This is a genomic window from Pseudescherichia vulneris NBRC 102420, assembly GCF_000759795.1.
In the GTDB taxonomy this organism is placed as follows: domain Bacteria; phylum Pseudomonadota; class Gammaproteobacteria; order Enterobacterales; family Enterobacteriaceae; genus Pseudescherichia; species Pseudescherichia vulneris.
In genome coordinates this window covers 57,672-171,791 of the sequence record NZ_BBMZ01000010.1, presented here as the reverse complement: position 1 = coordinate 171,791, position 114,120 = coordinate 57,672, and the positions used below count along the sequence as shown (strand labels likewise).

The 114,120-nt window shown below is 56.9% G+C and carries 111 protein-coding genes, 3 tRNA genes, 1 pseudogene and 1 riboswitch (2 of these 116 running past the window's edge); of the genes and pseudogenes, 78 read left to right on the top strand and 37 right to left on the bottom strand.

Annotation, left to right across the window (positions count from 1 at the left end):
* The 5 genes from uvrC to EV102420_RS09965 form a co-directional block, all read left to right on the top strand.
* Positions 1–1,810, top strand: the 3' portion of a protein-coding gene (uvrC, locus tag EV102420_RS09985; protein ID WP_042391409.1) for an excinuclease ABC subunit UvrC. It extends 23 nt beyond the left edge of the window; 1,810 of the gene's 1,833 nt are visible here — the last part of the coding sequence; its start codon lies beyond the left edge, outside the window; the stop codon is at positions 1,808–1,810.
* Between the two features lie 57 nt (positions 1,811–1,867).
* A complete protein-coding gene (pgsA, locus tag EV102420_RS09980) occupies positions 1,868–2,416 on the top strand; it encodes a CDP-diacylglycerol--glycerol-3-phosphate 3-phosphatidyltransferase (protein ID WP_042391408.1) in 549 nt (182 codons plus the stop codon).
* A gap of 149 nt (positions 2,417–2,565) precedes the next feature.
* A tRNA-Gly gene (locus EV102420_RS09975) sits at positions 2,566–2,641 on the top strand.
* A 65-nt stretch (positions 2,642–2,706) separates the two neighbouring features.
* Positions 2,707–2,780 (top strand) — tRNA-Cys (locus tag EV102420_RS09970).
* 12 nt (positions 2,781–2,792) lie between these two features.
* Positions 2,793–2,879: transfer RNA gene (locus tag EV102420_RS09965), tRNA-Leu, on the top strand.
* Between the two features lie 320 nt (positions 2,880–3,199).
* On the opposite strand, the gene EV102420_RS09960 is transcribed toward EV102420_RS09965, so the two are convergent.
* Complete coding sequence (locus tag EV102420_RS09960; RefSeq protein ID WP_255211675.1) at positions 3,200–4,402, bottom strand: acyltransferase family protein; 1,203 nt, start codon at positions 4,400–4,402, stop codon at positions 3,200–3,202.
* 375 nt (positions 4,403–4,777) lie between these two features.
* On the opposite strand from EV102420_RS09960, the gene EV102420_RS09955 reads away from it, so the two are divergent.
* Positions 4,778–5,443 (top strand): YecA/YgfB family protein, encoded by a 666-nt coding sequence (locus EV102420_RS09955; RefSeq protein ID WP_042391407.1) that lies wholly within the window; start codon positions 4,778–4,780, stop codon positions 5,441–5,443.
* A 58-nt stretch (positions 5,444–5,501) separates the two neighbouring features.
* On the opposite strand, the gene tyrP is transcribed toward EV102420_RS09955, so the two are convergent.
* Positions 5,502–6,713, bottom strand: coding sequence for a tyrosine transporter TyrP (tyrP, locus tag EV102420_RS09950; RefSeq protein ID WP_042391406.1), 1,212 nt, complete (start codon positions 6,711–6,713; stop codon positions 5,502–5,504).
* A 137-nt stretch (positions 6,714–6,850) separates the two neighbouring features.
* Positions 6,851–7,189 (bottom strand): YecR family lipoprotein, encoded by a 339-nt coding sequence (gene yecR / locus EV102420_RS09945; protein WP_042391466.1) that lies wholly within the window; start codon positions 7,187–7,189, stop codon positions 6,851–6,853.
* A 259-nt stretch (positions 7,190–7,448) separates the two neighbouring features.
* Here yecR and EV102420_RS09940 point away from each other — a divergent pair, with 259 nt between their 5' ends.
* A complete protein-coding gene (locus tag EV102420_RS09940) occupies positions 7,449–8,087 on the top strand; it encodes an RpiB/LacA/LacB family sugar-phosphate isomerase (protein WP_042391405.1) in 639 nt (212 codons plus the stop codon).
* A 42-nt stretch (positions 8,088–8,129) separates the two neighbouring features.
* Here the strand turns inward: EV102420_RS09940 and EV102420_RS09935 are convergent, their stop codons facing one another.
* Positions 8,130–9,551, bottom strand: coding sequence for an MFS transporter (locus EV102420_RS09935; protein WP_042391404.1), 1,422 nt, complete (start codon positions 9,549–9,551; stop codon positions 8,130–8,132).
* A 213-nt stretch (positions 9,552–9,764) separates the two neighbouring features.
* On the opposite strand from EV102420_RS09935, the gene azuC reads away from it, so the two are divergent.
* Complete coding sequence (gene azuC, locus EV102420_RS22050; protein ID WP_088218881.1) at positions 9,765–9,848, top strand: stress response protein AzuC; 84 nt, start codon at positions 9,765–9,767, stop codon at positions 9,846–9,848.
* 65 nt (positions 9,849–9,913) lie between these two features.
* Positions 9,914–10,165, top strand: a complete 252-nt coding sequence (locus EV102420_RS09930; RefSeq protein ID WP_042391403.1) for a DUF2766 family protein — start codon at positions 9,914–9,916, stop codon at positions 10,163–10,165.
* Between the two features lie 165 nt (positions 10,166–10,330).
* Here the strand turns inward: EV102420_RS09930 and EV102420_RS09925 are convergent, their stop codons facing one another.
* Positions 10,331–10,834 carry a non-heme ferritin-like protein gene (locus EV102420_RS09925; RefSeq protein WP_042391402.1) on the bottom strand — a complete coding sequence of 168 codons (504 nt, stop codon included), beginning with the start codon at positions 10,832–10,834 and terminating at the stop codon, positions 10,331–10,333.
* A 209-nt stretch (positions 10,835–11,043) separates the two neighbouring features.
* Here EV102420_RS09925 and EV102420_RS09920 point away from each other — a divergent pair, with 209 nt between their 5' ends.
* The 6 genes from EV102420_RS09920 (at position 11,044) to otsA (ending at position 17,891) form a co-directional block, all read left to right on the top strand.
* Positions 11,044–11,601 (top strand): DJ-1/PfpI family protein, encoded by a 558-nt coding sequence (locus EV102420_RS09920; protein ID WP_042391401.1) that lies wholly within the window; start codon positions 11,044–11,046, stop codon positions 11,599–11,601.
* Positions 11,602–11,917: 316 nt separating this feature from the next.
* Complete coding sequence (locus EV102420_RS09915) at positions 11,918–12,907, top strand: arabinose ABC transporter substrate-binding protein (RefSeq protein ID WP_042391400.1); 990 nt, start codon at positions 11,918–11,920, stop codon at positions 12,905–12,907.
* An 86-nt stretch (positions 12,908–12,993) separates the two neighbouring features.
* Positions 12,994–14,508: an L-arabinose ABC transporter ATP-binding protein AraG gene (araG, locus tag EV102420_RS09910; protein WP_042391399.1), complete on the top strand. Its 1,515-nt coding sequence runs from the start codon at positions 12,994–12,996 to the stop codon at positions 14,506–14,508.
* 14 nt (positions 14,509–14,522) lie between these two features.
* Positions 14,523–15,503, top strand: a complete 981-nt coding sequence (gene araH, locus EV102420_RS09905; RefSeq protein WP_042391398.1) for an L-arabinose ABC transporter permease AraH — start codon at positions 14,523–14,525, stop codon at positions 15,501–15,503.
* Positions 15,504–15,685: 182 nt separating this feature from the next.
* Positions 15,686–16,492, top strand: coding sequence for a trehalose-phosphatase (gene otsB / locus EV102420_RS09900; protein WP_042391465.1), 807 nt, complete (start codon positions 15,686–15,688; stop codon positions 16,490–16,492).
* Positions 16,467–17,891 carry an alpha,alpha-trehalose-phosphate synthase gene (gene otsA, locus EV102420_RS09895; RefSeq protein WP_042391397.1) on the top strand — a complete coding sequence of 475 codons (1,425 nt, stop codon included), beginning with the start codon at positions 16,467–16,469 and terminating at the stop codon, positions 17,889–17,891. The genes otsB and otsA overlap by 26 nt, the downstream gene beginning before the upstream one ends.
* Before the next feature lie 31 nt (positions 17,892–17,922).
* Here the strand turns inward: otsA and uspC are convergent, their stop codons facing one another.
* Complete coding sequence (uspC, locus tag EV102420_RS09890; protein ID WP_042391396.1) at positions 17,923–18,351, bottom strand: universal stress protein UspC; 429 nt, start codon at positions 18,349–18,351, stop codon at positions 17,923–17,925.
* A 792-nt stretch (positions 18,352–19,143) separates the two neighbouring features.
* Here uspC and flhD point away from each other — a divergent pair.
* The 17 genes from flhD (at position 19,144) to cheZ (ending at position 36,550) form a co-directional block, all read left to right on the top strand.
* The gene (gene flhD / locus EV102420_RS09885; protein WP_217996436.1) at positions 19,144–19,497 is read left to right on the top strand and encodes a flagellar transcriptional regulator FlhD; all 354 of its coding nucleotides are present in this window, start codon (positions 19,144–19,146) and stop codon (positions 19,495–19,497) included.
* Positions 19,498–19,499: 2 nt separating this feature from the next.
* Complete coding sequence (flhC, locus tag EV102420_RS09880; protein ID WP_042391394.1) at positions 19,500–20,078, top strand: flagellar transcriptional regulator FlhC; 579 nt, start codon at positions 19,500–19,502, stop codon at positions 20,076–20,078.
* A 126-nt stretch (positions 20,079–20,204) separates the two neighbouring features.
* Entirely contained in the window at positions 20,205–21,092 is an 888-nt protein-coding gene (gene motA / locus EV102420_RS09875) for a flagellar motor stator protein MotA (protein ID WP_042391392.1), read from the top strand.
* Positions 21,089–22,018 (top strand): flagellar motor protein MotB, encoded by a 930-nt coding sequence (motB, locus tag EV102420_RS09870; protein WP_042391391.1) that lies wholly within the window; start codon positions 21,089–21,091, stop codon positions 22,016–22,018. Before motA ends, motB begins: the two co-directional genes overlap by 4 nt.
* Before the next feature lie 4 nt (positions 22,019–22,022).
* On the top strand, positions 22,023–24,065 hold the full coding sequence (gene cheA / locus EV102420_RS09865) for a chemotaxis protein CheA (protein WP_042391390.1): 2,043 nt from the start codon (positions 22,023–22,025) through the stop codon (positions 24,063–24,065).
* Between the two features lie 21 nt (positions 24,066–24,086).
* Positions 24,087–24,590, top strand: coding sequence for a chemotaxis protein CheW (gene cheW / locus EV102420_RS09860; protein WP_042391389.1), 504 nt, complete (start codon positions 24,087–24,089; stop codon positions 24,588–24,590).
* Positions 24,591–24,910: 320 nt separating this feature from the next.
* A complete protein-coding gene (locus tag EV102420_RS09855; protein ID WP_042391388.1) occupies positions 24,911–25,477 on the top strand; it encodes a Csu type fimbrial protein in 567 nt (188 codons plus the stop codon).
* Between the two features lie 55 nt (positions 25,478–25,532).
* A complete protein-coding gene (locus EV102420_RS09850) occupies positions 25,533–26,042 on the top strand; it encodes a Csu type fimbrial protein (protein ID WP_042391387.1) in 510 nt (169 codons plus the stop codon).
* 21 nt (positions 26,043–26,063) lie between these two features.
* On the top strand, positions 26,064–26,825 hold the full coding sequence (locus tag EV102420_RS09845; RefSeq protein WP_042391385.1) for a fimbrial biogenesis chaperone: 762 nt from the start codon (positions 26,064–26,066) through the stop codon (positions 26,823–26,825).
* Complete coding sequence (locus EV102420_RS09840) at positions 26,801–29,185, top strand: fimbria/pilus outer membrane usher protein (RefSeq protein WP_042391384.1); 2,385 nt, start codon at positions 26,801–26,803, stop codon at positions 29,183–29,185. The genes EV102420_RS09845 and EV102420_RS09840 overlap by 25 nt, the downstream gene beginning before the upstream one ends.
* On the top strand, positions 29,185–30,153 hold the full coding sequence (locus EV102420_RS09835) for a Csu type fimbrial protein (protein ID WP_042391383.1): 969 nt from the start codon (positions 29,185–29,187) through the stop codon (positions 30,151–30,153). Before EV102420_RS09840 ends, EV102420_RS09835 begins: the two co-directional genes overlap by 1 nt.
* A gap of 98 nt (positions 30,154–30,251) precedes the next feature.
* Positions 30,252–31,913: a methyl-accepting chemotaxis protein II gene (gene tar / locus EV102420_RS09830; protein WP_042391382.1), complete on the top strand. Its 1,662-nt coding sequence runs from the start codon at positions 30,252–30,254 to the stop codon at positions 31,911–31,913.
* Between the two features lie 42 nt (positions 31,914–31,955).
* Complete coding sequence (gene tap / locus EV102420_RS09825; protein ID WP_042391381.1) at positions 31,956–33,554, top strand: methyl-accepting chemotaxis protein IV; 1,599 nt, start codon at positions 31,956–31,958, stop codon at positions 33,552–33,554.
* Positions 33,555–33,573: 19 nt separating this feature from the next.
* Positions 33,574–34,440: a protein-glutamate O-methyltransferase CheR gene (cheR, locus tag EV102420_RS09820; RefSeq protein ID WP_042391380.1), complete on the top strand. Its 867-nt coding sequence runs from the start codon at positions 33,574–33,576 to the stop codon at positions 34,438–34,440.
* The gene (locus EV102420_RS09815; RefSeq protein WP_042391379.1) at positions 34,437–35,486 is read left to right on the top strand and encodes a protein-glutamate methylesterase/protein-glutamine glutaminase; all 1,050 of its coding nucleotides are present in this window, start codon (positions 34,437–34,439) and stop codon (positions 35,484–35,486) included. The genes cheR and EV102420_RS09815 overlap by 4 nt, the downstream gene beginning before the upstream one ends.
* Positions 35,487–35,502: 16 nt before the next feature.
* Positions 35,503–35,892 (top strand): chemotaxis response regulator CheY, encoded by a 390-nt coding sequence (cheY, locus tag EV102420_RS09810; RefSeq protein WP_042391378.1) that lies wholly within the window; start codon positions 35,503–35,505, stop codon positions 35,890–35,892.
* 13 nt (positions 35,893–35,905) lie between these two features.
* Positions 35,906–36,550 carry a protein phosphatase CheZ gene (gene cheZ, locus EV102420_RS09805; protein WP_042391464.1) on the top strand — a complete coding sequence of 215 codons (645 nt, stop codon included), beginning with the start codon at positions 35,906–35,908 and terminating at the stop codon, positions 36,548–36,550.
* A gap of 59 nt (positions 36,551–36,609) precedes the next feature.
* Here cheZ and EV102420_RS22630 read toward each other — a convergent pair whose 3' ends face one another.
* Positions 36,610–37,374: a hypothetical protein gene (locus EV102420_RS22630; protein ID WP_174435475.1), complete on the bottom strand. Its 765-nt coding sequence runs from the start codon at positions 37,372–37,374 to the stop codon at positions 36,610–36,612.
* Entirely contained in the window at positions 37,325–38,845 is a 1,521-nt protein-coding gene (gene dgt / locus EV102420_RS09795) for a dGTP triphosphohydrolase (protein ID WP_042391377.1), read from the bottom strand. The genes EV102420_RS22630 and dgt overlap by 50 nt, the downstream gene beginning before the upstream one ends.
* A 232-nt stretch (positions 38,846–39,077) precedes the next feature.
* Between dgt and flhB the strand changes: the two genes are divergently transcribed.
* The 5 genes from flhB (at position 39,078) to bglB (ending at position 45,667) form a co-directional block, all read left to right on the top strand.
* Complete coding sequence (flhB, locus tag EV102420_RS09790; protein ID WP_042391376.1) at positions 39,078–40,232, top strand: flagellar biosynthesis protein FlhB; 1,155 nt, start codon at positions 39,078–39,080, stop codon at positions 40,230–40,232.
* Entirely contained in the window at positions 40,225–42,303 is a 2,079-nt protein-coding gene (flhA, locus tag EV102420_RS09785) for a flagellar biosynthesis protein FlhA (RefSeq protein WP_042391375.1), read from the top strand. Before flhB ends, flhA begins: the two co-directional genes overlap by 8 nt.
* Positions 42,300–42,698, top strand: coding sequence for a flagellar protein FlhE (gene flhE, locus EV102420_RS09780; RefSeq protein ID WP_131406007.1), 399 nt, complete (start codon positions 42,300–42,302; stop codon positions 42,696–42,698). Before flhA ends, flhE begins: the two co-directional genes overlap by 4 nt.
* A gap of 242 nt (positions 42,699–42,940) precedes the next feature.
* On the top strand, positions 42,941–44,527 hold the full coding sequence (locus EV102420_RS09775; protein WP_042391373.1) for an MFS transporter: 1,587 nt from the start codon (positions 42,941–42,943) through the stop codon (positions 44,525–44,527).
* A complete protein-coding gene (gene bglB / locus EV102420_RS09770) occupies positions 44,528–45,667 on the top strand; it encodes a beta-galactosidase BglB (protein WP_042391372.1) in 1,140 nt (379 codons plus the stop codon).
* Positions 45,668–45,764: 97 nt separating this feature from the next.
* Here the strand turns inward: bglB and argS are convergent, their stop codons facing one another.
* Positions 45,765–47,498, bottom strand: coding sequence for an arginine--tRNA ligase (gene argS / locus EV102420_RS09765; RefSeq protein ID WP_042391371.1), 1,734 nt, complete (start codon positions 47,496–47,498; stop codon positions 45,765–45,767).
* A 245-nt stretch (positions 47,499–47,743) separates the two neighbouring features.
* Here argS and EV102420_RS09760 point away from each other — a divergent pair, with 245 nt between their 5' ends.
* Together EV102420_RS09760 and cutC are read left to right on the top strand one after the other, a co-directional pair.
* Entirely contained in the window at positions 47,744–48,310 is a 567-nt protein-coding gene (locus tag EV102420_RS09760) for a VOC family protein (protein ID WP_042391370.1), read from the top strand.
* A gap of 18 nt (positions 48,311–48,328) precedes the next feature.
* Positions 48,329–49,075: a copper homeostasis protein CutC gene (gene cutC / locus EV102420_RS09755; protein ID WP_042391369.1), complete on the top strand. Its 747-nt coding sequence runs from the start codon at positions 48,329–48,331 to the stop codon at positions 49,073–49,075.
* A gap of 325 nt (positions 49,076–49,400) precedes the next feature.
* Here cutC and cmoB read toward each other — a convergent pair whose 3' ends face one another.
* Genes cmoB through EV102420_RS09730 form a run of 5 tightly spaced genes read right to left on the bottom strand, consistent with a single transcriptional unit; the run spans position 49,401 to position 52,983 of the window.
* The gene (cmoB, locus tag EV102420_RS09750) at positions 49,401–50,372 is read right to left on the bottom strand and encodes a tRNA 5-methoxyuridine(34)/uridine 5-oxyacetic acid(34) synthase CmoB (RefSeq protein WP_042391368.1); all 972 of its coding nucleotides are present in this window, start codon (positions 50,370–50,372) and stop codon (positions 49,401–49,403) included.
* Complete coding sequence (gene cmoA, locus EV102420_RS09745; protein WP_042391366.1) at positions 50,369–51,112, bottom strand: carboxy-S-adenosyl-L-methionine synthase CmoA; 744 nt, start codon at positions 51,110–51,112, stop codon at positions 50,369–50,371. Before cmoA ends, cmoB begins: the two co-directional genes overlap by 4 nt.
* Before the next feature lie 40 nt (positions 51,113–51,152).
* Positions 51,153–51,548, bottom strand: coding sequence for an MAPEG family protein (locus EV102420_RS09740; protein WP_042391365.1), 396 nt, complete (start codon positions 51,546–51,548; stop codon positions 51,153–51,155).
* A 53-nt stretch (positions 51,549–51,601) separates the two neighbouring features.
* Complete coding sequence (locus tag EV102420_RS09735; protein ID WP_042391364.1) at positions 51,602–52,420, bottom strand: DUF72 domain-containing protein; 819 nt, start codon at positions 52,418–52,420, stop codon at positions 51,602–51,604.
* Positions 52,417–52,983: a hydrolase gene (locus EV102420_RS09730; protein WP_042391363.1), complete on the bottom strand. Its 567-nt coding sequence runs from the start codon at positions 52,981–52,983 to the stop codon at positions 52,417–52,419. Before EV102420_RS09730 ends, EV102420_RS09735 begins: the two co-directional genes overlap by 4 nt.
* Positions 52,984–53,269: 286 nt before the next feature.
* On the opposite strand from EV102420_RS09730, the gene EV102420_RS22325 reads away from it, so the two are divergent.
* The 7 genes from EV102420_RS22325 (at position 53,270) to ruvB (ending at position 59,041) form a co-directional block, all read left to right on the top strand.
* A complete protein-coding gene (locus tag EV102420_RS22325) occupies positions 53,270–53,608 on the top strand; it encodes a putative T6SS immunity periplasmic lipoprotein (protein ID WP_072015229.1) in 339 nt (112 codons plus the stop codon).
* A 185-nt stretch (positions 53,609–53,793) separates the two neighbouring features.
* Complete coding sequence (gene aspS / locus EV102420_RS09725; protein ID WP_042391362.1) at positions 53,794–55,566, top strand: aspartate--tRNA ligase; 1,773 nt, start codon at positions 53,794–53,796, stop codon at positions 55,564–55,566.
* A complete protein-coding gene (nudB, locus tag EV102420_RS09720; protein WP_042391361.1) occupies positions 55,566–56,009 on the top strand; it encodes a dihydroneopterin triphosphate diphosphatase in 444 nt (147 codons plus the stop codon). The genes aspS and nudB overlap by 1 nt, the downstream gene beginning before the upstream one ends.
* Positions 56,010–56,033: 24 nt before the next feature.
* Positions 56,034–56,777: a YebC/PmpR family DNA-binding transcriptional regulator gene (locus EV102420_RS09715; RefSeq protein WP_042391358.1), complete on the top strand. Its 744-nt coding sequence runs from the start codon at positions 56,034–56,036 to the stop codon at positions 56,775–56,777.
* Between the two features lie 33 nt (positions 56,778–56,810).
* Positions 56,811–57,332: a crossover junction endodeoxyribonuclease RuvC gene (ruvC, locus tag EV102420_RS09710; RefSeq protein ID WP_042391357.1), complete on the top strand. Its 522-nt coding sequence runs from the start codon at positions 56,811–56,813 to the stop codon at positions 57,330–57,332.
* Between the two features lie 78 nt (positions 57,333–57,410).
* The gene (ruvA, locus tag EV102420_RS09705) at positions 57,411–58,022 is read left to right on the top strand and encodes a Holliday junction branch migration protein RuvA (protein ID WP_042391356.1); all 612 of its coding nucleotides are present in this window, start codon (positions 57,411–57,413) and stop codon (positions 58,020–58,022) included.
* 8 nt (positions 58,023–58,030) lie between these two features.
* Complete coding sequence (gene ruvB, locus EV102420_RS09700; protein WP_042391355.1) at positions 58,031–59,041, top strand: Holliday junction branch migration DNA helicase RuvB; 1,011 nt, start codon at positions 58,031–58,033, stop codon at positions 59,039–59,041.
* Between the two features lie 54 nt (positions 59,042–59,095).
* Here ruvB and znuB read toward each other — a convergent pair whose 3' ends face one another.
* Positions 59,096–59,881, bottom strand: a complete 786-nt coding sequence (znuB, locus tag EV102420_RS09695) for a zinc ABC transporter permease subunit ZnuB (protein WP_042391354.1) — start codon at positions 59,879–59,881, stop codon at positions 59,096–59,098.
* Positions 59,878–60,633 (bottom strand): zinc ABC transporter ATP-binding protein ZnuC, encoded by a 756-nt coding sequence (znuC, locus tag EV102420_RS09690; RefSeq protein WP_042391353.1) that lies wholly within the window; start codon positions 60,631–60,633, stop codon positions 59,878–59,880. The genes znuB and znuC overlap by 4 nt, the downstream gene beginning before the upstream one ends.
* 78 nt (positions 60,634–60,711) lie before the next feature.
* On the opposite strand from znuC, the gene znuA reads away from it, so the two are divergent.
* From znuA to lpxM, 3 genes are all read left to right on the top strand, one after another.
* Positions 60,712–61,656 carry a zinc ABC transporter substrate-binding protein ZnuA gene (gene znuA / locus EV102420_RS09685; RefSeq protein ID WP_042391352.1) on the top strand — a complete coding sequence of 315 codons (945 nt, stop codon included), beginning with the start codon at positions 60,712–60,714 and terminating at the stop codon, positions 61,654–61,656.
* Positions 61,657–61,671: 15 nt separating this feature from the next.
* The gene (gene mepM / locus EV102420_RS09680) at positions 61,672–62,997 is read left to right on the top strand and encodes a murein DD-endopeptidase MepM (protein WP_042391351.1); all 1,326 of its coding nucleotides are present in this window, start codon (positions 61,672–61,674) and stop codon (positions 62,995–62,997) included.
* Positions 62,998–63,144: 147 nt separating this feature from the next.
* On the top strand, positions 63,145–64,116 hold the full coding sequence (gene lpxM, locus EV102420_RS09675) for a lauroyl-Kdo(2)-lipid IV(A) myristoyltransferase (protein ID WP_042391349.1): 972 nt from the start codon (positions 63,145–63,147) through the stop codon (positions 64,114–64,116).
* Between the two features lie 110 nt (positions 64,117–64,226).
* Here the strand turns inward: lpxM and pyk are convergent, their stop codons facing one another.
* Positions 64,227–65,669 carry a pyruvate kinase gene (gene pyk, locus EV102420_RS09670; RefSeq protein ID WP_042391348.1) on the bottom strand — a complete coding sequence of 481 codons (1,443 nt, stop codon included), beginning with the start codon at positions 65,667–65,669 and terminating at the stop codon, positions 64,227–64,229.
* Positions 65,670–65,795: 126 nt separating this feature from the next.
* Positions 65,796–66,665 carry a MurR/RpiR family transcriptional regulator gene (locus EV102420_RS09665; protein WP_042391347.1) on the bottom strand — a complete coding sequence of 290 codons (870 nt, stop codon included), beginning with the start codon at positions 66,663–66,665 and terminating at the stop codon, positions 65,796–65,798.
* Positions 66,666–67,010: 345 nt separating this feature from the next.
* On the opposite strand from EV102420_RS09665, the gene zwf reads away from it, so the two are divergent.
* From zwf to kdgA, 3 genes are all read left to right on the top strand, one after another.
* On the top strand, positions 67,011–68,486 hold the full coding sequence (gene zwf / locus EV102420_RS09660) for a glucose-6-phosphate dehydrogenase (RefSeq protein ID WP_042391346.1): 1,476 nt from the start codon (positions 67,011–67,013) through the stop codon (positions 68,484–68,486).
* 258 nt (positions 68,487–68,744) lie between these two features.
* A complete protein-coding gene (gene edd / locus EV102420_RS09655; RefSeq protein WP_042391345.1) occupies positions 68,745–70,556 on the top strand; it encodes a phosphogluconate dehydratase in 1,812 nt (603 codons plus the stop codon).
* 40 nt (positions 70,557–70,596) lie between these two features.
* The gene (kdgA, locus tag EV102420_RS09650) at positions 70,597–71,238 is read left to right on the top strand and encodes a bifunctional 4-hydroxy-2-oxoglutarate aldolase/2-dehydro-3-deoxy-phosphogluconate aldolase (RefSeq protein WP_042391344.1); all 642 of its coding nucleotides are present in this window, start codon (positions 70,597–70,599) and stop codon (positions 71,236–71,238) included.
* A 124-nt stretch (positions 71,239–71,362) separates the two neighbouring features.
* On the opposite strand, the gene purT is transcribed toward kdgA, so the two are convergent.
* Complete coding sequence (gene purT, locus EV102420_RS09645) at positions 71,363–72,541, bottom strand: formate-dependent phosphoribosylglycinamide formyltransferase (RefSeq protein ID WP_042391342.1); 1,179 nt, start codon at positions 72,539–72,541, stop codon at positions 71,363–71,365.
* A 131-nt stretch (positions 72,542–72,672) separates the two neighbouring features.
* On the opposite strand from purT, the gene EV102420_RS09640 reads away from it, so the two are divergent.
* From EV102420_RS09640 to ptrB, 4 genes are all read left to right on the top strand, one after another.
* A complete protein-coding gene (locus EV102420_RS09640; protein ID WP_042391341.1) occupies positions 72,673–72,981 on the top strand; it encodes a YebG family protein in 309 nt (102 codons plus the stop codon).
* A gap of 65 nt (positions 72,982–73,046) precedes the next feature.
* Positions 73,047–73,394, top strand: coding sequence for a protein YebF (yebF, locus tag EV102420_RS09635; protein ID WP_042391339.1), 348 nt, complete (start codon positions 73,047–73,049; stop codon positions 73,392–73,394).
* Between the two features lie 95 nt (positions 73,395–73,489).
* Positions 73,490–74,149, top strand: coding sequence for a tellurite resistance TerB family protein (locus tag EV102420_RS09630; protein WP_042391338.1), 660 nt, complete (start codon positions 73,490–73,492; stop codon positions 74,147–74,149).
* An 84-nt stretch (positions 74,150–74,233) separates the two neighbouring features.
* Complete coding sequence (gene ptrB / locus EV102420_RS09625; protein ID WP_042391336.1) at positions 74,234–76,291, top strand: oligopeptidase B; 2,058 nt, start codon at positions 74,234–74,236, stop codon at positions 76,289–76,291.
* 12 nt (positions 76,292–76,303) lie between these two features.
* On the opposite strand, the gene exoX is transcribed toward ptrB, so the two are convergent.
* Positions 76,304–76,966, bottom strand: coding sequence for an exodeoxyribonuclease X (gene exoX / locus EV102420_RS09620; RefSeq protein ID WP_042391335.1), 663 nt, complete (start codon positions 76,964–76,966; stop codon positions 76,304–76,306).
* A 24-nt stretch (positions 76,967–76,990) separates the two neighbouring features.
* Positions 76,991–77,221, bottom strand: coding sequence for a DNA polymerase III subunit theta (locus EV102420_RS09615; RefSeq protein WP_042391334.1), 231 nt, complete (start codon positions 77,219–77,221; stop codon positions 76,991–76,993).
* Between the two features lie 134 nt (positions 77,222–77,355).
* Between EV102420_RS09615 and yobA the strand changes: the two genes are divergently transcribed.
* The 3 genes from yobA to EV102420_RS09600 are packed head-to-tail and all read left to right on the top strand — an operon-like array spanning position 77,356 to position 78,949.
* Positions 77,356–77,730, top strand: a complete 375-nt coding sequence (yobA, locus tag EV102420_RS09610) for a CopC domain-containing protein YobA (protein ID WP_042391332.1) — start codon at positions 77,356–77,358, stop codon at positions 77,728–77,730.
* A 1-nt stretch (position 77,731) separates the two neighbouring features.
* The gene (gene copD, locus EV102420_RS09605) at positions 77,732–78,595 is read left to right on the top strand and encodes a copper homeostasis membrane protein CopD (RefSeq protein WP_042391331.1); all 864 of its coding nucleotides are present in this window, start codon (positions 77,732–77,734) and stop codon (positions 78,593–78,595) included.
* A 15-nt stretch (positions 78,596–78,610) separates the two neighbouring features.
* A complete protein-coding gene (locus EV102420_RS09600) occupies positions 78,611–78,949 on the top strand; it encodes a YebY family protein (RefSeq protein ID WP_042391330.1) in 339 nt (112 codons plus the stop codon).
* A gap of 327 nt (positions 78,950–79,276) precedes the next feature.
* Here EV102420_RS09600 and EV102420_RS09595 read toward each other — a convergent pair whose 3' ends face one another.
* From EV102420_RS09595 to yebS, 5 genes are all read right to left on the bottom strand, one after another.
* Complete coding sequence (locus EV102420_RS09595) at positions 79,277–79,468, bottom strand: YdfD/YebW family protein (RefSeq protein ID WP_042391328.1); 192 nt, start codon at positions 79,466–79,468, stop codon at positions 79,277–79,279.
* A gap of 103 nt (positions 79,469–79,571) precedes the next feature.
* Positions 79,572–79,811 (bottom strand): DUF1480 family protein, encoded by a 240-nt coding sequence (locus EV102420_RS09590; RefSeq protein WP_042391325.1) that lies wholly within the window; start codon positions 79,809–79,811, stop codon positions 79,572–79,574.
* 113 nt (positions 79,812–79,924) lie between these two features.
* Positions 79,925–81,364 carry a 16S rRNA (cytosine(1407)-C(5))-methyltransferase RsmF gene (rsmF, locus tag EV102420_RS09585; RefSeq protein ID WP_042391324.1) on the bottom strand — a complete coding sequence of 480 codons (1,440 nt, stop codon included), beginning with the start codon at positions 81,362–81,364 and terminating at the stop codon, positions 79,925–79,927.
* Positions 81,365–81,445: 81 nt separating this feature from the next.
* Entirely contained in the window at positions 81,446–84,082 is a 2,637-nt protein-coding gene (locus EV102420_RS09580) for a PqiB family protein (protein ID WP_042391323.1), read from the bottom strand.
* Positions 84,051–85,334 (bottom strand): membrane integrity lipid transport subunit YebS, encoded by a 1,284-nt coding sequence (gene yebS / locus EV102420_RS09575; protein ID WP_042391322.1) that lies wholly within the window; start codon positions 85,332–85,334, stop codon positions 84,051–84,053. The genes EV102420_RS09580 and yebS overlap by 32 nt, the downstream gene beginning before the upstream one ends.
* A 131-nt stretch (positions 85,335–85,465) precedes the next feature.
* Between yebS and msrC the strand changes: the two genes are divergently transcribed.
* From msrC to htpX, 4 genes are all read left to right on the top strand, one after another.
* Positions 85,466–85,963: a free L-methionine (R)-S-oxide reductase MsrC gene (msrC, locus tag EV102420_RS09570; protein WP_042391319.1), complete on the top strand. Its 498-nt coding sequence runs from the start codon at positions 85,466–85,468 to the stop codon at positions 85,961–85,963.
* A gap of 97 nt (positions 85,964–86,060) precedes the next feature.
* Positions 86,061–86,753: an RNA chaperone ProQ gene (gene proQ, locus EV102420_RS09565; RefSeq protein ID WP_042391318.1), complete on the top strand. Its 693-nt coding sequence runs from the start codon at positions 86,061–86,063 to the stop codon at positions 86,751–86,753.
* Positions 86,754–86,772: 19 nt separating this feature from the next.
* Complete coding sequence (prc, locus tag EV102420_RS09560) at positions 86,773–88,821, top strand: carboxy terminal-processing peptidase (protein ID WP_042391316.1); 2,049 nt, start codon at positions 86,773–86,775, stop codon at positions 88,819–88,821.
* 193 nt (positions 88,822–89,014) lie between these two features.
* Positions 89,015–89,896 (top strand): protease HtpX, encoded by an 882-nt coding sequence (gene htpX, locus EV102420_RS09555; RefSeq protein WP_042391315.1) that lies wholly within the window; start codon positions 89,015–89,017, stop codon positions 89,894–89,896.
* 45 nt (positions 89,897–89,941) lie between these two features.
* Here the strand turns inward: htpX and EV102420_RS09550 are convergent, their stop codons facing one another.
* A complete protein-coding gene (locus tag EV102420_RS09550) occupies positions 89,942–91,312 on the bottom strand; it encodes an MFS transporter (protein ID WP_042391314.1) in 1,371 nt (456 codons plus the stop codon).
* 177 nt (positions 91,313–91,489) lie between these two features.
* Between EV102420_RS09550 and kdgR the strand changes: the two genes are divergently transcribed.
* The 8 genes and pseudogenes from kdgR (at position 91,490) to rlmA (ending at position 97,590) form a co-directional block, all read left to right on the top strand.
* Complete coding sequence (gene kdgR / locus EV102420_RS09545) at positions 91,490–92,281, top strand: DNA-binding transcriptional regulator KdgR (protein WP_042391313.1); 792 nt, start codon at positions 91,490–91,492, stop codon at positions 92,279–92,281.
* A 147-nt stretch (positions 92,282–92,428) separates the two neighbouring features.
* Positions 92,429–92,572, top strand: a complete 144-nt coding sequence (gene mgrB / locus EV102420_RS09540) for a PhoP/PhoQ regulatory lipoprotein MgrB (RefSeq protein WP_042391312.1) — start codon at positions 92,429–92,431, stop codon at positions 92,570–92,572.
* Positions 92,573–92,646: 74 nt separating this feature from the next.
* Complete coding sequence (locus EV102420_RS09535; RefSeq protein WP_042391311.1) at positions 92,647–92,937, top strand: YebO family protein; 291 nt, start codon at positions 92,647–92,649, stop codon at positions 92,935–92,937.
* A gap of 24 nt (positions 92,938–92,961) precedes the next feature.
* A complete protein-coding gene (locus EV102420_RS09530) occupies positions 92,962–93,978 on the top strand; it encodes an MBL fold metallo-hydrolase (protein WP_042391310.1) in 1,017 nt (338 codons plus the stop codon).
* Between the two features lie 415 nt (positions 93,979–94,393).
* Positions 94,394–94,537 (top strand): annotated as a pseudogene (locus EV102420_RS22895) (DUF2627 domain-containing protein).
* Positions 94,538–94,549: 12 nt separating this feature from the next.
* A complete protein-coding gene (gene cspE / locus EV102420_RS09525) occupies positions 94,550–94,759 on the top strand; it encodes a transcription antiterminator/RNA stability regulator CspE (protein WP_001062678.1) in 210 nt (69 codons plus the stop codon).
* 213 nt (positions 94,760–94,972) lie between these two features.
* On the top strand, positions 94,973–96,712 hold the full coding sequence (gene ftsI2, locus EV102420_RS09520; RefSeq protein WP_042391309.1) for a peptidoglycan DD-transpeptidase FtsI2/PBP3(PARA): 1,740 nt from the start codon (positions 94,973–94,975) through the stop codon (positions 96,710–96,712).
* 62 nt (positions 96,713–96,774) lie between these two features.
* Positions 96,775–97,590, top strand: a complete 816-nt coding sequence (gene rlmA, locus EV102420_RS09515; RefSeq protein ID WP_042391308.1) for a 23S rRNA (guanine(745)-N(1))-methyltransferase — start codon at positions 96,775–96,777, stop codon at positions 97,588–97,590.
* On the opposite strand, the gene mntP is transcribed toward rlmA, so the two are convergent.
* The 5 genes from mntP to manX all read right to left on the bottom strand — a co-directional run bounded on the left by mntP (position 97,587) and on the right by manX (position 101,753).
* Complete coding sequence (mntP, locus tag EV102420_RS09510) at positions 97,587–98,153, bottom strand: manganese efflux pump MntP (RefSeq protein WP_042391306.1); 567 nt, start codon at positions 98,151–98,153, stop codon at positions 97,587–97,589. The two genes, rlmA and mntP, sit on opposite strands and share 4 nt — an antisense overlap.
* A 2-nt stretch (positions 98,154–98,155) precedes the next feature.
* A riboswitch (yybP-ykoY riboswitch) is annotated at positions 98,156–98,342 on the bottom strand.
* 197 nt (positions 98,343–98,539) lie between these two features.
* Positions 98,540–98,998: a DUF986 family protein gene (locus EV102420_RS09505; protein ID WP_042391304.1), complete on the bottom strand. Its 459-nt coding sequence runs from the start codon at positions 98,996–98,998 to the stop codon at positions 98,540–98,542.
* Between the two features lie 54 nt (positions 98,999–99,052).
* Positions 99,053–99,904, bottom strand: a complete 852-nt coding sequence (locus tag EV102420_RS09500) for a PTS mannose transporter subunit IID (protein ID WP_042391302.1) — start codon at positions 99,902–99,904, stop codon at positions 99,053–99,055.
* A gap of 12 nt (positions 99,905–99,916) precedes the next feature.
* Complete coding sequence (locus EV102420_RS09495) at positions 99,917–100,717, bottom strand: PTS mannose/fructose/sorbose transporter subunit IIC (RefSeq protein WP_042391300.1); 801 nt, start codon at positions 100,715–100,717, stop codon at positions 99,917–99,919.
* Positions 100,718–100,778: 61 nt separating this feature from the next.
* On the bottom strand, positions 100,779–101,753 hold the full coding sequence (gene manX, locus EV102420_RS09490) for a PTS mannose transporter subunit IIAB (RefSeq protein WP_042391299.1): 975 nt from the start codon (positions 101,751–101,753) through the stop codon (positions 100,779–100,781).
* 303 nt (positions 101,754–102,056) lie between these two features.
* Here manX and EV102420_RS22965 point away from each other — a divergent pair, with 303 nt between their 5' ends.
* Both EV102420_RS22965 and yoaE read left to right on the top strand, forming a co-directional pair.
* Positions 102,057–102,194, top strand: a complete 138-nt coding sequence (locus EV102420_RS22965) for a protein YoaL (protein WP_376782028.1) — start codon at positions 102,057–102,059, stop codon at positions 102,192–102,194.
* Positions 102,182–103,744: a CNNM family cation transport protein YoaE gene (gene yoaE / locus EV102420_RS09485; protein WP_042391297.1), complete on the top strand. Its 1,563-nt coding sequence runs from the start codon at positions 102,182–102,184 to the stop codon at positions 103,742–103,744. Before EV102420_RS22965 ends, yoaE begins: the two co-directional genes overlap by 13 nt.
* 6 nt (positions 103,745–103,750) lie before the next feature.
* Here the strand turns inward: yoaE and pdeD are convergent, their stop codons facing one another.
* The 4 genes from pdeD to pabB all read right to left on the bottom strand — a co-directional run bounded on the left by pdeD (position 103,751) and on the right by pabB (position 108,970).
* Positions 103,751–105,349: a cyclic di-3',5'-guanosine monophosphate phosphodiesterase PdeD gene (gene pdeD / locus EV102420_RS09480; protein ID WP_042391295.1), complete on the bottom strand. Its 1,599-nt coding sequence runs from the start codon at positions 105,347–105,349 to the stop codon at positions 103,751–103,753.
* Between the two features lie 131 nt (positions 105,350–105,480).
* Positions 105,481–106,845 (bottom strand): L-serine ammonia-lyase, encoded by a 1,365-nt coding sequence (gene sdaA, locus EV102420_RS09475; RefSeq protein ID WP_042391294.1) that lies wholly within the window; start codon positions 106,843–106,845, stop codon positions 105,481–105,483.
* A gap of 184 nt (positions 106,846–107,029) precedes the next feature.
* Positions 107,030–107,608 (bottom strand): CoA pyrophosphatase, encoded by a 579-nt coding sequence (locus EV102420_RS09470; protein ID WP_042391292.1) that lies wholly within the window; start codon positions 107,606–107,608, stop codon positions 107,030–107,032.
* 3 nt (positions 107,609–107,611) lie between these two features.
* Complete coding sequence (pabB, locus tag EV102420_RS09465; RefSeq protein WP_042391289.1) at positions 107,612–108,970, bottom strand: aminodeoxychorismate synthase component 1; 1,359 nt, start codon at positions 108,968–108,970, stop codon at positions 107,612–107,614.
* A gap of 61 nt (positions 108,971–109,031) precedes the next feature.
* Here pabB and EV102420_RS09460 point away from each other — a divergent pair, with 61 nt between their 5' ends.
* Positions 109,032–109,217: a YoaH family protein gene (locus EV102420_RS09460; protein WP_042391288.1), complete on the top strand. Its 186-nt coding sequence runs from the start codon at positions 109,032–109,034 to the stop codon at positions 109,215–109,217.
* Positions 109,218–109,219: 2 nt separating this feature from the next.
* Here the strand turns inward: EV102420_RS09460 and EV102420_RS09455 are convergent, their stop codons facing one another.
* Positions 109,220–109,564, bottom strand: coding sequence for a RidA family protein (locus EV102420_RS09455; protein ID WP_042391286.1), 345 nt, complete (start codon positions 109,562–109,564; stop codon positions 109,220–109,222).
* A gap of 126 nt (positions 109,565–109,690) precedes the next feature.
* Here EV102420_RS09455 and yoaA point away from each other — a divergent pair, with 126 nt between their 5' ends.
* The 4 genes from yoaA to fadD all read left to right on the top strand — a co-directional run.
* Positions 109,691–111,616, top strand: coding sequence for a DNA repair helicase YoaA (gene yoaA / locus EV102420_RS09450; protein ID WP_042391285.1), 1,926 nt, complete (start codon positions 109,691–109,693; stop codon positions 111,614–111,616).
* Between the two features lie 67 nt (positions 111,617–111,683).
* Complete coding sequence (gene tsaB / locus EV102420_RS09445) at positions 111,684–112,379, top strand: tRNA (adenosine(37)-N6)-threonylcarbamoyltransferase complex dimerization subunit type 1 TsaB (RefSeq protein ID WP_042391284.1); 696 nt, start codon at positions 111,684–111,686, stop codon at positions 112,377–112,379.
* A 68-nt stretch (positions 112,380–112,447) separates the two neighbouring features.
* Entirely contained in the window at positions 112,448–113,035 is a 588-nt protein-coding gene (locus EV102420_RS09440; RefSeq protein WP_042391462.1) for a Slp family lipoprotein, read from the top strand.
* 204 nt (positions 113,036–113,239) lie between these two features.
* Positions 113,240–114,120 carry the 5' portion of a long-chain-fatty-acid--CoA ligase FadD gene (gene fadD, locus EV102420_RS09435; RefSeq protein WP_131406009.1) on the top strand. 805 nt of this gene lie beyond the right edge of the window, so the window shows 881 of its 1,686 coding nt (coding positions 1–881); it begins with the start codon at positions 113,240–113,242; the stop codon falls past the right edge of the window.

Here is a 114,120-nt window from a genome sequence, read left to right as displayed (position 1 = left end):
AGCCTTTCTGAGTACGGTTACCAGTAAACCCGGTGTCTACCGCATGTATGACGCCGGTGGTACTGTTATCTACGTCGGTAAAGCCAAAGATCTCAAGAAGCGCCTGTCCAGCTACTTCCGTAGTAATCTTGCCTCACGAAAAACCGAAGCGCTGGTCTCCCAGATCCAGCAGATCGACGTGACGGTAACCCATACGGAAACGGAGGCGCTGCTGCTTGAGCATAACTATATCAAGCTGTATCAGCCACGGTACAACGTGCTGCTGCGCGACGATAAATCCTACCCGTTCATTTTTCTCAGCGGTGATACCCACCCGCGTCTGGCGACGCATCGGGGGGCTAAGCATGCGAAAGGGGAGTACTTTGGGCCGTTCCCGAACGGTTACGCGGTGCGCGAGACCTTAGCGCTGCTGCAAAAAATCTTCCCTATCCGCCAGTGTGAAAACAGCGTCTACCGCAATCGCTCCCGGCCCTGCTTGCAGTACCAGATCGGCCGCTGCCTTGGGCCGTGTGTCGAGGGGTTGGTCAGCGAAGAGGAGTATGCTCAGCAGGTTAACTACGTGCGCCTCTTCCTGGCGGGCAAGGACGATCAGGTTCTGAACCTGCTGATTGAGCGCATGGAGAAGGCCAGCCGCGATCTCGACTTTGAAGAGGCGGCGCGTATTCGCGATCAGATCCAGGCCGTACGTCGCGTCACGGAGAAGCAGTTCGTCTCTAACAATGGCGACGATCTCGACGTCATCGGCGTGTCGTTCGATGCCGGTATGGCCTGCGTGCACGTGCTCTTTATTCGCCAGGGCAAGGTGTTGGGCAGCCGGAGCTACTTCCCGAAAGTGCCGGGCGGCACCGAACTTGGCGAAGTGGTAGAGACCTTCGTGGGGCAGTTCTACCTGCAGGGCAGCCAGATGCGCACCCTGCCGGGCGAAATCCTGCTCGACTTTGATCTCAACGACAAAACGCTGTTGGCCGACTCGCTCTCCGAGCTGGCAGGCCGCCGCGTCAACGTGCAGACAAAACCGCGCGGTGACCGGGCACGCTACCTCAAGCTGGCTCGCACCAACGCCGCCACGGCGCTCAGCACCAAGCTCTCTCAGCAGTCAACGGTTAGCCAGCGCCTGGTCGCGCTCGCAACGCTGCTGAAGCTGCCGGCGGTTCGGCGTATGGAGTGTTTTGATATTAGCCACACCATGGGCGAGCAGACCGTTGCCTCCTGCGTGGTGTTTGACGCCAACGGGCCGCTGCGTGCCGAGTACCGCCGGTACAATATCACCGGTATTACCCCTGGCGATGACTATGCGGCCATGAATCAGGTGCTGCGTCGTCGCTACGGTAAGGCCATTGAAGAGAGCAAGGTGCCGGACGTGATCTTAATCGACGGCGGCAAGGGGCAGCTGAGCCAGGCGAAGACGGTCTTTGCCGAGCTGGACGTTCCCTGGGATAAGCACCATCCGCTACTGCTGGGCGTAGCGAAAGGCACCGACCGTAAGGCAGGGCTGGAGACGCTCTTCTTTGAACCAGAGGGAGAGGGCTTTAACCTGCCGCCAGACTCACCGGCGCTGCACGTGATCCAGCATATCCGTGATGAGTCGCATAACCACGCCATCAGCGGGCACCGTAAAAAACGCGCGAAGGTGAAAAATACCAGTACCCTGGAGACCATTGAAGGGGTCGGGCCGAAGCGCCGCCAGATGCTGCTGAAATACATGGGTGGATTGCAGGGTTTGCTCAACGCCAGCGTTGAGGACATCGCAAAAGTGCCGGGTATTTCGCAGGGGCTGGCAGAAAAGATCTTCTACTCGTTGAAACATTGAGGGCTCTGTAGCAACATAGGGCTAATTTTTACTGACAACAGATAGTTACCTGCCACTATGCGATACAATATCCCAACGTTGCTCACGCTTTTTCGTGTCATCCTGATCCCGTTCTTCGTGGTGGCGTTTTATCTACCTGTGGTCTGGGCGCCTTTCGCATGTGCACTCATCTTTCTCGTCGCTGCGGTGACGGACTGGTTTGATGGCTATCTGGCTCGGCGCTGGAACCAGAGCACCCGTTTCGGCGCGTTCCTCGATCCGGTGGCGGATAAGGTCATGGTCGCCATCGCTATGGTGCTGGTGGCCGAGCACTATCACACCTGGTGGGTGACCCTGCCTGCTGCGACCATGATTGGTCGTGAGATCATCATCTCTGCCCTGCGCGAGTGGATGGCGGAGCTGGGCAAGCGCAGCAGCGTGGCGGTATCGTGGATTGGTAAAGTTAAAACCACCGCGCAGATGGCCTCGCTGGTGTGGATGCTGTGGCGGCCAAACGCCTGGGTAGAGTGGGCGGGAATTGGCCTGCTGTGGGTCGCTGCGGTGCTGACCCTGTGGTCCATGTTCCAGTATTTAAACGCTGCCCGGGGCGATCTGCTGGAACAGTGATCGTTTCGGCTTAATTTTCAGCAAACGATCCGAGATTTAAAAAATATCGTTGACTCAGTGCGTCAGGTAAGTAGAATGCATCGCATCAGACGGCGGCACAGCTTGCCAGATGAGAGTAAAATCAAGTGATTAGCATAATCACCTGATAAGCGGGAATAGCTCAGTTGGTAGAGCACGACCTTGCCAAGGTCGGGGTCGCGAGTTCGAGTCTCGTTTCCCGCTCCAAATTAAGGTATCGGCACTGTATGAAGTTAAAGAGTGCGGGTGCAGGTCGCAAGACTAAGATTTAAGGCGCGTTAGCAAAGCGGTTATGTAGCGGATTGCAAATCCGTCTAGTCCGGTTCGACTCCGGAACGCGCCTCCAATTTCCTCCCGAGCCCGGATGGTGAAATCGGTAGACACAAGGGATTTAAAATCCCTCGGCTGTAAGGCTGTGCGGGTTCAAGTCCCGCTCCGGGTACCATTGGAAATTAGCAGAATAATCAAAGCAATAAGCAGTGTCGTCAAACCACCTACGGGTGGTTTTTTTGTGCCTGCGATTTGGCCCTGACAATTAAGAGCATGTAAACCTTGGGTATGTGTTATCAAGGTAACGGGAAGCCTGCGCTGAGGGCAGGTAAGGTAAAATATACCGCTGTACCAAAAGCGTTTGATCTTCAGAGTGACAATAATTCTAGCTGGCCTTGAAAGCCAGCTATGTAGATAGTTTTATGACATATTTTTTAGGAAATATATACCGAGTTAATCGGCAATATTTTTTAACATAGCTTCTATAAATTACGTTTATGCGGTTGGCTGAACCTCTTTTATAGACCGCTCCCTCTTATAAAACAAAAATGTAGAAATTTTATTTGATATTTTCATGGAGGGATAATCTACAAGCTTGAAAATAAAATTCGCTAGTCCATAAATCATTCCTATAGATAACAGTGAGGCAGATATTGCGCTCGTTGCATATCCAAGGTTTCTTACATAAAAAGCATTAAACAGCCAAACAGCAACTACGAATAAAAAGGGCAGATGGAAAAGATAAACGCTAAATGATACCTTGCCCATGTATACAAATGCTTTATTACTGAATGCTTTTTTCAGAGTCCCATTGGTTAAAATGGCAAATGTAATCACTATGCCGGATATAAAATTAAACAATATGTAGGCATTTGACTCTTCGCCATTCAAGAAAAAGCGCGAGTAATATATGGTATATATATAAGGAGATGAACCGTAGTGCACGCCGCCAGCGTACACGCCAATGGCGGCTAAGACTAACGCCGTGCCTTTTTTTATACTAAAGCTCGATGTGTAGATATAAACACCAAAAAGAAAGGCCATGTAACCATATTTTTCTTTTTGCGGTAGGGTAGACAGGAAAAGCATCAGCCCAAAAAATAATAGTAATAGGGGCTTTTTATCGCATTTAATCAAAATAATGCAGGTGAAGTAAGTTAGAAACGACCCAATCAGTTCAATTTTCATGGTCCAGAGGACAGGGTTGTATGCAGAGCCTTCCCCAAAGAAAGCATGCACTGCGCCAGAATAAACTGCATCAAATAACGAGGGGTTAGCAACCTTATAAGACTGAATCCAACCAGACAACATTCCCGTTTCAGGCGTGGTATTAGTTACAACCACAAAACAAAAAATACACGAAGCGATTGCGGGTATAGCAAGCCTAAAATAGCGCTTAGATACCATAGATGTGACATTTTCTAAAACGTCTTTGCCATTCATAAATGCATGGGAGAGAATGAATCCGCTGAGGGTGAAAAAAATATAGACTGCGGCGGTTCCTGAATAAAGGAATGAAAAAGAGCTATTGAAAATGAAACTAATAAAGAGGTTGTCATTAATTAAACCCGGGTCGTGTAATCCGGGATAAAAAATGAGGGCCAAATGAGAAAAGACAACCATGAGACATGCAAAACCTCTGAGGCCATCAACGTGTAAAAGCTTCTGAGAAGACGCGGTAGGTATCGTGCTGTGCATATTAGTGAAGTTTAGTAAGCTAGAAGATGCTATGCATAATACCATGGATTTACCTTTGCTACATATCTTTACATCTTGCTATAGGTCCGAAGTAAGAATGATAAGCTCAACTTATTTATGTGAAATATGATATAACGGGTAACAGCGAGGGTAGTGAACCCTTATCAGGTCTGGTATAAAAGATCGTCAATACCTATGTTTTCCGCGACAAAACTTGATTTGTAACTTAATAGCTATCATTATCCTATCGATTCCGGCTACGTTTTTTACATATTACCCTTTATCATTCTCTCTTACGTATGCTTTCTGGTTTGTTTGTTCTGCGATCTGCTATGGTCTATCATATGCGCCCGCCCCAAACTGAGGTAGTGAATGATGAAAACCGGACCGCTGGATGAGAAAGAGCTGGAGTGGCTGGATGACGTGCTGGCAAAGTACAGCAATGAGGCGTCAATTGTCGACGTTGCGGAGCTGGACGGCCTGCTGACCGCAGTGCTGAGCGCGCCAACAGAGATCGAGCCGAGCGAGTGGCTGGTGGCTATCTGGGGCGGTGCGAACCACGTTCCACGCTGGTCATCTGAAAAAGAGATGGGGCGCTTTATGACGCTCTCATTCCAGCATATGAACGATATCGCCGAGCGTCTTGCCGATTACCCGGAGCAGTTTGAGCCGCTGTTTGGTACGCGCACCATTGAAGGCCAGGATCTCAGCATCGTGGAAGAGTGGTGCTTCGGCTATATGCGCGGTGTCGCGCTGAGCGACTGGTCAACGCTGCCCGAGTCGTTACAGCCTGCGCTGGAAGCCATTGCGCTGCACGGTAAAGAGGAGAACTTTACCCGCGTAGAGGAGATGACACCGGAGGCCTTCGAGGCAAGCGTTGAAGCACTGAAACCCGCTGCGCTGGCGCTGTTTGACTACTGGGCTGACAATCAGCAGGAACGTCCGGTAAAACAGCCGATAGTGAACGGTGATAAGGTCGGGCGTAACGACCCTTGTCCGTGCGGCAGCGGTAAAAAGTACAAGCAGTGCTGTCTGCACTGATAGACACTGTAACGCCGGGCGGCACTGCGTTTGCCCGGCCTACGTTGAGCTCACTTCTCTAACCCACCTCTGGCAGCACTCCCGCTGCAATACCACACTGAATCGCAATTACCGCTACGCCGCAGAAGAGCACCAGCAGCAAGGCTGGCTTACCCCCCCGTACGCGGTAGTCCGCCCGCGGGGTATGCTTACGGCTCTGCCACGCCAGCAGGGAAGGGAGCAGCAGCGCCAGTACGGCCAGCGCCACGCCCGCATAGCCCAGCGCCATCACAAAGCCACGCGGATAGAAGAGAGCAAAGGCCAGCGGCGGCAGGAAGGTAATCGCCCCGGTCTGTAGCCTGCCCATCGCGGTATTACGACGATTAAAGAGATCGGCCAGGTAATCAAACAGCCCCAGGGTCACGCCTAAAAACGAGGTCGCCAGCGCCAGATCGGCAAACAGGTGCACCGCCAGCTCTACGTGCGGCGAGGCTACCACGTCGCGCAGGGCCTGCAGCAGGCCGTTAAGCCCGGCGCTGTTCGCCATCAGGCCAAAGAAGGTGGTGGAGTCGATGCTGCCTAGCGTCGCCAGCTGCCAGAAGATATAGGCCACCAGCGGAATGGCGCTGCCGGTAATAAAGACCCAGCGCAGCTTCTGCACGTTGCCGTTCATGTAGCTGACGATGCTCGGCACGCTGCCGTGAAAACCAAAGGAGGTAAAGATCACCGGGATAGCAGAGAGCGCCAGCCCCTTCTCCAGCGGCAGCGTCAGGAGATTGACCTTATGCACGTGAGGCATCAGCAGCGCCAGCATCACAATCAGGAAAATCAGCTTAGCGCTGAACAGAAAACGGTTGAAGAGATCTACCAGCGACGTGCCAATGCAGACCACACCGCCCGCGACAAGGGTGAACAGCAGGACGCCGGTCGCCGGAGACACGGAGAGGCCAAGCCACTCGCTCAGGCTGGAGGCCAGCAGCTCGCCTGCGCCGCTCATGTAAGCCGCCGTCAGGGCATACATGAGGAACAGCATGCTAAAACCGGTCGCCCACTGTCCGTAGCGCCCAAGGTAGCGGCGGGCCAGTGTACCTAGCCCGGTATCTGCCGGAACGTGCTGATACACCTCCAGCAGCAGCAGGGCGGTGTAACACATCAGCCCCCACAGGCAAAATAGTAACGCCAGCGTTACGCCAAAGCCAACGCCTGCGGCGGCCAGCGGCATCGCCAGCATACCGGCACCAATGGTGGTCCCGGCAACGATAAACATACTGCCAAAAGTCCTGTTCTTCACGCTTCTCTTTACACCTGAACTGCGCACCAAAATTGTGCGGCGCAGAGTAAGGCAAAACGGTGTTTACGTCAAACCACCGTTACAATCGCTGTAAAGATAACGATACGAATTAGGCCATCGGGTTAAGCTGAGCTCTATCAGTAGTAAACACCTGCGGGGGAGTAGTTCACCGCATGGCCCTGACACTGGTACTGAAGCGTGACGGTTTCGTTCAGGCACAGCGAGCCGCTGATGACGCTACAGGTTTTAACTGGCTGACCAAAGGCGATCGCCGTGGCATAGCCCATCTGCTGGCACTGGCGATTTGCCGTTCCCTGAGTGGTGTAGTCGTCATACCGGGCCTTCTGCAGCATCGTCTCGTTAAAGTGCAGGCGCACCAGGCCCGTTGCCGGGTTAACGTCGGTGACTTCAGGTTCTTTCGTGATGGTGCATCCAGCAAGCAGCATCAGCGAAGCGGCGAGGAGAGATCTTTTCATGAAAACGCTCTGATTCAGTTTCGATGATCTCATCCTACAGCCAGCATAATTAGCCAATGCCCGGAATAGCCAAAGAATCTAACCGATCTAATTGCAACGGTAGCGGGAGAGGGGCTGGCCTAAGCAAAACTGTGACCGCATCTCTAATTTTTAAAACCATTTTTCATTAAATTTGAAAATATGTTTGCCAGGTAGTAAGGTTTAAGCTGATTAGCCCTTTATGACGGGATCCCCCGCAACGCATTCAGGAGAAGAGATAATGAAAATTGCACTGATGATGGAAAACAGCCAGGCTGCCAAAAACGCCATCATTCTCAAAGAGCTGAAAACCGTCGCTGATGATAAAGGCTTCCCGGTTTTCAACGTTGGGATGAGCGATGAGAATGACCATCATCTGACCTATATCCATCTGGGCATTATGGCCAGCATCCTGCTGAATTCAAAGGCGGTGGATTTCGTTATTGCTGGCTGCGGCACCGGGCAGGGCGCGTTGATGTCGCTGAACATCCACCCGGGCGTGAACTGCGGCTACTGTATCGATCCGGCCGACGCCTTCCTGTTTGCCCAGATCAACAACGGTAATGCCCTGGCGCTGCCGTTCGCTAAAGGCTTCGGCTGGGGTGCCGAGCTGAACGTACGCTTTATCTTTGAAAAAGCCTTTACTGGCCGTAAAGGCGAAGGCTACCCGCCAGAGCGTAAAGAACCGCAGGTGCGTAACGCCGGGATCCTTAACCAGGTGAAAGCGGCAGTGGTAAAAGATAACTATCTCGATACCCTGCGCGCCATCGATCCTGAGCTGGTGAAAACCGCCGTCTCCGGTCAGCGTTTCCAGGAGTGCTTCTTTGAACACTGCCAGGACAAAGAGATCGAAGCGTTCGTTCGCGAGATGCTTGCGTAACACATCCTGTGCCGGGCAGCGCTACGCTGACCCGGCAATGCATTACCCTTTCTTAGATGACACCGCGCTGCCCGCATCCTTCGTTAGCCTGAACGTATCGATCATGCCCACCAGACAGATCAGGGCGATAAACACAAACGCCAGCCGGAAGCTGATGCCCGGCACGCCGTCAAGCGCTAGCCAGTCGCTGGCTTTTTCCCCCAGACGAATGCCAATCGCGCCGAGCGTGATACCCAGCCCAACCGCCAGCTGCGTAGCCGTGCTGAACAGCGTATTGGCATAGCTCATCTGCGCAGAGGGGACATCGGCGAAGGCCAGCGTACTGACGCCGGTAAACTGCACCGAGCGAAAAACCCCGCCCAGATAGAGAACGACAAAAATCACCCATACTGGCGTCGTCGGCGTAATAAAGGCGCAGGCCAGCAAAGCCAGCACGTTCAGTGCGCCGTTAATCAGCAGCAGCTTTTTAAAGCCAAGCCAGCGGATCAGCGGCGTCGTGGCGGGCTTAATCGTCAGGTTACCCACGAAGACCGCCAGCACCAGCAGCCCAGCATGAAACGGATCCATCCCAAAACCGACCTGGAACATCAGCGGCAGCAGAAAGGGTACCGCGCTAATAGAGGCGCGAAACAGCGAGCCACCGTACATGGTGACGCGAAAGGTAGGCACCCGCATGGCATCAAGGCGGATCATCGGCCAGCGGACGCGTTGAAAATGGCGCAGCGCGTAGACCAGGGTGGCCGCGCCTAGCGCCACCAGGCCGAGCGTCCACGCTCCCTGCTGCTGTTTACCTCCCAGCATCTCCATGGCGCATACCAGGCTGACCATCGCCACAGAGGTAGCGAGAAAGCCAGCCAGGTCGAAAGGACGGCGCTCGTCGTCGCGAATATCGGGAATGATGCGCAGCGCCAGAATGATAGCCAGCAGGCCAATCGGCACGTTGATAAAGAAGATCCAGCGCCAGTCGGCATAGTGGGTAATAAACCCGCCCAGCGGTGGGCCGATAATAGGCGCGACCAACGCGGGCCAGGTGAGGGTAGCGATGGCGGTGATCAGCAGATGCTTAGGCGTGGTCCGCAGCACGGCAAGCCTGCCGACGGGGACCATCAGCGCGCCACCCATCCCCTGCAACACGCGCATCGCCACAAACATCTCAACGCTGGTAGAGAGGCCGCAGAATACCGAGGCGAGGGTAAAGATCGCCAGCGCGGCGGTGAAAACCTTACGTGCACCGAAGCGGTCAGCTATCCAGCCGCTGGCCGGGATCAGTACCGCAAGGGTGATCAGGTAGGCGCTGATACCGATGTTTAGCGCGACTGCATCGACGCCAAAACTCCGCGCCATATCCGGCAGGGCCGTGGCTATCACCGTCCCGTCGAGAAACTCCATAAAAAAGGCCCCGGCGACCAGCAGCGCGGCGGGCGAGACGCCCCGCGACTTCTCCGGGAGGGTGTTTTCACTCATTCTTGGTCTGCCATTTCAAAAAAAATTATAATAATTAAAAAAAATGAAACCGTCGTAACCCACGGATTGTTAAATAATTTTTTAACAAAACGAGAATAATCACAGCGAAATTGATGTGATATGCATCACAAAGTGGTTGATTTTTGTGATGCAAGTCATATTATACGCCCATAGATAAGTAACACCTGCATAACAAAATAGCCGGAGCAAAACATGAAACTGCGCAAAATCCTGAAAAGCATTTTTGAAACCTACTGCAAGACTTTTAAAGACGTACCGCCGGGCGCTATGTTTTAATAAAGTTGCTGTGATAAAAAACCTGCTGCGGCAGGTTTTTTTGTTTCTGTAACTCAGGAGTAACTATGTCTCAAAATCTAAGCGCCGATCAGGAGCTGGTGTCCGACGTTGTGGCGTGCCAGCTGGTGATCAAACAGATCCTTGACGTCATTGACGTTATCGCTCCGGTTGAGGTGCGTGAGAAGATGGCTAACCAACTCAAAACCATCGACTTCACCACGCATCCGGCCGCGGCCGATCCGGTGACCCGACGTGCCATCCAGAAAGCCATTGCCTTAATTGAGCTGAAATTTACACCGCAGGAAGAGACGCACTAAGGTGTGAATATAAGCAAATAAAGTAAACCTTTGTTTTGTTATTTTCAAACGGATGTTTTCTTTATTGCTGGCGAGGGGGAACGTCGTTGCGCCTGCGTTGAGGTTTGCGCCGGAAAGCAGGGAAGTGGCGGGAGAGACTCCCGCCAGAAAGGGTAGCGTAAAGGGTTAGTGCCTGCGGCAGTTCACCACGTTAAGCAGCGCCCGATCGGTCTGGGCAATATTTTTCCCGTCCCGCAGGGAGCGATGAATCTCGCTAATTAACAGTTGCAGCAGGAGACCATCCTGCTGCTCTGCTTTCTCCAGCTCGCGCAAAAAGTTAAGCGTTTTTTCATCCTTTACCGCTTTTGCCTCTTCACTCAGCTGGGCCAGCATTTCACACCGCACGGTGTACTCTTCAAAGGCTTTCTGAAACAGCTCTTCTAAAGAATTAAAGTTATCGTGCGCATTTTCCCTCGCTTTCACCGTGGGATAGGCACCGGCGCGCTTCATAAAGTCGAATACGCGCATCATCAGATTTACCTTCTCCTGCGCCTGCGCGCGGAGAAACGTTGCCGAACCCGGTAGATCGTGCTTTGAACACCACTCACTCAATGAAAGGCAGAGATTAGATGCCTGGAACTCAAGGTTAACCTGTGAGTTGAGTTTTTGTGCCATGCCGCTCGTCGCCATAATGACCTCCTTCTGTCCTGGATGGGGCTGCGATGAATATCAGCCGTACTGCATCGACAAAACGATCGTAAAGATTTATTCATCTTACAAATGTGATCCAGCAGACACTTTTCAGCCAGCGAAAATAATAATCTTAATAAAAATAGTGGCTTACATTCATGGCTGAATGTATGTCATGGAGGGTTTCTTTAAATATGAAGGAGTTGGAGATGAAAAGAGTTGCGGTGCTGCTGGCCCCCGGTTTTGAAGAGGCGGAAGCCATAGTGACCATTGATATACTACGCCGGTTGCACATTGAGGTTGAAACCCTGGCCTGTGCCACCTCTCGCGCGGTAGTGAGCTATCACGCTATTCCTATGGTGGCTGACGCGGTTCTGAGTGAGCGCATGGATACACTTTACGACGCCGTTGTTCTGCCCGGCGGGCCGGAGGGGAGCGTCAACCTCGCGGCGAACGCAGAGGTTATCGCCTTTGTTACCCGTCATGACGAGGCCGAGAAGCTTATCTGTCCTATCTGCTCGGCAGCCGCGCGGGTGCTGGGAGGTAACGGTCTGCTGAAGGGGCGGCGCTACGTCTGTTCAGGCGATCTGTATGAAACCGTGACCGACGGTCACTATGTCGATGCCGCCGTCGTAGAGGATGGGAATCTGATTAGCGGCAAGGGATTAGGCCGGGTGTTCGATTTTGCCTTTGCCGTCTCAACGCGCCTGTTGGGTGATGATGCCCCCGTGCGCGACCACGCAGATCATATCTACTATCCGCTTTAACAATTCTTTCTCACTACCCCCCGTCAGGCCACAAGGATAAGCTGGCTGGCCTGATGGACAATGCTGCTATACCCCTATGGATTTGTCTGACAAATACGCCAATTCTTATGAAGATATTCGCTGAATTTATGCACGCTTTTACTGTAATTCTGCGGTGTGATGGCGCTCTCCTATGGAGAATCAATTTCCCGCTAAAACTACTCTTCAGCAATAGCATCTCCTGATAGACGTGTGCTAATGCCTTGTTTTAAGGCTGATTAGACAGCTCATAAACTCTCATTCCCTACATAAAAAAGCGTTAAAGCTGGAGTAAACCATGCACAAATTCACTAAAGCGCTGGCGGCCATTGGTTTAGCTGCCGTTATGTCACAATCCGCTATCGCCGAGACGATGAAACTCGGTTTTTTGGTTAAGCAGCCCGAAGAGCCGTGGTTCCAGACAGAGTGGAAATTCGCTGATAAGGCAGGTAAAGATTTAGGTTTCGAGGTCATTAAAATTGCCGTGCCGGACGGTGAGAAAACGCTGAACGCCATCGATAGTCTGGCTGCCAGCGGAGCAAAAGGGTTTGTTATCTGCACCCCGGATCCCAAGCTGGGTTCAGCGATTGTCGCCAAAGCACGCGGCTATGACATGAAGGTCATTGCCGTGGACGATCAGTTCGTCAACGCCAAAGGCAAGCCGATGGAGACCGTACCGCTGGTAATGATGGCCGCCAGCGAGATTGGCGCTCGCCAGGGGCAGGAGCTGTATAAAGAGATGCAGAAACGCGGCTGGGATGTGAAAGAGACCGGCGTAATGGCGATCACCGCCGACGAGCTGGATACCGCCCGTCGCCGCACCTCTGGCTCAATGGATGCCCTGAAAGCTGCAGGCTTCCCGGAGAAACAGATCTATAAGGTCCCGACCAAATCCAACGATATTCCCGGTGCGTTTGATGCCGGCAACTCCCTGCTGGTTCAGCATCCTGAAGTGAAACACTGGCTGGTGGTCGGCATGAACGACAACACCGTGCTGGGCGGCGTTCGCGCGACCGAAGGGCAGGGCTTCAAAGCTGCCGACGTGATCGGTATCGGTATTAACGGCGTTGACGCCGTGAGCGAGCTCTCTAAGGCCCAGGGTACCGGCTTCTACGGCTCGCTGCTGCCAAGCCCGGACGTCCATGGCTATAAGACCAGCGAAATGCTCTACAACTGGGTGGAAAAAGGCGTCGAGCCGCCGAAGTTCACCGCGGTGACCGACGTGGTGCTGATCACCCGCGACAACTTTAAAGAAGAGTTAGCGAAGAAAGGGCTAGGCGTGAAGTAATTCGCGCCGTTGGTTGCGCCCTTCACCACTGGCTTAAAACGCCGGGTGAGGGGCCAGTCGTACCATAAATGCGTCACGGAGACGTTATGCAACAGTCAACTCCATATCTCTCTTTCCGTGGTATTAGCAAAACCTTCCCCGGCGTGAAAGCCCTGAGCGACATCAGCTTCGACTGCTATGCCGGTCAGGTGCACGCCCTGATGGGGGAGAACGGCGCGGGTAAATCGACGCTGTTAAAAATTCTTAGCGGCAACTATGCCCCCTCCGCTGGCACGCTGGTGCTGCAGGGGAAAGAGGTCAGCTTTGCCGACACCACTGCCGCGCTGAATGCCGGGGTGGCGATCATCTATCAGGAGCTGCATCTGGTTCCCGAGATGACCGTCGCGGAAAATATCTATCTTGGCCAGCTGCCGCAGAAGGGCGGGCTGGTGAATCGTTCCCTGCTGAACTATGAAGCCCACCTCCAGCTGGAGCATCTTGGGCTGGATATCGATCCGCAGACGCCGCTGAAATATCTCTCCATCGGCCAGTGGCAGATGGTCGAGATTGCCAAGGCGCTGGCGCGCAACGCGAAAGTGATCGCCTTCGATGAGCCGACCAGCTCGCTCTCGGCGCGGGAGATCGACAACCTGTTTCGGGTGATCCGCGAGCTGCGCAATGAGGGACGGGTGATCCTCTACGTTTCCCACCGTATGGAGGAGATTTTTGCCCTCAGCGACGCTATCACCGTCTTTAAAGACGGGCGCTACGTGCGTACCTTTGACGATATGCAGCAGGTCAACCACGACTCGCTGGTGCAGGCGATGGTCGGGCGCGATCTTGGCGACATCTACGGCTGGCAGCCGCGAGAGTACGGCGCGGAGATGCTGCGCCTGGAGGGGGTTAAAGCCCCCGGCGTGCGTCATCCCGTAAGCTTTTCGGTGCGGCGCGGCGAAATCGTCGGCCTGTTTGGGCTGGTGGGAGCCGGGCGCAGCGAACTGATGAAGGGGCTGTTCGGCGGCACGCGCATCACCGCAGGCCAGCTAATCATCGACGGCAAGCCGCTGACTATTCAAAAGCCGGCCCACGCCATTCGCGCCGGGATGATGCTCTGTCCCGAGGATCGTAAAGCCGAAGGTATTATTCCCGTCCACTCCGTGCGTGACAACATCAACATCAGCGCCCGACGCAAGTCCGTTCGCGCTGGATGTCTGATTAACGACGGCTGGGAGGTGGAAAACGCCGACCACCATATTCGCTCCCTTAATATCAAAACCCCCGGCGCTGAGCAGCTGATTATGAATCTCTCCGGCGGGAACCAGCAGAAAGCCATTCTTGGCCGCTGGCTCTCGGAAGAGATGAAGGTCATTTTGCTCGATGAGCCGACGCGTGGCATAGACGTGGGCGCGAAGCATGAGATCTACAACGTTATCTACGCCCTGGCGTCACGCGGCGTAGCGGTACTGTTTGCCTCCAGCGACCTGCCGGAAGTGCTCGGCGTCGCCGATCGCATTTTGGTGATGCGGGAAGGGGAGATCGCCGGCGAGCTGCTGCACGGCGAAGCAGACGAAAAACAGGCGCTAAGCCTCGCCATGCCTAAAGTGAGTCAGGCCGTTGCCTGAGTAAGGAGAGTATGATGTCATCAGTAACAAGCTCCGGCGCAGGAAAGTCGCCGTTTAGTCTGGGGCGTATCTGGGATCACTACGGCATGCTGGTGGTCTTCGCCGTACTGTTTATCGGCTGCGCCGTGTTTGTGCCTAACTTTGCCAGCTTCGTCAATATGAAGGGGCTGGGGCTCGCCATCTCAATGTCGGGCATGGTGGCCTGCGGAATGCTCTTCTGCCTGGCCTCCGGCGACTTTGACCTGTCGGTGGCCTCGGTCATTGCCTGTGCGGGCGTCACCGCGGCAGTGGTGATCAACATGACGGAGAGCCTGTGGATCGGCGTCTTTGCGGGCCTGATGCTGGGCGTGCTGAGCGGCCTGGTTAACGGCTTCGTCATTGCCAAGCTGAAGATCAACGCCCTGATTACCACCCTCGCGACGATGCAGATCGTGCGCGGCCTCGCCTATATCATCTCCGACGGTAAAGCGGTGGGGATTGAAGACGAGCGTTTCTTCACCCTCGGCTATACCAACTGGTTGGGTCTGCCTGCGCCTATCTGGCTGACCGTGGCCTGCCTTATCATCTTTGGTTTCCTGCTTAACAGAACTACCTTTGGCCGTAATACGCTGGCCATTGGCGGCAATGAAGAGGCCGCTCGCCTGGCGGGGGTGCCGGTGGTACGCACAAAAATTATTATCTTTGTGCTCTCCGGCCTGGTATCGGCCGCCGCCGGGATCATTCTGGCGTCGCGCATGACCAGCGGCCAGCCAATGACCTCCATTGGTTACGAGCTGATCGTCATCTCTGCCTGCGTGCTCGGCGGGGTTTCCCTTAAAGGCGGCATAGGAAAAATCTCGTATGTGGTGGCGGGTATCCTGATCCTTGGCACCGTAGAGAATGCCATGAACCTGCTGAATATCTCCCCCTTCTCGCAGTACGTTGTACGCGGCCTGATCCTACTGGCGGCGGTCATCTTCGACCGTTACAAACAGAAGGCCAAGCGTACCGTCTGATGTCTGGCACCTCGCCAAACGGTCTCTTTTTTAATCGTTTTTACCTCTCAGCCAGCCGCAATTGCGGCTGGTTTCTTTGCTTTAAAATGGCGAGGAGCGTGACACTGGCTATACTTACATGGCTAATGATAATGAGAGATGGTCGTGAACGCGGCATCGAAACCAGAAAGGAGGAGACCAGGGTGGCTGACCAGTTAGCTGTACCGCCTGTACTTTCCGCAAACTATGCTTACTTCTTTGACCTCGACGGAACCCTCGCCGAAATCAAACCTCGTCCCGATCAGGTCTTTATTCCCACCGGGGTACTTACCCTGCTCAAACGTCTGGCCGAAATGAATCAGGGCGCGGTGGCGCTGGTATCGGGTCGCTCCATGAAAGAGCTGGATGCTATTGCATCCCCGCTGCATTTCCCGCTCGCCGGGGTGCATGGCGCACAGCGACGCGACTTCCAGGACAAAACGCACGAGATCGCCCTGCCGGAAGAGCAGGTTAAGCAGATGGAGCTGGAGCTGATCGCGGCGCTCGATCCCCTGAAGGGGACGGAGCTGGAGGCGAAAGGGATGGCGTTTGCGCTGCACTATCGTCAGGCCGTTCATCATGAAGAGGCTATCTTTGCGCTGGCAAAGGCGATGGAAGAGAAATATCCGAATTTAGCGCTGCAGCCGGGTAAATGCGTGGTAGAGCTGAAACCACGTGGTATCAATAAAGGAGCAGCAGTAGAAGCATTCATGCAGGAGCCGCCTTTTTGCGGGCGCAAACCTGTTTTCCTGGGAGACGACCTCACTGACGAGGCAGGCTTCAAGGTTGTGAATCGCCTTGATGGCGTATCCGTAAAGGTCGGTATTGGCGCGACGCAAGCGCAGTACCGCCTGGAAAGCGTCGCGGACGTTCATCAATGGCTCGAAAATATTACTGACCATCAACAACAAGAAGAAATGGCGTTAACTAACAGGAGAGATGGCTATGAGTCGCTTAGTCGTAGTATCTAATCGTATCGCACCGCCGGATGATAAAAAATCAAGCGCCGGTGGGCTGGCCGTCGGCATTATGGGTGCACTGAAAGGAACCGGCGGACTCTGGTTTGGCTGGAGCGGTGAGATTGGTAATGAAGATCAGCCGCTAAAGAAGGTTACCCACGGCAATATCACCTGGGCCTCATTTAACCTCAGCGAGCAGGATTATGATGAGTACTACAGCCAGTTTTCCAATGCCGTGCTGTGGCCCGCGTTCCATTACCGTCTTGATTTAGTGAAGTTCCAGCGTGAGGCCTGGGAGGGCTATCAGCGCGTGAACGCACTGCTGGCGGATAAGCTGGTGCCGCTGCTGGAAGAAGACGATATCCTCTGGATCCACGATTACCATCTGCTGCCGTTTGCCAATGAGCTGCGCCAGCGCGGCGTAAATAACCAGATTGGCTTCTTCCTGCATATTCCATTCCCGACGCCAGAAATCTTTAACGCACTGCCGCCGCATGCTGAACTGCTGGAGCAGCTGTGCGACTACGATCTGTTGGGCTTCCAGACTGAGAGCGACCGGGTGTCCTTCCTCGACAGCCTCTCCAGCCAAACACGCTTAACGGCCCGGGGCTACAAAACCCATACCGCATGGGGCAAAACCTTCCGTACCGAGGTCTATCCTATTGGGATTGAGCCGGAAGAGATTGCTCAGCAGGCCTCTGGCCCGCTGCCGCCGAAGCTGGCGCAGCTTAAAGCCGAGCTGGCAAACGTGAAAAACATCTTCTCCGTTGAGCGGCTGGACTACTCTAAGGGCCTGCCGGAACGTTTCCATGCTTATGAAACCCTGCTGGAGAAGTTCCCGCAGCACCACGGTAAAATCCGCTATACGCAGATTGCACCTACCTCGCGCGGCGAGGTTCAGGCCTACCAGGATATTCGTCATCAGCTGGAGACCGAAGCCGGACGTATTAACGGTAAATATGGTCAGCTGGGTTGGACACCGCTCTATTACCTCAACCAGCACTTCGATCGTAAGCTGCTGATGAAGGTCTTCCGCTACGCCGACGTGGGCCTGGTAACGCCTCTGCGTGACGGGATGAACCTCGTTGCTAAAGAGTACGTGGCGGCGCAGGATCCGGCTAACCCAGGCGTGCTGGTACTCTCTAAGTTTGCCGGTGCGGCGAACGAGCTGACTTCAGCGCTGCTGGTTAACCCATACGACCGTGACGATGTGGCTAATGCCATGAACCGGGCGCTGACCATGCCGCTGGCGGAGCGTATTTCTCGCCACGCCGACATGATGGATGTGATCAGAAAAAATGACATTCAGCACTGGCAGGAGAGGTTTATTGCCGATTTAAAGCGCATAGCGCCTCGTAATGCAGAGACCCTTCTGCAGAATAACGTGGCGACCTTCCCCAAGCTGGCGTAAACACGCCTGCGCTCCCGCTGCGGCGGGGGCGCTATTCATCTCTTAGCGGTACCAGCAGCACGTCAACCTTACTTGCTCCCACCACACCCTTAGCCGAACAGGCCGCCCGCGAAAAATAGCGCTGATTATGGTTACCATAAATAACCAGATCGATCCCGTCTCGCTCACAAAGATGAACAATATTCTCACTCAGCGCGCCTGAGGCAATAATCGTTTCAGCAATGGGATAATCGACTTGCGCAATGAGTTCATTCATAAACAGCTGCGTCTCCTCCTGCATGAGATCGCGCAGGTTTTCCATCATCGGCGCAGCAAACTGATTATATATTTCGGGATCGTGAGTGAGGGTAAGCAGACTAATGCGTGCTTGATAGGGACGGGCAATGGATACGGCTTTTTTAAGCAGTAAATGGCTTTCTGAGTTAACGGCAACCGCAACCAACAGATGAGAATAGCTCATATCTCGCTCCTTTATGGAGAATGAACCCTTGACGTATCTTTACCTTCTTTTTACAAAGCGTGCAAGCAAAAAAGTGTGACAAACCTGTGAACATTATCATAAATATTCACTAATTATTCCAGCGCATGGAATAGCGCCATCGGCTGATATGTTAACAAAATTGAACGACTTAATGGAAATTTGGCACATTATATTATGCATTGCTCGCGGTTCTTCACCAACTATTAACAAATTTGCAATCATTTTACAAGTTTGAGAAATAAGTTTAGCTGCGCTTTAATCTCCTGATTAATAATGATTTTTTTAAATAACCACACGCTTATAAAGCCAATGGCACCTTCAGGTGTCCTATAAAGTCCGAGGTCTGATGACTGGTCACCAGTTAACACATAAAACTGAATGACTATTCGCCGAAAAGGAATAGAAAAGGCCCTTCATTGTATAAAAAATGAACAATCACTAAGTCAAAAGTATGGATTTCTTTAAAATATTCACGTAAATTATGTGACCTAGATCACATTATTTCCAAATTATTCACCGCAGCCAATTGTATGTCCTACGGGTCACGAGTACAGTTGCGTCGATTTAAGAAAAATCTTAGTAAATTGTAAGAATTGATTGAAAGCGTGACGGAGAGAGGTGGCAGACAATGCGATCGCCGTCACGTAAAACAACTAAGTTCAAACGATGCATTTCGCCTTATCTTTTTTAATACCGGGTTTTTTTCCCGGCGACATCACGGGGTGCGGCTTGACCGCATAAGACACTAGTTGGTTATTCTGGATGGGAAAAATGCATACATCCGAGTTGCTGAAACATATTTATGACATCAACCTGTCATATTTACTGCTCGCACAGCGTTTGATTAGTCAAGATAAAGCCTCCGCTATGTTCCGTCTGGGCATGAGCGAAGAGATGGCATCTACCATGGGTGAGTTATCACTCCCGCAGATGGTGAAATTAGCTGAAACCAATCAGCTAATCTGTCAGTTCCGTTTCGACAGTCATCAAACCATTACCCGTCTGACGCAGGAGTCTCGCGTGGATGACCTCCAGCAGGTCCATACCGGTATTTTGCTCTCGACGCGTTTGCTCAATGAGAGCAACCAGGGTGCTGATGCAACGTCCCGGAAGAAAAGGGCTTAATAATGACTGAAAAGAGCATTGTCCAGGAAGCGCGTGATATTCAACTCGCGATGGAACTGATTACGCTGGGCGCGCGTTTGCAAATGCTGGAAAGCGAAACGCAGCTCAGCCGTGGCCGCCTCATCAAACTCTACAAAGAACTTCGTGGTAGCCCGCCGCCGAAAGGGATGCTCCCTTTTTCAACCGACTGGTTTATGACGTGGGAACAGAATATTCATGCCTCAATGTTCTGCAACGCCTGGCAATTTTTGCTCAAAACAGGCCTGTGCAGCGGCGTTGATGCGGTGATTAAAGCCTATCGCCTCTATCTGGAACAGTGCCCGCAGCCGGAAGAGGGGCCGTTGTTAGCCCTGACGCGTGCCTGGACATTAGTCCGTTTTGTTGAGAGCGGTATGCTGCAACTTTCAAGCTGCAACTGCTGCAACGGTAATTTTATTACCCATGCTCACCAGCCCGTTGGGAGTTTTGCCTGCAGTTTATGCCAGCCGCCGTCCAGGGCCGTAAAAAGACGTAAACTTTCCCCGGAAGCTGCCGATATTATTCCACAACTGCTGGATGAACAGATCAAACAGGCTGTTTAACGTAACGGCGTGGGTAACACTCCAGCAGCGGTAAGCAATTACCGCTGCTTTTTTTTGCCTCCCCGTTGGGTTAGACCCTAAGAAACTGTTTTTCCTTGCCTTAGTCAACAGCGGAAGGATGATGTCGTGCTGATCTTATTAGGTTACCTTGTTGTTCTCGGTACAGTCTTTGGCGGTTACATGATGACCGGCGGACACCTTGGGGCACTTTATCAACCGGCTGAGCTGATTATTATCGGCGGCGCGGGCGTGGGTGCGTTTATTGTGGGTAATAACGGCAAAGCCATCAAAGGAACGCTTAAGGCGCTTCCCTTGCTGTTTCGTCGCTCCAAATACACAAAAGCTGTCTACATGGATCTTCTGGCGCTGCTCTATCGCCTGATGGCCAAGTCGCGCCAGCAGGGGATGTTCTCCCTGGAGCGTGACATTGAGAATCCAAAAGAGAGCGAAATTTTTGCCAACTATCCGCGGATCCTTGCCGATCCGGTGATGCTGGAATTTATCGTCGACTATCTGCGCCTGATCATCAGCGGCAATATGAACACCTTCGAAATCGAAGCGCTGATGGACGAAGAGATCGAGACCCACGAGAGCGAAGCCGAAGTGCCAGCAAACAGCCTGGCCATGGTCGGCGACTCGCTGCCGGCGTTCGGTATCGTGGCGGCGGTCATGGGTGTGGTTCACGCCCTGGCCTCGGCGGATCGCCCGGCGGCTGAGCTGGGGGCACTGATCGCCCATGCGATGGTAGGGACCTTCCTCGGTATTCTGCTGGCCTACGGTTTTATCTCGCCGCTGGCAACCGTGCTGCGCCAGAAGAGCGCGGAAACCACCAAGATGATGCAGTGCGTCAAGATCACGCTGCTCTCCAACCTGAATGGCTATGCGCCACCGATTGCCGTTGAATTTGGCCGCAAAACGCTCTACTCCAGCGAGCGACCGTCCTTTATCGAACTGGATGAGCACGTCCGCGCGGTCCGTAACCCAAACCAGCAGACCACGACTGAGGACGCATGAAAAACCAGGCCCATCCTATTGTCGTTGTAAAACGGCGCAAGCATAAGGGGCACGGAGGCGGCTCGCACGGATCCTGGAAGATCGCCTACGCCGATTTTATGACGGCAATGATGGCATTCTTCCTGGTGATGTGGCTGATCTCTATCTCCAGTCCGAAAGAGCTGATCCAGATTGCGGAGTACTTCCGCACCCCGTTGGCGACCTCCATTGCCGGTGGCCCGCGGATCTCCAACAGCGATAGCCCCATTCCTGGCGGCGGCGATGACGTCACCCAGCAGAAAGGGGAGGTGCAGCGCCAGCCTAACGTCGAAGATCTACGCCAGAAGATGGAGCAGTCTCGTTTGAGCAAGCTGCGCGGCGATCTCGATCAGCTGATCGAGGCCGATCCAAAGCTGCGCGCGCTGCGTCCGCACCTGAAGATTGACCTGGTGCAGGAGGGGCTGCGTATTCAGATTATCGATAGCCAAAACCGACCGATGTTTAAAACCGGCAGCGCCGAGGTGGAGCCGTACATGCGCGATATCCTACGCGCGATTGCGCCGGTGCTAAATAACATTCCGAACCGTATCAGCCTCTCCGGCCACACCGATGACTTCCCGTATGCCAACGGCGAGCGCGGCTACAGCAACTGGGAGCTCTCTGCCGACCGTGCTAACGCCTCACGGCGCGAGCTGGTTGTAGGCGGGCTGGACGACGGGAAAGTGCTGCGCGTGGTCGGCATGGCCGCCACCATGCGCCTGAGCGACAAAGGATCTGATGACGCCATTAACCGTCGTATCAGTCTTTTAGTACTCAATAGACAAGCAGAACAGGCAATTCTGCACGAAAACGCCGAAAGCCAAAACGAGCCGGTAAGTGTATTACAACAGCCGGGGGCACAGCCTCAGGCGACCGTTCCCACATCGCCACAACCCGATCCGAGGTGATAGCGTGAGCATGGATATTAGCGATTTTTATCAGACGTTTTTTGATGAAGCTGACGAGTTGTTGGCTGACATGGAGCAACACCTGCTGGACCTGGTGCCGGAAGCGCCCGATTCAGAGCAGCTCAATGCCATCTTTCGTGCGGCTCACTCCATAAAGGGGGGAGCAGGCACGTTTGGCTTTACCATTTTGCAGGAGACCACGCACCTGATGGAAAACCTGCTGGATGAGGCCCGGCGCGGAGAGATGCAGCTCAATACCGACATTATTAACCTGTTTTTGGAAACCAAAGATATTATGCAGGAACAGCTCGACGCCTATAAAAGCTCGCAAGAGCCAGATGCTGCCAGCTTTGAGTATATCTGCAATGCGCTGCGCCAGCTGGCGCTGGAAGCGAAAGGCGAAGAGCCTTCCGCTGCGGCCGGTGGCGCTAAGCTGACCGTTGTCGATAATGCCCAGGCCGTCGCTGATACCGCGTCCGCCGCCGCGCCTGCGGCTGCAAACGATGGCAAACTGCGTATTGTCCTGTCGCGTCTGAAAGAGGGCGAAGTCAACCTGCTGGAAGACGAGCTGAAAAACCTGGCCACCCTTAGCGACGTCGTCAAAGGCGCGGATTCTCTGAGCGCGACGCTGGAAGGCGGCGTGAGTGAAGATGACCTGATTGCCGTGCTGTGCTTCGTGATCGAGCCGGATCAGATCAGCTTTACCGATGCGCCAGCAGCGGCCGCCGTCACCGAGGCTGCACCTGCTGCCCCGACGCCGGTCGCCCAGCCGGTAGTGGCTGCCCCGGTTGCAGCAAGCGCACCGCGCGAGCAGCCTGCCGCCCGTCAGGAGCGCGCTGAGAAACCGGCCCGCGTGAGCGAATCTACCAGCATCCGCGTTGCCGTTGAAAAAGTGGACCAGCTGATTAACCTGGTTGGCGAACTGGTGATCACCCAGTCGATGCTGGCCCAGCGTTCTAACGAACTGGATCCGGTCAACCATGGCGATCTGATCACCAGCATGGGTCAGCTACAGCGTAACGCCCGCGATCTGCAAGAGTCGGTGATGTCCATCCGTATGATGCCGATGGAGTACGTCTTTAGCCGCTTCCCGCGCCTGGTGCGCGACCTGGCGAGCAAGCTCAACAAACAGATCGAACTGACGCTGCTGGGCAGCTCGACCGAACTGGATAAGAGCCTGATCGAGCGCATTATTGACCCGTTAACGCACCTGGTGCGTAACAGCCTGGACCACGGCATTGAGCTACCAGATAACCGTGTTGCCGCTGGAAAATCCCCGGTTGGTAACCTGACCCTTTCCGCCGAGCATCAGGGCGGCAATATCTGTATCGAAGTGATCGATGACGGCGCAGGCCTCAACCGTGAGCGCATTCTGGCGAAAGCGGTATCGCAGGGCATGGCGGTGCATGAAAACATGACCGACGAAGAAGTTGGCATGCTGATCTTCGCCCCTGGCTTCTCCACCGCAGAGCAGGTGACCGACGTCTCCGGCCGCGGCGTGGGCATGGACGTGGTGAAACGTAACATCCAGGAGATGGGTGGCCACGTCGAGATCCAGTCGAAGCAGGGCGCAGGTACTACCATCCGCATTCTGCTGCCGCTGACGCTGGCGATCCTCGATGGCATGTCGGTGAAGGTGAGCGACGAGGTCTTTATCCTGCCGCTGAACGCGGTGATGGAGTCCCTGCAGCCGCGTGAAGAGGATCTGCATCCGCTAGCGGGCGGCGAGCGCGTGCTGGAAGTGCGCGGCGAATATCTGCCGCTGGTTGAGCTATGGAAAGTCTTTGACGTCGACGGCGCTAAAACAGAAGCGACAAAAGGCATCGTGGTGATCCTGCAAAGCGCAGGCCGCCGCTACGCGCTGCTGGTGGATCAGCTTATTGGTCAGCACCAGGTTGTCGTGAAGAACCTTGAGAGCAACTACCGTAAGGTGCCGGGCATCTCCGCTGCAACTATCCTCGGCGATGGCAGCGTGGCGCTGATCGTCGATGTGTCGGCGTTACAGGGATTAAACCGTGAGCAACGTGTGGCGTACACAGCCGCCTGATTTAGTTAAAAAGGTAAATATATGACCGGTATGAGTAATGTAACGAAACTGGCTGGTGAGCCATCGGGTCAGGAATTTCTGGTATTCACTTTAGGCGATGAAGAGTACGGCATCGATATCCTGAAAGTGCAGGAGATCCGCGGTTACGATCAGGTAACCCGTATTGCCAACACCCCGGACTTTATCAAAGGGGTAACTAACCTGCGCGGTGTGATTGTGCCCATCGTCGATCTGCGGGTTAAATTCAGCCAGCAGGACGTGGAGTATAACGATAACACCGTGGTGATCGTGCTTAATCTCGGGCAGCGCGTGGTCGGAATTGTGGTCGACGGCGTCTCTGATGTGCTGTCGCTGGCCTCCGATCAGATCCGTCCTGCGCCGGAGTTTGCCGTTACCCTGTCAACGGAATATCTCACCGGCCTCGGCGCGCTGGGTGATCGCATGCTGATCCTGGTCAACATCGAGAAGCTGCTGAACAGCGACGAGATGGCTCTGCTGGACAGCGCAACGGCGCACGTTGCCTAATGCTCCTCAACGCTCCCGGCCCCGGGAGCGTTTTTTTAACCCCGTTTCATGCCGCTTTTTCATTACTCATTAATAACCTTTAAGCTTTGCTAAAACCGAGAATGCAACACCAGACAATACATTGTGAAGCAGATCACGCGATAATGAATATATCATTCCCGTTGCACTTTGTTACGAGCTGTTAACAACGTTAATGCTTTGAAAGATAATGCAATTTTGTGTCAATACGCCGATGGTTTGAGCAGGCCTTTACAGGGTGGTTCTTTGCAACCCCGTAAGCTAAATTTCTGTTAATCCTGCTTTTTCACTGAGGCGACAATATGAACAGAAAAATCCTCCTCGTTTTGGCAAGCGGTGCGCTGGCTCTGGCCGGAAACGCCCATGCGGTAACCAGCAGTGGGACCATCAACGCAACGCTGACCTTAACCAACGGCTGCCTGATCAACGGCTCGCCGAACCAGAGCGGCATTAACTTCGGCTCTCTGGACTTCGGTACTCATCCCGCTACCTTCTCCGAGCTAACCACGCAGCTCACCGGGGCTAACGGCGGCAACAGCTTTGCTATTCAGTGCACCACCGACACCTATACCGTGCAGATCACCGGCACCACCAATACCGTAGCGCCTGCCACGGTGGTAGGCACGCCAGGCACGCCAGCACGCTATTTGGTTAACACCGCTAATGCAACTCAGGGCGTAGCCTACAGCCTCTACAGCGACAGCGGCTTCAGTAACGTCATCGCCAACAACGCTCCGCTGCCGGTGGCCTCGACGGCCGGCGGCGTGAATAACTACACCCTCTTTGGCCGCATCCAGGGGGGTGGCAACAGCGTAACCGTTGTCCCTGGTACCTACTCCGATACGATAAACGTGAGCGTGATCTACTGACGCCAGCGCAATGAAGCCTGAGGGAGTCGACACGCTCCCGGCGCCTGGCCGAAGCATGCTGCGCATCGTCTTCGGTTTGGGGCTGCTGGGGTGGGCAGGGAGCGCCACCGCGCTGACGGTCAGCACCCAGTCATTTCAGGTTGGAGCAACCATTGCGGCAGGATGCTCGGTAGTCAGCGGCAGCGGCGGCCTGCTCGGCTCTCTGGACTTCGGGAGTCGCAGCGGCGTGGCAAGCGGTCAGGTCACGACCAGCTTTGTGCCCAACAGCGCGCTCTCTCTCGCCTGCACCCCTGGAGTGGCGTTAAGCATGAGTATCAACGGCGGTCTGAACTACGGGACCGTGCGCAACATGCAGCGCAGCGGGGGCACGGATCGCGTGCCATACCGACTCTATCGCAGCAGCACGCTGGCGGCCAACACGGAAATTGGCGTTAACCAGCCGTTCTCGATCACCTACAGCGATAGCAACAATATCGCGCTGACGCTGTTTGGCGCGGCGCAGCTCACGGGGTTTAGCCCCGCAGGAAATTATACCGATCAACTGACCGTAACGTTGTCCTGGTAAGGTCATACAGGGAGAAGGATCATGAAAACCATTATGGGCCGGAGCCTAATAGCAGGTGCCCTGCTGGCGCTAACGGGTATGACGCAGCAGGCACAGGCGGCAGCCACCATTCTACTCTGGCCAATCGATCCCTGGCTGGCCGCCGATGCGAAAGCGACCGAGCTGTGGATCCAGAATCAGGGGAATACGCCGACAACGATGCAGGTGCGCATCATGCGCTGGACCCAGGAGGGCGGGCATGAACGCTATCAGGCCCAGCAGGACGTGGTCGCCAGCCCGCCGATTGTGCGGATCGATAAAGGCGGCAAACAGCTGATTCGCCTGATCAAGCAGAGCCAGGTTCCCGCCGGTATTGAGCAAGGCTACCGGATCATTGTGGATGAGATCCCCCAGCCCGCAAGCAACGACACGCCGCAGATTGGCCTGAAAATTCAGATGCGCTACTCCATTCCGCTGTTTGTCTACGGCCAGGGCGTGGAGACCACCACCGAGGGGGCCAACCATGCCTTGGTTAACGCCCGGGATCTGAGCTGGCGGGTGATCCGCGAAGGGGGGAAACCTGCTCTGGAGGTACGCAACCGCAGCGATGTGCACGTGCGCCTGAGCCAGGTTAGCATTCAGCAGGGCAGCCAGCGGCGCGAGCTGGCCGACGGCCTGCTGGGGTACGTGCTGCCGGGCGGGGCGCGCAGCTGGCCGCTCCCCTCTGGGCTGAGCAATCCGACGACCATGACGGCGACGATTAATGCCAGGGATACCAAATGGCAGTCGTCTCCCGCAAACTGATCCTGCCGCTGATGATGCTGCTGGGGGGAGTGACGGATGCGCTGGCAGAGGAGGGGGATGATGCTCTCCCGCCGCCCCCGGATGCGCAGGCTATTAACGCTCAGGCGGTCTTCCATCTTTCGCTGGTGGTTAACTATTACGATACCGAACTCGTGGTGCCCGTTACGCGGCGTCAGGGGAACTATATCGTTGCCAACAGCGACCTGCAGCGGGCCGGGATCCCCGCCGAGCACCTGCCACCTGGCGACGTTGACCTCTCGACGCTGGCCGACGTTCGCACTGAATATGACAGCAATCGCCAGCGGCTGCTGCTGTTTGTGCCTCGGGAGTGGGTCGGGGATCGCGCCACCTCCTTTAGCGGCGAAACCGCGCGGACCAAACCGCACTACGGGCGGGGAGCGCTGCTCAACTACGACGTTTATACCAGCAGCACCGAGCACGCCGGCAGCCAGGCCTCCCTGTGGCATGAATTTCGCTACTTCGACAGCAACGCGGTGTTCTCCTCCACCGGCACGCTGCGGGAATATCTCTCCGGCAACGCCGGGCAAAACCAGGGCTATACCCGCTACGACACCACGCTGCTGTTTACCAATGAGGATGATGCCACCGAGTGGCAGCTGGGAGACGTTATCTCCGACTCGCTGAACTGGAGCAGCAGCGTGCGCATGGGCGGGATCCGCTACGGACGTGACTTCTCCCTGCGCCCGGATCTGGTCACCTGGCCGCTACCGGCCTTTACCGGCGAAGCAGCGGTGCCGACGGCGGTAGATGTCTTTATCAACGGCTACCGGGCCGGATCCACCCAGCTTCAGCCTGGCCCTTTTACCCTGACCAATCTGCCCTATATTAACGGGGCGGGGGATGCGGTGCTGGTCACCACCGATGCGCTGGGCCGACAGGTCAGCACCACGCTGCCGTTCTACGTCTCCAGCGACGTGTTGAAGAGCGGCATTACCGATGGGGCCGTCACCCTCGGCAGCCTGCGACGTAACTACGGCATTGACGACTTCAACTATGGTCCGGCGGCGGGCAGCGGCTCTCTGCGCTATGGGGTAACGGACTATTTCACCTTTGAAGGCCATGGTGAAGCCGCAGAAGAGCTGACCCTCGGCGGCGCGGGCGGGGTGGTAAAGCTGGGCCAGTACGGCGTGGTGAACTCGTCATGGACGGAGAGCCGGATGCGCGGCAGCAGCGGCAGCCAGTTCAACTGGGGCTACCAGTACAGCACCAGCGTCTTCAGCATCGCCACCCAGCACACCCGCCGCGAGCGCGGCTTTGGCAACCTGGCCCTCTACGATCAGACCATCGTTTACGATGACGATCGCCAGCCGCTGGCGACCCTGAGCCGCAATACCGATCAATATTCGCTGACCTTTAACATGGGCGACTATGGCAACGTCGGCGCGGCCTGGATTGGCGTCCGCAGCTTCGATAACCAGAAGACCGAGCTGCTGAACCTCTCGTGGAGCCGTAATTTGTGGGGCAGCAGCAGCCTCTACCTGGCGGCCAGCCACGATAAGCAGCGGGACGACTGGAGCTTTGCGATGTCGCTGCAAATTCCCATCGGCGAGCGGGACAGTGCGGCCATCAGCATAGAGAAAACCCCGGACGCGGGCACCAGCCAGCGCATCAACTATAACCACGCGATGCCTACCGACGGCGGCTTCGGCTGGAATATGGCCTTTGCCCGCCAGCCGCAATCGGATAACTATCAGCAGGCCACGCTCAACTGGCGCAACAACAGCGTGGAATTACAGGGAGGCGGCTACGGCGAGTCAGGCATGATGACCTGGTGGGGAGAGGCGCTGGGTTCGCTGGTGCTGATGGACGGCCAGCTTTTTGCGGCTAACAAGATCAACGATGCCTTTGTGGTGGTTAGCACCGGCGGCAATGCCAACGTGCCGGTAAGCTATGAGAACCAGCCGGTAGGTAAGACCAACGACAAAGGCTATCTGCTGGTGAGCGGCGTCTCGGCGTACTATCCCGCCAGCTACAGTATCAATACCCTCAATCTGCCAGCCGATACGCGCCTGAAGGAGACCGAGCGACGGATCGCCCTGCGCCGCCAGAGTGGCTACCTGGTGGAGTTCCCGATGGAGCAGGAGCGGGTCGCCAGCGTGATCCTGCACGATGCCCAGGGACACGCCCTACCGGTGGGCAGCCAGGTCTACCGGGAAGGCCGCTCTCCGACGCCGGTGGGCTATGACGGCATCGCCTTTTTGGAAAACCTCAGCGACGTGAACGCCCTGCGGGTGAGCACGCCTGATAATCGCACCTGCTATGCCCGCCTGACGATTGGCGCAAATCCCGATCATAAATTACAGACCTACGGGCCGCTTACCTGTGAGGAGAGACGCTGATGCGCCGCGCAATTATGCTTTTTCTGCTGCTGATGGGATGCAGCCCGCTGGCGTGGTCGGCCTGTACGGTGACGCCCACCAACGGCGTTTTTGGTACCGTCACTTCGTTTGCGCTAAACAGCACCGAGCAGGAGATCAGCGGCAGCCTGACGGTTCAGTGCGATGCGGTGCTGCTGAATTTACTTACGGGCAACGCAATCACCATGCAGCTGAGCAGCGCCAGCGCCGCGGTCAGCAACCGGGCGATCCTGCGCCGGGTGGATAACCCGGCCAGCACCGATACCATCCCGGTGCGGCTGTGCGGGGCCGCGGGGTGCAATAACAACAGCGAGACGCTAATTGGCGGCAGCTACACCTGGAGCGGAAACGCGCTGCTCGATCTGCTGAATACCCGGCGTATTGTCCTGCCGATCTATTTTCGCACCCTCTCCGGGCAGACTGTGGCGGCGGGCCAGTACCAGGCCACCTTTAACCTTAACGTCACCTATAACATCTGCTCGCTGGGCCTGCTTGGCGGCTGCGGCTCGTGGCAGACCGGCACCGTGCCCGTCGCCGTGACGGCGACTATCAGCATTACCAACGACTGCATCACCATTACCGCGCCAAACGTCAACTTCGGCAGTGCGCCGCTGGTTAAAAACTTCCCGGCGGTGGCGCAGGGCGTTGCGGTGACCTGCACCAAAGGCAGCGTCTATAGCGTAGGGATCAACAACGGCAGCAACGCCAGCGGCAACGTGCGCAATATGGCCTCGGGCAATAATCGCTTAAGCTACGAGATCTACAAAGGCAGCACCAGCGCACGTTGGGGCAGCAGCGGCACCGAACGCTGGGCCAGCAGCGCCTCGTCACTGCTTAGCGCCAACGGCCTGGTGCGTACCTATAACTATACGGCCCGGGTGCTTACTACCCAGTCGACGCCGCCCGCCGGAACCTACAGCGATACGGTGGTGGTGGATATCGCCTTTTAATCAGTTAGGTGCGTAGCGGATTATTTCCCTTTCGCAAATGTAAAGTTCCCGCCCCACATGCCGATAACACCGTTAATAAGTCATCAATAAGGTGTTGCATGTTGAACCGTATCCGCGTTGTCACAATGCTCATGATGGTGCTGGTGGTTTTTGCACTTCTGCAGCTGGTATCGGGTGGTCTGTTGTTCTCGTCGCTGAAGCAGAATCAGCAGAGCTTTGCTGATGCTAACGATCTTCGTCAGCAGCAGACCGAGCTGACCAAAACCTGGGAACTGATGCTGCAAACGCGCATCAACCTCAGCCGTTCGTCAGCGCGGATGATGATGGATCCGGCCAATCAACAGAGCAGCGCCAAAACCGATCTGTTGAAGAGCGCCCAGGCCTCGCTTGCGGAGGCGGCAACGCATTATGACGCCTACAAAGCGCTGCCGACCGTGCCCGCCATGGCGCAGGTCAGCCAGCAGCTTGATGCTAAATATCGCACCTACAGCGCCGCGCTCACGGAGCTGATCCAGTTCCTGGAGAGCGGCAATATGGACGCCTTTTTCGCTCAGCCTACCCAGGGCATGCAGAATGCCATGGGTGATGCGCTGGGGCAGTATGCCCAGCTCAGCAGCGAGCTGTACCACAACGCCTTTACCCAGAGCACCCACGACTACCGCTTCGCCCAGTGGCAGATAGCGATCCTCGCCCTGGCGCTGGTCATCGTGCTGGCCGCGGTGTGGTACGGCATTCGCCATATCCTGCTGAACCCGCTGGCTAACGTGATCCGCCATATTCGCGACATCGCCAGCGGGGATCTGACCCAGACCCTGGTCATTCAAGGTAAAAACGAAATTACCGAGCTGGCGGACAGCGTTGAGCATATGCAGCGCTCGCTGATCGACACCGTGACCAACGTGCGTCGGGGATCGGATGCGATCCACAGCGGCACCAGCGAAATCGCCGCTGGTAACAACGATCTCTCTTCCCGTACCGAGCAGCAGGCCTCCGCCCTGGAGCAGACCGCTGCTAGCATGGAGCAGCTCACCGCCACCGTGAAGCAGAACGCCGATAACGCGCGTCAGGCTTCGCAGCTGGCGCTCAGCGCCTCCGAAACCGCTGGACGCGGGGGCAAGGTAGTGGACGGCGTAGTGAAAACCATGCACGACATCGCCACCAGCTCGAAGAAAATTGCCGATATTACCAGCGTGATCGACGGCATCGCGTTCCAGACCAATATTCTGGCGCTTAACGCCGCCGTCGAGGCCGCCCGTGCGGGCGAGCAGGGGCGCGGCTTTGCCGTCGTCGCCGGTGAGGTGCGTAACCTTGCTAGCCGCAGCGCCAACGCAGCCAAAGAGATCAAGGCGTTAATTGAAGATTCCGTCTCGCGCGTGGATACCGGCTCGGTGCTGGTCGAGAGCGCCGGGGAGACCATGAACGATATCGTCAACGCGGTTACTCGGGTAACCGACATTATGGGCGAGATTGCCTCTGCCTCTGATGAGCAGAGCAAGGGCATCGACCAGGTGGCGCTGGCGGTATCGGAGATGGACAGAGTGACACAGCAGAACGCGTCGCTGGTAGAAGAGTCTGCGGCCGCCGCCGCGGCATTAGAAGAACAGGCCAGTCGACTCACGCAGGCGGTCTCTGCTTTCCGCCTTGCCGCGGTCCCTGAAAATCCGGCGCAGCGCCGCTTGCAGGGGAAGGAGTTCGTTTCCGCCCCGGCTGGCAAACGTCAGCTCAGTACCGGACAGGATGATAACTGGGAAACTTTTTGATCGTATTGATATTGCGGCGTTAGCCGCCTGATGGGAGCGTAGATGTTTAATCGTATTCGTATCTCGACCACACTGTTTATCTTACTGATTGTTTGCGGTCTGTTGCTGGTGGGAAGCAACGGCCTCTCTTTTTGGGCTTTCCGCGATGGTTTCCAGCATCTGGAGCAGGTTGAAAAGAGCAACCACCAGCGTAATACGCTGGCCCAGATGCGCGCCGTGTTATTGCAGACCAGTACCTCGCTGAACAAAGCGGGCACGCTGACCGCCTTAAGCTATCCGCCGGATGATATCAAGGGGCTGATGAGTTCGGCCCGCAGCAACCTGCAGCTCGCTGCCGCCCAGCTCAAAGAGTTTGATGCCATGGAGGCGATCTCGCCGGAAGGGGAGAAGCTCAAGGCGCAGGCGAAAGCCACCTACGGCACCTGGATGAGCGATTTAGAGCATCAGGCGACCTGGCTTACGAATAACCAGCTCTCTGATTTTATGACCGCGCCGGTGCAGCAGTCCCAGGATGCGTTTGAGGCGACCTTTACGGCCTGGCAGCACTATATCGATCGCTTTGTCGTGACCGCAACGGCAGCCAGTGGCGCTAACTACCACATGTCGGCGGCAACCTTTATTACCGTGTTGATTCTGGCCGCGGGGCTGATCTCAGCCGGGCTGTTCTGGTCACGCAGAATGATCGTGCAGCCGCTGGCGATCATCAGCAGCCACTTTGACAGCATCGCCGGGGGTGATCTGGCGCGGCCGATCTCGGTCTATGGCCGCAACGAAATCTCCGCCATTTTTGCCAGCCTGAAAAAGATGCAGACCGCGCTGCGAGGCACGGTGGCCAACGTGCGCGAAGGCAGCGTGTCGATGCACACCGGCATCTCAGAAATTGCCGCTGGCAATAACGATCTCTCGGCGCGCACCGAGCAGCAGGCGGCGTCGCTGGCCGAAACCGCCGCCAGCATGGAGCAGCTCACCGCGACGGTTTCCCAGAATGCGGACAACGCCCGTCAGGCGTCGGTGCTCTCGCACGGCGCGGCGGAAACCGCGAGAAAAGGCGGGGAGCAGACCTCGCGGGTGGCTGACACCATGCATGATATCGCCACCAGCTCACAGAAAATTGGCGACATCATCAGCGTGATTGACGGCATTGCCTTCCAGACCAATATCCTGGCGCTAAACGCTGCCGTTGAGGCCGCGCGGGCGGGCGAGCAGGGGCGTGGTTTTGCCGTCGTGGCTGGGGAAGTACGTAACCTGGCCAGCCGCAGCGCCGAGGCGGCGAAAGAGATCAAAGGGTTAATCGAGGATTCCGTTGCCCGCGTGCAGCAGGGTTCTGCCCTGGTAGATACGGCGGCGCAGACCATGACGGACATCGTCCGCTCTGTCACTCAGGTGAATGACATTATGGGCGAAATTGCTTCCGCCTCCGATGAGCAGCGCCGGGGTATTGAGCAGGTCGCGCTGGCGGTCAGCCAGATGGATCAGGTTACGCAGCAGAACGCCTCTCTGGTAGAGGAGGCCGCTGCGGCAACCGAACAGTTAGCGCACCAGGCGGACCGTCTTACGTCCCAGGTTGCGGTATTTAAGTTAGATGAACAAATCGGTCAACCCGACGTGGCACCCCCCAGGGCCGTGCCAGCATTATCCTGAAAGTAATTGAGAAGGCGCTATGACATCACCACTGCCCAACGGGCAAACGTCATTAACTATGCAGTTCCCTCAGCGCCTTGCGCTGTCCGATGCGCATTTTCGTCGGATATGTCAATTGATTTACCAGCGTGCGGGGATCGTGCTGGCTGACCATAAGCGAGACATGGTCTACAACCGGCTGGTTCGCCGCCTGCGCACGCTGGGGCTGGATGATTTTGGCCGCTACCTGAGCATGCTGGAAGCAAACCAGAGCAGCGCCGAGTGGCAGGCATTTATCAACTCGCTGACCACTAACCTGACCGCCTTCTTCCGTGAAGCCCACCACTTCCCGGTGCTGGCCGATCACGCCCGCAAGCACAGCGGTGAGTACCGCGTCTGGAGCGCCGCCGCGTCGACTGGCGAAGAGCCTTACTCGCTCGCCATCACCCTGGCGGATGCGCTGGGCATGGTGCAGGGGCGCTGGAAAGTGATTGCCAGCGATATCGACACCGAGGTGCTGGAGAAAGCCCGCAGCGGCATCTACCGCCTGGAGGAGCTGAAAACGCTCTCCCCCCAACAGCTGCAGCGCTACTTTATGCGCGGCACCGGGCCCCATGCCGGGCTGGTGCGGGTGCGCCAGGAGCTGGCGAACTTTGTCGATTTCCAGCCGCTCAACCTGCTGGATAAGCAGTACAACGTGCCGGGCCCGTTCGACGCTATTTTTTGTCGTAACGTGATGATCTATTTTGATAAAACGACGCAGCAGGACATTTTGCGCCGCTTTGCCCCGATGCTTAAGCCTGACGGACTGATGTTCGCCGGGCATTCGGAGAATTTCAGCAACCTTGTGCGCGAGTTTACCCTGCGTGGGCAGACGGTTTATGCGCTGAGTAAGGATAAAGCATGAGTAAAATCAGGGTTCTGTCTGTTGATGACTCCGCGCTGATGCGCCAGATCATGACGGAGATTATTAACAGCCACAGTGATATGGAGATGGTGGCCACCGCGCCGGATCCGCTGGTCGCGCGGGATTTGATCAAGAAATACAATCCGGATGTTCTGACCCTGGACGTTGAAATGCCGCGCATGGACGGCCTCGACTTTCTTGAGAAGCTGATGCGCCTGCGGCCGATGCCGGTAGTGATGGTCTCCTCCCTGACCGGGAAAGGCTCTGAAGTGACCCTGCGCGCGCTGGAGCTAGGGGCAATTGACTTTGTCACCAAGCCACAGCTGGGGATCCGTGAGGGCATGCTCGCCTATAGCGAGATGATTGCCGAGAAGGTGCGGACCGCCTCGCGGGCCAAGCTGGCTGCGCACAATCCGGTCTCCGCCCCGGTCACCCTGAAAGCCGGGCCGCTGTTGAGTTCGGAAAAGCTGCTGGCGATCGGGGCTTCAACCGGCGGAACAGAGGCAATTCGCCATGTACTCCAGCCATTGCCGCTCTCCAGTCCCGGTATTCTTATTACCCAGCACATGCCGCCGGGCTTTACCCGCTCGTTCGCCGAGCGTCTGAACAAGCTCTGTCAGATCAGCGTAAAAGAGGCGGAGGACGGCGAGCGCGTGCTGCCGGGCCATGCCTATATTGCCCCTGGCGATAAGCACATGGAGCTGGCGCGCAGCGGTGCAAACTATCAGATCAAAATTCACGACGGACCGCCGGTTAACCGGCATCGTCCGGCGGTAGATGTGCTGTTTCATTCGGTCGCGAAGCACGCGGGGCGTAACGCCGTGGGGGTGATCCTCACCGGCATGGGCAACGACGGCGCGGCCGGTATGTTAGCAATGCACCAGGCGGGCGCCTGGACGATTGCGCAAAATGAAGCAAGTTGTGTGGTGTTCGGCATGCCGCGCGAAGCTATCAATATGGGTGGCGTAAGCGAAGTGGTCGATCTTAGCCAGGTAAGCCAGCAGATGCTGGCAAAAATCAGTGCCGGACAGGCAATACGTATTTAACGAGGAGTGTAGTTTTATGGCGGACAAAGAGCTCAAGTTTCTGGTTGTGGATGACTTTTCCACCATGCGTCGCATCGTGCGCAACCTGCTGAAAGAGCTGGGTTTCAACAACGTAGAAGAGGCAGAGGACGGCGTTGATGCGCTGAACAAGCTCCAGGCGGGCGGGTTTGGCTTCGTTATCTCCGACTGGAACATGCCCAACATGGACGGCCTGGAGCTGCTGAAAACCATTCGCGGCAACAGCGCCATGGCTTCCCTGCCGGTGCTGATGGTAACCGCAGAGGCGAAGAAAGAGAACATCATTGCGGCCGCGCAGGCGGGTGCAAGTGGTTACGTGGTGAAGCCGTTTACGGCCGCAACCCTGGAAGAAAAACTCGGCAAGATCTTCGAGAAACTCGGCATGTGAGGACCGGATGATGATGATGCAATCGCAAATGAAACCTACGGATGAGCAATCGCCCGGGGACATTATCGCCCGCATCGGTAGCCTGACGCGCATGCTGCGCGACAGCCTGCGTGAGCTTGGCCTTGACCAGGCCATTGCTGAAGCGGCAGAAGCGATCCCTGATGCCCGCGATCGTCTGGACTATGTTGTGCAGATGACGGCCCAGGCTGCCGAGCGTGCGTTAAACAGCGTAGAAGCCTCGCAGCCGCATCAGGACGCGATGGAGAGCGGCGCGAAGTCGCTGACCAAACGTTGGGACGCATGGTTTGAGAACCCGATCGAGCTGACCGACGCCAAAGAGCTGGTCAAAGACACCCGCCAGTATCTTGGCGACGTGCCGGGCCACACCAGCTTCACCAATGCCCAGCTGCTGGACATCATGATGGCGCAGGATTTCCAGGATCTGACCGGTCAGGTAATCAAGCGCATGATGGATGTGATCCAGGAGATTGAGCGTCAGCTGCTGATGGTGCTGCTGGATAACATGCCAGAGCCGTCCGCGCGGCCAAAGCGCGAGAACGAAAGCCTGCTCAACGGGCCGCAGCTCGACACCACCAAAGCAGGCGTCGTAGCCAGCCAGGATCAGGTCGACGACCTGCTGGACAGCCTCGGCTTCTGATCACAACCCCGCCTCTGCTGGTAAAGAGAGGCGGGTTTTAGTGTAGTAAATAATATGCCTTAGCCTATATGCAGCCGCGTCACATCAACGCGATCACCCACATCCGTTTCTCGCAAACACTTCAGCAGGCAATCGTACTCAGTATCGTTAAAGCTGCTGATGTCGTAATGCACCCGTTCATAATGTTGCAAGGCAGAATAGCTATAGCGAGGCAGCGCCCTATGTAAGAACTCGCTCAGGCCTGGCCCTAACGTTTTCACCTGCTTGTTATAGATAGTACGTAAAATTTTCACGACCGAACCGGTTTCATTTGGCGTGGCTTCCAGAACCAGCTCCAGATAACCTTTTCTTAAGTCATGCAGATAATTGTCTGGCGTAAGAATTTCACCACGATGCACATCGTAAAGCACCGCGTCCCAAGACATAAGCGTGGTGTGGAGCAGGCTCTCTACATTTTCTAATGGAATAATGTTCTCTTTGAAAGCCCATGTATCGCTGAGGCACCAGATATCAAAATCCAACGAGCAGTAGCGAAAACGTATGCCGCCAAGTTTATTGGTGACAAAATGCTCCATATGAAAGTGGGAAAGCAGATGTAGCAAATCCTCACGTTCGCCAGCGAACACGATATCAATATCAGACGTAAATCCATCACGTCCAAAGAGGCCAATGTCTCTGAGCATTCCACCAAAAATCCATGCTCGATGTTGAGCGGCAACAGCGTCAATCAACGCCCGAGCCGCCCGCTGTTCCTCTCCGGAAGCAAAAAAATTGTCAATACGCCGCTTTAGGGCATAACGCGTTCTGGCTACGTTCATACTCATAAAGGGATTTTAGCTCATCGTGAAGCCGTATCAAATAGTTATCGGTCATGCCTGAGATAGCGTCAGAAAGCAGCTGCGCTTCTTTGTAGAGCACCGGCAGCGTGTTTTTTTCATCCTCAAAGATACGACGATAGTTTTCTGAAATACGGCCATAGGCGTAGCGGCCAAAAGGAGTGTCAGAGAGGTATTCGTTACGCGAGCCGAGTGCGCTGCGTTCTTCTTCTTTTCGTTCACGTTTCGTTTTGTGTCCATGAATGCCAACCCACAGCATATCCATCAGGCTTTGAATATAATTTGAACCTTGCAGCTCAAGCTTGAGTACGGATGGGTGACGATAGCCACGTGTTCTATCAAAATCTTTCAGCGCTTCACATAACGCGTTAGCGGTGCTAACGCTGATAAGATCCGGCAACGTGCAGTCATGGCTCATGAGTTCGTCGATACGCTGGGTAAAGGACTCTACTACGCTATTCACAAGGGCAATCGTTGATTTGACGCGAAACATCTGCATGTTCATATCGTTAATTTCAGCCGGGGTGAGATCGCGTTGTTGCTCCCTGTATTCACTGTTTTTGTCCTCGGTTTGCTTAACCACCGCTTGAATGAGAGTGTCCTCACCTCTATTCCAGCATTTGAGATGATCGATAAGGTCATGGTAAGAGGCCAGGCCTTTTTTAACCGTATCTTCGGCGTCGAGAACGGAGTAGGCGATGTCATCGCAGGCCTCCATCAGCCAGGTAAAGGGATGGCGTATCCCTTCGGCCAGGCCGGTCTCTTTCCAGACATCCTCAACAACGCGCGCTTCAGAATAGAAGTAACCGTGCTTTTTCCATTTTCCCGGTGAAGGTGTGTAAGAGGAAAGCGGATACTTAATCAATGCAGCAAGCGTGGCATAGGTCAAGTTCAAGCCATACGTATCGTTAAGGATCTGCAGCTTAGTGACTAACCTGAAGGTCTGAGCGTTGCCGTCAAATTTAAAAAAGTCTTCAAAAATTAAAGGATTATCAATTTCTCCAGAATTTTCTACGTCAGCTTTCAGATGGCGTTTGTACCATGCACGCATGGCCGCCTCGCCCTGATGACCAAAGGGCGGATTGCCGAGATCGTGCGCTAGCCCAATAGCAGCCAGCAGAGCAGGGACGTCACGCTCAACACAAAGGCCCGTGGGTAAAGTGCCAAAAACCTCCTTTTTCAGGTCAAAGGCCAGCCGCATACCGATACCGCGAGCGAAGTTGGCGACTTCATGTGAATGCGTCAACCGCGTACGCACACTATCGTTACGATCGAGTGGATAAACCTGCGTTTTATCAGCCAGACGGCGAGTCGGGGCAGCAAATAAGAGACGATCGAAATCACGTTCAATCTCCTGTCGCCACTCCTGAGTCGGCGGAGCCTGCAAATATGTTAACGCGTCGTTTTGCTTGAGTTTATCTTTCCTGCGTTCGCTATTGAGTAACCGTGACCACTGCATAAAAACCCCCTTAATAGTAAGGGGTTTAGGCTAGCAAATGCGTTTAAGCGCTGCTACCTTGCCGCTGCGCTTTTCTACAGATTTCGACCGGCCTCCCAAAGCGTAAAAGCCCTATTACATTCAAAATTGTACTTAACGCCAAAAAGCCCGCCTTTTAGCCTCGTTTATTCGCCCATTGTTCGGGCTTGTCTCAGGCATCATGATACAAAATTGTATCAGCGGAATTTTGCTCGTGGCTGAAGAAGACAACGAGGACAAAACAGAGGCCCCCACACCCCACCGACTAGAGAAGGCGCGTGAGGAGGGGCAGGTTCCCCGCTCCAAAGAGCTTACATCGCTGCTGATCCTGGTGGTCGGCATCTGTGTGATCTGGATTGGGGGGGAGTCGCTCGCCCGTAGGCTGGCGGGACTGCTCTCATCTGGCCTCCGCTTCGACCACGGTATCGTCAACGATCCCCAGCTGATCCTCGGTCAAACCGTCCTGCTGATCAAAGAGGCCATGATCGCGCTGCTGCCGCTTATTACCGGCGTGGTGCTGGTGGCGCTGATCGCCCCGATTCTGCTCGGTGGGCTGGTGTTTAGCGGCAAATCGCTGCAGTTCCAGTTCTCCAAGCTCAACCCGCTCAGTGGCCTTAAACGCCTCTTCTCCGCCCAGGTCGGCGCCGAGCTGGTCAAGGCGGTATTGAAGGCCGTGCTGATGGGCGGCGTGGCGGGTCTCTACCTGACCCATAAGTGGCCAGAGATGATGCGCCTGATGAGCGAATCACCGCTGACGGCCATGAGCAACGCCCTTAATCTGGTGGGCCTCTGCGTGCTGCTGGTGGTGCTGGGCATCATTCCGATGGTGGGCTTTGATGTAATTTGGCAGATCTACAGCCACATCAAAAAGCTGCGTATGTCCCGCCAGGATATCCGCGATGAACACAAGCAGAGCGAAGGCGACCCGCACGTAAAAGGGCGTATTCGCCAGATGCAGCGCGCCGCCGCCCGCCGCCGCATGATGGCGGACGTGCCCAAAGCTAACGTGGTGGTGACCAACCCGACGCATTACGCCGTGGCGCTGCTGTACGACGAGAACAAGATGAGTGCGCCGAAGGTGCTGGCCAAAGGGGCCGGGCTGGTGGCGTTGCGCATTCGTGAAATTGCTGCTGAAAACCGTATTCCCCTGCTGGAAGCGCCGCCGCTGGCGCGTGCACTCTACCGCCATGCCGATGTCGGCCAGCAGATCCCCGGTCAGCTCTACGCGGCGGTAGCCGAAGTGCTGGCCTGGGTATGGCAACTCAAACGCTGGAAGCTCGCTGGTGGGCAAGCGCCGGTGAAACCCGCCAATCTTCCGGTGCCTGAAGCATTGGATTTTATGAACGACGAGAAGGACACTGATGAATAATCTGGTGACGATGTTGCGTCTGCCCAGCAACATGAAATCAGGTCAATGGCAGATTCTTGCTGGACCGATACTGATTCTGCTTATCCTGTCGATGATGGTGCTGCCGCTCCCGGCGTTCATTCTTGACCTGCTGTTTACCTTTAACATCGCGCTCTCCATTATGGTGTTGCTGGTAGCGATGTTTACCCAGCGTACGCTGGAGTTCGCCGCGTTCCCGACCATTCTGCTGTTTACCACCCTGTTGCGGCTGGCGCTGAACGTCGCGTCCACGCGTATCATCCTGATGGAAGGGCATACCGGCGGCGCAGCGGCGGGGAAGGTGGTTGAAGCCTTCGGCCACTTCCTCGTTGGCGGTAACTTTGCCATCGGTATCGTGGTGTTCGTTATTCTCGTCATCATCAACTTTATGGTTATCACCAAGGGTGCAGGGCGTATCGCCGAAGTCGGCGCGCGCTTTGTCCTCGACGGGATGCCGGGCAAGCAGATGGCGATCGATGCCGACCTCAACGCCGGGATTATCGGTGAAGAGGAGGCAAAAAAACGCCGCTCGGAAGTGACCCAGGAGGCTGACTTCTACGGCTCCATGGACGGTGCGAGTAAGTTCGTGCGCGGCGATGCCATCGCGGGCATCCTGATCATGGTGATTAACGTTATCGGCGGCCTGCTGGTGGGCGTTCTGCAACATGGCATGGACATGGGCCACGCGGCAGAGAGCTATACCCTGCTGACCATCGGTGACGGGCTTGTCGCCCAGATCCCGGCGCTGGTGATCTCCACCGCGGCGGGCGTGATCGTGACCCGTGTAGCAACCGATCAGGACGTGGGCCAGCAGATGGTGGGTCAGCTGTTTAGCAACCCGCGCGTGATGCTGCTGAGCGCCGCCGTACTGGGCCTGCTGGGCCTGGTGCCAGGCATGCCAAACTTTGTCTTTCTGCTCTTTACCGCCGGACTGCTGGGCCTTGCCTGGTGGCTGCGCGGACGTGAACAGAAAGCCCCGGTTGAGGCCGCGCCGATCAAGATGCCGGAGAACAACCAGGCGGTAGAGGCCACCTGGAACGATGTCCAGCTGGAAGACTCCCTCGGTATGGAGGTGGGTTATCGCCTGATCCCAATGGTGGATTTCCAGCAGGATGGTGAGCTGCTTGGACGTATCCGCAGCATCCGTAAGAAATTTGCTCAGGATATGGGCTTCCTGCCGCCGGTGGTGCACATTCGCGACAATATGGATCTGCCTCCGGCGCGCTACCGTATTCTAATGAAGGGCGTTGAGATCGGCAGCGGCGAGGCCTATCCAGGCCGCTGGCTGGCGATCAACCCTGGCACGGCGGCGGGCACTCTGCCCGGCGAGCAGACGGTGGATCCGGCCTTTGGCCTGGCGGCGATCTGGATCGAAAGCGCCCTGAAAGAGCAGGCGCAGATCCAGGGTTATACCGTGGTCGAGGCCAGCACCGTGGTGGCGACCCATCTTAACCACCTGATTGGTCAGTTCTCTGCCGAGCTGTTTGGCCGCCAGGAGGCGCAGCAGCTGCTGGATCGCGTGAGCCAGGAGATGCCGAAGCTCACCGAAGATCTGGTTCCGGGCGTGGTTACCCTCACCACCCTGCACAAGGTGTTGCAGAACCTGCTGGATGAGAAAGTGCCGATTCGCGACATGCGCACCATTCTGGAGACCCTGGCCGAGCATGCGCCGATCCAGAGCGATCCGCACGAGCTGACCGCGGTCGTTCGCGTGGCGCTGGGCCGGGCGATCACCCAGCAGTGGTTCCCGGGCACCGGCGAAGTGCAGGTGATCGGTCTGGATACGCCGCTTGAGCGTCTGCTGCTGCAGGCGTTGCAGGGCGGCGGCGGCCTGGAGCCGGGTCTGGCGGATCGCCTGCTGGCCCAGACCCAGGAGGCGCTGGCCCGTCAGGAGATGCTTGGCGCGCCGCCGGTGCTGCTGGTGAACCACGCCCTGCGTCCGCTGCTGTCGCGCTTCCTGCGTCGCAGCCTGACGCAGCTGGTGGTGCTCTCTAATATGGAGCTGTCGGATAACCGCAACATCCGCATGACCGCCACTATTGGAGGTAAATAGTGCGTAGATTGTTAGGTCTTCTGCTGGCGCTGCCGCTGCTGGCCCACGCGGCAGGTGAGGGGGCATGGCAGGCGAGCAGCATCGGCATCACCCTTAACCACCGGGGGGAGTCGATGTCGTCCCGACCGCTGGCCTCCTCCCAGCCCGTCTCCGGGCTGATGACGCTGGTGGCGTGGCGCTACACGCTTAACGGCCCGACCCCGGCCGGGCTGCGGGTGCGCCTCTGCTCGCAGATCCGCTGCACGGAGCTGGACGGAGAGAGCGGCACGACCCACGCCTTCAACGGCATTCCTGCCGCTGAGCCGCTGCGCTTTATCTGGGAAGTGCCCGGCGGCGGACGCCTGCTGCCGGCCCTCAAGGTCAGCCGCAATGAAGTCATTGTAAACTACCGCTAAGCGCTTCATTCTTCGCCAGTCATCACCGTTTTCAGCGGGATTATGATGGCTGGCTCTCAATTTTTGACCCCGCCTTTTGATGCAGAAGAAACACTGTTTTATAAATCAGTGACACACGTAGTGAGACTCTTTGTATTTTTGCCAACCGCGCCAGCGCAGTGGCAGAAACAGAAAGGTTTATCTGAACGCATCCTCTTACTTTAGCCGTGTAAGTACTCCCAAAACAAAAAGGGTTGGCGGCAATGAAAACACGTAAAATTGGACTGGCGAACTATCTCGCCTACGGATCCGGTGACTTTTTGGGGGCCGGAACGACAGCGTTGACCGCTGCGTGGCTCCTCTATTTCTACACAACGTTTTGTGGTTTAACGCCTATCGAGGCCACCTTCATCTTTGCCACCGCAAGGGTGCTGGATGCGGTGGTCAGCCCGCTGATGGGCTTTTTAACCGATAACTTCGGTTCGACCTGGCTGGGCAAACGCTTTGGCCGACGTAAATTCTTTATCATGCTCGGCATCCCGTGCGTCTTTAGCTACTCCATTATGTGGGTCGGCGACATGGGCTTCTGGTACTATCTGCTTACCTATCTGCTGTTCGATATCGTCTACACCATGATCCTCGTTCCGTATGAGACCCTGGTGCCGGAGATGACCGACGACTTCAAACAAAAGACCAAGTTCTCCGGGGCGCGTATCGGCATGGCGCAGATGTCGGCGATCCTCGCCTCGTTCCTGCCGGGGATCCTGCTGACCCACTTTGGTAAAGACAACCCGGTCTCCTTCTTCTACGCCAGCCTGGTCTTCTCGGTGCTTTGTGCCCTGATGCTGACCTTCGTCTGGTTCTTCACCTGGGAACGCCCGCGTGAGGAGTGGACCGAAGCCGCCCTGCGTGCCGAAGAGGAGAAGAAACACCTGACGTTCCGCCAGAGCATGACCCGCCTGTTTACCGAGCTTAGCTCGACCCTGCGCATCAAAATCTTCCGTCAGCATCTGGGTATGTATCTTGGGGGTTATATCGCCCAGGACGTTTTCAACGCCGTCTTTACCTACTACGTTGTATTCGTCCTGATGCAGGAGGCGTCGCTGGCCTCTAACCTGCTCGGCACCATGGCTATCTTCCAGTTCATTGCGGTCATCGCCATGATCCCGCTCTGCATCCGCTTTGGACCTGCGCCGTCTTACCGGATGGTGGTCACGCTGTTCGGCATCAGTTCTATCTCCTACGCCGTGCTTTACTACGCGGGCCTGAGCGACATCTACTCCCTGCTGCTGCTGGTTTCCGCCGTCGCCGGTCTCGGTCGCGGGGGCATCAACTACGTGCCGTGGAACACCTACACCTACATCTCTGACGTGGATGAGGTCATTACCGGCCAGCGCCGGGAAGGGATCTTCGCAGGCATCATGACTCTGACCCGCAAAGCCTCCCAGGCCGGGGCAGTGATGCTGGTGGGGATCGTCATGCAGGCCTCCGGCTTCGTCTCCGGTCAAAAAACGCAGCCGGAGTCGGTTAGCCACACCATTCTGATGATCCTCTGCTTCGGTACGGTGGCGGTGCTGCTCTGCGGTTTCCTGGTGTCGCTGCGCTTCAAGCTGAACCTGAAAACCCATAGCGTGCTGCGGGAAGAGACGGCCAAAATGCGCCAGTCTGGCCGCGCTATGCCGGAGACCGTGACGCCGCAGGCGCGGGCCACCGTTGAGATGCTGGCGGGAATGCCTTACGAGTCGCTGTGGGGCAACAACAATATTGGCTATCTGAATCGTAACAAGCCTGCCGCGCCGTCGCTGAAAGATCGCTCCGGCCATGAATTCAATACGCAAGAGGTTAAGTAAATGATTGTTTATCCTGTCAAACATAGCCCTTTACTCTGTCAGCCGACGCGCTTTATTGCCCGGGACGAGCTGAAGGCACTGATCCAGAAGGTGACCCATAATCTGGTCAATATTCAGGATGCATCCGGTGAGTTTTTACTGCGACTAGACGACGGGCGCGTCATTGATACCAAAGGCTGGGCGGGCTGGGAGTGGACGCACGGCGTGGGGCTGTACGGGATGTATCAATACTATCGCCAGACCGGCGATGAGACGATGCGGGAGATCATTGATAGCTGGTTCGCGGACCGCTTTGCCGAAGGGGCTACCACCAAAAACGTCAATACCATGGCACCGTTTTTAACCCTGGCGTATCGCTATGAGGAGACCCGCAATCCATCTTACCTGCCGTGGCTTGAGAGCTGGGCCGAGTGGGCGATGAACGAGATGCCGCGCACCGAGCATGGCGGGATGCAGCACATCACGCTGGCGGAAGAGAACCACCAGCAGATGTGGGACGATACGCTGATGATGACCGTGCTGCCGCTGGCGAAGATCGGCAAGCTGCTTAATCGCCCCGAATATGTCGAAGAGGCGGTGTATCAGTTCCTGCTGCACGTGCAGAACCTGATGGATCGCCAGACCGGTCTCTGGTTCCACGGCTGGAGCTATGAGGGCAACCACAACTTTGCTCAGGCGCGCTGGGCGCGGGGCAACAGCTGGCTGACCATTGTGATCCCAGATTTTCTGGAGCTGGTGGATCTGCCGGAAAACAACGCCGTACGCCGCTACCTGGTGCAGGTGTTGAATGCGCAGATCGCCGCCCTGGCAACGTGCCAGGATGACAGCGGCCTGTGGCATACCCTGCTGGACGATCCGCACTCCTACCTTGAGGCGTCGGCCACCGCCGGGTTCGCCTACGGTATTCTGAAAGCGGTGCGCAAGCGCTACGTCGGGCCAGAGTATGCGGAGGTCGCGGATAAAGCGATTAAGGGGATCGTGAATAACATTTCGCCGGAAGGGGAGCTGCTGCAAACCTCCTTCGGCACCGGAATGGGGTCTAACCTCGATTTCTACCGCAATATTCCGCTCACCTCCATGCCCTATGGCCAGGCGATGGCGATACTCTGTCTGACCGAGTACCTGCGGAAATACTTCTAAGGATTGCAGCTCCTGTAGGCCTGATAAGCGAAGCGCCATCAGGCGTTTCCCCCGGTGGCGCTGCGCTAACCGGGGCTACAGGATCTGTTAATGCTGTTTACATGCGTTCGACGGTTTGGATCCCAAGGGTATCCAGACCGGTTTTCAGCGTTTTCGCGGTCAGCTGCGCCAGCTTCAGGCGGCTCAGGCGCGTCTCGTCGCTCTCGGCGGTAAGAATCGGGCAGTGCTCGTAGAAGCCAGAGAACAGGCCCGCCAGATCGTAGAGGTAGCTGCACATCACGTGCGGGGTGCCTTCACGAGCAACCACGTTCAGCGTCTCTTCAAACTGCAACAGGCGCGCCGCCAGCTGGGCTTCGCGATCTTCGGTAATCACCACGTTAGCATTTGCCAGCACGCTCTCGTCGATCTCCGCTTTACGGAATACAGAGAGCACGCGAGTGTAGGCATACTGCATGTACGGCGCGGTATTGCCCTCAAAGGCCAGCATGTTATCCCAGTCGAAGATGTAGTCGGTGGTGCGGTTTTTAGAGAGATCCGCATACTTCACCGCGCCGATACCGACCGCATTAGCCAGCTTTTCCAGCTCCTCGGCAGGCATATCCGGGTTCTTCTCCGCCACCAGACGGCGGGCGCGCTCCAGCGCCTCGTCCAGCAGATCGGCGAGCTTCACGGTACCGCCGGCGCGGGTTTTGAACGGCTTGCCGTCTTTACCCAGCATCATGCCGAACATATGGTGCTCCAGCGGCACGCTATCCGGCACGTAGCCCGCCTTGCGCACGATGGTCCACGCCTGCATCAGGTGCTGGTGCTGACGGGAGTCGATGTAGTAGAGCACGCGATCGGCATGCAGGGTTTCAAAGCGGTACTTGGCGCAGGCGATATCGGTCGTGGTGTAGAGGTAGCCGCCATCCTTTTTCTGGATGATGACGCCCATCGGCTCACCCTCTTTGTTTTTGTACTCGTCGAGGAAGACCACGGTCGCGCCTTCGCTCTCTACCGCCAGCCCTTTGGCTTTCAGGTCGGCCACGATGCCCGGCAGCATCGGGTTGTAGAGGCTTTCGCCCATCACGTCCTTGCTGGTGAGGGTCACGTTCAGACGATCGTAGTTAGTCTGGTTCTGCGCCATGGTGATATCCACCAGCTTGCGCCACATCTGACGGCAGTACTCATCGCCGCCCTGTAATTTCACCACGTAACCACGGGCGCGCTCGGCAAAGGCTTCATCTTCGTCGTAGTGCTTCTTCGCTTCACGATAGAACGCTTCGAGGTCCGCCAGCGCCATCTCGCCTGCGTTCTCCTGCTGCTTAAGCTCCAGGAACGCAATCAGCATGCCAAACTGGGTGCCCCAGTCGCCGACGTGGTTGGCGCGGATCACGTTGTGACCCAGCAGCTCCAGGGTACGCACGGAAGCGTCGCCGATGATGGTCGAGCGCAGATGGCCGACGTGCATCTCTTTGGCCACGTTCGGGGCAGAGTAGTCAACCACGATGGTCTGCGGCTCCGGGCGGGAGAGGCCCAGACGATCGGAAGCCAGCGCCTTATTGACATGCTCGGCCAGAAACGCCGGCTCGAGGAAGATATTGATAAAGCCCGGCCCGGCGATCTCAACCTTGCTGGCAATGCCGTTGAGATCAAGGTGAGTCAGAACCTGCTCAGCAACCTGTCGCGGGGGCATGCCCAGTTTTTTCGCAACCGCCATGACGCCATTGGCCTGGTAGTCACCAAACTGTACTTTTGCTGACTGACGAACCTGCGGCTCGCAATCCGCAGGCGCGCCTGCGGCAATCAGTGCCTGACTGACTTTTTCTGAGAGAAGTGCCTGAATATTCACCGGGATACCTTACGTTAACGACGCAGCGCGCAAAAAGCCGCCTGCGTCCGGGTGTTGATAAGTAAAGCCGGGAGTATACTGCAATTGCCTGCTGCCGTCAGCCCTGTCGGGACGCGGGTTTTGCGCAAATAAACGGCAAGCTAAACGTGAATAATCATTCATTTGCCAACGGGGGCAATCGCCGTTTGGTGCGCGTCCGACAACAGGGTAAATTAGCGGCTTTGCGATAAACGAGGGCGTTGACCATGGCTGACTGGCAGACCATTGACGAATTGCATGATATTTCTGCGGATCTCCCGCGCTTTACAAAAGCGTTAACCGAACTTGCCACCCGGCTGGGGTTGGATATCGCGCCTCTTGAGGCCGATCACATTTCGCTGCGCTGCCATCAGAATACCACCGCCGAGCGCTGGCGTCGGGGCTTTGAGCAGTGCGGCACGCTGCTGTCGGAGAACATGATTAATGGTCGGCCGATCTGCCTGTTTAAGCTGCACCAGCCTGTGACGGTGGCGCACTGGTCCTTTACGGTGGTTGAGCTGCCGTGGCCGGGCGAGAAGCGCTATCCCCACGAAGGCTGGGAACATATCGAGATCGTCCTGCCCGGCGAGCCGGAAACCCTGAACGCCCGGGCGTTAGCGCTGCTGGCCGATGAGGGGCTAAGCCAGCCGGGTATTGCTGTTAAAACCAGCTCGCCAAAAGGGGAGCACGAGCGCCTGCCCAATCCCACGCTGGCGGTGACCGATGGCACGGTAACGGTGAAGTTTCACCCGTGGTCCATCGAAGCGATCGTGGCGAGCGAAAATGGCGCGTAGAACAGAGGAGAGAGAAAAATGGCTCTGCTGGAGATCTGCTGTTACAGCCAGGCGAGCGCCGAGACTGCACAGCTTAACGGGGCGGACCGCATTGAGCTTTGCGCAGCCCCGAAAGAGGGTGGGCTGACACCTTCCCACGGCGTCCTGCGGCTGGTGCGCGAGACGGTGACAATCCCCGTGCATCCCATCGTCCGCCCCAGGGGCGGTGACTTCTGCTACACCGACGATGAGTTTAGCGCGATGCTGGACGACGTCAGGCTGATCAAGACGCTGGGCTTTCCAGGAGTGGTTATTGGCGTGCTGGATGAGGAGGGCAACGTCGATATCCCCCGCATGCGACAAATAATGCAGGCTGCACAGGGGATGGCTGTAACTTTTCATCGCGCCTTTGATATGTGCAGAAACCCGCATGAAGCCGTTGATAAGTTAGGAGATTTAGGCGTGTCGCGCATCCTCACCTCGGGGCAAAAAGCGTCGGCAGAAAAAGGACTTTCATTAATTACGGAACTAAAACACCGATCCGGTGTTCCAATCATTATGGCTGGTGCTGGCGTTCGAGTCAGCAACCTGCATATGTTTTTGGACGCAGGGGTGGAGGAGGTACACAGCTCCGCAGGAATGTGGACGCCGTCGCCCATGCGTTACCGTCAACAGGGATTGTCGATGTCATCTGATGCGCAGTCGGATGAGTATCTGCGCTATTGCGTGGACGGTGAAATTGTAGCGGAAATGAAAGCGATGATTGCCCGTCATCGTGCGTTCTGACCCTTTTTTACCGCACATCATGTCGCCCAATATGATGCTTGCTTTGTACCAGGCCCCTGCCATTTCAACAGGGGCCATTTTTTTTCCTTCATATTTCAAACTGCAACTGTGTTGGCTGCCTCGCTCACACCGGTCACTTACCTATGTAAGCTCCCGGCGACTCGCTGCGTTGCCGCCTTGTTGCAGCTTGAACTATTTTGGAAAAAGTGCAGAAAATTGTAGAAAAATGCAGAGGTTTCGTAGGCCGGGTAAGGCGTAGCCGACACCCGGCGTTTTCCCCGGTGGCGCTGCGCTTACCGGGGCTACAACTGTTTTTACTACCGCGTTACGGCTTCTTCGCAATCAACACCGCACGCAGCGGGGCGGGGTAGCCCTCAACGGTCTTGCTCGGGTCGTTTGGATCGAGAAACTCCGCCAGCGACTCGGTGATCATCCAGTCGGTGCGGCGCTGCTCTTCGGTAGTGGTCTGGCAGACGTCAACGATACGCACATCCACAAAGCCACACTTCTCCAGCCAGTTTTTTAACGCCAGCGCGGAGGGGATAAAGTAGACGTTGCGCATTTGGGCATAGCGATCGCCGGGGATCAGCACCGTGCGTTCATCGCCCTCGACCACCAGCGTCTCCAGCACCAGCTCACCTTCGCTTACCAACTGATCCTTAAGCTGCCACAGGTGCTCCAACGGAGAGCGACGATGATAGAGCACGCCCATCGAAAAGACCGTATCAAACGCGTTCAGCGCCGGAAGCTGCTCAATGCCCAGCGGCAGCAGGTGCGCCCGCTGGTCGCCGCCCAGCAGCTTGCGCACCGCCTCAAACTGGCAGAGGAACAGCTGGGTCGGATCGATACCGACCGCCAGGTGTGCGCCCGCGCCCACCATTCGCCACAGGTGATAGCCGCTGCCACAGCCCACATCGAGGATAGTGCGTCCGCTAAGATCAGAGAGGTGCGGCAGCACGCGCTCCCATTTCCAGTCGGAGCGCCACTCGGTGTCGATGTCCACGCCATAGAGCGAGAACGGCCCCTTGCGCCACGGCATCAGGTTACGCAGCAGCGTATCGATGCGCTTGATCTGCCCTGGGCTGAGCGGGGTTTCGCTCTCCGCCGTCACGCTGTGCAGTAGATCAAGCCGATACGGCTGCATCTCCGGTAGAAACTCTACCGCATTGGTCCACTGCTTAAACTGGCCGTGCAGAGCTCCGCGCTGCCAGGTTGCAATCTGTGCGGGCAGGGTCTCCAGCCAGTGGGCGAGGGGACTTTTGGCAATCTGCTGATAGAAGTCACCGAACTCGATCATGCCAACGCTCCTGCTTTCAACGCCACCAGCGAACCAAAGTTAAAGCACTGGAACCAAAGTTCGCTGTGCTCGAAACCGGCCTGGCGCAGGCGGGCCTTGTGCGTCTCCACGGAGTCGGTGAGCATCACGTTCTCCAGCATGCTGCGCTTCTGGCTGATCTCCAGCTCGCTGTAGCCGTTGGCACGTTTAAAATCGTGATGCATGTTAAACAGCAGCTCGCCGGTGGTGGCATCTTCAAAGCTGAATTTTTCCGACAGCACCAGCGCGCCGCCCGGATTCAGCCCCTGATAGATGTTATCCAGCAGCGCCTGCCGTTCAGCAGGTTCAAGGAATTGCAGGGTAAAGTTCAGCACCACCAGCGACGCGTTTTCAATGCGGATATGGCGAATATCGCCCTCAATCACCTCAACCGGCGTCGGCGCTTTATAGGCGTCAATATGGCGGCGGCAGCGTTCAACCATCGCCGGAGAGTTATCCACGGCAATAATTTTACAGTCCGGATGGGTAATATTACGACGCACGGAGAGCGTGGCCGCGCCCAGCGAGCAGCCCAGATCGTAGACCTGGCTAGCGGGCTGCACAAAACGCTCCGCCAGCATGCCGATCATCGAGATAATATTTGAGTAGCCGGGAACGGAGCGCTGGATCATGTCCGGGAAGACTTCGGCTACCCGTTCATCGAATGTCCAGTCACCCAGGCTGGCGATTGGCGCAGAAAAAAGCGTGTCGCGGTGAGACATAACGTAAAAATCCGAGAAAACAAAAGTGGCGTATTGTGCGCTAATGCACAGAGAAAACCAACTCCCAGGGCATGAACCAGAGGTTTGCCAGCACCATCAGCACCAGCGAACACCAGGTGGCGCTCATACCGGACCGCCGCCAGCGCATCAGCTGGTGATGCAAACCGTAGTAGTGCATCAGACGACCAGCAATCAGCAGCAGTCCACAGACGTGCACCATCCACGTCTCTGCGCCGTTCATCTCCATAAACAGCAGCAGGATCAGGCCAGCGGGAAGATACTCTACCGCATTGCCGTGGATGCGGATCGCGGTCTGTAGCTCGCTAAACCCGCCATCGCCATACGACACCCGGTACTGCATACGCAGGCGCACAACGTCAAAAGAGAACTTAATCAGCAGCAGAACACCCAGCACGGCATACAGCGCGCTTACCATAGAAACTCCATTTAAGCCCAGAAAGGGTACGTCTCTATGATAGCGCGACTGGTTCAGAAAAGAGAGGATTGTTGCGGAATTGACGGTGCTGAACCGATGGAGGGCACGGCACGCTGCAGCGCGGCCCACAGGGTATCGACCAATACCGGGGCTTCGGCAATATCCGGCGTATGCAGAAAGAGATAGGGCGTGGTGCTTTTCTCCCAAAGGGCCAGCTTCTCCAGCCAGACGGCAAACAGGGCGCTGTTCTGCGCCATGTCATCGCTGCCGATAAAGCGCACCATTGGATGCTGGGCCGTGACTACCGCATGGACTGGCACCACGGGCTTCTTGCGCTGGGCTTCAATCACCGCTTCGCTGCGGGGAAGGGCGCTGTGCACCGGACGGCTGTCGAGGATCACCCGGTTGACGCCACGCGCATGCAGGCCCCGGTTAAGCTGCGTTTCCGCGTCGCCCTTGGTGAAAAATTCCTGATGGCGCACCTCTACCCCGTAGCGGAAATCCTCAGGTAGGCCGTCGAGGAACGACCACAGGGCGGGCAGATCCTGCGGCGCAAACGAGGCGGGCAGCTGGAGCCAGTACTGGCCAATACGCTCCGCCAGCGGGGCCATACGGCTAAAAAACTCCTCGGTGAGATCGCCGCACTGGCGCAGCCGCGCCTGGTGCGAGATGGTTGCCGGGAATTTAAAGCAGAAGCGGAAGGAATCGGTGGTCTGGGCGTGCCAGCGCGCCACGATATCGGCCTTTGGCAGGGCATACAGCGTGGTATTGCCCTCCACGCAGTTGAAGTGGCGGGCATACGCTTCGAGATCGGTGATGCCAAGGCGCACCCATTTCGGGTGCGACCACTGCGGCAGGCCAATGTAGATCATAGCGCGGTAAGGATCTCTTCGGTGCTGCGCACCCGGCCGATGCGCGGGAAGATATGCGTGAAGCTCCCCTGATGCTGGTCGCTGCTGGCGGCGCTGCAGGCGTCTTCCACCACAATCAGGTTAAAGCCCAGCTCCCACGCATTGCGGGCGGTGGACTCAACGCCGATGTTGGTGGAGATCCCGCACAGCACGATGGTGTCGATACCCCGGCGGCGCAGCTGCAGCTCAAGATCGGTGCCATAGAAGGCGCCCCACTGGCGTTTAGTCACTTCGATATCACCGTCGCGCTTGCCCAGCGCCACCGGATAGTGCCACCACTCCGGCGGCAGGGCGTGACCACCGATGGGGGCATCGACGGGCTGCTTGAGCGCCTCGGCGAAATCAGCCGACCAGCCTACGCGTACCATGACCACCGGTGCACCCTTGGCGCGAAACGTCTCCGCCAGCCGCGCAGCGCGAGCAACAACCTCATCTGCCGTATGCGGGCCACCGGCAAACGGCAGAATGCCCTCCTGAAGATCGATAACCACAAGGGCAGTTGTTTTCGCGTTAAGTTCTGGCATGTTAGCTCCTGTTATCTACGTCATTTGCCCATACAGTAAGCGTAAATGGCGTTAATCCGGGGCACAAATTTTGTTAGTTTTTGTGAGCGTAGAAGTAAAAGCGAGCATTCTGGTTGTAGAGGAGCGCTATCACTTAATCACTTTTAATTAATTATTGATAAAATCGTATATTAAAACATGTATACATTCATTGGCTTGATAATTTTCTAATTTAACTAACATGTTATTATGCGTCTGCAAGCAGAAGACGATCTCTTAATATAAAATCAATGAAAAAGGCTCCTCTATGAAAAAGCTCATTGCACTGTTTCCACTGTGTTTGCTGCTGACCGGGTGCCCCGGTAGCCATAGAGAAGGCGCGGAGTTAGGTGAGTGGAAACCAATAAGCATCAGTGCGAATAGCGTTTGCTTTAGTGTTAAACCTAAGGATGTTTTGAGTCGCTACACGCTAACCGTTCATGAAAATGGATATGAACAGTTACTACTTGGTGATTTTGTACATCTCTCTTATCCCAATACGTGTTTTAACATAGAATTTAATCCGGGTAGCGCTTACGCAGCAAATTACACGCTTAATAATAAAGTTTATTATTATACATTTGTTGTTGATAAGAGTGGAGAGTAGGACGGAGCCCGCCTAAAAACTGACCTCCAGGCCGACGTAGCGCCTCATCTTGGCTTTGAGTGTCAAGCTGATATCCAGTATAATAGCCCCCTTTTTTCATCCAGTTGTGACATTCAGCTCGCGCTGCGTCGTCGTGGCTGCAAGGCAGGCGACAAACGGCCTGCGGCTAAGTTAAGGGATATCTCATGCGTACAGAATATTGCGGACAGCTTCGACTGTCCCACGAGGGGCAGCAGGTGACTCTGTGTGGTTGGGTCAACCGCCGCCGCGATCTCGGCAGCCTGATCTTTATCGATATGCGCGATCGTGAAGGTATCGTGCAGGTGTTCTTCGATCCGGATCGCGCAGATGCGTTAAAGCTGGCCTCTGAACTGCGTAATGAGTTCTGCATCCAGGTCACCGGCACCGTGCGCCGCCGTGACGATAAAAACATCAACAGCGATATGGCTACCGGCGAGATTGAAGTGCTGGCCTCCGATCTGACCATCATCAACCGTTCAGACTCGCTGCCGCTCGACTCCAACCACGTCAATACCGAAGAGGCGCGTCTCAAGTACCGCTATCTGGATCTGCGTCGCCCGGAGATGGCTAACCGCCTGAAGACCCGCGCGAAGATCACCAGCTTCGTGCGCCGTTTCATGGACGACCACGGTTTCCTCGACATCGAAACCCCGATGCTGACCAAGGCTACCCCGGAAGGGGCGCGTGACTATCTGGTGCCGAGCCGCGTGCACAAAGGCAAATTCTATGCCCTGCCGCAGTCCCCACAGCTGTTCAAGCAGCTGCTGATGATGTCCGGCTTTGATCGTTACTACCAGATCGTCAAATGCTTCCGCGATGAAGACCTGCGTGCGGATCGCCAACCTGAATTTACCCAGATCGACGTTGAAACCTCCTTCATGACCGCACCGCAGGTGCGTGAGGTGATGGAAGCGCTGGTGCGTCAGCTGTGGCAGGCCACCATTAACGTAGACCTTGGCGACTTTCCGGTGATGACCTTTGCCGAGGCCGAGCGCCGCTACGGCTCTGACAAACCAGACCTGCGTAACCCGATGGAGCTGGTGGACGTTGCCGACCTGCTGAAAAACGTTGAGTTTGCCGTGTTTGCCGGTCCGGCCAACGACGCCAAAGGCCGCGTGGCTGCCTTGCGTGTGCCGGGCGGCGCTGCCCTGAGCCGTAAGCAGATTGACGACTACGGCAATTTTATTAAGATCTACGGCGCGAAAGGGCTGGCCTACATCAAGGTCACCGAGCGTGCAAAAGGTCTGGAAGGCATCACCAGCCCGGTAGCGAAGTTCCTGAATGCAGAGATTATCGAAGCGATTCTGGAGCGTACCGGCGCGCAGGATGGCGACATGATCTTCTTCGGCGCGGACAACCGCAAAGTCGTTGCCGACGCGATGGGCGCGCTGCGCCTCAAGCTGGGTAAAGATCTGAGCATCACCGACGAAAGCAAGTGGGCGCCGCTGTGGGTCATCGACTTCCCGATGTTCGAAGAGGACGGCGAAGGCGGTCTGACCGCGATGCACCACCCGTTCACCGCGCCGAGCAACATGACTGCGGAAGAGCTGAAGGCTGCGCCGGAAACCGCTATCGCTAACGCCTACGATATGGTCATCAACGGCTATGAAGTGGGTGGTGGTTCAGTGCGTATTCACCGCGGCGAAATGCAGCAGACGGTGTTTGGCATCCTCGGCATTACCGAGCAGGAGCAGCGCGAGAAGTTCGGCTTCCTGCTCGACGCCCTGAAGTACGGTACGCCGCCGCACGCGGGCCTGGCTTTCGGTCTCGATCGTCTGACCATGCTGCTGACCGGCACCGATAACATCCGTGACGTGATCGCTTTCCCGAAAACCACCGCCGCTGCCTGCCTGATGACCGAAGCGCCAAGCTTCGCCAACCAGGCCGCGCTGACCGAGCTGGGTATTGAAGTGATCAAAAAGGCTGAGAATAACTAATGACCTATAAGCAACCCGTTTCCGTGCTAGTCGTGATCTACGCCCAGGACACGAAACGGGTGCTGATGCTACAACGGCGCGACGATCCCAATTTCTGGCAGTCGGTTACCGGCAGCCTGGAGGAGGGTGAAACCGCGCCGCAGGCCGCCGCGCGTGAAGTAAAGGAAGAGGTCGCGATTGACGTTGCAGCAGAGCAGCTGACCTTGATCGACTGTCAGCGCACGGTTGAGTTTGAAATTTTTATGCATTTACGTCATCGCTATGCGCCGGGTATTAAGCGCAACACGGAATCGTGGTTCTGTCTTGCGCTGCCTCACGAGCGGGAGATCGTGTTCACTGAACACCTGACCTACCGCTGGGTCGACGCGGTGGATGCTGCCGCCCTGACTAAGTCGTGGAGCAACCGGCAGGCGATTGAAGAGTTTGTAATTAACGCCGCCTGAGAAGGCGCTTTTGGAGAATTTTTTATGGCAGGTCACAGTAAATGGGCCAACACCAAACACCGCAAAGCGGCACAGGATGCCAAACGCGGTAAGATCTTTACCAAAATTATTCGTGAGCTGGTAACGGCAGCGCGTCTGGGCGGCGGCGATGCCGGCTCTAACCCGCGTCTGCGTGCGGCAATCGATAAAGCGCTCTCCAACAACATGACTCGCGATACCCTGAACCGCGCCATCGCCCGTGGCGTGGGCGGCGATGAAGACGCGAACATGGAGACCATCATTTATGAAGGTTATGGCCCTGGCGGCACGGCGGTAATGGTCGAGTGCCTGTCTGACAACCGTAACCGTACCGTTGCCGAAGTTCGCCATGCGTTCACCAAAACCGGCGGCAACCTCGGTACCGACGGCTCCGTTGCCTACCTGTTCAGCAAGAAAGGGGTGATCTCCTTCGAGCAGGGCGACGAAGATGCGATCATGGAAGCTGCGCTGGAAGCCGGTGCGGAAGACGTGGTGACCTATGACGACGGCGCAATCGACGTCTACACCGCATGGGAAGAGATGGGTGCCGTACGCGATGCGCTGGAAGCTGCTGGCCTGAAAGCGGACAGCGCTGAAGTGTCGATGATCCCGTCCACCAAAGCGGACATGGATGCCGAGACCGCGCCGAAGCTGCTGCGCCTGATCGACATGCTTGAAGACTGCGATGACGTGCAGGAGGTTTACCACAACGGTGAGATCTCTGATGAGGTCGCAGCGACCCTCGAATGAGGCCGTCTGGCTCCGTAAAACAGGAGGTGCGTGGTGTCAATCATTCTCGGTATTGATCCCGGCTCACGCATCACCGGCTACGGCGTGATCCGCCAGGTCGGCAGACAGCTTACCTATCTTGGCAGCGGCTGTATCCGCACCAAGGTTGACGATCTCCCTTCACGCCTGAAGCTGATTTACGCGGGCGTGTCGGAGATCATCACCCAGTTCCAGCCCGACTTTTTCGCTATTGAGCAGGTCTTTATGGCGAAAAACGCCGACTCGGCGCTTAAGCTCGGGCAGGCGCGCGGGGTGGCGATTGTTGCGGCGGTAAATCAGGACCTGCCGGTCTTTGAGTATGCCGCTCGCCAGGTCAAGCAGACGGTGGTCGGCATCGGTAGCGCGGAGAAGAGTCAGGTGCAGCATATGGTGCGTACCCTGCTCAAACTTCCCGCTAATCCCCAGGCGGATGCCGCCGATGCGCTGGCGATTGCCATAACCCACTGTCATGTCAGCCAAAACGCCATGCAAATGAGTGAAAAGCGGCTCAATCTTGCGCGAGGGCGGTTACGTTAATCGAAAAAGAGGCTGGATATGTATCCAGCCTTTTTTATATCATAGAGAAAATTTTAGCCGATAGCGCAGGAGCGAAACGTGATAGGCAGACTCAGAGGCATTATTGTCGAGAAACAACCCCCGCTGGTGCTGCTGGAGACCGGCGGCGTAGGCTATGAAGTGCATATGCCAATGACCTGCTTCTATGAGCTACCGGATGCTGGGCAGGAAGCGATTATCTTCACCCACTTCGTGGTGCGTGAAGATGCCCAGCTGCTGTACGGCTTTAACAACAAACAGGAACGCACCCTGTTTAAAGAGCTGATCAAAACCAACGGCGTTGGGCCAAAGCTGGCGCTGGCGATCCTCTCCGGCATGTCGGCGCAGCAGTTTGTCAACGCCGTCGAACGCGAAGATCCCAACGCGTTGGTGAAGCTGCCCGGCATCGGTAAAAAGACCGCCGAGCGCCTGATTGTTGAGATGAAAGACCGCTTCAAAGGTCTGCATGGCGATCTCTTTACGCCAGCGGCGGATCTGGTGCTGACTTCGCCCGTGGGCCCGTCGGCGGACGATGCCGAACAGGAAGCGGTTGCCGCGCTAGTGGCGTTGGGCTACAAGCCTCAGGAAGCCAGCCGCATGGTCAGTAAACTGGCACGCCCGGATGCCAGCAGTGAAACACTTATTCGTGAAGCGCTTCGCGCCGCGATGTGAGGTAAAGGATGATAGAAGCAGACCGCCTGGTATCAGCAGGCAGCGTTACCCAGGAAGAGGTCATCGATCGCGCGATCCGTCCTAAGCTGCTCGACGAATACATTGGCCAGCCGCAGGTGCGCTCGCAGATGGAGATTTTTATCCAGGCGGCAAAGCTGCGTGGTGATGCGCTCGATCATCTGTTGATCTTCGGCCCGCCGGGCCTGGGTAAAACGACCCTGGCCAACATTGTCGCCAACGAGATGGGCGTTAACCTGCGCACCACCTCTGGCCCGGTGCTGGAGAAGGCGGGGGATCTCGCCGCGATGCTGACCAACCTTGAGCCGCACGACGTGCTGTTTATCGATGAGATCCATCGCCTGTCGCCGGTCGTGGAAGAGGTGCTCTACCCAGCGATGGAAGATTATCAGCTGGATATCATGATTGGCGAAGGCCCGGCGGCGCGCTCGATTAAAATCGACCTGCCGCCCTTTACGCTGATCGGTGCCACCACCCGTGCCGGCTCCCTGACCTCGCCGCTGCGCGATCGCTTTGGCATCGTGCAGCGCCTGGAGTTTTACCAGGTCGCCGATCTGCAGCATATCGTCGGGCGCAGCGCGCGCTTTATGGGGCTGGAGATGAGTGAAGAGGGTGCCCTGGAAGTGGCCCGCCGCTCGCGGGGTACGCCACGTATCGCCAACCGCCTCCTTAGGCGCGTGCGCGACTTCTCCGAAGTGAAGCATGACGGGACAATCTCCGCAGACGTGGCCGCCCAGGCGCTGGATATGCTCAACGTTGACGCCGAAGGCTTTGACTATATGGACCGCAAGCTGCTATTGGCGGTGATCGATAAGTTCTTTGGCGGCCCGGTGGGGTTAGATAACCTTGCAGCGGCCATCGGTGAAGAGCGAGAAACGATTGAGGATGTGCTGGAACCATACCTGATCCAGCAGGGCTTTTTACAGCGCACCCCGCGCGGGCGGATGGCGACGGTAAGAGCCTGGAACCACTTCGGTATTACGCCGCCAGCAATGCCATAAGGCATGCCGCAGGTTTTGTAGCCCCGGTAAGCGTAGCGCCACCGGGGAAAATGATTACTGCGCCGGTTTCTTCATCATGCTAAGGATAAACAGCGCTGCGGCGCAGAGCACCACCGAGGGGCCTGCGGGCGTGTCATAGAACGCCGAGAAGGTCAGTCCCCCGGTGACGGCGAGCATTCCGACTGCCACCGCAACCCCGGCCATCTGCTCCGGCGTGCGGGCGAAACGGCGGGCGGTGGCGGCGGGAATGATCAGCAGGGAAGTGATGATCAACGCGCCCACAAACTTCATCGCTACGCCAATTGTCAGGGCAGTTACCAGCATCAGCAGCAGCTTCACCCGCTGCAGTTTCACCCCGTCAACAAAGGCCAGATCCGGACTGATGGTCATCGACAGCAGGCTGCGCCACTGCCAGAGCAGGATGCCAAGCACAATCGCGACGCCCACCCCGAGGATGATCAGATCGTCCGGCGTCACCGCCAGCAGATCGCCAAACAGGTAGGCCATTAGGTCGACGCGAATGTTCGACATCAGACTGACCACCACCAGACCCAGCGACAGAGCGCTGTGCGCCATAATGCCCAGCAGGGTATCGATCGCCAGGTGCGGACGCTTCTCCAGCCAGACCAGCCCACCGGCAAGCAGCAGCGTCACCGCAATCACCGCGTAAAACGGATTGACGTCCAGCAGCAGACCAAAAGCGACGCCGAGCAGCGACGCGTGGGCGAGGGTGTCGCCGAAGTAAGACATCCGACGCCAGACCACAAAGGAGCCCAGCGGGCCTGCGGCACAGGCCAGCATCATCCCGGCCAGCCAGCCGGGCAGAAGTAGTTCAATCATGAGTTTCCATTTCCCCGGCGCAGTACGATACGGCCCTGTAAATCATGGCGATGGTTATGGTTATGGCGATAGATGCCCAGCTGTTCAGCGCCGCGCGGCCCGAACATTGAGATAAACTGCGGATGCATAGCCACCACCTCTGGCGTGCCGGAGCAGCAGATATGGTGGTTGAGGCACAGCACCTCGTCGGTTTTCGCCATCACCAGATGCAGATCGTGAGAAACCATCAGCACGGCGCAGTTCAGCTCCCGGCGCAGCTGGTCAATCAGATCGTACAGCGCCACCTGGCCGTTCACGTCTACGCCCTGAGTAGGCTCATCCAACACCAGCAGCTGCGGAGCGTTAAGCAGGGCGCGGGCCAGCAGCACGCGCTGGGTCTCACCGCCGGAAAGCTTTTGCATCGGAGCATCAATCAGGTGTCCGGCCTGCACGCGCTTAAGGGCCGGAAGAATATCATCCTTGCGCGTCCCCGGACGCAGGCGCAAAAAACGGCTGACGGTCAGGGGCAGGGTGGCGTCCAGATGCAGCTTCTGCGGAACATAACCAATGCGCAGCGCCTTATCGCGCTTGATTGTGCCGGAATCGGCTGCTACCAGGCCGAGCACGACCCGCACAAGGGTCGATTTTCCTGCGCCGTTTGGACCCAGCAGGGTTAAAATTTTTCCAGGCTGCAGCACCAGCGAAATGTCAGACAGGACGCGGCGTTGACCGAAGGAGACGGATACATTTTCCAGTGAAACAAGATTTGTCATAGTGTTTAAGGGCTTGCACAAGTCATAGAATGTTATAATATCACATTCCACCCACTTATTACGATGATTAGTCGCATTATGTTACATAAAAATACGCTTCTTTGCGCTGCAATCTCCACCGCTCTCATGAGCTTAACACTCTCTCCCGCCAACGCCGCCGTTGTCGCTTCGCTTAAGCCTATCGGCTTTATCGCCGCCGCCATTACCGACGGTGTGACTAAGACAGAAGTATTACTGCCGGACGGTGCTTCTGAGCATGATTACTCATTGCGTCCTTCGGATGTAAAACGCTTACAGAGCGCGGACTTAGTGGTTTGGGTCGGGCCGGACATGGAAGCCTTCATGCAGAAGCCGACTCAGCAGCTGCCAGCGCAGAAGCAGCTGGCGATTGGCGAGCTGCCAGACGTGAAACCGTTGCTGATGAAAGGCGGCGAGCATGATGAAGATGAGCATGAAGGTCATGACCACCAGGGCGAAAAGGGTGACGAACATCACCATCATGGCGAGTATAACATGCACATTTGGATGTCACCGGAGGTAGCCCGCCTGGCTGCGGTTGCAATCCATCAAAAATTAGTGGAAGTTATGCCGCAAAGTCGAGCCAAGCTTGACGCCAACCTGCGCGATTTTGAGGCACAATTGGCCGAAACCGATAAGCAGGTCGGCACTGAGCTCGCACCCGTGAAGGGGAAAGGGTATTTCGTTTTTCATGACGCCTATGGCTACTACGAAAAACACTATGGTCTGACGCCGCTCGGCCATTTCACCGTTAACCCTGAAATTCAGCCCGGTGCGCAGCGTTTACATGAAATCAGAACACAGTTAGTTGAGCAAAAAGCAACCTGCGTTTTTGCTGAGCCACAGTTCAGGCCAGCGGTCGTTGAATCTGTTGCGAGAGGAACGTCTGTGCGAATGGGGACTTTAGATCCTCTGGGCACCAATATTGCGCTGAGTAAAACCAGCTACGCGCAATTTTTGAAACAACTCTCAAACCAGTATGCGAGCTGCCTGAAAGGAGATTAACGAGGAAGTGAATACGTGCAACAGATAGCCCGCTCTGTCGCCCTGGCATTTAACAATTTGCCCCGACCCCATCGCGTTATGCTGGGGTCGCTTACTGTTCTCACATTAGCGGTCGCCGTCTGGCGGCCCTATGTCTACCACCCCGAGTCTACTCCGATTGTAAAGGCCATTGAGCTGGAGAAGAGCGAGATCCGTTCGCTGCTGCCGGAAGCCAGTGAGCCTATCGATCAGTCGATGCCTGATGAAGTCGAAGAGATCCCCCAGGACGAACTGGATGATAAAACCGGCAACGAGGCGGGCGTGCATGAGTACGTTGTCTCTACCGGCGATACGCTCAGCAGCATTCTGACCCAGTATGGCATGGATATGGGTGATGTCACCCAGCTCGCCAGCGCCGATAAAGAGCTGCGTAATTTGAAGATCGGCCAGCAAATCTCCTGGACGCTCACCGCCGATGGCGATCTGCAGCGCCTGACTTGGGAGATGTCGCGCCGTGAAACCCGCACCTATGACCGCACGGAGAGCGGCGCATTTAAAATGAGCAGTGAAGTTCAGCAGGGCGACTGGGTTAACACCACGCTGAAAGGCGCGGTCGGCAGCAGCTTCGTTGCCAGCGCCAAAGAAGCGGGCCTTAACAGCGGTGAAATTAGCGCGGTGATCAAAGCCATGCAGTGGCAGGTAGATCTGCGCAAGCTGAAAAAGGGCGATGAGTTCTCGGTGCTGATGTCCCGTGAAATGCTCGACGGCAAGCGCGAGCAGAGTCAGCTGCTCGGCGTACGTCTGCGCTCGGACGGGAAAGACTACTACGCTATCCGCGCTGAAGATGGCAAATTCTACGATCGGAACGGCACCGGTCTGGCGAAAGGCTTTATGCGTTTCCCAACCTCTAAACAGTTCCGCGTCTCGTCAAACTTTAACCCGCGTCGTCTGAACCCGGTGACCGGCCGCGTTGCCCCGCACAAAGGCGTTGATTTTGCCATGCCGCAGGGCACCCCGGTGCTGGCGGTAGGCGATGGCGAAGTCGTTACCGCTAAGCGCAGCGGCGCGGCAGGTTACTACGTGGCGATCCGTCACGGTCGTACCTACACCACGCGCTATATGCACCTGCGCAAGCTGCTGGTGAAAGATGGCCAGAAGGTGAAGCGGGGCGATCGTATCGCGCTTTCGGGTAACACCGGCCGCTCAACCGGCCCGCATCTGCACTATGAGGTGTGGATCAACCAGCAGGCGGTTAACCCGTTAACGGCTAAGCTGCCGCGTACCGAAGGGTTGACCGGCAGCGATCGCCGCGACTACCTGGCGCAGGTGAAAGAGGTTATGCCTCAGCTGCGTTTCGACTAGCTTGCCCCCGCAGAAGCGCTATAAAGGCCGGTTGCCCATGGGCACCGGCTTTTTCTTTTGTGCGAAGCCAAACGTCTCGCTAAACTATCACGTTAATTGATACCTGATTATTTCTCTGACCCGAGCCTATCGGCTCCCGGAAGATGCATGGAAACGAAAAAAAATAACAGCGAATACATTCCCCAGTTTGAAAAGGAGTTCCTTCAGCCGCGCTACTGGGGTGCATGGCTGGGCGTTCTCGCGCTGGCAGGCGTGTCGCTTATACCGGCCTCGGTACGCGATCCGCTGCTGGGCAAGCTGGGGCGTCTCGGTGGCCGCCTGGGTAAAAGTGCCCGCCGCCGGGCGCAAATTAACCTGCTCTACTGCTTCCCTGATAAGAGCGTAGCCGAGCGGGAAGCCATTGTTGATAAGATGTTTGCTACCGCTCCCCAGTCAATGGTGCTGATGGCTGAGCTGGCGATACGCGGCCCGGAGAAGATTGCCAGTCGTATTCACTGGCAGGGCAAAGAGATTATCGACGAGATGCAGCGCAACGGTGAGAACGTGATCCTGCTGGTGCCGCACGGCTGGGGCGTAGATATTCCGGCGATGCTGATGGCCTCCCAGGGGCGGCCGATCGCTGCTATGTTCCATAACCAGGGTAACAAGGTTCTTGATTACGTCTGGAATAAAGTGCGCCTCCGCTTTGGCGGGCGTCTGCATCCGCGCAATAGCGGCATCAAACACTTTATTCAATCCGTACGCCAGGGATATTGGGGTTACTACCTGCCCGATCAGGATCACGGCGCGGAGCAGAGCGAGTTCGTTGACTTCTTTGCGACCTATAAAGCGACGCTGCCTGCCGTTGGCCGCCTGATGAAAGTCTGCCGCGCCCGCGTTGTGCCGCTGTTCCCGGTCTATGACAGCAAAACGCATCGCCTGACGATTATGGTCAGGCCGCCGATGGACGATCTGTTAGACGCTGACGATAACACCCTCGCCAGACGGATGAATGAAGAGGTGGAGCACCTCGTCAGCCCGAATCCAGAGCAGTATACCTGGATCCTAAAGCTGCTTAAGACGCGCAGGCCGGGTGAACAGGAGCCCTACAAGCGTAAAGAGCTGTTTCCGAGGAAATAGGGAAATATACGCCGGGTAGCGGATAAACGCCGGGTGGCGCTTCGCTTACCCGGCCTACTACACATATCGTAGCCCCGGTAAGCGCAGCGCCACCGGGGAATACGCTAACCTTACTCTACGGTCAGGATGCGGGTGGTGTTGGTGGTACCAATGGTGCCCATCACGTCGCCTTGGGTCACGATAACCAGATCGCCGGACACCAGGTAGCCTTTGTCACGCAGCAGGTTGACCGCGTCGTGGGCAGCGACCACGCCGTCGTTGTTGCTGTCGAAGTACACCGGCGTGACGCCACGGTAGAGTGCCGTCAGGTTCAGGGTGCGCTCATGGCGTGACATGGCGAAGATCGGCAGACCGGAGCTGATGCGCGAGGTCATCAGCGCGGTACGACCCGACTCGGTCATGGTGATAATGGCGGTCACACCCTTCAGGTGGTTGGCAGCATACATCGCTGACATCGCAATGGCCTCTTCCACGTTCTCGAACTGGATATCGAGGCGGTGTTTGGAGACGTTGATGCTTGGGATCTTCTCGGCACCCAGGCAGACGCGGGCCATCGCGGCCACGGTTTCCGCGGGATATTGACCCGCAGCAGTCTCGGCAGAGAGCATCACGGCATCGGTCCCATCCAGCACGGCGTTGGCGACGTCCATTACTTCGGCACGGGTTGGCATCGGGTTGGTGATCATCGACTCCATCATCTGGGTCGCGGTGATCACCGAGCGGTTAAGCTGGCGTGCGCGGCGGATCAGCGCCTTCTGAATGCCTACCAGCTCCGGGTCGCCAATCTCAACGCCGAGGTCGCCACGGGCCACCATCACCACGTCAGAGGCGAGGATCACGTCGTCCATTGCGTCCTGATCGCAAACGGCTTCCGCACGCTCAACCTTAGCAACGATTTTGGCATCGCAGCCTGCATCACGCGCCAGGCGACGGGCGTAGTTAAGATCTTCCCCACAGCGCGGGAAGGAGACGGCCAGGTAGTCAACGCCAATCTGCGCGGCGGTGACGATATCGGCTTTGTCTTTGTCGGTCAGCGCTTCGGCGGAGAGTCCGCCGCCCAGCTTGTTGATGCCTTTGTTATTCGACAGCGGACCGCCCACGGTCACTTCGGTAAAGACCTTCATGCCCTGAACTTCAAGGACCTTCAGCTGTACGCGACCGTCGTCGAGCAGCAGGATGTCGCCGGGAACCACGTCCGCAGGCAGGCCTTTATAGTCGATGCCGACGCGCTCTTTATCGCCTTCGCCTTTACCAAGGTTGGCATCAAGCAGGAACTTGTCGCCGATGTTGAGGAAGACTTTCCCCTCTTTGAAGGTCGACACACGAATTTTTGGACCCTGCAGGTCCCCTAGAATAGCAACATGACGTCCCAGTTTTGCCGCAATCTCGCGCACTTTATCTGCACGCAGCTTGTGATCTTCTGGCGTGCCGTGGGAGAAGTTCATACGTACCACGTTAGCGCCAGCAGCGATGATCTTTTCAAGGTTATTATCGCGGTCGGTAGCTGGACCCAGGGTGGTAACGATTTTAGTTCTGCGAAGCCTTCTGGACATGTATTACTCCGTTGACTGAAACAACCAGGTGTTGCGTGAATATGAATTCGGCAGTTCTGCGCGCCGATTTGGCAAATCAAAAACTTAACCGAATGCCGTAATGAATTACAACGCTGTTATAAAATTTTAATGTTTATCGCTCCCGGTCAGGAGCTCCTTATCAAAACGCGATTCTTTAAGCGCTTCCTTGACTCGCTTCAAGTTATCTCTGAATTTTGCTCCCCGACGTAGGGTAAATCCTGTCGCCAGCACGTCGATCACCGTGAGCTGGGCCAAACGCGAGACCATCGGCATATAGATGTCGGTATCTTCCGGCACGTCCAGGGTAATGGCCAGCGTCGCTTCCCGGGCCAGCGGCGTGCCCGCAGAGGTGATGGCAATGACCATGGCATCGCTCTCGCGGGCCAGCTGTGCCAGCTCCACCAGGCTTTTGGTTCGGCCGGTGTGGGAGATCAGCACCACCACGTCATCTTCGTTGCAGTTCATGCAGCTCATGCGCTGCAGGACGATGTCATCGGTGTAGACCACCGGCACGTTGAAGCGGAAGAATTTGTTCATGGCGTCGTGCGCCACCGCCGCCGAGGAGCCAAGGCCAAAGAAGGCGATCTTCTTCGCCTGGGTGAGCAGGTCGACGGCGCGGTTAACGGCGGGCATATCCAGCGACTGGCGCACATGATCCAGGCTGGCCATTGCCGACTCAAATATTTTACCGGTATAGGCCTCAACGCTGTCATCTTCATCGACATTGCGATTAACATAGGGCGTGCCGTTAGCCAGGCTCTGGGCGAGATGCAGCTTGAAATCAGGGAAACCGCGGGTTTCCATGCTGCGGCAGAAACGGTTTACCGTGGGTTCGCTGACCCCGGCCTCCTGCGCCAGCGCAGCGATGCTGGAGTGGATGGCCTGGTCCGGCGAGGTGAGTATGACTTCCGCCACTTTTCGTTCGGATTTGCTAAGGTGTTCCAGCTGAGACTGAATTTTTTCCAGCATGTTCATTATTAACGGGGTGCCCATGGCTAAAATCAACTTCAACAACGGATGAAATTGTGCTGCGGTTCAGTCGATATTACCCTTGTGGGACCAGGAAAGGTAAAGAACAGCGGGAAAACGTGTTGTTTTTTTTCATTACATGATCAGAGTCGGATTTTAGCTACTCGATTCCAGACAAAATCCCTGATTTTTCAGGGCGATTTACCCAATTTTTAGCCGCCTGAGCGAAAGCGCACGGTAGGATAAGCGGTAACGGTTTCGGGTTTTACGTAAAAGCAGTACAGTGCAGTGTAATAAAATTACAGCTATGCCCTGGCGAAAGTACCAGGGCAGCCAACTGAGGAGAATGACATGGCGGTAACGCAAACAGCCCAGGCATGTGACCTGGTCATTTTCGGCGCGAAAGGCGATCTTGCACGCCGGAAATTGCTGCCTTCCCTGTATCAGCTAGAAAAAGCAGGCCAGATCCACCCGGAGACGCGTATCCTTGGGGTAGGGCGTGCGGACTGGGATAAAGAGAAGTACACCGAAATCGTGCGTGAAGCGCTCGAGACCTTCATGAAAGAGAAAATCGATGAAAGCCTCTGGGATACGCTCAGCGGACGCCTCGATTTCTGTAACCTTGACGTCAACGATACCACCGCATTTACCCGTCTCGGTGACATGCTCGATCAGAAGAATCGCGTTACCATCAACTACTTCGCTATGCCGCCGAGCACCTTTGGCGCTATCTGCAAAGGCTTGGGTGAAGCAAAACTCAACGCCAAGCCCGCGCGTGTGGTGATGGAAAAACCGCTGGGCACCTCCCTCGACACCTCCCGTGAAATCAACGACCAGGTGGGCGAGTACTTTGAAGAGTGCCAGGTTTACCGTATCGACCACTACCTCGGTAAAGAGACGGTGCTGAACCTGCTGGCGCTGCGCTTTGCTAACTCGCTGTTCGTCAACAACTGGGACAACCGCACCATCGACCACGTGGAGATCACCGTGGCGGAAGAGGTCGGCATCGAAGGCCGCTGGGGCTATTTCGACCAGGCCGGACAGATGCGCGACATGATCCAGAACCACCTGCTCCAGGTTCTCTGCATGATCGCCATGTCGCCGCCGTCGGATCTCTCTGCGGACAGCATTCGTGATGCGAAAGTGAAGGTGCTGAAATCGCTGCGCCGTATTGACCGCTCGAACGTGCGTGAAAAAACCGTGCGCGGTCAGTACACCGCCGGTTTTGCCCAGGGCAAGAAAGTGCCGGGCTATCTGGAAGAAGAGGGCGCAAACAAAACCAGCAACACCGAAACCTTCGTGGCGATCCGCGTGGATATCGACGACTGGCGCTGGGCCGACGTGCCGTTCTACCTGCGTACCGGCAAACGCCTGCCGACCAAGTGCTCTGAAGTGGTGGTCTACTTTAAAACTCCGCCGCTGAACCTGTTTAAAGAGTCCTGGCAGGATCTGCCCCAGAACAAGCTCACCATCCGCCTGCAGCCGGACGAGGGCGTGGATATCCAGATCCTCAATAAGGTTCCGGGTCTTGATCACAAGCATAACCTGCAAACCACCAAGCTGGATCTGAGCTACTCCGAAACCTTTAACGAAACCCATTTAGCTGATGCTTACGAGCGTCTGCTGCTGGAGACGATGCGCGGCATCCAGGCGCTGTTTGTGCGTCGCGACGAGGTAGAAGAGGCGTGGAAATGGGTCGACTCCATTACCGAAGCCTGGGCGATGGATAACGAGTCACCGAAGCCTTACCAGGCCGGTACCTGGGGTCCTGTTGCATCGGTGGCGATGATCACCCGCGACGGCCGCTCCTGGAACGAATTCGAGTAATTAACGCCTCCTGTTAGGACGGCCCTGCGGGGCCGTTTTTTTTGTTTATTACGCTCCTATTTTACCGGTAACATGATCTAACACAGATTCCTGCATAATTTTCACTCTTTTGCATCGTCCCCGGATTCACCCGTAACGCTTTTTTTATTACACTGGCTGAAGCGATTTTGCCTCCGGCCTGCGGTGGATGAGTGGTTTTTGCATCATCATTTTCACGACCACGCTGCCGTCCGGGACACCTCATTTTCAGGAGCCTTTATGAACTCGACATTGTTACGGGTAACAAAGCGTATTATCGACCGTTCTCATGCCACCCGCAGCGCCTATCTCGCCCGCATCGAGCAAGCGAAAAGCAATACCGTTCATCGTTCGTCGCTGGCCTGCGGTAACCTGGCCCACGGTTTCGCCGCCTGCCAGCCAGAGGACAAGGCCTCGCTGAAAAGCATGCTGCGTAACAACGTCGCCATTATCACCTCCTATAACGATATGCTCTCCGCCCACCAGCCCTATGAACGCTACCCTGACATCATTCGTAACGCTCTGCATTCGGTTAACGCCGTAGGCCAGGTCGCGGGCGGTGTTCCGGCCATGTGCGATGGCGTGACCCAGGGCCAGGACGGCATGGAGCTCTCCCTTCTCAGCCGCGAAATCATCGCTATGTCTGCCGCCGTCGGCCTGTCGCATAATATGTTTGACGGAGCGCTCTACCTCGGCGTCTGCGATAAAATCGTCCCGGGCCTGGCGATGGCCGCGCTGTCATTTGGTCACCTGCCAGCGCTGTTTGTGCCGTCAGGCCCGATGGCCAGCGGCCTGCCGAATAAAGAGAAGGTGCGGATCCGCCAGCTTTATGCAGAAGGTAAAGTGGACCGCATGGCGCTGCTGGAGTCCGAGGCGGCTTCCTACCATGCCCCTGGCACCTGCACCTTCTACGGCACGGCCAATACCAACCAGATGGTTATTGAATTTATGGGCATGCAGCTGCCGGGCTCGTCATTTGTCCATCCTGACGCGCCGCTGCGTGAAGCCCTGACCGTGGCGGCCGCACGCCAGGTAACGCGTTTGACCGGCAACGGCAACGAGTGGATGCCGCTCGGCAAGATGATCGATGAGAGGGTGGTGGTTAATGGCATTGTCGCCCTGCTGGCGACCGGCGGCTCTACTAACCACACCATGCACCTGGTGGCGATGGCGCGGGCGGCGGGCATCATCATCAACTGGGATGACTTCTCTGAACTCTCGGAAGTGGTACCCCTGATGGCACGCCTGTACCCGAACGGCCCGGCGGATATCAACCACTTCCAGGCGGCGGGCGGTGTGCCGGTGCTGATGCGCGAGCTGCTGAAGGGCGGCCTCCTGCATGAAGATGTGAATACCGTGGTGGGCCACGGGCTGTCACGCTACACCCTTGAGCCGTGGTTGAACGAGGGCGAGCTGGACTGGCGCGAGGGGGCCAGCGCCTCGCTGGACAACGATATCATTGCCTCTATCGACAAGCCATTCTCGCACCACGGCGGCACGAAAGTGCTCAGCGGTAACCTGGGACGTGCGGTCATGAAAACCTCCGCCGTTCCGGTTGAGAACCAGGTCGTTGAGGCTCCAGCGGTGATTTTTGAGAGCCAGCACGACGTGTTACCGGCATTTGAAGCCGGGCTGCTTGACCGTGACTGCGTGGTTGTTGTCCGACATCAAGGGCCAAAAGCGAACGGCATGCCAGAATTACATAAACTGATGCCGCCACTTGGTGTATTATTGGACCGCCGTTTCAAAATCGCATTAGTCACCGATGGACGGCTCTCCGGCGCATCAGGTAAAGTACCGTCGGCGATCCATGTGACACCAGAAGCGTATGACGGCGGGTTGCTGGCAAAAGTACGCGAGGGCGATATCATCCGCGTCAATGGACAGACAGGGGAGCTCACTCTGCTGGTGGATGAAACCGAGCTTGCTGCACGTCAGCCGCACATTCCTGACCTGAGTAGCGCGCGTGTCGGTACTGGCCGCGAAATGTTTAGCGCACTGCGTGAAAAACTCTCCGGTGCGGAGCAGGGCGCAACCTGTATCACTTTTTAAACTGATTAATTTTTTTAGATCGGGCGAGAGAAAAACTCTGATGAAAAACTGGAAAACGAGTGCTGAAGCAATCCTGAAAACGGGTCCTGTTGTACCGGTTATCGTGGTGAACAAACTGGAACATGCTGTACCGATGGCGAAAGCCCTGGTGGCCGGTGGCGTTCGCGTGCTGGAAGTCACTCTGCGTACCGCCTGCGCCATGGATGCGATCCGCGCCATTGCGAAAGAAGTCCCGGAAGCAATCATTGGTGCCGGTACGGTACTGAACCCGCAGCAGCTGGCGGAAGTGACCGAAGCTGGCGCGCAGTTTGCTATCAGCCCAGGCCTGACCGAGCCGCTGCTGAAAGCAGCAACCGAAGGCACCATCCCGCTGATCCCAGGCATCAGCACCGTGTCTGAACTGATGCTCGGCCTCGACTACGGTCTGAAAGAGTTCAAATTCTTCCCGGCGGAAGCCAACGGCGGCACCAAAGCACTGCAGGCGATTGCTGGCCCGTTCTCGCAGGTGCGTTTCTGCCCGACCGGCGGCATCTCTCCGGCGAACTACCGTGACTACCTGGCGCTGAAAAGCGTGCTGTGCATCGGTGGCTCATGGCTGGTACCGGCTGACGCGCTGGAAGCAGGTGACTACGATCGCATTACCAAACTGGCTCGCGAAGCAGTAGAAGGCGCGCAGCAGTAAGGTCTTGTTCTGCCGGGTGGCGGCTTCGCCTTACCCGGCCTACAAACGGCGAGATACCGTAGGCCCGCGCAAGCGAAGCGCCGGCGGGCAATGCCAACAAAAACGGGCCATATGGCCCGTTTTTTTATCCTGCGACCTGTACGCCTGCGGCGGCATGCTTAGCCCGTTCTACCGCATCCTCGATGCTTTCACCGGTGGCTAACGCCACGCCTAAGCGCCGCGTGCCGTCGATCTCCGGCTTGCCGAACAGGCGCAGCTGAAGACCCGCGCCCACCGCCGCCTGCACGTTATCAAAGGTCACGTTATCGCTCTTTAACACAGGCAGGATCACCGCCGAAGCGGACGGACCGTACTGACGCACGCCGCCTACCGGCAGACCGAGAAAGGCGCGTACGTGCAGAGCAAACTCTGAGAGATCCTGCGAGATCAGCGTGACCATGCCGGTATCGTGTGGACGCGGTGATACCTCGCTGAAGATCACTTCATCACCGCAGACAAACAGCTCCACGCCGAACAGCCCGTAGCCGCCCAGCGCCAGCACGACTTCCTGAGCAATGGCCTGGGCGCGGGAGAGAGCCAGCTCGCTCATCTGCTGCGGTTGCCAGGATTCACGGTAGTCGCCATCCTCCTGGCGATGGCCGATAGGATCACAGAAGTGCACCCCGTCAACGGCGCTCACGGTGAGGAGGGTAATTTCAAAGTCAAACTTCACCACCCCTTCGACAATCACGCGTCCCGCTCCTGCGCGTCCGCCGAGCTGGGCGTACTGCCAGGCATCATGCAGCTGATCGGCACTACGAATAAAGCTCTGGCCCTTGCCGGAGGAGCTCATCACCGGTTTAATAATGCACGGTAGCCCGAGCGCAGCAACCGCCTCTCTAAACGCAGTTTCGCTGTCGGCGAAGCGGTAGGTTGAGGTCGGCAGGCGCAGCTCTTCAGCCGCCAGGCGGCGGATCCCCTCCCGGTTCATAGTCAGCTTCGCGGCGCGGGCGCAGGGCACGACCTGCTGGCCCTGGGCCTCCAGCTCAAGCAGCGTATCGGTGGCGATAGCTTCGATCTCCGGCACGATAAAATCCGGTTTCTCCTGCGTCACTAAGGCTTTTAACGCCTCGCCGTCCAGCATGTTGATCACGTGCGAACGATGGGCGACGTGCATTGCTGGAGCGTCCGCATAGCGGTCCACCGCAATCACTTCAATGCCCAGACGCTGGCACTCAATCGCTACCTCTTTACCCAGCTCACCAGAGCCCAACAGCATTACACGCGTGGCTGCCGGACGCAGCGCCGTACCTAAAAAAGTCATACTATCCACCCGTTTAAAAATTTCGGACTATTATACACGAAAACGTTTGCGTGTCTTTTTTCGGCTTGCATTCCTGCAGGGAAATGCTTACTATTATACTGTATAAATAAACAGGTAAATGAGGCTGCATTATGGCGGTTGAAGTCAAATACGTGGTAATCCGCGAAGGTGAGGAAAAAATGTCTTTTGCCAGCAAAAAGGAAGCCGATGCGTACGACAAAATGCTCGATCTGGCGGAAGTACTGGAAGGCGTGCTGGTAAATGCCCCCGTTGCGTTTGATGACGCGCAGCGCGAGCAGATGGCGCTGTGGCTGGCAGAGCAGAAAGAGACCCTCAGTGCGGTCTTCCGCTCCGGTAAGCTGCCGGATCCTGATGCCGCACCAATCAAAAGCGATACCGTAACGGATATGCCGACGGCAAAGCGTAGCAAAGTAGCCTAACCGCAGCTTGCGCTGCCGGTAATTTGTACCATGCTTTGTGTGGGTTATGCGCACAGGAGATAAGCATGAACAAATTAGGATTACTGCTCGGCCTTGCCCTGCTGGCCGGCAGCGTTAGCGTACAGGCTGCCAATAGTAAATCAGTGAAGTTTCCCAGCTGCGAAGGGCTGGATGCCGCTGGTATCGCCGCCAGCGTCAAGCGCGACTATCAGCAAAACCGCATTGCGCGCTGGGCCGACGACCAGGAGAGGCTGGGGCAGGCCGATCCCGTTGCCTGGATCAACGTCAAAGAGATTACCGGGAAAGAGGATAAGTGGACCGTTCCGCTAACCGTTCGCGGTAAAAACACCGATATTCACTATCAGGTGGCGGTTGACTGCAAAGGCGGTAAGGCTGTCTATACCCATCGTTAATCCTCCCCGCATTTTCGCTTCTTTAGTCAGCTTAGACATTTCCTGACACCCCCTCGCTTACTCTGTGGTTTGACACAGGATAATCGGGGGGAACTATGACTAACTGGATGAATCAACTGCAGTCGCTGCTGGGCCAGAAAGGGGCATCCGCCTCATCGGGTGATGGGCAGGGACTCAGCAAGCTGCTGGTGCCCGGCGCACTGGGTGGCCTGGCGGGCCTGCTGGTCTCGAACTCCTCTTCCCGTAAGCTGCTTACGAAATACGGGACCAGCGCGCTGCTGATGGGTGGCGGGGCCGTTGCTGGCACGGTGCTGTGGAACAAATACAAAGATCGCGTGCGCAGTACGCATCAGGATGAGCCGCAGTTTGGTCAGCAGAGCTCGCCGCTGGATGTGCGCACCGAACGTCTGATCCTGGCGCTGGTCTTTGCCGCGAAAAGCGACGGCCATATTGATGCCCGCGAGCGCGAAGCCATCGATGCGCAAATGCGGGAGGCGGGCGTTGAGGAGCAGGGCAGAGCGCTGGTGGCGCAGGCTATCGAGCAGCCGCTCGATCCTCAGCGGTTAGCCCGCGACGTGCGTAACGAGGAGGAGGCGCTGGAGCTGTACTTCCTCAGCTGTGCGGCTATCGATATCGATCACTTTATGGAGCGCAGCTATCTCAACGCCCTCGGGGACGCCTTGAAGATCCCGCAGGACGTGCGCGACGGCATAGAACAGGACCTGAAAGCGCAAAAAAGCGCGCTGCCAGGCTAGCTTACACGCGTTGGTGGCGCGTTTCGCTTGCAACATGCGTGGGTTTTGCCACCCTTATAGGGTGTAAACTGAAAAGATAACGCTATGCCACCAAAAGCAAAAACAGTACCGCACGTCATGACGCTGCATGGCGATACGCGAACAGACGACTACTACTGGCTGCGCGACGATACGCGTTCGGATCAGGATGTCCTGGACTATCTGCACCAGGAGAATGACTACGGGCGCGACGTCATGGCCTCGCAGCAGGCGTTACAGGAGCGCCTGCTCAAAGAGATCGTCGACCGTCTTCCCCAGCGCGAAGTTTCCGCTTCCTATACCCGCAATGGCTACCGCTACCGTCACGTCTATGAGCCGGGGTGCGAGTACGCCATCTATCAGCGCCAATCGGTGCTTAGCAGCGAGTGGGATGAGTGGCAGGTGCTGCTGGATGCCAACAAGCGCGCTGCCCACAGTGAGTTCTATACCTTGGGCGGGCTAGCCGTGTCGCCGGATAATAAAATCATGGCGCTCGCGGAGGACTACCTCTCCCGGCGGCAGTATGGCCTGCGCTTTCGTAATCTGGAGACCGGAAACTGGTATCCAGAGATGCTGGATAACGTCACTCCGGACTTCGTCTGGATCAACGACTCCGAAACGCTCTACTACGTGCGCAAGCATGCCAAAACGCTGCTGCCTTATCAGGTATGGCGACACACCATCGGTACGCCTGCCTGCCAGGATGAGCTGGTCTATGAGGAGAAGGACGAGACCTACTACGTCAGCCTGCATAAGACGACCTCCCAGCATTATGTAATTATCTATCTGGCCAGCGCCACCACCAGCGAATGTCTGCTGCTGGATGCCGAGCTGCCGGATGCCCAGCCGATCATGTTTCTGCCCCGGCGCAAAGATCATGAGTACAACCTCGATCACTACCAGCACACGTTCTATCTGCGCTCAAACCGTGAAGGGAAAAACTTCGGTCTCTATCGCACTAAGGTGCGTAATGACAAGCAGTGGGAGGTGCTGATCCCGCCCCGGGATCACATTATGCTGGAGGGCTTTACGCTGTTTACCGACTGGCTGGTGGTGGAAGAGCGTCAGCGCGGCTTAACCAGTCTGCGGCAGATCAACCGTAAAACCCGCGAGGTGACCGGTATCGCCTTTGACGATCCGGCCTATGTGACCTGGCTGGCCTATAATCCCGAGCCGGAAACCTCCCGGCTACGCTACGGCTACTCTTCTATGACGACGCCGGATACGCTGTTTGAGCTGGATATGGATACCGGTGAACGGCGGGTGCTCAAGCAGACGGAGGTCCACGGCTTTGATGCCAGCCAGTACCGCAGCGAACATCTGTGGATCAAGGCGCGCGACGGCGTAGAGGTTCCCGTCTCGCTGGTCTATAACCGAAAACACTTCCGCAAGGGGCAGAATCCGCTGCTGGTTTACGGCTATGGCTCCTACGGCACCAGCATCGATGCCGACTTCAGCAGCAGCCGCCTGAGCCTGCTGGATCGCGGCTTTGTCTATGCCATCGCCCATATTCGCGGCGGCGGCGAGCTGGGCCAGCACTGGTATGAGGACGGTAAGTTCCTTAAAAAGAGAAACACCTTTAACGACTATATCGACGTCTGTGACGCGCTGCTGGCGCAGGGTTACGGCTCTACGCGCTACTGCTACGGCATGGGCGGCAGTGCGGGCGGGATGCTGATCGGTACGGTGATTAACGAGCGCCCGGGCCTGTTCCATGGGGCGATCGCCCAGGTACCCTTTGTGGACGTCGTCACCACCATGCTGGACGAGTCGATTCCGTTAACCACCGGCGAGTTTGAGGAGTGGGGCAATCCGCAGGACGAGACCTACTATCGCTACATGAAAAGCTACAGCCCATACGATAACGTGAGCGCTCAGGCCTATCCGCACCTGCTGGTGACAACCGGCCTGCATGACTCCCAGGTACAGTACTGGGAGCCAGCCAAGTGGGTGGCGAAGCTACGGGCAACAAAAACCGATGATAACCTGCTGCTGCTTTGTACGGATATGGATGCGGGCCACGGCGGGAAGTCGGGCCGCTTTAAATCCTATGAAGGCGTCGCGCTGGAGTTCGCTTTCCTTGTGGCGCTGGCGCAGGGCACCTTGCCGGGCAAAAAAAGCTAGTTTTCATTGAGATTAGTTTTCGTCTAAATAGTGCTTTAACGTCAGCCGCAGTTCGGGGCTCATGCGCTCAAGGTTGTTGTACAGCCAGCGCAGGTACCCCGGATCGCGGTCGGCGATGTCGGATACCGCTTTGCCGCGATATTTGCCAAAGGTAAAGGTGGTCATCAGGGCAGGGCGACCGGTGATCGTCGCCATCTGGTCTGGCGTCCAGCCCGACGTCTCCATGATGTCAATCAGCAGCGCGGCGGTGATGTAGCAATCATACAGCGCCCGGTGATGATGCAGCCCCGGCGGCGTCTGTACGCTCAGCTTGCGCGACTTGTAGAGCGCCATGTTGCTGTACTGGATCCCCGGCCACAGGCGACGGGCCAGCTTCATGGTGCAGATCCACTCGCCGGGCATCTCCGGCAGCACGCGGCGATCGAAGCTGGCGTTGTGCGCGACGTACCAGCTGCTGCCCAGGTAGTGGGGCAGTATCTCTTCGATCCACGGCTGATCGGCCACCATCTCTTCAGTGATACGGTGGATGGCCATCGCCTGATGGCTGATGGGGCGATCCGGACGCACAAGGTGGCTCATCGGATTCACAATCTGACCATCGATGACATCCACCGAGGCAATTTCAACGATGCCGCCCTGCAGGCCACAGGTTTCAGTATCGATTACGCGTAACATCCTCTTCTCCAGCAACCGGGTCGATTATTTGATTTTAGGCTCGTAGGGCAGGCGTGAGAGCGACACGGATGCCAGGCGATGGGCAATCAGCCGCTCGCGAAACCAGTCGCGCAGATGAGCGGGCTGTTCGCGCTCCACCACCTCTGCGATAACCGGCATATTGTAACGCTCTTTAAAGGCCACGCCAGCCGCCGCCAGGTCAACGTTCACTTTGTCCATCTCGTCCTGAGGCAGTAGTGCAAGATTGGTTTTCATAGGTCCTCCCGGTTTAACGGCGCAAAAGTACTAAGCCTGCTGCAGAAAGGCAAGCCCGTATCGGTACAGACTCGACTGCACCATTATACAGAGTTATTCTTTGTCCTATAGACATAACAAAAGGGAATAGAACGATGGGTTTTACCGCTAAGTCTACCAGCCGCACGCTACTGCTGTTGGCCTCTCTCGCTGCTTCGCCTGCGGTTTTCGCGCATGCTCACCTGAAACATCAATATCCGGCCGCCGATGCGAACGTCACCGCGGCTCCGCAGGCGCTGACCCTCAATTTTTCCGAGGGCATTGAACCCAAGTTCAGCGGCGTAAAGGTGACCGGTTCACAGCAGCAGACGGTAAAAATCGGTGCGGTAAAGCGTAACGACAACGATAAAACGCAGCTCATTGCGCCCATCGAACAGGCACTCACGCCCGGTGAGTATACCGTAGAGTGGCACGTTGTCTCCGTTGACGGGCATAAAACGCAGGGCAGCTACCGGTTCAGCGTGAAGTAATATGCTCGCGCTTTGCTACGTTGGCCTGCGGTTTATCCATTTTCTGAGCCTGATGTTGGTATTTGGCAGCAGCGCCTTTGCGCACTGGCTTGCTGACCCGACGATCCGCCCCGCGCTCCAGCGACGTTTTATGCCTATGCAGCGCGGCGCGCTGGCGCTGGCATTTTTCTCTGCGCTGCTGATGTTTGCCGTACAGGGCGGTATGATGGGCAACGGCTGGCACGACGTCTGGCAGCCGGATATCTGGCTGGCGGTAAGCGAAACGCAATTTGGCAGCGTCTGGCTGTGGCAGGTTGTTCTCGCGCTGGCAGCGCTGCTGCTGGGCGTGATGTATCAGCAGGGGCGGGTACTGCTACTGGTCACCGCCCAGCTGCTGCTGTTGGCGAATACCGGCCATGCGGCAATGCATGACGGGGTGACAGGCGTACTTACCCGGCTTAATTATGCCGTGCATCTTCTGTGTGCCGCCGCATGGTTTGGCGGCTTGCTGCCGGTGCTGTATTGTATGCAGCGGGTAAAATCGCACAGTCGCCTATCGGCAATAAACAGCCTGATGCGCTTCTCCCGTTACGGACATCTGGCGGTCGCAGGGGTGTTACTCACCGGCATCATCAACGCGCTTCTTATTCAGGGCGTGGTGCTGCCGTGGCACAGTTCGTATGGCCAACTGCTGCTGGTCAAATGCGCGCTGGTGCTGCTGATGGTGATGATTGCCCTGGTAAACCGCTATGTGCTGGTGCCGCGTTTTCGCGTGCAGGAAGCTCAGGCGCACGCGGCGTTTATCCGGATGACGCAAGCTGAAGTGGTTCTCGGCATTGTGGTGCTGGCAACAGTCAGCCTGTTTGCGACACTTGAACCTTTTTGAATAACTGGCGAAAAAATGAAAAAAAGTATTCTCACTCTTTTATTACTTACCTGTTCGACCAGTGCGCTGGCCGCGCCGCAGGTGATCACCGTAAGCCGCTTAGATATGGGTAAAGAGAAATGGGCGTTTAACCGTGAAGAGGTGATGCTCACCTGCCGTCCTGGCCATGCCCTGTTTGCTATCAACCCCAGCACGCTAGTGCAGTATCCGCTCAACGATGCCGCAAAGCAGCAGGTCGCCAAGGGTCAGAACAGCGGCCAGCCCATCTCCATTATTCAGGTTGACGATCCGGCGAAGCCTGGGGAAAAGATGAGCCTTGCCCCGTTTATCGAGCGGGCTGAAACGCTCTGCTAATGTCGGCTTGATCCATAACAAAAAACCGCAGGCTTCAGTAACGAAGCGTTGCGGTTTTTTTGTTTACGGTCGTGACAATCACTCTTTTTTTCCTGCCACAGAGTGTGTGGACTGGAAAAGCTGGCGCTGTCATCTATTCTTAAAGTGCCAGGCGTAGTTAGCCTGCATTAATGCCAACTTTTAGCGCACGGCTCTCTCCCAAGAGCCATTTCCCTGGACCGAATACAGGAATCGTATTCGGTCTTTTTTTATCTCTTTCCTGAGTTAACCATACCATATTCAACCCGCCGGGCGTCCAGCGTTTTTTTTGGTTAATATTGTGGGAAATTAAAAATCGCTAAACTCCTGAGCGGGTCGCCAGAAGCCGTCGACAAAGTCCTCAACCGGATAGCAGCCGCCGTGACGGATGCGCTGCTCCTCCATAGAGACCAGACACTGCTGTTCGGTATTGTAGACATCGATAACGATGTCATCGCAGCCACCATCCAGGTAGCAAATAAAAAGAACCAGCGCGACCATTCCATCCTCACTTCCGTACCGCTTAGGTTAAGTGTAGGGGATGAAGGTAAAGAGAGGAAATTCCAGGCATAAATAACCCGCCGAGCGGCGGGTTCAATGGATATCAGCCGAGGCGCAGGATCCAGGTATCGGTTTGTTCATCGTAGTGCTCACGGTACAGCACGGACTGTTCACCGTTGAGCAGCGCCGGAATGCTGGTCTCGGCATCCCAGGCATCAAGCTGCATACATAAATCGGGATCGGAGCTGCATGGAATGCGTAACGTCCGCTCTCCTGGCCCATCGCCTTGCAGCTCAGCATCATCTATCTCAAATTGGCCAATGCGCACGCTGGTTTTCGTCATAATGCTCTCCATTGATCTGCGAAATGTGGTACGACCAGTAAAGTCACCCCATTTTTCAGCCTGGTACAACATGAGCTATCCCGCCAGTCAAAAAGTGCGCTTTTTTTCCGGAGTTACGCTTTGCTGGCAAACAGACGACCATCGCGAACCAGCTCTCGCGGGTAGCTGTTCTTAAGGCGCGAGCCGACTTTTTTTGCCAGGCCTAGGGGCTGCCCCTGAAACGTCACAATCACCTCGTCATGCGCGATTGTCGCCTGTGGGTAGATATCCCGGCCGCGATACCACTCTTCTGCTTCAGCAGGGTTGAGCTCAAAGGCCAGCGGATTATCGGTTCCGGCAAGAGCAATCACCGCCTCGTGCTGCCAGCGGTAGCCTTTGTTGTGCGTCTCGGCGAGCTTGAGGCCGATGCGCGAGAAGCGGACTTTTCCGGTCAACGCTTCGATCTGTGCCGGGAAGAGCCACAGCTCTTTATCACGCTGCCAAAGGCGTAACGTGTCGTTCCACTGTAGCCCGGAGGCCGCTGCGGCCTGGGTTATCTGGGCGCTCTCGCGGCCTTTGACCGGCGTGAAGGGGAATTTACCCATCTTGTAGCCGGGCGCGGGCAGCGCCTCGACCGAGGCCGTTTTACGCAGCCGCGCGACAAAGAACCCTTCGCAGTCGAAAATTTGCGGGAAGACGTGCAGGAAGCCATCGGGGGTCAGCGCCTGTGTCGCGCCGGTAAACAGCTGCTCCAGCGGCAGAAACTCAACCTCATCGGGGTACTGGGCCTTGAGCCAGTGGCAAATCGCTTCGTTCTCGTCCCGGTTTAGGGTGCAGGTCGAGTAGACCAGCGTCCCGCCGGGGCGCAGGGCGTGAAAGGCGCTGTCGATCAGCTCCCGCTGGGTAGCGGCGATCTCTTGATTGCTGGCAACGGACCAGTTTTTCAAGGCATCGGGATCTTTTCGCACCACGCCTTCACCGGAGCAGGGCGCGTCCAGCAGGATGGCGTCAAAGGTCTCGGGCAGCGCTGCGCCGAATACCCGACCATCGAAGTGGGTCAGGGCCACGTTGCCGATCCCGCAGCGGCTGATGTTGGCATGCAATACCTTCACTCGGCTGGCGGAAAACTCGTTGGCGAGGATCGCCCCGCCGTTATCCATCCGCGCGGCGATCTGGGTGGTTTTCGAGCCAGGGGCGGCGGCAACGTCCATCACCCGCTGAGGCTGGTTGCCGTCGGCGAAAAGGGCGCTAACCGGCAGCATTGAGCTGGCTTCCTGGATGTAAAACAGTCCGCTGAGGTGCTCGGCGGTGCTGCCAAGAGGCAGGGTCTCTTCATCTTCACGCTCGATCCAGAATCCCTCTTCGCACCACGGAACCGGCGTCAGCTGCCAGGCATAGGGGGCGACCAGGTTCAGAAACGCTGCCACGGAAATTTTAAGCGTGTTGACCCGAATGCTGCGGCGCAGCGGACGCTGACAGGCGGCAATAAAGTCATCGAAGGAGAGATGCGTCGGCATAGCCAGACGCATCTGCGCAAGAAATTCTTCAGGAAGATAGACAGCGTTGTGAGCCACGAATTACACCACCAGCAATAAAACAGGGGGCGCAGTGTAGCATAAAACGCTCCGGCGCAGCAGACGCGCCGGAGCAGAGGCTTAGCGTGGCAGGGCAGTGCCCCAGGTGCGCCACTCTTTCGGCTCGCTATCCTGCAGTAGGAAGTGTTTGCCGGTTTGCGCCTTCGGCGCCAGCGGCGTCCCCGGTGGGGTGGCGAACGCAATGCCGCCGCGGATGAACTGGTTGAAGGTGCCGGTTTTCACAACGCCGCCCACCAGACCGAAGTCCAGCGAGTAGCCGGAGGCCAGCCAGAACACCGAGTTGTTACGTACCAGATGCTCGAAGCGCTTGCTGATGCGCAGGCCCACCATGACCCGGTCCGAGAGCGTGCCCAGGGTCAGGCCGGTTACCGTGCCCACCTCAATGCCGCGGAACAGCACCGGCGTACCGATGTTCAGCCCGCCCGCTTCAGGGGCTTCAACCACAATGCTCAGGCCGTCGACATAGCGTGAGTCAGCAATGGTGGCTTCCTGCAGTTCAAACTCCCGGCGGGCGCTGCCGCCCCGGCCCGGTTCAACGTTGATATAGGGCTGCAGAATAGTATCCAGATGCTCAACCCCGGCCGCGGAGATCTGCGGCGTAATCACCGAGAAGCGCGTACCGCTGCGGGCAAAGGTGTTCACATACTCCGGATAGAGCACGGCGGTGGCCTGCACTTCGTTACGCTCGGTAATCAGCTCCAGATCCTGCACCTGGCCAATATCAATGCCGAGGTATTTGATCGGCATGCCAGGGGCAAGCTTGCCTGCATCAAAGGCGTGAAGCTTAATCTGCCCGCCCACGGCTCGCGCCGCGGTCTCTGACGGGAAGAGGATCCGCTTGTCGCCTTTACGGGTGGAGGCGTTGGCACCGTTAAGGTTATCAAAGCTCACCGCCCCCTTGATGGCTCTGGCAAGCGGGGAGGCCTGCACCGTGAGCCCGCTGCCGTTGAGCTGCACTTTCGCGCCGCCCTCAGCCCAGAAGACGCTGTTAGGCGTCAGCAGGGATTGATACTCCGGCTTAACGTGCAGCTGAATATCAAATGCGTTAGCGCGCGGACGGACGTTGATTACCTCGCCCACCTCGAACTTACGGTAGAGCACCACCGAACCGGCCTGCACGTCCGGCAGCTTCTCGGCGGTCAGCGTCAGGGTGGTGGTTGGCAGGTCGCTGAGGCTGTTTTCTATCGCTTTGTCGATGTTCGCGAACAGCGGATAGGTGGATTTTATCTCGCCTTTGGTGCCCGGCAGGATGCGGATCCCGCCGCTGATCCACTCGTTGGCGCTGGCGGCAAGGAACTCTATGCCGTCCAGGCCTACTTTGACATCAACCCGGCTGTTAACCACAAACTTGCTGTCGCCCTGCACCAGCTCACGATATTGAGGATCGATAGCCACGGCAAAGGAGACGCCTTTCGCGGAGAGGTTGCGCTCCAGCACCTGGCCTATCCGCACTCCGTGCAGCACGATGGGCTGACCCGCGTCGATGCCGTAGCTCTCCGGCGCGGTCAGGGTTAGCGTCACGACCCCCGGCTCCTGGAGCAGGGTTTTGTCCGCGGGCAGCACGACAAAGTTATCTCGCGGCTCGCCTTCGCCCGGGACCAGTTCAAGCGTGGTGCCGGTAAGCAGCGAGCTGACGCTGGCATTGTCGAGGGAAAGTTTAGGACTGCGCATCTCAATACGGGTATTGGCCCGCAGCAGGTTTACCACGCTCGGGTCAACGGTCATCTCTCCGCTCACCGCGCCGCCTGGGTTAAGATCAAGCTTGGTCAGCTCGCCGACCTCCAGTCCCTGGTACATCAGCGGGGTAGAGCCCGCTTTCAGCCCCTCGCCGCCGGGCAGGGCGAGCTTGACGATCACCCCACGCTGGCTGTGGGCCAGATCTTTATACAGGCCGAACTCATCATCGCTCTCTGCCGGTTTTGATGCCTCCGGCGAGTCAAAGGCAATGGCACCGTTAACCAGCGAAGCAAGGCTCTCCAGCTCTACTTTCGCCCCGCTCAGGCCAACGTCTGCCTTCACGCCGGAGACGTTCCAGAAGCGGCTGCCTTTTTTCACCAGGCTGGTGAAGCGGCGCTCAATCAGCACGTCGATGGTGACGCCCTGCTTGTTGGCATTGATCGAGTAGTCGTAAACACGCCCCACGGGGATTTTACGGAAATAGACCAGCGAGCCGCTGCTCAGCGAGCCGAGATCGGGAGCGTGCAGATGGATCATCAGCTCGCCGTTGCTGAGGCGATACTTCGGCTGGGTATCAAGGGCCGTAAAGTGATCCTGCGGCTCGCCTTTGCCGGGCATCATACCGATATAGTTGCCGCCGACCAGCGCATCCAGCCCGGAGATCCCCGCCAGCGACGCTTTCGGCGTGACCAGCCAGAACTGGGTATCGTTACGCAGGGCATCCTTCATATCCGCTTTAATGCTGGCCTTCACCTCAATTTTATTGAGATTTTCGCTCAGGCGGATGTCCTGAACGGTACCCACCTCAACGCCCTGGTAGCGCACCGGCGTGCGCCCGGCGACGATGCCGTCAGCCGAGACGAAATCGATGGTGATGGTGTTACCGCGATCCTCATAGCTGCTCCACAAGAGCCAGCCAGCAATCATTAATGCGATAACAGGTAGCAGCCAGAAAGGCGAAATTCGACGTTTTGTTTTAATGCGCGCTTCAGTCGGCGAAGCGGGGGTTTCCTGACTCATGTGCATCCCAAAGTAAGCGGCTGTCCAGCCATTCCACAGCAAGAATAGTCAAAATTACCGCTGCGCCGAAATAAAACGCAGCGGGACCCATAGTAAACGCGAGAAGCTGATCGCGGTTAATGAGTGACATCGTTATTGAAATCACAAACAGATCGAGCATCGACCAGCGGCCAATCCATGTCACGAAACGCAACAGCAGCAGGCGCGTGCGTAAACCCTGCTCGCATTTAAAATGGATACTCACCAGCAGTGTAAACAGGACGATGACTTTGGTAAACGGCACCAGGATACTGGCGATAAAAACAATGCCCGCGACGGCGACGTTGCTGCTCGCCAGCGACATGATCCCGGACATAATGGTATCCGCCTGCCGTGAGCCGTTGACATAGATAACCGAAATAGGCAGCAGGTTGGCAGGCAGCAGAAACACCATCGAGGCGATGAGGGCCGCCCAGCACTTTTGAATGCTGTGCCGTCTGCGGTAGCGCAGCGGAATATGGCAGCGGGGGCAGCGTCCACGCGGATCCGGCAGGCCGGTGAAGTGGCATCCCAGACAGACGCGCAGATTTTCGTGCGGGCGCGTAGCGGGGCGCTGCGGGTAGAAACGTTCCCACAGCTGCTCAATATTGAGATGGATAAGGGTCAGGATGCTTAAGATCACCAGCGCGATGAAGGCGATCAGTCCCACCCCCGGCTGCAAATAGGCATAGTCCTGAACCTTGATAGAGGCAACGCCGATGCCGATCAGGTAGATATCCAGCATCACCCACTCCTTGAGCCTCTCCAGCATCAGCAGCACCGGGCGCAGGTTCATCCCTAGCCGATTACCAAACCAGAGATAGGCGATGGAGGCCACCAGCACCAGCGGTGCACCGACGGTGCAAAACAGCACCATAGAGGCGGTGAGCGGATCGCCCTGGGAGGTCATCTGCCAGATCCCCATCAGCAGGTTGGCATCGATGCGCACGCCCAGCAGATAGAGGTGCAGCAGCGGCTCGCCCCACGCAAAGGGCATCAGCATCAACATGGTGATGGCCATCGCCCCCAGCCGGGTGAGTGACCAGTCACGGCCATCGCGGACCTTCGCATCGCAGCGCGGGCAATAAGCACTTTCGTGTGATTTCATTGCGGGCAGCGCAAAAAGCGTATCGCACTGCGGGCAGCGCTGATAATGTGCTCGTGGCAGAGGGTCGCCAATAGCACGAATCGCCATTTTCTTATCGGTGACTAACTTTTGTGTTTTCAGCGCCATGACGTATTTTGGACTATGTTCGAATTAATCTATCTTAACTCATGAATGGATTATCTTGAGCATGAAGGCATTTAATGTTTATTTTAATAGGCTAGGCTACCTTTTTTTGTATGACAACAAGTGATTGAATAATGAACAAAAGTGAATTTTACGCGGAGTTGAACCGCGATTTTCAGGCATTGATAACAGGTGAAACCAGTTTTTTAGCCACGCTGGCGAATACCAGCGCGCTGCTGTTTGAACGCCTTGAGGGCGTTAACTGGGCAGGATTTTACCTGCTGGAAGGCGATACGCTGGTGTTAGGCCCGTTCCAGGGCAAAATTGCCTGCGTGCGCATTCCGGTAGGCCGCGGCGTCTGCGGTACGGCAGTGGCGCAAAACAGCGTCCAGCGCGTGGAAGATGTCCATGCGTTTGACGGGCATATCGCCTGCGATTCTGCCAGCAACGCGGAAATTGTTCTGCCGCTGGTGGTCCAGGATAAGATTATTGGCGTGCTGGACATCGACAGCACGGTATTTTCTCGCTTCACGGCCGAGGATGAGCAGGGGCTGCGCGAGCTGGTTTCGCACCTCGAACGCCTGCTGGAAGCGACCGATTATCAAAAATTCTTTGCGAGCGACGCAGTATAATCAACGGATAACGTAGCATTTACTGATGGGGTCATTATAATGACGCCTGTTCATGCCTGCGGCTTGTTGGCAACGTCCGTTGTAATCAGGAAATTTCATGGAAAATCAACCTAAGTTGAATAGCAGTAAAGAAGTTATCGCCTTTCTGGCCGAACGTTTTCCTCACTGTTTCAGTGCAGAAGGTGAAGCGCGCCCCCTGAAAATTGGTATTTTTCAGGATCTGGTCGAGCGCGTTGAAGGAGAGATGAGCCTCAGCAAAACTCAGCTTCGTTCTGCGCTGCGTCTGTACACCTCAAGCTGGCGCTACCTGTATGGGATCAAAGCTGGTGCGACCCGCGTCGATCTCGACGGCAATCCGAGCGGTGTACTGGATGAACAGCATGTTGAGCATGCGCGTAAGCAGCTGGAAGAGGCGAAAGCCCGCGTCCAGGCTCAGCGTGCTGAACAGCAGGCCAAAAAGCGCGAAGCCGCTGCGGCTGCCGGTGAGCAGGAAGATGCGCCACGCCGCGAGCGTAAACCGCGTCCTGCACCGCGCCGTAAAGAGGGCAACGAGCAGCGTAAACCACGCGCCGACAAACCTGCCGCGAAACCACAGCGCGCACCGCGTGAAGAGCCACAGCATACGCCAGTATCCGATATTACTGCGCTGAACGTGGGTCAGAACCTCAAGGTGAAAGCGGGCAACAACGCAATGGACGCCACTGTACTGGAGATCACCAAAGACGGTGTTCGTGTACAGCTGACCTCAGGCATGTCGATGATTGTACGCGCAGAACACCTGTTGTTCTGAAACGGAGGCCAGGCCCGGCATGAACACTTTGTTTAAGCGCACCGCGTTGGCTGGCCTGTTCCTGATTGCAGGACAGGCTTTTGCCGTTGAAGATATTACGCGTGCCGATCAGATTCCGGTATTAAAGGAAGAGACCCAGCATGCAACGGTCAGTGAGCGCGTTACGTCGCGCTTCACCCGTTCCCACTACCGTCAATTCGATCTCGATGAGGCATTCTCGGGCAAGATTTTCGATCGCTATTTAAACTTGCTGGACTACAGCCATAACGTGCTGCTGGCAAGCGACGTTGAGAAGTTCATGCCGAAGCGGAGCGTGCTCGGCGAGGAGCTGCGCACCGGCAAACTCGACGTGTTTTATGCGCTCTATAACCTGGCACAGAAGCGCCGGTTTGAGCGCTACCAATATGCGCTGAAGGTGCTTGAGCGGCCGATGGATTTCACCGGTAACGACACCTTTAACGTTGACCGCAGTAAAGCGCCGTGGCCGAAAGACGATGCGGAGATGAACGCCCAGTGGGATGCCAAGGTGAAGTTCGATGAGCTGAGCCTGAAGCTGACCGGTAAGGACGAGAAAGAGATCCGCGAAACGCTGACCCGTCGCTATAAGTTCGCGATTCGCCGCCTGGTGCAAACCAACAGTGAAGATGTCTTCTCTCTGGCGATGACCGCCTTTGCCCACGAGATCGACCCGCACACTAACTATCTGTCGCCGCGTAACACCGAGCAGTTCAACACCGAGATGAGCCTCTCCCTTGAAGGCATCGGCGCGGTGCTGCAGATGGACGACGACTACACCGTGATTAACTCCATGGTTGCAGGCGGTCCGGCGGCGAAGAGCAAAGCCATCACCGTTGGCGATCGTATTGTTGGCGTCGGCCAGCCGGGCCAGAACATGGTGGACGTGATTGGCTGGCGTCTTGATGACGTCGTTGCCCTGATCAAAGGTCCGAAGGGGAGCAAGGTACGTCTTGAGATCCTGCCTGCCGGTAAAGGAACCAAGACCCGCATCGTGACCCTGACCCGGGAGCGTATCCGCCTGGAAGATCGCGCCGTGAAGATGTCGGTGAAAACCGTCGGCAAAGAGAAGGTGGGCGTGCTGGATATTCCTGGCTTCTACGTTGGCCTGACCGATGACGTTAAGGTGCAGCTGCAGAAGCTGGAGAAACAGAACGTCAGCAGCGTGATTATCGATCTGCGTACCAACGGCGGCGGGGCACTGACCGAAGCGGTGTCGCTCTCCGGCCTGTTTATTCCGTCCGGTCCGGTGGTGCAGGTGCGTGATAACAACGGCAAGGTGCGCGAAGACAGCGATACCGACGGCGTCGTCTACTATAAAGGCCCGCTGGTGGTGCTGGTTGACCGCTTTAGCGCTTCGGCGTCAGAGATCTTTGCTGCCGCGATGCAGGACTATGGCCGGGCGCTGATCGTCGGTGAACCGACCTTCGGTAAAGGCACGGTGCAGCAGTATCGCTCCCTTAACCGCATCTACGATCAGATGCTGCGTCCGGAGTGGCCAGCGCTGGGTTCGGTGCAGTACACCATTCAGAAATTCTACCGCGTTAACGGCGGCAGCACGCAGCGTAAAGGCGTGACGCCGGATATCATCATGCCGACCGGCAATGAAGAGACCGAAACCGGTGAGAAGTTTGAAGATAACGCGCTGCCGTGGGATAGCATCAACGCGGCGACCTTCGTGAAGTCTGGCGATCTGACGCCGCTTGGGCCGCAGCTGCTCAAGGAGCATGACGATCGTATCGCCAAAGATCCGGAGTTCCAGTATATCCTGAAGGACATTGTTCGCTTCAATGCCCTGAAAGATAAGCGAAACCAGATATCGCTCAACCTTGCCCAGCGTGAGAAAGAGAACGCCGAAGACGATGCGATTCGCCTGGCTCGCCTGAACGACCGCTTCAAGCGCGAAGGTAAGCCGGTGCTGAAGAAGCTGGACGATCTGCCGAAGGATTATCAAGAGCCGGATCCCTATCTTGATGAGACGGTGCATATCGCCCTTGACCTGGCGCATATCGAGAAAGATAGCCCGCCAGCGCAGCCCGCTAAGGCACAGTAAACCGCAACAGGCACAAGAAATTGTGCCTGTTTTTTTTAACATGCGTATCGCGGCGTAAGCCTGCCGCGTCTAAATGTAAAGTTGTGTCTTTCTGGTAACTTACGCGCGGGTTATGCTTGAAAATAGCCAATATACCCATACGATGTGGGTAGTCGCATAGTGCGTTTTGTTAAGTTGAGGTTAAAAGAAAATTATGATGCGGATCGCGCTCTTCCTGTTAACGAACCTGGCGGTGATGCTGGTCTTCGGGCTGGTGCTGAGCCTGACGGGTATTCAGTCGAGTAGCGTTCAGGGCTTGTTGATCATGGCGCTGCTGTTTGGTTTTGGCGGCTCGTTCGTTTCGCTGTTAATGTCGAAATGGATGGCCCTGAAGTCGGTCGGAGGGGAAGTCATTGAGCAGCCGCGTAACGATATGGAGCGCTGGCTGATGAACACCGTGGCGCAGCAGTCGCAGCAGGCGGGCATTGCGATGCCGCAGGTTGCCATTTATCACGCCCCGGATATTAACGCCTTTGCCACCGGCGCGCGCCGTGATGCGTCGCTGGTTGCAGTAAGCACCGGCCTGTTACAGAACATGAGCCGTGACGAAGCCGAAGCGGTTATTGCTCACGAGATCAGCCACATCGCGAACGGTGACATGGTGACCATGACCCTGATCCAGGGCGTGGTGAACACCTTCGTTATCTTTATCTCGCGTATCCTGGCGCAGATCGCCGCTGGTTTTATGGGTGGCAACCGCGACGAAGGCGAAGAGAGCAACGGCAACCCGCTGATCTACTTTGCCGTGTCGATGGTGCTGGAGCTGGTGTTTGGTATTCTGGCGAGCATTATCACCATGTGGTTCTCGCGTCACCGTGAATTCCATGCTGATGCCGGATCGGCGAAGCTGGTGGGTCGTGAGAAGATGATTGCCGCCCTGCAGCGTCTGAAAACCAGCTACGAGCCGCAGGAAGCCAGCACGATGATGGCCTTCTGCATCAACGGGAAATCCAAATCCCTGAGCGAACTGTTTATGAGCCACCCGCCGCTGGATAAGCGTATTGAAGCCCTGCGCAGCGGTGAGTACCTGAAGTAACATAAACAGGTGTAATAAAAAGGCGCGTCAAATGACGCGCTTTTTTTATGCCTGCGGTTTCTGCGTCATCCGCAGTCCACTGACGGTGGCGGCAACGGCGGCTAATACCGCCGCGAACAGCAGCGCAACGTGCGTCGCGTGATCGGTGAACAGATTAAACATCAACGCCACCATCGCGGCCCCGATGCTCTGTCCAAGCAGGCGCGCGGTGCCGAGCATGCCGCTGGCTCCGCCGCTGCGCTGGCGCGGGGCGGCGGTAATAATGGTGTGATTATTGGGTGACTGGAACAGCCCGAAGCCCGCCCCGCAGAGCATCATCCGCCAGATGATATCCATATCCGACGGTGCCGCAGGGAGAAGCGCCAGCGCCAGCAGCCCCGCAGCCATTACCGCCAATCCCACCGCACCCAGCAGGCCGGCGTGAACCCGCTCAATCAGATACCCCGCCAGCGGGGCCATCACCATGGTCGCCAGCGGCCACGGGGTCAGCAGTAGCCCGGTCTCCACTTCACTGCGACCCAGCACGCTTTGCATAAAGAAGGGCAGTGAGACCAGGGCCAGCATCTGGGCGCAGAATGAGCAGATCGAGGTGCAGATAGAGAGCGAAAAGAGCGGAATACGCAGCAGATCTACCGGCAGCAGCGGCACGGGCAGCCCAAGCTGGCGGCGAATAAAGAAGTAACCGACGATTACCATGGCCGCTACCTCCGCAGCGATAAGCGTTAGCGACTGTCCTTGGGCAAAGCCGCCCAGCGCCAGGATCAGCAGGCCGAAGGTGAGGGCGTTCATCACCGCGCTGGGCAGATCGAAGCGTGTGGTGCTGCGGCGCGGCGGGTTAGCGGGCAGGTAGCGCATCGCCAGCAGCAAGGAGACGATCCCCAGCGGCACGTTGATCAAAAAAAGCCACTGCCACGAACCCACGGCGAGGATCGCGGCGGCAATGGTGGGGCCCGCCGCCGAGGAGACCGCCACAACAAACGAGTTGATGCCCATCCCCCGGCCCAGACTGCGCTGAGGGTAGATGAGGCGAATCAGCGCCGTGTTGACGCTCATCAGCGCCGCGCCGCCGAAGCCCTGCGCGATACGGGCAAGGGTTAGCATGGTGAGGGAGTCGGAGAGGGCGCAGAGAAACGAGGTGACGGTAAAGAACGCCAGCCCGCACTGATAAACGCGTCGATAGCCAAACATATCTCCCAGAAATGCAAAGGAGAGCAGGGAGATCACAATGGCAATCTGGTAGGCGTTCACCACCCAGATCGAACTTGCCGGGGAGACGTGCAGATCGCTGGCGATAGTCGGCAGCGCCACGTTAGTGATGACGCCATCCAGCACCGCCATGGCAATACCGATGATGATCGTCAGTATCGCCCCGTAGCGCTGCGGGACCGGCAACCCTTCTGTAAAAGATTTATCCATGGGATTTATATGATTAAGCTGAAATTATTATCGTGAGAACGATTTTACCAGCCACGCGCTGTTTTTATATCGCAGATTTGTAACGAAGTTAACAAACTGCCATTGCGGGAGACCCGCGACGAAATTATAATAAAAACCTATTCTAAATTTTATAAAACACTCGCGATGAGGTGATTAATGGCAATCGCAGATTTGGATAAGCAGCCAGATTCTGTCTCTTCAGTACTGAAGGTCTTTGGCATTCTGCAGGCGCTCGGGGAAGAGCGGGAAATTGGCATTACTGAACTGTCTCAGCGTGTGATGATGTCAAAAAGCACCGTGTATCGCTTTTTGCAGACGATGAAATCCCTTGGCTACGTGGCCCAGGAGGGGGAGTCGGAGAAGTACTCCCTGACGCTTAAGCTCTTTGAACTCGGCGCGCGCGCGTTGCAAAACGTTGATTTAATTCGCAGCGCCGATATCCAGATGCGTGAGCTGTCGCGTCTGACCAAAGAGACGGTGCACCTTGGTGCGCTGGATGAAGACAGCATTGTCTACATCCATAAAATCGACTCTATGTACAACCTGCGCATGTACTCCCGTATTGGCCGCCGCAACCCGCTCTATAGCACCGCCATCGGTAAAGTGCTGCTGGCCTGGCGCGATCGCGAGGAAGTTAAACAGATCCTGGAAGGCGTTGAGTACAAGCGCAGCACCGATCGCACCATCACCACTACCGACGATCTGCTGCCGGTGCTCGATACCGTTCGCGAGCAGGGTTACGGCGAAGACAACGAAGAGCAGGAAGAGGGGCTGCGCTGCATCGGCGTGCCGGTCTTTGACCGCTTTGGCGTGGTCATCGCTGGCCTGAGCATCTCCTTCCCAACGCTGCGCTTCTCTGAAGAGCGTCTGCATGAGTATGTTGAGATGCTGCATACCGCAGCACGCAAGATCTCCGAGCAGATGGGCTACAACGACTATCCGTTCTGATACCAGACGCCGCGCCAGACGCGGCGTTTTCATCTCTGATCCCCTCTTTACCGCGGTTCCCTGAAAGGTCAAATAGCGCTACAGTTAGCTCCGGTTTAATATGCCGGGAGTAACCTGTTTGCATAAAACGTTGATTCGGAGAGAAGAGTGAGAAAGTTTCGGTGGCTGCTTGTGATTGCCATCCTGGTAATTTGCCTGATGCTCTGGACCCAGATGCTCAATGTGATGTGCGATCAGGACGTACAGTTTTTCAGCGGTATTTGCGTTATCAATAAATTTATCCCCTGGTAGCGGCATTTTTGCTTCGAATCATTCCCTTCCTTAATGTCAGTGGTAAGATAGCGCGTCAACATTGAGGTGGTGTAATGAACGAAGTACTGAATTCGGGCGCGTTCAATCTTGCGTCCCTGGTAATTTCTTTGGTGGTGCTGGTCGTTGGGCTGGTGCTGTGGTTTTTTGTGAACCGGGCCAGCTCTCGTGCTAACGAGCAAATTGAACTGCTTGAGGCGCTGCTGGATCAGCAAAAACGACAGAACGCGCTGCTGCGTCGCCTCTGCGATGCCAACGCGCCGGAAAAAGCCGAGCCGGAAGCAAAAGCGGCGGCAACGGTGCAAACCGACGGCGACGATTTTATCCGTTTGGTGGCTGAACGCTAAATGCGTTGGAAGGGGTGGTGAGCGATGGCATGGAAAAATCCCTGGTATAATCCAGCCCTGACTCACCATACGCCCACCGGGTTTCGTAATCTGACCCCCGGTGGGCATCAGCCCGGTGACGTTGAGCGCTGGCAAAAAGAGCGCCGCGCCGCCGGGCTGCCGCATCCTCCCGAGGGCGGCTACGACACTTTTCTTCAGCAGTGGTGGCAGCGCGCCGAAATAGGCGGCAGCGAGGACGGGGTCTGGTGGCTGGGCCATGCCAGCATGCTGCTCCGTCTGGACGGCTGTTATCTGCTGGCGGATCCGCTCTTCTTCAATCGTGCCTCCCCGGTACGCTTTACCGGGCCGCAGCGCAAAAGTCCCGCGCCGCTGAACGTTAGCGATCTGCCTGCGCTGGATGCCATCCTCATTTCGCATAACCACTACGATCATCTCGATACTCGCACCATTCGCGCCCTGCTAAAACGCTTCCCAGACGTCACGCTGTTTGTTCCCCTCGGGCTGGGCCGCTGGTGCCGCCGCCACGGCGTGCGTCACGTTGTCGAGCTCGACTGGTGGCAGAGCTTTACCTTCGAGGGAATGACCTTAAGCGCCGTACCCGCCCAGCACTGGAGCATGCGTACGCCGTGGGACAGGGATCGGTCACTCTGGTGCGGTTGGGTCGTAGAATCCCGGGCGCATCGCTTCTGGTTTGCTGGCGACACCGGCTACACGCCGGACCTGCTGGCCATTCCCGAGCGGCTGGGCCGACCCGATTCCGCTGCGCTACCGGTCGGTGCCTATGCCCCACGCTGGTTCATGTCCGTACATCACATGGATCCGCAGCATGCGGTGTCGCTCTGGCAGCAGATCGGTGAGCCGCTGGCGTTTCCTATCCACTGGGGCGTCTTTGAGCTGGCGGATGAAGCGGTAGACGAGCCAGCCCGCGAGCTGGCAGCGGTATTAAGCGAGACGGTAACGCAAACGGATAACTTCAGGATCCTGAAAATAGGTGAGTATTTATCTCTCGATGCCCAGACTATTAAACAGGCAGCGGAGTAGCCTGAAGGGGTTATATAAACGATATTATTTTTAGCGAAACGTTTTTATTGCTTTGAATTGATGCAGTGTCATTAAACTTTCATTATTTTGGTGCAGGGGATGCACTAATTGAGCAACAATTATTCGGTGGTCAACTTATCCATTTCTGATTACCGGACAAAAACGTTTACACTCACCCATTCTCATGATTTTTCAGTAAGCTATTGCACAAAAATTGCTAACGACATGCTCTATTTAGCCATTGTAGAGTTCAGGCTGGACGAAACGACATCACTGCGCTAGGTTAGCTGCACACCTGTTGTTCTGCTTGCCGCTGAAATTGTGCGACAGATCCAGACATCATTAAAAATGGCTTGCCATAATTAACGTTGTATGTGATAACACGGTGTAGGTTAAACGAGGTACAGTTCTGTTTATGTGTGGCATTATCAGTAAAGAAGTTCTGAGTAAACACGTTGTCGTTGAATACTGCTTCTCTGCCGAACCTTATTTAGTGCCTCATGCAGTAATGTCTCAGTTTCATCTCGGTCAATGCCTGCGGGCTAAGAAAACACTCTAAGGAATTTTGCAAATGGCAAAGATTAAAGGTCAAGTTAAGTGGTTCAACGAGTCTAAAGGCTTTGGTTTCATTACTCCTGCTGACGGCAGCAAAGACGTGTTCGTGCACTTCTCTGCAATCCAGGGTAACGGCTTCAAGACTCTGGCTGAAGGCCAGAACGTTGAGTTCGAAATTCAGGACGGCCAGAAAGGCCCAGCAGCGGTTAACGTTACTGCTATCTGATTTTCCTCCACTGCTTGAGCGCGATTAGCGCATCAATGTCAGCGTAAAAGCCTCGCCGCGTGCGGGGCTTTTTAATGCTTGTTTTTCAAAATGTTACTGTAAGCCCCTCCATTCTTCTTTTGTTGCAAAGCCATACCGTTATTAGCACACTTTTTTCCCTTTCTGGTCTTGTTTCCTGTCAAATCAGCGGGTTAATCCGTTTCAGGAGCCAAGGTGAAAAAAAATCCTCTTTCCAGCAACTATACCCCTCTGCGTTTTGCCTTGCTCTGCGTGGCCATTATCTGTGCGCTGGGCCTGCTGCTGGGCCGAACGGCCTGGCTGCAGGTCGTCTCGCCGGAAAAGCTGGTTAAAGAGGAGGATATGCGGTCAATTCGGGAAGAGAAGATAGTCCCGCCCCGGGGAATGATCGTCGATCGCAACGGACTGCCGCTGGCAGTGAGCGTGCCGGTCAGTGCGATCTGGGCCGATCCTAAAGTCATTAACAGCAGCGGTGGGGTAAGTGTGAACTCACGCTGGCAGGCGCTGGCCAGCGCCCTGCATATGCCGCTGAGCGAGATTGCCGAACGCATCCGGCATAACCCGCATTCCCGCTTTATTTACCTTGCTCGCCAGCTCGATCCGCAGCAGGCAAAATGGATTGATAACCTTAACTTGCCGGGCATCAATTTGCAGGAGGAGTCGCGCCGCTTTTACCCCAGCGGGCACGTCGCCGCTAACCTGATTGGCTTTACCAACGTGGACGGGCAGGGGATCGAGGGCGTTGAGAAGAGTTTTAACGCCCAGCTGATCGGCAAGCCCGGTCTGCGCCGGGTGCGCAAAGATCGCCACGGACACGTCATCGAGAATATGACCGAAACGCCTGTCGTGCCGGCGCACACGCTGATGTTAAGCATCGATAAGCGCCTGCAAACCCTCACCGAGGACGCGCTGGATAATGCCGTCAGCTGGAATAAAGCCGAATCCGGCGCGGCGGTGCTGGTGCGTATCCAGACCGGCGAAATCCTGGCGATGGCCAGCTATCCTGATTTCAACCCCAACAACCGCAGCGGCGCGACCCTCGATGACTTTCGCAACCGCGCCATCAGCGATACGTTTGAACCCGGCTCAACGGTGAAGCCGATGGTGCTGATGGCGGCGCTTAAAGAGGGTATCGTTCGGCCGGATAGCGTGGTCGACACCCATCCCTATACCCTCGACGGCCACCGCATCCGCGACGTGGGATACTATCCGGAGCTGACCCTCACCGGCATCCTGCAAAAATCGAGTGATACCGGCGTGTCGCACCTGTCGCTGGCAATGCCGATCCAGCGCCTGCTGGATACCTATAAAGCGTTTGGCTTTGGTACGTCAACGGGACTGGGGCTGACCGGGGAGAGCAGCGGCGTCCTGCCGGTGCGTAAATACTGGGGCCAGCTCGATCGTGCCACCTTCTCGTTTGGCTATGGCCTAATGGTCACGCCCCTACAGCTGGCCCACGTCTATGCCACTATCGGCAGCTATGGCCTGGCGCGCCCGCTCTCTATCACCCGCGTCGATCCGCCGGTCGTCGGGAAGCAGGTGATGCCGCAGGAGATTGTGCATGAGGTTGAACACATGATGGAGAGCGTGGCTCTGCCGGGCGGAGGTGGGACTAAAGCCGCCGTGCGCGACTACCGCGTGGCGGTGAAAACCGGCACCGCTAAGAAGATCGACGAGAACGGCAAATACGTGAATAAGTACGTGGCCTATACCGCTGGCGTTGCCCCTGCCAGCGCGCCTAAATATGCTCTAGCGGTGGTGATAAACGATCCGCAAAACGGCGCTTACTATGGCGGGGCAGTATCGGCTCCGGTATTTAGTGAAATTATGGGTAGCGTACTGCGGGCTGAAAACGTCCCGCCTGACGGGATGGCTCCCGACTCAAGCCATTTAGTGGTGCTGAATTCCCTCGGCGGTGCGGATCCGCTGCGTTAAGACGTTTCCCGCAGCGGCAATTGGCGTTACACTTTCGCCCTTTCTCTCTGCCCGGAGTTGTTATGTCCTTCACCTGTCCGCTATGCCACGCGCCGCTGCTGCGTACTGATAAAACCTACGTCTGCCCGCAGCGGCACCAGTTTGATATAGCGAAAGAGGGATACGTCAACCTGCTGCCGGTGCAGCATAAGCGTTCACGCGATCCGGGTGACAGTGCAGAGATGATGCAGGCCCGACGTGCTTTTCTCGACGCCGGGCACTACCTGCCGCTGCGCCAGACGCTAAGCGATCTGCTGGATGCCCACCTGCCGGAGAAGGCCGAGGCGCTGCTGGATATTGGTTGTGGCGAGGGGTACTACACCCACGCCTTCGCCGATATCGCTCGCCAGCACGGGGCCCAGACCTTTGGTCTCGACGTCTCCCGGGCGGCAGTTCGCGCGGCGGCGAAGCGCTATCCGCAGGCGATGTTCTGCGTAGCCTCCAGCCACCGCCTGCCGTTTGAGGCGCAAACCCTCGACGCCGTGGTGCGCATCTATGCACCCTGTAAAGCGGAGGAGCTGGCGCGGGTAGTGAAACCGGGAGGATGGGTGATTACCGCCGCGCCGGGGCCACGGCATCTGGTAGAGCTAAAAGGGCTGATCTATGACGAGGTGCAGCTGCATGCTCCGCAGAGCGAACAGCTGGCGGGGTTTACTCTGCGGGAGCAGCACTCGCCAGGCTACGGAATGACGCTAAGCGGCACCGAAGCCGTGGCGCTGTTGCAGATGACGCCGTTTGCCTGGCGGGCGAAGCCGCAGGTGTGGCAGACGCTGCAGGAGATGACCCAGTTCAGCTGCGAGGCAGATTTCAGCATTCAGTGCTGGCAGCGCGACGCTTAAGGGGCGAAGTGGCTCCAGAGGATCTGGATGCCGATACCGATCAGCACTACGCCACCGAGGATCTCGGCCCGTTTGCCTAGCAGCGGGCCGATAAACTTGCCGATCATCATACCGAGGGTGGACATAATCAGGGTGGCGCAGCCGATGGCGAGCGCGGTGGTGATAATATTAACGTGCAAGAACGCCAGACCGACGCCGACGGCCATGGCGTCCAGGCTGGTGGCGATGGCCGTCGTGACCAGCAGCCAGAAGCTGTGGCGGCGCAGCGGAGTGAGCTCTTCATCAGGCTGGCAGCGCAGGCCCTCCAGCACCATTCGACCACCTAAAAATACCAGCAGCAAGAAGGCAATCCAGTGGTTCCACTCCAGCACAAACTGGCTGGCGAGCATGCCTAAGCCCCAGCCTAGCAGCGGGGTCAGCGTCTCAATGAAGCCGAAGATCAATCCGGTACGCAGGGCGTCAGAAAATTTGGGTTTGTGCAGCGTCGCACCTTTACCAATAGAGGCGGCAAAGGCATCCATCGACATGCCAAAAGCGAGCAGCAGGGTAGCGGATAGGTTCATACAAGCGTCCTGACCGGGAAATCCATATGACACATCACTGCCCCCAGTAATCAGCAGTTGATGCGTCTATGGTCTCGCCTGACCGAACAGCGTCAGCTATTCGATCCGTACGTGCCACGTTTTGCAACGAGTATGTTGACACGCACATTTCCGGGAACAGGAAATTGGCTACTCCCCAACGACGGGCGCAACCTTAACATATTTTGATAAACTAAAACAATAACCGGAGTTCATTATTTCGCTGTGCTATTGATAACGATTTTCATTTAGCTGAAAGGGTGAAAATAACGTTAAAAAAGATGATGAATTGCAGGGGGAATAATATAGCCATGGCTATGTTTTAGGGTGTGAGTATATCAAAAACATAGTCATGGCTATATTTTAACTTATTGAGTTTTAACCATAATCCTGTAGATTTTTTCCAGATCGTCGATATTTCGTACACGGATCAGCAGACGTCGCTGCTCTAATTGCACGACCAGCACACCATCTTCCGATAGCTGCATCGCGTTAATACGCCCATATTCAATCCAGATATTCGCGAAGAAAAACCCATTTTCTTTGAAGATGATTTTTGGGGCGCGGATCCAGAAAAGATATATAACCACCAGCGCCAGCATAGATAATAGCCACGTGGTTAAAATAGCACCATGATGAGTGACGTTATTATAGATAAGGATAGCCAGCAGGCCGGTGAAGATTACGCTGTCGGCGCGGCTGCGGCGCAGCAGGGGAGCGGTGAGCAGCGTCGCGCCGTGGCGGCGCGGCATAATAAACTCGTCATAGATAGCGTAAGCCAGCAGCCCAGCCACGCACAGCACCAGCACGTAGTCCGTTAACGACATTCATCCTCCAGAAATAAAAACCGGGGGCAGTGCCCCCGGCGTAACATTTACCGTTTACAGGCCGAGCAGGCCCACGGCGTAACCCGCGATACCGATGACGAAGAAGCCAACGATGATCCACAGCGGGTTCACTTTCTTACGCAGCAGCCACATGCAGGCGAAGGTCAACAGCAGCGGTACCAGGCCCGGCATCAGCTGGTCAAGGATCGTCTGCACGGTGGTGACGTTAGTTTTCCCGGTCTGGTCGGTGATCTCCGACACCACCAGCGGGATATTAACATGCGTCCACTTGTTTACCAGCGCCCCCATGACAAACAGGCCGAGGATTGACGCCCCCTCGGTCAGCTTTTGCAGGAAGCCGCCGCCCATATCTTTAACGATATCTACCCCTTTACGGTAGCCGTAGGCAACGCCGTAGTAGCGGGTTGCCAGGCGCACCACGTTAAAGAGGATAAAGAACAGCAGCGGACCGAGCAGGCTGCCGCTCATGGCGATCCCCGCCCCGAGCGCGGCAAACACCGGACGCACGGTACCCCAGAAGATCGGGTCGCCGACGCCTGCCAGCGGCCCCATCAGACCAACTTTGATACCATTGATAGCACCATCGTCGATCTCTGCGCCGTTGGCACGCTGCTCCTCCATCGCCAGGGTAACGCCGAGCACCGGCGCGGCAACGTAGGGGTGAGTGTTAAAGAACTCCAGGTGGCGTTTGATCGCCTGGCGGCGAGCCTCGTTATTCTCCGGGTAGAGGCGTTTGATAGCCGGTACCATAGAGAAGCAGAAGCCCAGCGCCTGCATACGCTCGAAGTTCCACGACCCCTGGAAGAGGTTAGAGCGGAGGAACACGCCGCGGATATCGCCAGCCGTGAGTTTTTTCTCGGACGTCGTTTTTGTTATATCAACCATGTCGCTCACCTGTTAATCCAGTTCGTTATCGAGATCGTTAGCACCGGCAGCCTGAACAGGCGCGCCCGCCGAGCGGTTATATTTCGGGCTAAGCTGAATGTAGAGAATGGCCATCACGGCACCGATTACCCCCAGCGCCACCAGGTTAAAGTTGGTGAAGGCGGCGGTAACGAAGCCCAGATAGAAGAACGGCATCAGGTAGCCAGCGCGCATCATGTTGATGACCATCGCATAACCTACGACCACGATCATGCCACCGGCGATGTTCAGGCCGCTGGTCACCACTTCCGGAATGGCGTTGAGCATGCTCTGTACTTCACTGGTACCCACGGAGTAGGCCACGATCACCGCCGGGATGGCGATACGCATTGCCTGCAGGAACAGGGAAGAGACGTGGATCCAGGAGAGCGCCGTCAGGTTGCCGTTTTCGGCCGCCTTATCCGCTGCGTGCTGGAAAGCCACGGTGATGGTACGAACGATAATGGTCAGCACCTGGCCTGCCGCTGCCAGCGGGATAGCCAGCGCGATACCGGCCCCGATGCTCTGACCACCGGCGATAACCAGCACGGTTGAGATAATGGAAGCCAGCGCGGCATCCGGCGCGACCGCCGCACCGATGTTCATCCAGCCGAGGGCGATCATCTCCAGGGTACCGCCGATGATAATGCCTTTTTGCATATCACCCAGCACGATACCGATTAACGTACAGGCCACCAGCGGACGGTGAAACTGAAATTCATCCAGCACCGACTCCATACCGGCAATACAGGCTACGACGAACACCAGCACAATCTGAAGAGTGGTAATCTCCATTGTACTTCTCCTATAGCATTACAGATTAAAGTGTAAAAACAGCGCGATCGGCGGGTGCCGGTTACTTCGCCACTTTGCTGATTAAATCCATCATTTTCAGACGTTGATCGCTGGACACTTTCCGCACCTCCAGCTCGATACCCTGGGCGTTGAGCTTTTTAAACGCGGCGATATCCTGCTCATCCACCGACACGGCGTTATTCACCTGGGTTTTACCCTGGCGGAAGGCCATGCCGCCAATGTTGACAGAGGTGATCTTCACCCCCTCGTCAACGAGGCGTACCACGTCGGTCGGGTTGGTGAACAGCAGCATCACGCGCTCACCGGCGTATTTCGGGTTGTTGTAAACGCGAACCATCTTGGCGACGTCCACCACGTGCGCGGTAACGCCGGGTGGTGCCACCTGGGTGAGCAGCGTCTTGCGTACCGTGTCGGCGGCGACTTCGTCACTGACGACAATAATACGCTGCACGTTGGTCTCTTTGGTCCAGCGCGTGGCCACCTGACCGTGGATCAGGCGATCGTCGATACGCGCCAGGCCAATGGTCATATAGTCCGCTGGCCCCATCGGCTTTTGCGGCACGGCGGCGCGGGGGGCGGCGGCAGGGGCAGGGGCGGCAGGCTGCGCCTTCTCCACCGGCTGCGCCTTCAGTGCCTTCACGCCTTCGCGGCCTGCTTCAACGGCGACGGCCACCAGATCGTCAAACGTCGGGTTGTCATCGCGGCCCATCAGGGTCTCGACCAGCATCGGGATATTGACCCCGGCCACGACCTCATGGTGCTCTTTATCGACGACAATACGGCTGGCAGCGTTAAACGGGCTGCCGCCCCATGTATCAACGAGAAACAGCACGCCCTGATGAGTGTCGAGCTTTGCCAACTGCGCATTGTACTTTTCGATCAGCGTTTCGGCGTTTTCACCCGGTACGAAATCGATCCAGCCTACGTTCTCTTGTTCGCCCAATAGCATTTCAGCTGTTTTAAGCAGCTGCTCTGCAGCCCAGCCATGTGTGCCTATCACAATAGCAATGGTCACTTGCTACCTCCTTTATTATCGTGAATACATCCGTAGCAGATGCATTGTGAATCGTTACGTCATAGCGAATCGATTCAGAGAGGGATGACATAGAAAATTCAGTCTTCGCGAATTATTTTAGATAGTGAAAAAATAATTTATGTGATTCAGATCCGTAATTTAGCTTTAATCGGAAAAGAAATTTTGTTGCGCAAAATATCTCCGAAAATGCAAATTCTGGTAAATCTTTGCAAAATCGTAATTCTCTCTGTTATGTTTACTTTCTGTTTATAATCACTGGAGTAGAGGGCAGCTGCCCACCGTATGGACCGTCACCGACGTCAGTTTACCTTCAGGCCGCTTAGCGCCTGTGTTAACCCCCTTTCTGTTGTCATCACGCCTGCATGTTGTAAGGCCCCGTTTTGTCATTCCTTTAGCAGGAGCCTGTCATGGAATTCTTAATGGACCCCTCAATCTGGGTGGGATTGTTGACGCTTGTCGTACTTGAAATCGTTCTCGGTATCGATAACCTGGTGTTTATCGCCATTCTGGCCGACAAACTGCCACCGAAGCAGCGAGACAAGGCCCGGCTGATCGGTCTCTCCCTTGCGCTGGTGATGCGCCTGGCGCTGCTCTCTGTGATCTCCTGGATGGTGACGCTGACCCAGCCGCTCTTTTCGGTCATGGATTTCACCTTCTCCGGCCGCGATCTCATCATGCTGCTCGGGGGGATATTCTTACTCTTTAAAGCGACAACAGAATTACACGAGCGCCTGGAGAACCGCGAGCACGACAGCGGCCAGGGGAAAGGCTACGCCAGCTTCTGGGTGGTGGTGGTGCAGATCGTTATCCTCGATGCGGTCTTCTCCCTCGATGCGGTGATCACTGCGGTAGGGATGGTGAACCACCTGCCGGTGATGATGGCCGCGGTGGTGATCGCCATGGCGGTAATGCTGCTGGCCTCGAAGCCGCTGACGCGCTTTGTTAACCAACACCCAACGGTGGTAGTGCTCTGCCTGAGCTTCCTGCTGATGATTGGTCTGAGCCTGGTGGCGGAAGGCTTTGGCTTCCATATTCCGAAAGGCTACCTCTACGCGGCAATTGGCTTCTCGATCATCATTGAGTTCTTCAACCAGGTGGCACGCCGTAACTTTATTCGTCATCAGTCGACGCTGCCGCTGCGAGCGCGTACCGCCGACGCGATCCTGCGTCTGATGGGCGGTCGCCGTCAGGCTGCGGTTCAGCATGAGCCGGACAGCCAGTCCCCGGTTTCGGTGCCTGAAGGCGCGTTTGCGGATGAAGAGCGCTACATGATCAACGGCGTGCTCACCCTCGCGTCACGCTCTTTACGCAGCATCATGACGCCGCGGGGCGAGATCAGCTGGGTCGATGCCAACCTTGAGGTGGACGCTATTCGCCAGCAGCTGCTCTCCTCGCCGCACAGCCTCTTCCCGGTGTGCCGGGGCGAGCTGGATGAAGTTATCGGCATCGTGCGTGCGAAAGAGCTGCTGATGGCGCTGGAAGAGGGCGTCGACGTGGCGGCTATCGCCTCGGCGTCCCCGGCCATCGTGGTACCGGAAACGCTGGATCCCATCAAGCTGCTGGCGGTTCTCCGCCGCGCACGGGGGAGCTTCGTGATGGTCACCAACGAGTTTGGCGTAGTGCAGGGCCTGGTCACGCCGCTTGACGTGCTGGAAGCCATTGCCGGTGAGTTCCCGGACGCCGATGAGACGCCGGAGATTGTCACCGACGGCGACGGCTGGCTGGTCAAAGGCGCTACCGATCTTCACGCGTTGCAGCATGCGCTGGGGATGGATAACCTGGTGAACGACGAAGAGGATATCGCTACCGTTGCAGGGCTGGTCATTGCTATCAATGGTCAAATTCCCAAGCCGGGCGAGGTGCTGCAGCTTGCGCCATTAACCATTACCGTGGTTGAGGCGAACGACTACCGGGTCGATCTGGTACGGGTTGTTAAAGAGCAGCCGGTACAGGACGACGAAGAGGAGTAGCCTCGTTCAGCGTAGCGGCGTCATGGGCATCACATGCCCGCTATAGGTGGCTGGGGGCGGCGTACTGCCTGCCAGCCACGTGGGGAAATCTTTTAGCGGCATAGGCTTCGCGTAGAGAAATCCCTGAAAGATAGTCACCCCGCGCTGGCGCAAACGCTGCGCCTGCAGCGGGGTTTCAACCCCCTCCGCAATCAGCTCAATTTTCAGCCGCCTGCCCAGCGCGATAATAATATCCGTTACCGTCGAGTTCACCGCATCGGTGCCCACCGCCATGGTATAGGACTTATCAATCTTCAATACGTCCGGACGCAGCTTCTCCAGCCACGAGAGAGAGGTGTTACCGGTACCAAAGTCATCAATCGCCAGCTTCACCCCACGTCGGTGCAGGGCCCGCACGAGCCGGTAATCGATATCGGTGATCGCCTCCCGCTCGGTCAGCTCAATGGTGAGCTGCTGAACCGGATGGGCATGGAACCAGAGGCGGTTAAGATCCTTCAGCAGCGCGCCGTCGCGAAAATGGCTGGCGGAGACGTTGATCCCGATATGGAACTGGCTGTTGGCCGGGAACAGGCCTATCTGGCGGTGGGTCTCTGCCAGCACGTAGCGCGTCAGGGGAGCAATCAGGTTCTGCTCCTCGGCAATGGGGATAAAGACGTCCGGCGAGATCCAGCCCTGGCGCGGATTATTCCAGCGCAGCAGGATCTCCACCCCCTCACACTGATGGGTGGTGGCGTTCAGCAACGGCTGGCAGAAAAGCTCAAACTCATGGGCCGCCATACCGAGGTTGATCTCCCAGGAGAAGCTCATCCGGTTGGCGGTAACAATCCAGGCGATATAGCCCATCAGCAGGCTGATGATCACCGCCAGCGGCAGCTGGGAAGGAAGGTGGCGCAGCGCCAGCTCGCCTGCGCCAGGGCCCCTCACGCTAATGGTAAAGGGAAACTGTTCCGAGCTCTGCTGAAACCGTGTCTCGTTGACCAGCGGCGGCAGGCTATCCACGACCCCGGCACCGTAGATCAAATGCCGATTACCCACCGTTACGCTCGCTCCGGTGATCAGCGGTTTCTGCGGCTCCAGCATCAGGCGAGTGAGCAGGTCGATATTGATCACCTCCATCACCCCATCCTGACCGTTCTGGGTCAGGGGAAACCACTGGATCAGTATCGGGCTGCCATGCAGCAGGGAGTTATCGGTAGTGAGCAAGAGCAGTGGCTGAGCGGTAGGAAGTGCGGGTTGAAGCTGATGAATGGGGACGTTGCGATAACCGAAAATGCTGGAGCAGTAGAGGACGCCGTTTTTGATAAGGCCGATAGAGCGTACGGTTTGCATCGTCGCGGCCTGTTTTCGTAGCGCCAGGTGCGCCTCGTCGCAGGGCTGGCCCACCAGCGGGAGAAGTACCCCCCGGCCCTGGGCCAAAGGGATCAGGATCCTGTTCAACGACGAGACCGCGTGGCTCGTAAAAGAGAGGATCCGCTGTTGGTTAGCGTTGCGCTCGGAAATGTAGCGTGAGCCAAGCGTCAGGAAAAGCGTGAAGATCGCGACAATCACGCAGACGATGGCGCGTTTTCGACGGTAGCTTCTTATAATATGCTGTGCTGTTTGCATGTCCTGACGGTCCCCAGGAGAGCCGTTGGCGAAAAAGCAAACGGCAACACAGCAAGTGTAGTGGGGAAAAAATAATCGGCATCAAAAAGGGAAACAATTAGCCCTTTCGGGTGAAAGGGCCAGATAACGTATTAGTCGCACTGCACCTTGATTGCCAGACCGCCGCGAGAGGTTTCGCGGTACTTAGCGTTCATGTCCTTGCCGGTTTCATACATGGTTTCGATCACCTTATCCAGCGACACGCGCGGGGCGCTGGTACGGCGCATCGCCATGCGAGAGGCGTTGATGGCCTTCACCGAGGCAATGGCGTTACGCTCAATGCACGGCACCTGCACCTGGCCGGCGACCGGGTCACAGGTCAGACCCAGGTTATGCTCCATGCCGATCTCTGCCGCCACGCAAACCTGCTCCGGGCTGGCACCCATCAGCTCCGCAAGGCCCGCCGCCGCCATAGAGCAGGCAACGCCAACTTCACCCTGACAACCCACTTCCGCGCCGGAGATCGAGGCGTTCATCTTGTAAAGCGTCCCGATTGCGCCTGCGGCCAGGAAGTAACGGGTGTAGATATCCGGGGTAACCGGCTCGATAAAGTGATCGTAGTAGGCCAGCACCGCCGGCACGATCCCGCATGCGCCGTTGGTCGGGGCTGTGACCACTCGGCCACCGGCGGCGTTCTCTTCGTTCACCGCCAGCGCGAACATGTTGACCCAGTCAACCACCACCATCGGATCGCTGGAGTGCTTGTCGCTGGCAACCAGCAGACGGCGCAGGGCTGAGGCACGGCGCGGCACCCGCAGCGGACCCGGCAGTACGCCTTCGGTGTTCATGCCGCGATCGATACAGGCCTGCATTGTCTGCCAGACGTGAGCAAAGTAGTCGGCAATCTCTTCTTTGCTGTGCAGGGCCAGCTCGTTCTGCATCACCATGCCGGAGAGGGAGAGGCCGGTCTCTTTGCACCAGTTCAGGATCGCCTGGGCAGAGTTGTACGGGTAGGGCACGCTGACGGCCTGGGCGCTCTCTTTACCAAAGTGCTCTTCATCGACGATAAACCCGCCGCCGATGGAGTAATAGGTTTTGCTGTAGAGCTCTTTCTCGCCCTGATATGCATGGATGCGCATGCCGTTCTCATGCAGCGGCAGGTTGTCGCTCTGGAAACGCATCCCGTTATCGGCAGGGAAGTCTACTTCGTGACGCCCCTGAGCCAGCAGCAGGCGGCCACGGGTCTCTACGTCGCGGATGAACGCCGGAATCGCATCGATATCGACGGTCGCCGGCTCGTTACCCGCGAGGCCCATAATAATGGCGATATCGGTATGGTGACCACGGCCGGTCAGCGACAGCGAACCATAGACATCCACCGCCACGCGGGTGACGCTCTCCAGCAATCCCTTTTCGACCAGATCATCGACGAACTGTTTCCCGGCCTTCATGGGCCCAACAGTATGAGAAGAGGAAGGACCAATTCCCACTTTAAACATGTCGAATATACTAATCACGCTAACACTCCTGACAGGGTTGCCGGACCCTCCGGCAACGATGTAATAATTGCGCATAGTGTAAGAGGGAACCGTGGGATCGGTTTAACTATTCACATGAATTAAACTAATAGCCAACCTCTATTTTACTAATGCTGAGAGGCAGGTCACGCCTGGTGAAAAACGGGCGCTGTGTAAAGTATAGTCAGGGTTTGAGACCGATTTGTAAGGCCAGCTCACGAATTATGCCCGCCGTCATGCCCCAGACAAAGTAATGCTGATACCAGGAGAGCCATACCCGGTGCGCATTGCCGCGCCGGTGGATATCCAGCGGGTGATAACGTCCCAGGCGCAGTGCTTCGGCCAGCGGCATTTCAAACACCGCCGCCACCTCATCCTCGCTGGCGTGGTAGTGCAGATCCGGCGGGATAATGCCCACCACCGGGGTAACCTGAAAGCCGGTCACGCTGTCTACCGGAGGCAGAACACCAATCACCTCAACCGCCTCGGGCGGAATGGCGACCTCCTCCTCGGCCTCGCGCAGGGCGGCGGCAATAATAGAGGCATCGCTGCTGTCCACGGCCCCACCGGGGAAAGCCACCTGGCCCGCGTGCTTACGCAGCCGCGCTGAGCGCTGGGTGAGCAGCAGCCCTGGCTGCTCACGGCGTACCACCGGGATCAGCACCGCCGCCTGGCGGTTGTTCAGGCTCGCACCGCTGGCCTGGGGGCGTAAAAGTTGGAAGCGTGATAAAAAATCGTCCAGGGTCAGGTTTGTGCTCTCCACCGGTTATCTCTCCAGCTGATGCAGAATACGATTAACTTTATCAAAGGTTTCCTGATATTCCGCCTCGGGCTGACTATCGGCAACGATGCCGCCCCCGGCGGAGCAGTAAATCTGCCCGTTGCAGGCGCTTAGAGTGCGGATAGTGATGCTGGTGTCCATGGTGCCGCAGAAGCTGATATAGCCGATGCTGCCACACCAGGCATTACGCCGCTGCGGCTCCAGCTCGTCAACAATCTGCATCGCCCGCACCTTTGGCGCGCCGGTGATCGAGCCGCCGGGAAAGGCAGCCCGCAGCAGATCGCAGGCGTGCTGTGAGGCGGGCAGTCGGGCGGTGACGGTGCTGACCAGATGGTGCACGGCAGGAAACGGCTCCACCACAAACAGCTCCGGGACGCGCACCGAGCCGGGCATCGCCACTCGGCCAATGTCGTTGCGCATCAGGTCAACGATCATCAGGTTTTCAGCGCGATCCTTCGGCGAGGCCGCCAGCTTTTCCGCCTGCTGGCGATCGGCCTGCGGATCCGCCAGCCGGGGCAGGGTACCTTTGATGGGCCGGGTCTGAATGCGATCCCGCTCCAGATGGATAAACCGCTCAGGGGAGAGGCTCAGGATGGCCCCGTCCTCAAGACGCAGGAAGGCGCTGAACGGTGCGCGGTTGCTGGCGTTAAGGCGGGTGAACGCCTGCCACTCATCGCCTTGATAGGTAGCCTGAAAGCGCTGGGCCAGATTGACCTGATAGCAGTCGCCGCTCTGCAAATAAGCCTGCACGCGCGCAAATTTATCGGCATACTGCGCTGGCGTCATATTGGCGCGCCAGCGGGAGGTGAGGCAAAAATCCTCGCTGGCGGGTACTTGCTGGGCCTCCAGCCAGGCGAGACGGGCATTGACGTCGCCGTGGCTCAGCAGCGACACACGTTTCTGATGGTGATCGACAATCAGCGCCCAGTCATAGAGCCCCACCGCCATATCCGGCAGGGCGATGTCGGCCTCTGCCTGCGTGGGCAGTTTTTCAAAGCGTCGACCCAGATCGTAGCCAAACAGCCCCAGCGCGCCGCCCAGGAAGGGGAGGTCCGGATCCACCTCGGCAGAGAGTGCCAGCGACGTCAGCGCCTGCTGAAGCAGCGCCAGCGGATCGGCAGTGGACACCTCCGTGCCGTTCAGCGTCACGCGTGTGCTCTCACCGGTGGTCACCAGCGTGCCCAGCGGATCGGCGACCAGAATATCGAAGCGGCTGTAGGCGTGCTCGGCATGGCCGGAGTGCAGCAGCATCGCCCACGGCAGGTGGCTCAGACGCGCAAACCAGAACTCAGCGGCGTCGTGACGCCACGGTAGGGTAATAACGGTAGGGGAAAGCGTGTTCATGTATGGCAAACAACCAGGTAGCGTGAAATAATTAGCGCTGATAATCTAGCAGGAGTTAACGATGTTTGCAGGTTTACCTTCGCTCAGTCATGAGCAGCAGCAGCAGGCGGTAGAACGTATTCAGCAGCTTATGTCTGAAGGCATGAGCAGCGGGCAGGCGATCGCGGTGGTCGCCGAAGAGCTGCGTGCCAACCATACCGGAGAACGGATCGTGGCACGCTTTGAAGATGAGGATGAAGAAGAGTAGGTCTATACCGCGGCGATAATTTTAATTTCGACCCGGTACTGCGGGTTCATCAGCGTCGCCTGTACGGTGCAGCGTACTGGCGCATGGCCTGCTACCACCCATGCATCCCACGCGCGGTTCATTGCCGCAAAATCATTAACGTCGGCCAGAAAAATCGTCGCGTCAAGAATGCGCGTTTTATCGCTACCCTGTTTCGCCAGCACGGCATCAATCTGCGCCAGGGTGTTGGCGGTCTGCGCCTCGGCGTCAGCCTCAAGGTTCTCCGGCACGCCGGTGTAGTACAGCGTCTGGTTGTGGATCACGGCATCGGACCAGCGGGCCTCGGCATCAATACGTTTAATCGTCACTTTTCACTCCGTTATGGCTTTTTTGCAGGGCCAAGACTGCCACAGGGGAGCGATCCTGTCACGACTTCGGCTAGCTAAAAATTCCCGCGCCTGACATAATCACTGGCGATATAACCAGGGGGCGGCGTGGCAGAGAACAGTGTAACGGACGATTTTGCAACAGACGGGCAGTTAGCGAAAGCGATACCGGGGTTTAAACCGCGTGAGCCGCAGCGGCAGATGGCCCAGGCGGTCAGCGCGGCCATTGCTAACACCCAGCCGCTGGTGGTTGAGGCCGGAACCGGGACGGGGAAAACCTACGCCTATCTGGCCCCGGCCCTGCGCGCCGGGAAAAAGGTCATTATCTCCACCGGCTCGAAGGCGCTACAGGATCAGCTCTACAGTCGCGATCTGCCGACCGTCTCCCGCGCGCTGGAGTACACCGGCCGTCTGGCGCTGCTCAAAGGGCGCTCCAACTACCTGTGCATCGAACGTCTTGAGCAGCAGGCGCTGGCCGGAGGCGATCTGCCGGTGCAGATCCTCAGCGACGTTATCCTGCTGCGGTCATGGTCGAGCCAGACCCTTGATGGCGACATCAGCACCTGCGCCAGCGTGGCGGAGGACTCTCAGGCCTGGCCGCTGGTCACCAGCACCAACGACAACTGCCTCGGCAGCGACTGCCCGATGTATAAAGATTGCTTTGTGGTCAAGGCGCGTAAGAAGGCGATGGACGCTGACGTCGTGGTGGTTAACCACCATCTCTTTCTCGCTGACATGGTGGTGAAAGACAGCGGCTTTGGCGAGCTGATCCCTGAGGCCGACGTGATGATCTTCGACGAAGCGCATCAGCTGCCGGATATTGCCAGCCAGTACTTCGGCCAGTCGCTCTCCAGCCGCCAGCTGCTGGATCTGGCGAAAGATTTCACCATTGCCTACCGCACCGAACTGAAAGATACCCAGCAGCTGCAGAAGTGTGCGGATCGCCTGGCGCAGAGCGCGCAGGATTTCCGTCTACAGCTGGGCGAGCCGGGCTATCGCGGCAACCTGCGCGAGCTGCTGGCGGACAGCCACGTCCAGCGCGCGCTGCTGCTGCTCGATGATGCCTTAGAGCTGTGCTACGACGTGGCCAAGCTCTCTCTTGGTCGTTCGGCGCTGCTCGACGCGGCCTTTGAACGGGCCACGCTCTACCGCACGCGCCTCAAGCGGCTGAAAGAGATCAACCAGCCGGGCTTCAGCTACTGGTATGAGTGCACCTCGCGTCACTTTACCCTCGCCCTGACACCGCTCACCGTGGCGGAGAAGTTCAAAGAGGTGATGGCCCAGAAGCCGGGAAGCTGGATCTTTACCTCGGCCACGCTCTCGGTGAACGACGACCTGCACCACTTTACCTCCCGCCTCGGGATTGAAACGGCAGAGTCGATGCTGCTGCCCAGTCCGTTTGATTTCGCCCGCCAGGCGCTGCTCTGCGTGCCGCGCAATCTGCCGCAGACCAACCAGCCCGGCGCGGCGCGCCAGCTGGCGGCCATGCTGAGGCCCATGATCGAGGCCAACAACGGCCGCTGCTTTATGCTCTGCACCTCCCACGCCATGATGCGCGATCTGGCGGAGCAGTTCCGCGCTACACTGTCGCTGCCGGTGCTGTTGCAGGGGGAGACCAGCAAGGGCCAGCTGCTACAGCAGTTTGTCACCGCCGGAAACGCCCTGCTGGTGGCAACCAGCAGCTTCTGGGAAGGGGTAGACGTGCGCGGCGATACCCTGTCGCTGGTGATCATCGACAAGCTGCCCTTTACCTCACCGGACGATCCGCTGCTGAAGGCGCGAATGGAGGATTGCCGCCTGCGCGGGGGCGATCCTTTTGACGATGTTCAGCTGCCGGACGCGGTGATCACCCTCAAGCAGGGGGTAGGCCGCCTGATCCGCGACATCGACGACCGTGGCGTGCTGGTGATCTGCGACAACCGACTGGTGATGCGTCCCTATGGCGCCACCTTCCTTGCCAGTCTGCCGCCTACGCCGCGCACCCGGGATATCGCCCGCGCGGTGAGATTCCTGTCCGGGACCTCTGCGCAGTAATTTGCCGCAGAGTGTGCTAAGATGCGCGCCATTTTATTGAATCAACACCCCGAGAGCGCGAAGACCGATGCGAATTCTGGCTATTGATACCGCCACAGAGGCCTGTTCCGTTGCCCTGTGGAATGACGGTACGACCTCTGCCCACTTTGAACTCTGCCCAAGAGAACATACCCAACGTATTTTACCTCTGGTTCAGCAGACGCTGAACGACAGCGGCGTTACCCTTGGCGAACTCGACGCGCTGGCCTTTGGCCGCGGGCCGGGCAGCTTTACCGGCGTGCGCATTGGCATCGGCATTGCCCAAGGCCTGGCGCTGGGTGCCGAGCTGCCGATGATCGGCGTCTCGACGCTGGCCACCATGGCGCAGGGTGCATGGCGTAAAACCGGCGCAACGCGCGTGCTGGCCGCCATCGATGCCCGCATGGGCGAAGTCTACTGGGCCGAGTACCAGCGGGATGAGCAGGGCGTCTGGCACGGCGAAGAGAGCGAGGCGGTGCTGAAGCCGGACGCGGTGAGCGAACGTCTGGCCCAGCTCAGCGGATCTTGGGCCACGGTGGGCACCGGCTGGCCGGCATGGCCGGATCTCGGCCAAGAGAGCGGGCTGACGCTCAGCGACGGTGGCATCCTCCTGCCTGCCGCTGAAGATATGCTCCCGCTCGCTTGCCAACTTTTTGCCCAGCACCGCACCGTCGCCGTAGAGCATGCGGAGCCGGTTTATTTGCGCAACGAGGTGGCCTGGAAGAAACTTCCGGGCAGAAAATGAATCTCAGCTATATACATAACGTAACAATGTAAATAGCAGGAAGGTGGTAAGTGAAGGTATCCCAAAAGGTGGGTCAAAGCAGGTCCGGGCGCTGGCTGCTGGCAGGCTTAGCCGCCTTAGCGTTGAGCGGCTGCATCTCGGTGCCTGACGCCATTAAAGGCAGCAGCCCAACGCCGCAGCAGGATCTGGTTCGGGTGATGAATGCGCCTGAGCTGTACGTCGGCCAGGAGGCGCGCTTCGGCGGTAAAGTTATCGGCTTGCAGAACAAGCAGGGACAAACCCGGCTGGAGATTGCCTCGGTACCGCTGGACAGCGGCGCGCGCCCCGTGCTGGGTGAACCTTCCCGCGGGCGTATCTACGCCGACGTGAACGGCTTCCTCGATCCGGTGGATTTCCGTAACCAGTATGTGACCGTGGTCGGCACCATTAGCGGCGTTGAGCAGGGCAAAGTGGGCGAGACCCCCTATAAGTTTATGGTCATGAAGGTGAGTGGCTATAAGCGCTGGCATCTACAGCAGCAGGTTATGCTGCCGCCGCAGCCGATTGACCCCTGGTACTGGGGACCGGGGCCTAATCCGTGGCGTTACGGTGGCTACGGAGGTTACGGCTGGTACAACGCCGGTCCAGCCCCGGTGCATACCATCGTAACAGAGTAACTCTCTGTTAAATAAGAGAAGAGACAGCGGACTATCCGCTGTTTCTCCTTTTTTATGACCATAACAAGAATAAAAGAGTGACGCGCTTCGCAACCTGTGAATCGGCCAATTAATAAACTGGTACAATGAGTTAATATAATGTTAACGGCATGTTTATTAAGCGGAGTTGCGATGACGACGAATTTTCATTTCAGAGGTGACGCATTGAAGAAGGTTTGGCTTAACCGTTATCCCGCCGACGTGCCAGCGGACATCAACCCCGATCGCTATCAATCCCTTGTGGAACTCTTCGAAAACGCCGCGATCCGTTACGCGGACCAGCCGGCGTTTATCAACATGGGCGAGACCATGACCTTCCGTAAGCTGGAAGAGCGCAGCCGTGCCTTTGCCGCCTGGCTACAGCACGGACTGGGGTTAAAGAAGGGCGACCGCGTGGCGCTGATGATGCCCAACCTGCTGCAGTATCCGGTAGCGCTGTTTGGTATTTTGCGTGCCGGTATGGTGGTGGTCAACGTTAACCCGCTCTATACCCCGCGCGAGCTGGAGCATCAGCTCAACGACAGCGGCGCGGCGGCTATCGTCATCGTCTCTAACTTTGCCCACACCCTTGAAAAGGTGGTGCAGAAAACCCAGGTGCAGCACGTGATTTTGACCCGCATGGGGGATCAGCTCTCTGCGGCGAAGGGGACGCTGGTCAACTTCGTGGTCAAGTACGTTAAGCGACTGGTCCCAAAATATCACCTGCCGGACGCCATCTCGTTTCGTCAGGCGCTGCACAACGGCTACCGGATGCAGTACGTTAAGCCGGAGGTCGTCCCGGACGATCTCGCTTTCCTGCAGTACACCGGCGGCACCACCGGCGTGGCCAAAGGGGCGATGCTGACCCACCGCAACATGCTGGCTAACCTCGAACAGGTGAATGCCACCTACGGGCCGCTACTGCACCGGGGAAAAGAGCTGGTGGTTACCGCTCTGCCGCTGTATCACATCTTTGCCCTGACCATGAACTGCCTGCTGTTTATCGAGCTGGGCGGGCAGAACCTGCTGATCACCAACCCGCGTGATATTCCAGGGCTGGTGAAGGA

Bases quoted from the DNA above. Each gene is read 5' to 3' on its own strand.
- pgsA (WP_042391408.1), top strand. From the start codon at position 1,868: ATGCGATACAATATCCCAACGTTGCTCACGCTTTTTCGTGTCATCCTG.
- EV102420_RS09960 (WP_255211675.1), bottom strand. From the start codon at position 4,402: ATGCACAGCACGATACCTACCGCGTCTTCTCAGAAGCTTTTACACGTT.
- EV102420_RS09955 (WP_042391407.1), top strand. From the start codon at position 4,778: ATGAAAACCGGACCGCTGGATGAGAAAGAGCTGGAGTGGCTGGATGAC.
- yecR (WP_042391466.1), bottom strand. From the start codon at position 7,189: ATGAAAAGATCTCTCCTCGCCGCTTCGCTGATGCTGCTTGCTGGATGC.
- EV102420_RS09940 (WP_042391405.1), top strand. From the start codon at position 7,449: ATGAAAATTGCACTGATGATGGAAAACAGCCAGGCTGCCAAAAACGCC.
- EV102420_RS09935 (WP_042391404.1), bottom strand. From the start codon at position 9,551: ATGAGTGAAAACACCCTCCCGGAGAAGTCGCGGGGCGTCTCGCCCGCC.
- azuC (WP_088218881.1), top strand. From the start codon at position 9,765: ATGAAACTGCGCAAAATCCTGAAAAGCATTTTTGAAACCTACTGCAAG.
- EV102420_RS09930 (WP_042391403.1), top strand. From the start codon at position 9,914: ATGTCTCAAAATCTAAGCGCCGATCAGGAGCTGGTGTCCGACGTTGTG.
- EV102420_RS09925 (WP_042391402.1), bottom strand. From the start codon at position 10,834: ATGGCGACGAGCGGCATGGCACAAAAACTCAACTCACAGGTTAACCTT.
- EV102420_RS09920 (WP_042391401.1), top strand. From the start codon at position 11,044: ATGAAAAGAGTTGCGGTGCTGCTGGCCCCCGGTTTTGAAGAGGCGGAA.
- EV102420_RS09915 (WP_042391400.1), top strand. From the start codon at position 11,918: ATGCACAAATTCACTAAAGCGCTGGCGGCCATTGGTTTAGCTGCCGTT.
- araG (WP_042391399.1), top strand. From the start codon at position 12,994: ATGCAACAGTCAACTCCATATCTCTCTTTCCGTGGTATTAGCAAAACC.
- araH (WP_042391398.1), top strand. From the start codon at position 14,523: ATGTCATCAGTAACAAGCTCCGGCGCAGGAAAGTCGCCGTTTAGTCTG.
- otsA (WP_042391397.1), top strand. From the start codon at position 16,467: ATGAGTCGCTTAGTCGTAGTATCTAATCGTATCGCACCGCCGGATGAT.
- uspC (WP_042391396.1), bottom strand. From the start codon at position 18,351: ATGAGCTATTCTCATCTGTTGGTTGCGGTTGCCGTTAACTCAGAAAGC.
- flhD (WP_217996436.1), top strand. From the start codon at position 19,144: ATGCATACATCCGAGTTGCTGAAACATATTTATGACATCAACCTGTCA.
- flhC (WP_042391394.1), top strand. From the start codon at position 19,500: ATGACTGAAAAGAGCATTGTCCAGGAAGCGCGTGATATTCAACTCGCG.
- motB (WP_042391391.1), top strand. From the start codon at position 21,089: ATGAAAAACCAGGCCCATCCTATTGTCGTTGTAAAACGGCGCAAGCAT.
- cheW (WP_042391389.1), top strand. From the start codon at position 24,087: ATGACCGGTATGAGTAATGTAACGAAACTGGCTGGTGAGCCATCGGGT.
- EV102420_RS09855 (WP_042391388.1), top strand. From the start codon at position 24,911: ATGAACAGAAAAATCCTCCTCGTTTTGGCAAGCGGTGCGCTGGCTCTG.
- EV102420_RS09850 (WP_042391387.1), top strand. From the start codon at position 25,533: ATGCTGCGCATCGTCTTCGGTTTGGGGCTGCTGGGGTGGGCAGGGAGC.
- EV102420_RS09845 (WP_042391385.1), top strand. From the start codon at position 26,064: ATGAAAACCATTATGGGCCGGAGCCTAATAGCAGGTGCCCTGCTGGCG.
- EV102420_RS09840 (WP_042391384.1), top strand. From the start codon at position 26,801: ATGGCAGTCGTCTCCCGCAAACTGATCCTGCCGCTGATGATGCTGCTG.
- EV102420_RS09835 (WP_042391383.1), top strand. From the start codon at position 29,185: ATGCGCCGCGCAATTATGCTTTTTCTGCTGCTGATGGGATGCAGCCCG.
- tar (WP_042391382.1), top strand. From the start codon at position 30,252: ATGTTGAACCGTATCCGCGTTGTCACAATGCTCATGATGGTGCTGGTG.
- tap (WP_042391381.1), top strand. From the start codon at position 31,956: ATGTTTAATCGTATTCGTATCTCGACCACACTGTTTATCTTACTGATT.
- cheR (WP_042391380.1), top strand. From the start codon at position 33,574: ATGACATCACCACTGCCCAACGGGCAAACGTCATTAACTATGCAGTTC.
- EV102420_RS09815 (WP_042391379.1), top strand. From the start codon at position 34,437: ATGAGTAAAATCAGGGTTCTGTCTGTTGATGACTCCGCGCTGATGCGC.
- cheY (WP_042391378.1), top strand. From the start codon at position 35,503: ATGGCGGACAAAGAGCTCAAGTTTCTGGTTGTGGATGACTTTTCCACC.
- cheZ (WP_042391464.1), top strand. From the start codon at position 35,906: ATGATGCAATCGCAAATGAAACCTACGGATGAGCAATCGCCCGGGGAC.
- EV102420_RS22630 (WP_174435475.1), bottom strand. From the start codon at position 37,374: ATGAGTATGAACGTAGCCAGAACGCGTTATGCCCTAAAGCGGCGTATT.
- dgt (WP_042391377.1), bottom strand. From the start codon at position 38,845: ATGCAGTGGTCACGGTTACTCAATAGCGAACGCAGGAAAGATAAACTC.
- flhA (WP_042391375.1), top strand. From the start codon at position 40,225: ATGAATAATCTGGTGACGATGTTGCGTCTGCCCAGCAACATGAAATCA.
- EV102420_RS09775 (WP_042391373.1), top strand. From the start codon at position 42,941: ATGAAAACACGTAAAATTGGACTGGCGAACTATCTCGCCTACGGATCC.
- bglB (WP_042391372.1), top strand. From the start codon at position 44,528: ATGATTGTTTATCCTGTCAAACATAGCCCTTTACTCTGTCAGCCGACG.
- EV102420_RS09760 (WP_042391370.1), top strand. From the start codon at position 47,744: ATGGCTGACTGGCAGACCATTGACGAATTGCATGATATTTCTGCGGAT.
- cutC (WP_042391369.1), top strand. From the start codon at position 48,329: ATGGCTCTGCTGGAGATCTGCTGTTACAGCCAGGCGAGCGCCGAGACT.
- cmoB (WP_042391368.1), bottom strand. From the start codon at position 50,372: ATGATCGAGTTCGGTGACTTCTATCAGCAGATTGCCAAAAGTCCCCTC.
- cmoA (WP_042391366.1), bottom strand. From the start codon at position 51,112: ATGTCTCACCGCGACACGCTTTTTTCTGCGCCAATCGCCAGCCTGGGT.
- EV102420_RS09740 (WP_042391365.1), bottom strand. From the start codon at position 51,548: ATGGTAAGCGCGCTGTATGCCGTGCTGGGTGTTCTGCTGCTGATTAAG.
- EV102420_RS09735 (WP_042391364.1), bottom strand. From the start codon at position 52,420: ATGATCTACATTGGCCTGCCGCAGTGGTCGCACCCGAAATGGGTGCGC.
- EV102420_RS09730 (WP_042391363.1), bottom strand. From the start codon at position 52,983: ATGCCAGAACTTAACGCGAAAACAACTGCCCTTGTGGTTATCGATCTT.
- EV102420_RS22325 (WP_072015229.1), top strand. From the start codon at position 53,270: ATGAAAAAGCTCATTGCACTGTTTCCACTGTGTTTGCTGCTGACCGGG.
- aspS (WP_042391362.1), top strand. From the start codon at position 53,794: ATGCGTACAGAATATTGCGGACAGCTTCGACTGTCCCACGAGGGGCAG.
- nudB (WP_042391361.1), top strand. From the start codon at position 55,566: ATGACCTATAAGCAACCCGTTTCCGTGCTAGTCGTGATCTACGCCCAG.
- EV102420_RS09715 (WP_042391358.1), top strand. From the start codon at position 56,034: ATGGCAGGTCACAGTAAATGGGCCAACACCAAACACCGCAAAGCGGCA.
- ruvB (WP_042391355.1), top strand. From the start codon at position 58,031: ATGATAGAAGCAGACCGCCTGGTATCAGCAGGCAGCGTTACCCAGGAA.
- znuB (WP_042391354.1), bottom strand. From the start codon at position 59,881: ATGATTGAACTACTTCTGCCCGGCTGGCTGGCCGGGATGATGCTGGCC.
- znuC (WP_042391353.1), bottom strand. From the start codon at position 60,633: ATGACAAATCTTGTTTCACTGGAAAATGTATCCGTCTCCTTCGGTCAA.
- znuA (WP_042391352.1), top strand. From the start codon at position 60,712: ATGTTACATAAAAATACGCTTCTTTGCGCTGCAATCTCCACCGCTCTC.
- lpxM (WP_042391349.1), top strand. From the start codon at position 63,145: ATGGAAACGAAAAAAAATAACAGCGAATACATTCCCCAGTTTGAAAAG.
- pyk (WP_042391348.1), bottom strand. From the start codon at position 65,669: ATGTCCAGAAGGCTTCGCAGAACTAAAATCGTTACCACCCTGGGTCCA.
- EV102420_RS09665 (WP_042391347.1), bottom strand. From the start codon at position 66,665: ATGAACATGCTGGAAAAAATTCAGTCTCAGCTGGAACACCTTAGCAAA.
- zwf (WP_042391346.1), top strand. From the start codon at position 67,011: ATGGCGGTAACGCAAACAGCCCAGGCATGTGACCTGGTCATTTTCGGC.
- edd (WP_042391345.1), top strand. From the start codon at position 68,745: ATGAACTCGACATTGTTACGGGTAACAAAGCGTATTATCGACCGTTCT.
- kdgA (WP_042391344.1), top strand. From the start codon at position 70,597: ATGAAAAACTGGAAAACGAGTGCTGAAGCAATCCTGAAAACGGGTCCT.
- purT (WP_042391342.1), bottom strand. From the start codon at position 72,541: ATGACTTTTTTAGGTACGGCGCTGCGTCCGGCAGCCACGCGTGTAATG.
- EV102420_RS09640 (WP_042391341.1), top strand. From the start codon at position 72,673: ATGGCGGTTGAAGTCAAATACGTGGTAATCCGCGAAGGTGAGGAAAAA.
- yebF (WP_042391339.1), top strand. From the start codon at position 73,047: ATGAACAAATTAGGATTACTGCTCGGCCTTGCCCTGCTGGCCGGCAGC.
- EV102420_RS09630 (WP_042391338.1), top strand. From the start codon at position 73,490: ATGACTAACTGGATGAATCAACTGCAGTCGCTGCTGGGCCAGAAAGGG.
- ptrB (WP_042391336.1), top strand. From the start codon at position 74,234: ATGCCACCAAAAGCAAAAACAGTACCGCACGTCATGACGCTGCATGGC.
- exoX (WP_042391335.1), bottom strand. From the start codon at position 76,966: ATGTTACGCGTAATCGATACTGAAACCTGTGGCCTGCAGGGCGGCATC.
- EV102420_RS09615 (WP_042391334.1), bottom strand. From the start codon at position 77,221: ATGAAAACCAATCTTGCACTACTGCCTCAGGACGAGATGGACAAAGTG.
- yobA (WP_042391332.1), top strand. From the start codon at position 77,356: ATGGGTTTTACCGCTAAGTCTACCAGCCGCACGCTACTGCTGTTGGCC.
- copD (WP_042391331.1), top strand. From the start codon at position 77,732: ATGCTCGCGCTTTGCTACGTTGGCCTGCGGTTTATCCATTTTCTGAGC.
- EV102420_RS09600 (WP_042391330.1), top strand. From the start codon at position 78,611: ATGAAAAAAAGTATTCTCACTCTTTTATTACTTACCTGTTCGACCAGT.
- EV102420_RS09595 (WP_042391328.1), bottom strand. From the start codon at position 79,468: ATGGTCGCGCTGGTTCTTTTTATTTGCTACCTGGATGGTGGCTGCGAT.
- EV102420_RS09590 (WP_042391325.1), bottom strand. From the start codon at position 79,811: ATGACGAAAACCAGCGTGCGCATTGGCCAATTTGAGATAGATGATGCT.
- EV102420_RS09580 (WP_042391323.1), bottom strand. From the start codon at position 84,082: ATGAGTCAGGAAACCCCCGCTTCGCCGACTGAAGCGCGCATTAAAACA.
- yebS (WP_042391322.1), bottom strand. From the start codon at position 85,334: ATGGCGCTGAAAACACAAAAGTTAGTCACCGATAAGAAAATGGCGATT.
- msrC (WP_042391319.1), top strand. From the start codon at position 85,466: ATGAACAAAAGTGAATTTTACGCGGAGTTGAACCGCGATTTTCAGGCA.
- proQ (WP_042391318.1), top strand. From the start codon at position 86,061: ATGGAAAATCAACCTAAGTTGAATAGCAGTAAAGAAGTTATCGCCTTT.
- prc (WP_042391316.1), top strand. From the start codon at position 86,773: ATGAACACTTTGTTTAAGCGCACCGCGTTGGCTGGCCTGTTCCTGATT.
- htpX (WP_042391315.1), top strand. From the start codon at position 89,015: ATGATGCGGATCGCGCTCTTCCTGTTAACGAACCTGGCGGTGATGCTG.
- EV102420_RS09550 (WP_042391314.1), bottom strand. From the start codon at position 91,312: ATGGATAAATCTTTTACAGAAGGGTTGCCGGTCCCGCAGCGCTACGGG.
- kdgR (WP_042391313.1), top strand. From the start codon at position 91,490: ATGGCAATCGCAGATTTGGATAAGCAGCCAGATTCTGTCTCTTCAGTA.
- EV102420_RS09535 (WP_042391311.1), top strand. From the start codon at position 92,647: ATGAACGAAGTACTGAATTCGGGCGCGTTCAATCTTGCGTCCCTGGTA.
- EV102420_RS09530 (WP_042391310.1), top strand. From the start codon at position 92,962: ATGGCATGGAAAAATCCCTGGTATAATCCAGCCCTGACTCACCATACG.
- cspE (WP_001062678.1), top strand. From the start codon at position 94,550: ATGGCAAAGATTAAAGGTCAAGTTAAGTGGTTCAACGAGTCTAAAGGC.
- rlmA (WP_042391308.1), top strand. From the start codon at position 96,775: ATGTCCTTCACCTGTCCGCTATGCCACGCGCCGCTGCTGCGTACTGAT.
- mntP (WP_042391306.1), bottom strand. From the start codon at position 98,153: ATGAACCTATCCGCTACCCTGCTGCTCGCTTTTGGCATGTCGATGGAT.
- EV102420_RS09505 (WP_042391304.1), bottom strand. From the start codon at position 98,998: ATGTCGTTAACGGACTACGTGCTGGTGCTGTGCGTGGCTGGGCTGCTG.
- EV102420_RS09500 (WP_042391302.1), bottom strand. From the start codon at position 99,904: ATGGTTGATATAACAAAAACGACGTCCGAGAAAAAACTCACGGCTGGC.
- EV102420_RS09495 (WP_042391300.1), bottom strand. From the start codon at position 100,717: ATGGAGATTACCACTCTTCAGATTGTGCTGGTGTTCGTCGTAGCCTGT.
- EV102420_RS22965 (WP_376782028.1), top strand. From the start codon at position 102,057: ATGGACCGTCACCGACGTCAGTTTACCTTCAGGCCGCTTAGCGCCTGT.
- yoaE (WP_042391297.1), top strand. From the start codon at position 102,182: ATGGAATTCTTAATGGACCCCTCAATCTGGGTGGGATTGTTGACGCTT.
- pdeD (WP_042391295.1), bottom strand. From the start codon at position 105,349: ATGCAAACAGCACAGCATATTATAAGAAGCTACCGTCGAAAACGCGCC.
- pabB (WP_042391289.1), bottom strand. From the start codon at position 108,970: ATGAACACGCTTTCCCCTACCGTTATTACCCTACCGTGGCGTCACGAC.
- EV102420_RS09460 (WP_042391288.1), top strand. From the start codon at position 109,032: ATGTTTGCAGGTTTACCTTCGCTCAGTCATGAGCAGCAGCAGCAGGCG.
- tsaB (WP_042391284.1), top strand. From the start codon at position 111,684: ATGCGAATTCTGGCTATTGATACCGCCACAGAGGCCTGTTCCGTTGCC.